Below are 87005 nucleotides of genomic sequence, written 5' to 3'. Positions count from 1 at the left end.
GACGAAAGTAAATGTAATCAAGAATAACCAAAACAAATACTCGATATCAGCAATGTGCAAAGTCCTACAAATCCCTAGAAGCAGCTATTATTATGAAGCAAAAGAAAGAAACCCAGAGGATAATATTACCTCCGATGTAATCGACATTTTTCATGCCAGCCGTCAAAATTATGGGACACGTAAAATCAAAATAGAATTAAAGAAACGCGGTCTCATCGTTTCAAGAAGAAGAATTGGGCGCATTATGCAGGAGCAGGGTCTTGTGTCTTCATATACAGTAGCTCAATTTAAGCCACATGCGAAATCCTGTAATGAATCCGAACAGAAAAACGAACTGAAGCGTGAGTTCAGCCAGGAAAAAGAAATGACAGCAATCGTAAGCGATTTGACATACGTAAGAGTCAATCAAAAATGGAATTACGTATGTGTCTTTGTCGATCTCTTTAATCGAGAAATCGTGGGTTTCAGTACAGGTCCAAACAAAGATGCATTACTCGTCTATCGTGCGTTAGCATCTATCAAGGTCGATCTTAATAAGATCCAACTTTTTCATACGGACCGTGGAAATGAGTTTAAAAATAAGTTGATTGATGATGCTTTAAAGACATTTAATATTCAACGATCCTTAAGTATGAAAGGCTGCCCATATGATAATGCAGTAGCTGAAGCTACGTTCAAAATTATCAAAACAGAATTTGTTAAAGGTCAACATTTTGATAGCTTAGAAGAATTAACAAGGAAATTGCATGACTATGTCCACTGGTTTAATCACATAAGAATCCATGGAACACTTGGTTATGTAAGTCCGATTGATTATAAGCAAATACACCTTAAAAAAATTGTCTAGTTAAGTGTTGACTTACCAGTCTTTCCAAGTATAGAGCTATTCTAGTGACCACTTTCTATTTAGGGAAGTTGTCTTGCTACCTTTCAATACTTCTTTTTAAATAGTTATAGACATATTCTAATTTATAACTTACAGAGTCTAACAATAAGTAATTCTTGGTTATATCTAAAATGGGGTGACCATCAAAAGCAGTTGACCCTCCAAGTTCCTGTTCGATTTCCTTAATTGGTTCAAGAATTTCAGTTGAATTTATAAGGGTTTGTACTTCAAGCTTCAGCATGTCTTTCTTGATTTGTCTTATTAAAGAGAATGCTTCATTGAATGTCTTAAAAAAGTTGTTTGATTCACATTCTGTGCTGGTTCCTTCTCCATCTTGGGTAGGTTCATCCCATGATTTTTGCTCAAAACACTTATTGAACACCTCAAGGATTGTATTTTCATCTAATTCATATCTCTGTTTAAGTTGTTTCATTTCATCTAAAAAATTTTTTAATACGAAAAAATCCATATGACCTTTAACCTCATTTTGATACATAAGCTCAAAATCGTGCTTGATTTTTTTTATATCTTGTAAGTGTTCTTCAAACTTAAAAATAAATTCAACTCTCAATTTATTTCTTGAGTGTTTCGCTATTTTACGCTCATCTTCTCTCCTAGATTTCTCGATTTTTTTAATTCCCTTATTGAAGTTAAAAGTAATAAATAAAATTAAAATTGCTGAAATACCCTGTGCAACAATTGCTATAGTTTGAAGCGTAACAAGAGACATATTCTTTCCCCTTTAGAATGGTGTTAATTTTTATTTAATACTACCATAAGTCAATTCATTCTGTTGAGTAGTTCTTTTAAAGGTTTAGATGGTTCAGGGAGATGCTTCAGAACTTGTTTGAGAAAAATAAGGGGTAGGGGTTCTTTCAGATTTCCCTCTCAGGGTTAATCACAAGATTTAATTTTCAAAACTCTTATCTTAGTTAATTATTATTGCTATAATATACTTAGAATGCTATAGACAAAACCGTTGGAGAATAATGGAAAAGACCGTTTGATTCCCTTGATTTACGGGGCTGATTGGGGTGCTGGTGCCCTCCACGGTCTTCAAAACCGCTTGTGACCTGCGTGCCAGGTCAGCTGGGTTCGATTCCCAGGCGGTCCCGCCAAATATACATAATATTGCCGTACAGTTAGGATGCTGTGCGGTTTTTTGTGCTATCTATAAACTCTCTATAGCGGATAAAGTATTTTAAATGTGTTTTTCCGTGTTCTACATGTGAAGTGCGTGACACAACTCCTTTTAAACGTGTAACCTCTAAAATAAACTTTTGCGGTCTTTTTCCTGTTAAACCCTTGTCAATCCGGTATCTTCCAATTTTCTTTTCAGTCTTTTTAGCAAAACTTTATTTTACTCGAAAGTGGAATGGTGTATGGGATAGATTTTAGCAGGAGATATTTTGGTTGTATAGAGATTATGAAGTTAAAATAAACATTTCCGATCAGTTTGATAAAAAGTGCTTAAGCATGGTATAAGTGTAAAAGAAGCAGGGACATGCTGCTTTTTAATTTTGGGATAAGAGGTTGCCTGGTATCCCATAATGAGAGGATTTGAATGAAAATATGAAAGAAAATTTTTGGCGTGAGTTACCACGACCTTTTTTTATACTGGCACCAATGGAAGAGGTGACGGATGTTGTTTTTCGCCATGTGGTGAGTGAAGCAGCCAGACCTGATGTGTTTTTTACTGAGTTTACAAACTCGGATAGTTATTGTCACCCTGAGGGGATTAATAGTGTGCGTGGGCGTTTGACATTTACAGAGGATGAACAGCCAATTGTAGCCCATATATGGGGGGATAAACCTGAATACTTCCGGCAAATGAGTATTGGGATGGCGGAACTGGGCTTTAAGGGATTGGATATCAATATGGGCTGTCCTGTACCAAATGTGGCACAGCACGGTAAGGGCAGCGGCCTGATCCGTCGCCCGGAAGTTGCAGCTGAATTGATTCAGGCAGCCAAAGCAGGAGGTTTGCCGGTAAGTGTAAAGACAAGGCTTGGCTTTACGGAAGTAGACGAATGGAAGGTTTGGCTGAAACACATTTTGGAACAAGACATTGCTAATCTTTCCATTCATCTGCGTACAAGGGACGAAATGAGCAAAGTGCCTGCGCATTGGGAGCTGATCCCGGAGATTAAGAAACTTCGCGACCAGGTGGCTCCGGATACCCTTTTGACGATCAATGGAGATATTCCTGACCGCCAGACTGGTTTGAAGCTAGTCGATCAATATGGCGTTGATGGGGTAATGATTGGGCGCGGCATATTCCATAATCCATTTGCCTTTGAAAAGGAGAAGAAAGATCATAGCAGTGAGGAATTGCTTGACCTCTTGAGATTGCATATGGATCTCCATGATAAATATTCGCATTTAGAACTGAGGCCGTTCACGGCTCTTCATCGCTTCTTCAAGATCTATGTCAAAGGATTTCGAGGGGCGAGTGAATTAAGAAATCAATTGATGAACACAAAGTCAACAGATGAAGTGCGTGAATTGCTTGATATCTTTGCGTCAAAGAATCTTGATGGAATGGGGAAACAGTAGAAGGGTCCCAATTCAAGATAAAAGCGAAGTAGGAGGTTAAACTGGTTGCCCTCAAACACGCAGTAAGATGTTACTAACGGAATCAGATGATACTGGTTCCGTTAGTTTTTTTTGTAAATTCACCAACAGCCCTTGTGTTGTCAATTACAGTCCACACATGTAGAATGCGGAAACTAATGATGCCTAAAGGTAATTTCTAATATAATATTTGATGCCTTACCATGCTTGCAAACAACTTAAAGAAAAGGTGTCTTGCCCCGTCCTGAGGGGACAGGCACCTTTATAAAAATAAGGCTGAAGAAATCTATTGATAATATGTATTTACTTGTCTTTTTTATTGATCCACCTCATTTTCATTATATAATTCAGCAACACCCTCAGCCATTTCCCTTACACGTTCCTTAAGTGAAACAGGATTTATGATCTTAATCTGATTCCCAAACCCAAGTATATATTCCCCAGCCTCTTGTTCAGTATCAAAGCATAGACTTGCTGGAATCCAGCCGTTTATCTTAGGCTTATCCATGTGCATTACCTGCACAAACCTCCCAGTAAAAGTAATACGATGAATGATGGCTGGAGAAATCTCCACTTCTGCCTCAAATCTAGGCAGGCTGCTGATGAATTTTTTCTTCGATTCCTGCCAATAGTCAGCGAGATCAAAGTCATGCGGTCTGCTGAAATTTTCGTTAATCTGTTCGGCCTTAACTATTCTTGAAATGCGATAGCTTTTTATTTTTTCATCAGATGCAGCTATTAAATACCAAGTGTTCCCCTTAGCTACTAGTCCTAATGGCTCAACAACTCTTTCAATCGATTGTTTATCTGCTTTTTCGTATTGGATTTGCAGTTTTTTCTCCTCCCATACCGCCTGCTGCAGTATTCCAAAAGACTTCATTTCCCTTGATGATTGCCTCCACGTGCTGGTATCTATATGAATCCGGTTGGAAATGTCTTTCACATCCTCTTTTAGGGGAGCCGGAATTGCTGCAAGGAGTTTCTGGCGTGCTTCTTTCCAATCATCGCTGATTCCCAGATCTGCAAGGTGTTGGAAGGAGGGGGAGAGAAGCAGTGTTTTGATTTCATCGGCTTTTAACCCGGTAAGATTGGTTCTGTATTTTTCAAGCAGTCTCCATCCGCCAAATTTTCCGCGTTCAGCTAGGACAGGGATGCCTGCAGCACTTAAAGCCTCCATATCCCGGTGTATGGTGCGTTCTGTTACTTCCAATTCTTTTGCCAATTCCCTTGTGGTCATTCTTACGTTATTTTGAAGCAATAATAATATAGAAATGAGTCTGTCTGCCCGCATTTTATTCACTCCTGGCCAAGGTAAAATATTCATTTTTATATATGACATTAGATGTCAACATTATAGATTATAGTATAGATATAACATAAAAGGGGGCTGATCGAAATGACTTCATTGAAAGGGAAAGTAGCATTGGTTGCCGGAGGAACACGGGGAGCTGGCCGCGGCATCGCAATGGAACTGGGGGCTGCTGGTGCGACAGTTTATGTTACAGGCCGTACGACACGAAACCAGATGTCGGAATATGGGCGTAAGGAAACCATTGAGGAAACAGCTGAATTGGTCAATGAACTTGGCGGCATTGGAATAGCCGTTCAAGTCGATCACCTAGTACCTGAACAGGTCCAATCTTTAATTGAAAGAATAGAGAAAGAACAAGGAAGGCTGGATATCCTCGTCAATGATATATGGGGAAGCGAATATTTAATGGAATGGAATATTCCGGTTTGGGAGCATTCCTTGGATAAGGGGCAGAGAATGCTTCGTTTGGCGATTGATACCCATATTATTACAAGTCATTATGCCCTTCCTCTCCTGATCAAAAGTAAAGGGGGATTAGTTGCCGAAATAACAGACGGAACAGAGGAGTACAATCAAAATCGCTACCGTCTGTCTCTTTTCTATGATTTGGCTAAAAGCTCGGTTATACGCATGGCCAAAGCTTTGGCACATGAACTTTCACCTTATGATTGCACAGCGGTTGCTGTTTCACCCGGATGGATGCGTTCTGAAATCATGCTTGAGTGTTTGGAGTAACAGAGGAGAACTGGAAAGATGGTGCCGAAAAGGATCCTCATTTCGTGATCTCAGAAACACCAAGATATATAGGGCGTGCAATAAGTGCCATAGCAAAAGATCCAGATAAAAAACGCTTGAACGGCCAGTCCTTTTCAAGTGGACAGCTGGCGAAAATGTATAATTTTCATGACCTAGACGGTTCTCAGCCGGATGCTTTCAGATATTTGGTTGAGGTACAGGAGGCCGGGAAACCGGCTAATACCGAGGGCTACAGATAGCTTTTATTATTCAATTGGAAAAACTCCTTTGCAGAAGACTTGGTTGTTTAAGGCAACAACTTCTTGAAAAGGAGTTTTTTATTTTGTATAAATATAAATTTATTGAAAAAATATGAGAGTTTTTTAGTGATGTAAGGTCAGTGGAATGTTCTCCTTCTACCTGAGATGCGTTTTATCCAAATTTTGTGAACAATGACTTTATAATAGTTATAATAAAAGAAAGGCTAAGTATCTTATAGACTTTATTAAATTTTTTCCGAGCTGGAATAAATTTTTTAGAGGTTTCGAAATACAAATAGGCATACATAAAGGGGAGAATTATAATGATCATCCCAGCAAAAAATAATTCCGTTTTACCCGCAATGGCAAGAAAAAAAGGCCTAGAATCTATCGTTAACTGGTTCGAGCAGCATCAACGATCCTTTTATGCACTTGGCTGGTCCTATCTTAAGAATCAACAGCATATGGAAGAGCTTTTTTTTCGGGCAATTTTAAAAGTGCACAAGGAATTGCCTGGATTTAAAAGCAATCTATTATTCGAAACGTGGGTTTCAACCATTTTTATACATATCTGCCGAGAGCTTTCTCTTGATAAAAGTTTACTAGCTTCAGAGGAAAGTGATTACCGTCAGAAGTTATTTCATGCACTTGATCAGTTGAAAGAGCATGAAAGAGAAGTGCTAGTCTTTACATACATAAAAGGACTCTCTATGGATGAAACAGCACATCTTCTCCAAGTTTCAGTTGAACAAGTTAAAGAGCTTTTATATTTAGGAATCCATTCACTTAGAAAAGAAATGGGATATGGGGAGAATTATAAGGGCTGTAAGGAGTATCAAAAGATTTACATGGATTACCTGGAAAGAAAACTGGACCGGCCGCGAAAGATTGATTGCGAAATGCATATTTATCACTGTCAAGACTGTCAGGAGGATTTAGCTTCCTTTCAAGAAGTCATTTTGAACTTTACGGAAACTATTGAGGATTTCAGTGTGCCAGCTGATTTCATGGTGAATGTCAAAGAAAGGATCACAGAAAGGGAAAATCATAGACAGCAAAAGAATAATAAACGTAAAAGAATGGGGCTTATTGCCGCAAGTGTATTCGCCTTATCCATATGTGCAGGTTTTTTTACAGGTGCCTTTTCAAAACTCTACTACACATGGACAGAGGAAGATCAGGAGCTGCGCGCCTTTCTGCAGGAGGACCTGGGTGAAAGGCTGAAACTGGAAGCGGAAAGCAATGGGGTGAAAATAAAGATCAAAAGTGCGATAGCTGATGATGTCCAGACGCTAATTTTTTATGAGATAGAAGATACAAAAGAAAATAATCAATATATGATTAACATTGATAATGGAGTTTTTATAGAGGACGAACGGGAAATCATGATGGCAAATACCTATCCAAGGTTCTTTCTTCCTGATATTGAATCAGATTTTAATAATAAGGAAAAGAACATTTATCATGGGAAGATTAGTCTCCGTCCGCTGAAACCGGATAAAGGTACAATTAAACTCAAAATAAATAAAGTTATGAAATTAATACGTGAATCCTCTGATTCTTACTTCAATTTGGAGCAGGAAGAAGGGGAGTGGAACTTTGAGATTCCTGTTACAAAACAGCCTTCTACCGAATATGCATTGGATGAAGAAATAGAAATAGAGGGAGTCCCGGTTCGGCTGGATAAGCTAATCCTTGCTCCAACAGCGACAATTCTGCAATATGGCATCAATAATGAACAGCCAGAGAAGCGGATAGACATTATCAATTTTAATAATCTGGAGGTTAACCATAAAATAGTGAAAGCTGATTTATATGGCAATTCTTACGTACATGCACAACCGGATATAAATTGGAGTAAGTTTCAGGCGCACTTTGAACCTCTTTTTGATAAAGAAACCAAAGAGGTTAAGGTTCAATTCGATAGTGTGTATTTATCAATTGAAGATCATAAAAGTATTGAACTGGATGCTTCCAGGGAATATCCACAAACCTTTGAATATGCAGGCAGTACCATCTCAATTGATAAGGTCGAAATTGGCCAGCCTACCACTGTTATCTTTAGCAATCATGAAATTAAAAATCGAGCGTATGAATCACTTCATTTCAATATTGTGACTAATGAAGGTGAAAATAATTCAATGGAGGGGGATTATGAAGGAGTCCTAGTTGATAAAAATGGGAAAGAATATGATATGAATAAGATTACACCAAAAATATACGCAGAAATGGAACATCCCCGTCATTTCTTTACCGTTCAAAGCATGAAGATACACGGCAATAAAGTGATTCCTCAAAGTCTGGATATTACTGGATACTCCACAACGAAATATTTGGATGATGTAGTGAGGATCTCGTTGGATTAGGTGAGGGAGAGGTACCTCACAAATGAAATTGATTTAGATTAAAAGAAAAGTTTGTAATCACCATGTTCATTAATCGAACCCTAAATTCCTTAAAGAGCTTTAGCGAAATTGGGGTTTGTTTCTTTTTTTCAGCCCAAAAAGAAGCTGTAACCATAAGTAAGAAGCTTGTCGTAAATAGCCTCGCACTTTCCTGAATGATCGATATTATCTGAATGTTATGTTACAATAAATTTTGTATTGCTAGGAAGGTACTTGTGGATTTCATCCAAACAAACGTGGCATGAAAGAATAAGACTATCTGAAATTTTATAAAACAAGGATACTGCTATTCTGTCTATAGCTAGAAAATAGGCTGTAACTTCTCCGAAAAAATCTTATTGGAAAAGGACCTATTTCTTAGTCCCTTTTACTTTTTCAAAAGCTATTTTATACCTCATATGGAGGAGGCAAGTTGTCATTCTCTTCAATATGTTCCTTTGGTTATGATAAATGGCCTTGTTTTCCTTCTAAACATCCGCGTTTTTTCCATTCTTTATGGATTGGCTGTGTTAAAGCTGATTGTTGATTATTAGCATCCTGTTGATTGGAGCGGAAGGTGCGAGCTCCTCGAAAATGCTTCCGCATTTCCTTACGACGAGGTGTTAATTCGGGGAAGCTTATTCAATGTCCTGCGGGAGGAGCGTGTCAAAGGGAGACCCCACAGGCACGAATGTGCCGAGGAGCGTCGGACCGCCCGCGATTCGCTGAGCTCCTGGAGCGGAAATCAACAGGCAAGTTTAACAGAGCCTATGGATTAAGCCTTTCTTTAATGGAATTCAATAATATATATCAATTTATCTTGAGAAGGTCCAGTATTCTCTGTGTTTTTCTCGATCAAATCACCGAACGTTTCATTATGGACTAAATAAAGAAAAGATTGCTTGTGAAAAAGGAAATGCCAAAACAAGAAATCCACGGTTCTATTTTTTAAAAGCAATATTTAGTTTATCTCTGTAATGCTGGGATAAGTAAGACGTATCGACTTGATACCAATACATCCCGAAATCATTTGTTCATATAGCCCCGCTGTATTTTATGCGAGGATGTTTTTGGTTTTTTGTGGTTATAACTTCAGTCATATATGTTTTTACTTTCTGGCGTTAGAGTAGAAATTAAGTACTGGAGGTTATAAAAAATGAATAATGGAAGAAAAGGAGCGAGTAGCGAAAGATTAATAGATTACAAAATTTTTATACCATCTGTATTAATTATTCTTGGAATTAGTATTCCATTTTCAATGAACGAGGCTAAATCCCTTGGCCTTTTAAATAATATTTTTGATAAGATTGTTGAAATGTTTACTTGGGGATATTTATGGTATGCAGTTTTAATGGTTGCAGCCGGTTTGTTTTTCTCTTTTTCTAAATATGGGCAAGTTGTTTTAGGAGATCCAAACGAGAAACCGAAGTACACCATGTTTGAATATGCTTCGATTTTAATTGCAATGGGCCTGGGTTCGACAATCATGCGGACAGGAATGGTTCAATGGACGGATGTTGCACTGAATCCCCCTTTTGGTGCGGAAGCAGAATCGGCAGAAGCATTATTGTGGGGGAATTCATATAGTATGTTTTTGTGGAGTTTCCAAGTTTTTGCTATCTTTGTAATGGCAGCACCAGCAATGGGGTATATATTACACGTTCGTAAAAAACCATTTATGCGAATCTCTGAAGCGTGCCGCTGTATTTTTGGCGATAAATTTACTAATGGCATTGGGGGGAAAATCCTCGATATCATCTTCCTAGTTAGTATAATATCCGGGGCAGCCGTTACCTTGGGATTGGGAACACCCATCATAACATATAATTTATCAAAGCTTGCAAATATTGAGGTTACATTTGGTTTAACATTAGTTGTGACCATTATCTGGGTCATATTGTTTTCCGTCAGTGCTTATTTAGGCATAGAAAAAGGAATTAAACGATTAAGTACTCTAAATATGTATTTAGCCGGTGTCTTTGCTTTATTCATTATGATTGCCGGACCGGGGCTATTCATTCTTAATTATTTCACGGATAGTTTTAAATTTTTAATTTCTAATTACCTTGATATGTCTCTGAATACGAATTCACTAGGTCAGCAAGGAAGCTCATCTCTTGAAAGCAATACCGTCTTTTGGTTTGCTTATTGTGCTACATGGGCGATGCTGCATAGTATATTTGCTGCAAAGATTTCCCGCGGCAGAACGATAAAAGAAATGATTTTAACTTATTTGTTAGCTCCCACACTTATTTCATGGGTAGCTACTGGGATCCTCGGTGGTCTTGGAGTGCATAGATATATTACCGGAGAGGTTCCTGTATTGAAAATTGTCCAAGAACAAAATTCAATGACAGCCATTCCTGAAATACTTGCTTCTTTACCTTTTTCTACGATTGCAATAATCGTTTTTGTGGTTGTTACAACGATTTTCCTAACGACCACACTAGACTCAACTACTTATACGATTGCATCTTACACGGGTACAAAAAACATGAGTAAATTTGAGCCTTCAAAGGGTTTACGCTTAATTGTTGCTGCGCTTGTGACCACTATTGCTCTTGTTTTAATGAGAATAGGCGGACTGGCACCTTTGGAAGTTCTTTCTGGTCTTATGGGAATACCAATCATTTTTATCCAATTCCTGACCATTTATGCTGCAAAAAAAATGATGGATGAAGACCGGGCATGGGAAAAGAATGTAAGAAGAAAAGATGTTGTAGCAGAAGGTAAGGTACGTAAGGTAAGTAATATTTAATACTAAGTGATAATGAGCTGATTCATTTGAGCTCATATTTTTTTGACGAACGTTAAAAATAATGGTGCCTTTCCCTAGATGCGTTGGTACGTTAGTGAATGAGGGGGAAGGCACCTTTTTTATGCAGACTCAAGGAAGAATTGCATTTATTAGAACAATACTTATTGCAATATGAATCTTTCGAGTGTGTTCGAAAAGATGTGAGAAATGAAAACCACTGAAAAACATTTGGATTGGGCAAAGAAAGTTACAGAAAAACATCTAAATTTTACTGAAAGCAGTATTAAATCTATATTAACAAATGAAGTCGCATTTTCTAAAGTCCTTGAGAATGCAGGTGTTTTTAAAAGAGATTTAGCAGGAACTAGCGCGTTTAAGCGGTATACAAGTGGTTTAAACAAGCATATTAATGTATAAAAATAGCCCGTGGATTTTTTTTAGTTTTCCACAGGCTATTTTTTTTGAGTTTTACTAAAATTATTTTAGTAGTTTTAATTTTAGATTATACCTTCTTACCATATTAAATATAACGTTTTTTAATATTTTAGTAAATTTATTAATGAAAGCATTTACATTTAGTAAAATCTGAATTATTATAAAAATATAAAAAAAGAGGAGGATTATGATGAAAATGTCTAAATTTAAACTGTTTTTATTATTAACTTTTACTGCGGTTTTACTATTATCTGGATGCAGTTCATCATCAAGTAATGGTAAGGAAGATAAAGATGGTAAGACCACCATTCGATTTGCAACTTGGGACTCAGAAGAAACGGTCGATCTGCAGCAAAAATTGGTAGACAACTTCAATGAGAAACATGACAAGATAAAAGTCGTTCTTGAAGCATATGGAGGAGAATTCGATACAAAGATAGCAGCTGGTATGGGTGGAAAGGATGCTCCAGATGTTATGTACATGTGGAATTACCCTCTTTATAAGGATGCTTTAGAGCCTCTTGATTCTTATATTGAAAAGGAGGGAGCCGATTATAAAAATAATTTTTACGAAGCTTTATGGAATTATAATTCTCAAAAAGGAGATACTCTAGGGCTTCCTGTTGGATACACAACACATGTAGTTTACTATAATAAAGCGCTTTTTGATGAAAAAGGAATTGAATATCCTAAAGCTGGCTGGACTTGGGAAGATCTTCAAGAAACAGCTAAGAAGCTAACGGATAAAGAAAAGAAAATTTCTGGATTTGCTTTTTCAGGTACACCAGATCCATATGATTTTGAAATGTATTTATGGGGTAACGGTGCAGCATATGTAGATAAGGATGGAAACTTAGAAGGAAACCTAAATTCATCTAAGTCGATTGAAGTCTTCGAGAGGTTCCAGAACATGTTAAAAAAAGGCTTTGCAATTACTACTGAAGGTTCAGGCTCAACCGAAATGCAGTCTGGAAAAGTTGCGATGTTTGTTAATGGTGCATGGTCGCTTGGTTCCTTGAAAGAAGCAGGAATTGATTATGGTGTTGTAGAGCTGCCTAAATTTGAAAATGGCAGGAGTGTAAGTATCATCAGTTCTTCTGGTATCGCTATGTCAAAAGATTCTGAGCACAAAGAAGCTGCATTTGAGTTTATGAAATATTGGACTAGTGAAGAAGCAAACCAACAAAGAATTGAATACGAATTGCCAGTACTTAAAAGCTTAGTAGAAAAAGAAAAGCTCGAACAAGATCCAATTAAAAGCGTGTTTTATTCCATGCTCGAAAAGAGTGATGGCTATACCCCATCTTCGTTTATCGTTAAGGACTGGAGTATGGTTTCAGAGAACTTAAATTTAGTTTTCGAACAAATTTTCAATCCTCGTACTTTAATGGAACCGAAGAAAACGTTAAATGAAGCGTCAAAATAAGTAAAAGAATGATTTTATATGTGAATAAGCATCCTAGTGCTGCTTGAAGATGCTTTTTCTAATTTTGTAAGTAAATCTGATGTTTGAGGGGTCAGTTTATGTTTGAGAAAAAAAAGAGTCTAAAAAGTTTTATGTTAGTAGACAAAAAGGTGCCCTATCTGTTTATTTTGCCATGGATTATTGGATTTTTAGTTTTTACCATAGGGCCATTGCTGTTTTCTTTAGTTATGAGTTTATTTGATTGGCCAGTAACAAGTGATCCGAAGTTCATTGGGCTAGGTAATTATAAGAAAATGTTTACTGAAGACGTTCAGTTTTACAAATCTATGGTAATTACTTTTAAATTTGCCTTAATCTTCGTCCCTCTTAACCTAATCATAGCATTGGTGCTTGCGCTTCTCATTACACAGCCTGTTAAAGGTATGAAAATATTCAGAACGATATTCTACCTCCCAGCAGTTGTATCAGGTGTAGCAATCTCAATCATATGGGGTTGGATATTTAACTCGGAGTATGGAATTTTAAATTATTTACTATCTTTCCTAGGTATTGAAGGGCCAAAATGGCTGATTGATCCAAAGTGGGCAATTATAACAATTGTTATCGCAAGTGCCTGGGGAGTGGGGACCATGATGCTTATCTTTTATACAGACATTAAAGGAATCTCACCCGAACTTTATGAGGCGGCAGCTCTTGATGGAGCAGGTCCTATAAGACAGTTTTTTAATATTACCATTCCCAGCATTACACCAACAATCCTATTTAATGTGATTACATCTGTTATTGCCGCGTTGCAGCAGTTGACTCTTGTATTACTTTTAACTGGCGGTGGTCCTTTAAAATCTACTTATTTTTATGGATTATTTGTTTACAATAATGCATTTAAACATCACCAATTGGGGTATGCCAGTGCAAACGCTTGGTTTATGTTCATTATCATCCTAGTTTTAACATTGCTAATTTTCAAATCATCATCCACATGGGTATTCTATGAAAATGAAGTGAAGAAGGAAGGTAAGAAAGCATGAAGCTTACAAAAGCACATAAAGTAACTGTGTACAGCCTTCTTATTATAGCTTCGATTTATTTTTTATTCCCGTTTGTATGGGTTGTTCTAACAGCGCTTAAGACGGAAGCAGAAGTATTTAGTTTTCCGCCTAAGATTTTTCCAGATGTGCCTCAGTTTAAAAATTTCATTGATGCATGGTCAAGCCAGCCATTCGGGGTGTTTTTTAAGAACTCTTTAATCATTACTGTGATGACAACAATCGGGCAGCTGATTTCATGCTCATTAGTTGCTTATGGTTTTGCAAGATTTAATTTTAAATATAAGAACATTCTATTTATCATGCTTTTATCAACAATGATGATTCCATGGGACGTTACGATGATCCCGCTTTATATGCAGTTTAATCTTTTCGGATGGATCAATACGTTAAAGCCGTTAATCGTGCCAGCTTTTTTTGGCTCGGCTTATTATATTTTTTTACTTAGACAGTTTTTAATGAGCATACCTAAAGATTTAGAAGATGCCGCCAGAATTGATGGCGCCAATGAGTTCCAAATCTTTTATAAAATCTTTTTGCCAATTATGAAAGCCCCCCTAATCCTGATAGCAGTTTTAAATATTCTTTCCGTTTGGAATGACTATTTAGGGCCATTAATTTATTTGCAGGATCAATCAAAATATACGATGGCGCTTGGATTAGCTGCATTTAAGGGCGTTCATGACCTTCAAATTTTGCCGATCATGTCCATAACATTGATCATGATCATCTTGCCTGTTCTAGTATTCATGTTTGCACAGAAATATATTGTTGAGGGTATTAGCGGTTCGATTAAATAAATTAGGTTTTCGGAGGAAGATAAAATGCTGCGAGAGTTGAAAAGGTGGGAAAATATCCATCTTACAGGGATAAATAGGCTTCCTGCACATACTGATTTTTATAGATATAGAGATTTCGAAAAGGCACTTACATTTAAAAGAGAAAATAGCAGCGGTTACTTGCTGCTTGATGGAGCGTGGAAATTTCTTTTCCTGGAAGCTCCAGAGTTTTCACCTCAACACTTTGAAGCGATGGACTTTGATATTACGAATTTAGATACCATCGAAGTTCCATCATGCTGGCAATTAAAAGGCTACGGGAAAATGCACTATACGGACGTGCTATACCCGTTTGCCATAAATCCGCCTTATGTGCCGCAGGAAAATCCAACTGGCATCTATTTCAAAGATTTAATTTTAGAAAATATAAACGAAGATGAAAAGATTATTTTAAAATTCAACGGTGTGGATTCGGCCTTTGATCTATATGTAAATGGCCATCCTGCCGGATACAGCAAAGTTTCAAGAATGCCTTCAGAATTCGATATTACAGAGTATGTAAAAAACGGTAATAATAGATTAACAGTTAGAGTTTATCAGTTTTCCGATGGCACTTACTTAGAGGACCAGGATATGTGGTGGCTCTCAGGCATCTTTAGAAGTGTTGAGTTATTTAGAATCAATCATGATACATTAGAAGATGTATATATTGAAACAATGCCAGATGAATATTATAAAAATTTCACTCTAAAAATAGTAGGGAATTTTTTCACTGATCGAGTAAAAGAGATAAAAGTTAAGCTCTTTAATCAAGGAAACTGTGTAGATGAGTTCTTTATCGAAATACTAGATGGCAGTTTTCAGGCTATTAGGAATATGGTTAACCCTTTTGTTTGGAGTGCGGAGGATCCAAATCTATATACACTGACTCTTGAATACGTATTAACGAATGATGAAAAAGAAATCATTCCATTAAAATTCGGGGTAAGGTCCATTGAAGTTGTTGATAATGAGATTCGATTAAATGGAAAAAGAATCTTCTTCAATGGTGTTAACAGACATGATTTCAACCCTAAAATGGGCAGAACGGTAACATACGAAGATATGCTTCAAGATGTTATCTTAATGAAGAAACATAATATTAATGCAGTAAGGACCGCTCACTATCCAAACAATGATGTTTTTTATGATTTATGTGATGAATATGGGTTATATGTTATAGATGAAGCAGACCTTGAGTGCCATGGATTTGAAAACACAGGCAATTATAATTGGATCAGTGACAATGAATTATGGGAAAAACAATATGTCGATCGCGCCGTACGGATGGTAAAAAGAGATCGAAATCATCCAAGTGTCATTATGTGGTCTTTAGGCAATGAATCCGGTGCAGGGAGAAACTTCACTGCTATGTATAATGCAATCAAAGAGATCGATTCTACTAGGCTAGTACATTATGAGGGAGATCGTATGGCGGCCTACAGTGATGTTTATACAACAATGTATACAAGGTTAAATGCACTTGAAGAGATTGGGATGAATGCTGAAGGCAAAAAACCGCATATTTTATGTGAATATGGCCATGCGATGGGCAATGGTCCTGGCGGGCTGACTGAATATCAAGAGATGATGAGAAAATATCCAAGGCTACAAGGGGGGGTTGTTTGGGAATGGTATGACCACGGTATTGAACAGGTTGATGAAAATGGCAACGTATATTATCTTTACGGAGGAGATTATGGCGATTTCCCTACAAACGGAAATTTTTGTATAGATGGTCTTGTTTTTCCAGACCGAACCCCATCCCCAGGTCTAATTGAATACAAGAAAGTTATCGAACCAATCGTAACGGAAAAAGCAGACCTCTCTCAACTAAAGGTTATTGTGAAAAATCGTTATGATTTCAGAAACCTTGAAGGAATTATTTTAAATATAAAGGCAATTTCCTTTGATACAATTATTGAGGAAAAGGAAATGGTCTTAGGGAGTATCAACGCTCAAGAAGAAGTGGAGATCACTTTGCCATTAAGTCTTCAAGAAGCATTAAAACATGATGAGGTTTATATCCATCTAAGCTATTTGGAGCCAAACGATACTTTGTATGCCAGCAAAGGGCATTTTATCACAAAAGAAGCACTTCTTATCGATGCAACAAAGATTGAGAAAACTGTAAAAAATGAATATGATAACGAATTATCAGAATTGAATGTACTAGATGATAATCTCCTTTTAATAGTAGAAAATGATGAGTGCAAAATCGTTTTTTCAAAAGTTTATGGAAATTTGCAATCATTTAGCGTAAATGACGAAAATATTATAAGCAAGGGGCCTGAACTTACGTTATGGCGAGCAGTCATTGATAATGATATGTATAAGAAGGCTGATTGGATCAATAAATACTTCTTAAAAAATACAAAAGAGCAGCTCGTATCTATGAGTCACCAGATGCATAAAGGCTATGTAGATGTTGAAATTGAGAAGTATTTTTCTTCGATCAACCAAGCTTGGGGATTTCATCTCATGTATAATTACAGAATTACAAATAAAGGTTTCCTGAGCCTTCAATTGAAAGGAAATAAAGTAATTAAAGGAAAAAAAATCCCGCAAATGATACCGAGAATTGGCATTACGATGAATGTCAACAATGAGTATAGTGATGTTATATGGTATGGAAAAGGAGAGTCAGAAAGCTATCAAGACAGCAAGAGAAGCCAAAGCATAGGACTTTATCGTAAAACCGTAGAAGAAATGCATACAAATTATGTATATCCACAGGAAAATGGTTCAAGATGTGATACATCATTCCTTGCCTTATCTAAGGGAGATTACTCGTTTTTAATGAATTTTAAAGAGTTAAAAGATTTTACCATTCATGATTACGAAACAAGTGCTCTTGAAGAAGCGAATCATCGAGGAAAAATTGAAAAATCGCCTTATCATGTCTTAACGATTGACTTCCGGCAAAGCGGTCTTGGGAGCAATAGCTGTGGTGAAGAGCAGCTTCCAAAATATAGAGTGGGAATTGAAGACTTTAAAATCGAGCTAGAAATCCGAAAAATTAATAAAGATGACCTTGTAGAAGAAAGCAAATTTTTTAAGGTTAGATGATAAGCAGGGCCCCCCTGCTTATTGATTGATTCCTTATGGAGGGGAGAGTAGTATGAAATTAGACATAAGAGAAATACCTTTTTCAAGGTTTGGATCTTATTTTTGCATTTCTAAAGAAAAGGATTCAGAGGAAGTATACATTCGCGATGTCCATGGCGGGGACGAGGCACCTTCAAGGCTATTCAAAATCGACCTTTTAAAAGATGGGGTTGAAAAGCCGTTTGATATCATTGCTTCTGAAACATCTTTAAAATTTTTTCTTCAAGATGATATTGAAAAATATGCAGAAATCATCCTTCCGGAAGAAGACGAACTACATATCGAAGTTAAAGGTGTAGAATTGAGATTGAGAGATAAAAAGGTAAAATATGATACGTTCATGGAGCTGGAAGATGGAGTATTTGAATACCATATTTATCCAAAAGAATTAAAGCTAAAAATTACTAAGGTAATAGGTGAAATATCCGTTAATGCACCTTGGAATATCATTGGAAATGATTTCGTAGATATTCGGATTAGAAATGGACACTTTGTCATCGAGAGCTATCGAACGTTTAGTGATAAAAAGGATTACGATACTTTTAGTAAAGGAAAAGAAAAGATCGAACAAATATATAATGAATGGTTCGATAATATGAACAAGGGCAGCGAAAAGTATCGCTCCTCCACAGAGCGTGCAGCCTATATTACCTGGTCGAGCGTCGTTCACCCTCATGGAATTTTAAAGGATTACGCCATGTATATGTCTAAGCTTTGGATGTATAATATTTGGTCCTGGGATAATTGTTTCAATGCATTAAATTTAGGGGAGCAATATCCTGAACTCGCATATGCTCAGCTAAAAATTTTCATGGATACTCAAGATGAATCTGGGGTATATCCCGACTTTGTAAACGATAAATTTGTCTCCTATAACTGTATAAAACCCCCTATCTTTGCCATTACGTACGAAAAGCTCATGGAAAAAAATGATTACTTTAAGAAGGAAAACCGATTAAGAATAGTATATGAGTCTACTAAAAAAGTAATGAAATACTTTGATTCATTTCGAACATATGAAGGCAGATTGCCGCATTACAAGCATGGAAACGATTCAGGGTGGGATAATGCTTCTTTATTTCATAAAGGTATGCCTGTAGAAGCGCCTGACCTTGCCAGCTTCTTAATCAGATCGTATGATATCCTATCTAAATTTTCCGGAAATTTAGGTGAAGAACAGGAAGCAAAAGGTTTTAAAGAAAAAGCAGATTTGCTCTTTAAGTTTTTAATGGAAAGACTTTACGATGAAGACGGCTTTTATGGACGTGTCGGAAAAGAAGGAGAAAAAATCGATATAAGAACTAGTTTAATCCTTAGATTACCAATAATAATTGGATATAGATTGGACAAAAACATTGTTGACAAATTAGTATCCGATCTTGAAGAGAATTTTGAAACAGAATATGGACTAGCTACAGAGTGTGTAAATAGTAAGTTTTATAAAGAAAACGGTTACTGGCTTGGTCCCATTTGGGCTCCTGTCACATACCTTTTTATCGATTCTTTAAGAAACAACGGATATTGTGAAGCAGGAAATCGACTAAGCGAAAAGTTTTTAAATCTCACTTTAGTTGGCGGCATGGCAGAAAACTTTGATCCTATTACTGGAAAGGGATTAGTAGATACCTCCTTTACATGGACGTCAAGTGTGTTTCTTTTACTTTTAAATCAGAAAAGCGAATTACACTAGTCGCTAGTTCAGTACTTTTTTAATAATAACTTGGAGGATTACATGAAGAAATATCTTGGGGAAATTAGTCTTATGGTAACTGCAATCATTTGGGGAAGCGGATTTGTTGCAAGTGCTATCTCCCTTGAGTACTACACTCCTTACCAAATAATGGCAGGTAGATTTTTGGTTGGTTTCATCCTTCTAAGTGCTGTTTTTTATAAAAAGCTGAAATTTAGCAATAAAAAAACATTATTAAAAGGAACAATAATCGGATTGTTATTATATTTGGCTTTCGCGTTGCAAACGGTAGGGCTGCAATATACAACACCCTCAAAAAATGCATTTTTGACAGCCGTGAATGTGGTGATCGTTCCATTTATCGGTTACCTCCTGTACAAAAGAAAAATCGATAAGTTTGAACTATTTGGTGCAGTATTAGCCATAGTTGGAGTAGGGATATTGTCACTAAAGCTCTCTTCTGATATCAATATTGGAGATTTACTGACATTATGCTGTGCCTTGGGTTTTGCTTTTCATATATTCTACACGGCAAAATTTGTTAAAGAAGAGGATCCTGTACTTTTAACAATCATTCAAATGCTTGCGGCAACAGTGATTGGCTTTATTGTTATCCTATTTAAAGGTGAGATGAACTTTTCGTACGAAAGAGAAGGGATTAATTCCCTGTTTTATCTAGGGATCTTTTCAACGACAGTAGCATTTTTATTACAGACAGTGGCTCAAAAATTTACAACCGAAACAAAGGCCGCAATCATTCTTTCCACAGAATCATTTTGGGGAATGTTGTTTTCCGTTACCATCCTCGGTGAATTAATGACAATAAAAATGATCATAGGAGCAATTCTCATTCTTACTGCGATTATTATATCTGAAACAAAACTCACTTTTTTAAAAAAGAAACACTTAAAAGAAGTTACCTAATTTATGATTTGTTTACAAGATCGTGTAAAATAAAGAATATAAAAAATGTAAGTAGGTAGAATGTATGGCGACAATTAAGGATATAGCAGATTTAGCCAAGGTTTCAATCACTACTGTATCAAGAGTATTAAATTATGATGAAACACTAAACGTATCACCGGAAACAAGAAGAAGAGTTTTTGAAGCGGCAGAAGAATTAGCTTATGAAGTCATTTCTAAGAAAAAATCAAGAAGCAAACGGAAGATAGGACTATACTATTCCTATTCTCTAGAAGAGGAATTAGTAGATACCTACTATCTTTCAATAAGAGTTGCTTTAGAAAAAAAGTTAAAAAGTAAAGGAATCGATATCTATCGTATCGGAAAGAATGAAACAAAGAAAAGTTTAGCAAAGATTGATGGAATTATTTGCTTAGGGACATTCAAAAAGGAGGATATCGAGTTCATAAAGGAATTTGACAAGGCATGTGTCTTTGTCGATTCAAATCCAGATCCGTCTTTTTTTGATTCTGTTGTAATCGATTTCAATTCTGCGACTACTAGCGCTCTCAATTATTTAATTGAATTAGGTCATAAAAACATCGGTTTTATCGGCGGAGTAGATACAGATATGTTTGGCAACCGTTTTAAAGACTTGAGACAGGATGTTTTCGAAAAATATTTAAAGGAAAAAAACATATACAGAGAAGAGTTTGTAAGAATCGGCGGCTATAATCCGAAGGACGGCTATAACATTCTAAAAGAGATGCTGCAGAACGAAAATAGACCAACCGCATTGTTTGTGGCTAATGATACAATAGCTGTTGGATGCTATAAGGCCGCTTACGAGCTCGGGGTGAAAATACCAGATGAACTTAGTATTGTAGGTTTTAATGATGTGGCTTCTGCTCAATATATGGTTCCCCCTCTAACTACAATAAAACTATATACGGAAATCATGGGTGAAACAGCAGTTGACTTGCTGCTTGAAAAGATTTCTTCAAGACGGGAAGTGTGTAAAAAGGTGACCATTCATACGAAGTTAATTGTAAGAGAAAGTGCTTCAGAGCCTAAGTAATAATCTGGAGCAGGATAGGATAAATAAGCAGACAAGAAAGCTCAATTTGGGGAACCCTCTTATTTTAATGGCTGATAGGGGTTTTCAGTTTTTCTATTCAGCTTTCAATACTTTGTTAAATTATTTGAATAAACGGTCTTGCCTCCGGTTGCGTTAATACGTTAATGAATAAGGGGACAGGCATCTTTTTCTAGGGTTTCTTTATCTAACACAAGGTCGATGTATTTCGGGCTGGTAAAATAGCCGCCCTGATCAATGTTGATAATGATTGGTTTATTTTGTGATAGGGCTCGTTTAACAGCCTCTAAACAAAGTCGATTTCAAGAGTCTGATCTAATTCCCACCTGACCACATAACTTGAATACCAGTCGATGATTGCTAAAAGTTATATCCAGTTGTGTTGAAGCCGGATATACGTAATATCAATACCCCAGACATGGTTCGAGAGAGTGATGGGCAAATTCATAAGCAGATAAGGATAAATCCGATGCTCAAGATTGGTTTACTAAGATTTGGACCCGGTGATATGCCGGCAATTTATCTCTTTCATATGACGTTGGACGGCTTTTCGGTTAATTAAGATCCCATTGTCATTTAGAACGGCTGTGATGCTACGAGAGCCAAAAGGGATACTTCGTATAAATCTCGCCGATTTTATGTTTAATTAGAATTTCTTCCGGAGAGGTTTAACCGGCTTATAATACAAGCTTGATCGATTGAGTCCGAGTAGTTAAGCTGTGCGGTAATGGGAAGTTCTGCATCATTCCAATTAATCATGTCTTTCTTTCAGCTCTACTCCTTAAGACCAGATTTTTTTATAAGCCACGACAAATGCGTGGTTAGAACGGCCAACTTCGGCGTATAGAATTTCTATTTGTTCTTCATACTCACCTTGCATTTTATCGGACTTTTTGTTTACATTGGTAAACAGCTGAGGCATTTGATCAAGGAATGTGTTCCGCCATACGGATCTGATTCACAGAATCCCATGGGATGAAGCAATTTCACTTATTGCTTTTCTTCTTTCAGGACTTCTAGCAAGATTTAGATTTAATTTCTGGTGTAAATCGGTTTCTTTTCTAGACCTACTTTAACATCTCCTCATCGTGTCTAGTTTTATGGGTTCATTATAATTTAACGATACCGTTTGCCCAAAATGCAATCTATAGCCTTCTACATTTAAATTGTAGGAGGTTTTTTGTATGTCAAAAACGAAGAGAACTAAGATGAGAATGTATTCAAGGTAAAGTATGAGCTTATCTAGTCAAGGAAATGAGAAAGAAATACCAATTAGATATTTGTTTGACTTGTTCTTAGCAGATAAAAGCATAGGGGGACTTTTCAGAGAACCTTACAAGACTATAATGTACACATTGTCCATTTCTTGTTAAGCCAATTTTTAAACTTGGTAATGGAAATATAATACCTTTTTCATGATTGGTAATTCTCCCACTTATTCACTAATGAGATATCATTGTAAACCTGTTAGCCTTGTAAAAGGCCTGTTTTTATCCTAAAAACTGCAAACAGGAGGTTTACAAATGAAAAATTTATTTACATTTGTTATCACAATTTCACTCATAATGGGTTCATATAGCATTTTTCCTGCGAATCATTTCGATGCTGAGACAGTAGATCAAAAGACTGCAGAAGCATTAACATATAAAAAAGTTGAGGTTGTCACGAAAGAGTCTTCCGTAACGGATCATCGCTTTATCAAAGAGGAAGAAAAAAAGCTGCTTGCCCGTCTTGTACAGGCTGAAGCAAAAGGCGAACCGTTCGAAGGTAAAGTTGCCGTTGCAGACGTTGTTTTAAATCGTGTTGAGCACGAGCAATTTCCAGATTCAGTCAAGGATGTTATTTATCAGAAGAATGCTTTTGAACCTGTTCAAAATGGTTCCATTAATGAACCTGCCAGTAATGAAGCAATCAAGGCCGTTGAGAAAGCCCTCATTGATAAAGAGAATAACGGAGAACTCCTGTACTTTTACAATCCTGAAACAGCTACAAGTGAGTGGATCTTTTCTCGTGAAGTTGTGAAAAAAATCGGCAATCACTCATTTGCTATTTAAAAAAAGCGCGTACAGCATAAAAGCTGCGCGCTTTTTTTGTTAGGAACGATTAGCACAAATAATCCTCACAGTTCCAAAGGGTTTAAAGACGATAGAGAATAATGAAAACAATACCAATGCAATAATTAGAGAAAAAAGGTGCTTGTTCCCATAGTCTTTAACGTATTTACGCAGCCGGGCTCAGGTACACTAGTGTTAAAGGCGAGCCAGATTAGGACTCCTCAAAACCATAGGGATGGTGATCAAGTTTGGATATTTTAGACAAAATTACTTCGTTAGCGGATTTATAAGGCGTTAAAAAGGAAGAAATGGAGTATTTTTCTAAATATTTAACCGAAATAGCATCAAGCGATTTTAGGCAAGAGGTTATAGGGATACTTACAATGGGAGTCGGTTTGGGAGTTTCCAACTTGCAAATAAAGCCTTCGGAAAGAGAAGAAGGTAATGTAATAACCGCTTATTGTTTTAGAAATACAATTCTGGAAGATATCCATGCTAATGCACCAGAAACAACATTAGACAATAAGGTGATGAAAGAATTAATGATTGAAAGTTCCAGTAAAGTTACGGCATGGCTGAAGATGAGAGATCTTCTCATGGAAAATGCTGAGAGTATTTATTTTATAATTGTAAATTCTTATCAGGTTATGTATACACAACATTGGAATAAGGACTAGCATTATTAAATCTGTACTTTCAATAATATTTAATAAAATAAAGGTGCCTGACCCCCATTGCATTAATACGTTAATGAATGAGTGGCCGAACACCTATCCAAAAAGCTGCACGCTTTTATTGATAGCAAAGAATAAAAGATATTTAAAAAAGAAAGTAGAGAAAGGCAAGTAAGTACCATTGCTATAAGTTAGATTAGAGGCCATGCCTTTTTATTAAGAGTAATTCACTTACCAAGAATTACGCAATTCGTTATAATTAAGGTTGTCGTAAGTTGGATAGCTGGCTATTCAATAGTTAATAGATTTAAGAAGGTGAACCACAATCGATATAATTGAAACAAGGATAAGAAGTTTTATCGCAGATATCCAACATCCTAAGCAAAAAAAGAAAATTAGCATTAACGATTTAGAAACTCAGCTGCGTAAGCTATTAAATGATTATGTTGAAATGGACGGTTATTCGTTATTTTATCAAGCCATCCAAACATTAGTAGATGAAGGTCAACTGATTCCTATACATAATAATCAATACAATGGCAGGACACCAGCTCTGCCATTGTATTACTGGGTAAATATAAAAGTTCAGGCTGACAGATGGGATCGTCTTGAGATGATGAAATTGAGTGATCAGTTTGATTTTTCCTTTTATGAGCGGCATCCTGAATGGCAAACGAAGGAGGAATGGAATCGTATCCAGAATTTATATGCTTTTCTTCAATCAAGCCAGGACCGGGAAATCGTGTCACTTGAAGAAAGAAGCCTGGAGCTCTTTGGCCATGAAAAATTCTTGCTGGACGGTATAAGCTTTCCTGATGGAAAAGGCTTTTTAGCTAGAATTGGAATATCTGAAGAGCATCTTAAAGTGTTAAATTTAGGGGAGCCTTTTGTTTTTTGGATGAAGCAGGGGAAAGAGTTAAAAGATATTCAGAGGGTGCTGATTGTCGAAAATCTATCTTTCTTTCATACTTCCATTCAATTATTAGAAGCGGATCAGCTCGATTATGAGCCTGAACTGATCATTTATGGGGAAGGCACTAAAATTGAACGGAGCTTTTCCTTTTTCTTTCAGATGTTTCCGCCAAAGTCCTATCTTTTCTATTACGCAGGAGATCTCGATGCTGCAGGATACGGGATCATTACCCGGCTTATCGAAAAATATCCGGATTGCTGCATCCAGCCTGCTATGAAGATTTATCGGAAAATGCTCGAATGTCTTGATCAAAGAAATGACCAGAAAAGCGGCCAGGTTCAAAATCTCAAATCACGGGATGTGTTCTTTCAATGGTTTACGGAAGAAGAGCAAGAAGTATTAATGCAATTATGGCAGGAAAATAAACGGATTCCTCAGGAAGTCTTGACAATTGAAACATGGAGGAGATGGATGTGAACGAATCATGGGAAGGATTCGCCCAGCGGATGCAGCGCTTAAACCCATTGTTTGAGCTTGGGAGGGGAATGGAAGTCGGTGAGCTGAAGCCTCATATTCAAACGATTCTCATGCAGGTGCTCCTTACCATCTTTTATCGGGAACTGAACGATGATGATCATCGGCGGAAATCGGATATCAGGTATATGGTGGAAGATTCGATTAAACAAATGAAGCTTTTAGCCGATGATAAGCAAATTGAACGGATTACAAGCGGGCTTTTATATCAGGGAAAAGAAGAGTATAGTAAACCATTCGAAGCTTTATATTACGATGAAATCAGGCAATCATGGGAGACTCAGGTTTTTCGCTATGTCACGATGGATGAATTATATACAAACCTGGAGATGGGCGGGTCCATTGTTTACAAACTCACCGATGTCTCTCAGGAAATGATTTTTATGAGCAGGGAAATGGCTGAGGAATTCTCGATCACGATTGAACAGCTCTATAGTATGCAGCTGATCAAAAATGGTAATTTCCGCAAAGCTACTCGAAACCTCGATCACCTCATTTCACGGGTAAACCGCTTAATGGCAAAAGAATTCTCCTTTCATAAAGAAATGATCAACAATCCCAAAATCTTATTGATGGAAGAAGAAATGCAAAGGGCCGACAATCGTGCGGAAATCGAAAAGCAATTCGAAGAAGAAAAAAATCACTTCCGCACTATTAGCAGCATGATTGAAAAAACGAAACGAAGAAATGAAGAAGATGATCTGATTCAAAAAGAATTGATGCTTCTTCAGGAGAAAATTGGCCATACAAGGCAATTGCATGACCGTTTTGCCAAGCTGGTCATTCAAAATATCTCCTATGAGATGAAATTAAAGGCGGAAAACCCATCTCTGTTTTGGGAAACCAGCTTGGTTTCATTTCGGGAACATATTTATGAAAATTGGTTTGTGAAGGAAGGTGTTCATTCTTTCGAAACAGTTGAAAAGGTGCTTTCGCCTTTATTTTCACCAAAGAATGAATTTATTTTGCCGCTGGATTGGATTTGGGGCGAACAGGAATTTGATGAAAAGCAGCTAACAGAGACGCTGGCAGATGAAGAGGAAGAAGCAGACATTACTTATCAGCGGGTAACGAACTGGGATTCTGTCATAAAGGCATGGAGCTATGTTTTTCAATATTTACAAACGTACGGAGCGTTTTCATTAGCCGATTTATCGACGCTGCCGCTGGAAGTCCAGGATTTATGGTTTGAAGAGTCGGAAACGATTGATTTATGGATGATGTTTGATAAAAAGCCGCTGAAGGTTCAGGTGCTGCACCGGAAGGAAGAAACATTGAGCGATGAACGGGAAATTCTTCTTTTTAAACTCATGCAGGAGTACCCGCAATTTCAAGTGTTTGAAGGCCTGAAAATTTATACCGAGTTTGATCATCGAGCGGAACCTTTCCTCTGGTATCAAATGAAAATAACCCCGTTTAAGATTTGTGTACAGGAGGAGAAATGATGAGTGCAGAAACAATCAAAAAAGCATCAGCTGTCTATTTTACTCTATTAAAAGAAAAAGTCATCGACGAAAACAGCGAACATTTCCAGACGTATTTTGATCCTGAAGTGAGACAGACGGTTCTTTTACTGGCAGACGAATCTGGCACCTATATCATTGAATCGCCAAAACGGATTCAGTTGATTGTGCAGCCGACCGGCTCCGTCTTTGCTACGAATTTTACTCATATGAAAGAGAAGCATAAGCAAATTGAAACGAAGAAACACTTTCATCTGATTAGTGTTGTCATTATGGCTTTTTTAGCAAGCATCGACCGTAACCAGGCTGCTAAAATACGTACGAAGCGAGAGGGAATCAGCTACTATGCATTGGAACGGCAAGTCAATGATGTCATCATGAACTGGGATGCCATTCTTAAAGCAAACCCAGCCTTCGGAGAAGATGAAAAAATTGATATGAAGGATGTAGTGACAACCTGGAAATACATGGAGGTCGACACGGAGGACTACGGAGCTAAGAAAGCCAATCGCCGGACTCGTATCGGTTTGATAGCAAGTGCCATGCGATTATTGGAAACAGAGGGTCTGATTGTGATCCTGGATAGGGAGGATATCCCAAAAGCGATTCCGAAGCAGGAGCTTTTTGAGCGGATTGAATACCTGTATCATGATTATGACCGCTATGGAATGTTCAAGGAATTAATGAAGACTGAGGAGGTTAAGCATGCCGAAAATCCATCGAATTAGAATTGCCGGCCTGAAATATGATGGCATGCAAAAACAGTATAAGGACACTACGTTTAACTTCCATAACGAGGAGACATCCACAAACGGCCTCATTTCCATGATGAATGGAGGCGGGAAAGGGGTTTTCCTGCAAACCATCTTCCAGATTCTCAAGCCAGGAACGGCTTGGGGAAAACAGAATAACCGCTATTATCAGCAATTCTTTTTTAATAATAAAGAGCAATTCATTCCTTATACCTTTCATGTTCTCATTCAATGGGAGCTGGATGGTGCTGACCGCAGACACTTAGTGACAGGCGGAATGTTTTCAGCTGAACAGCGGATTTCCATGAACGAGGAAAGCGGAGAAAGCAAAACGCTGGAACAGGAAGCGAAAATTATCCCGAATATTACGTTTTATACAAGGGAGTTTGAACGGAAAGAAGAAGCATCGCTTGATCATATTCCGCTCTATGAAGATGGGGAAGCCGCTGATACGGAAGGCCTGAAAGATTATTTAAAATGGAATGGGTATGATGTTTACCGGGATACAAAGAAGCACTACCGCATCCTTGATACATATGGCATTAACCGCAAAGACTGGGATATTATGAAAGATATTAATAAAGATGAAGGCGGAGTTGGAAAGTTTTTTGAAGGTGCTGAGGATGATCATTCCCTGTTTAAGAAGCGAATTATCCCTACTGTCAGTCAGGTTCTGCATCGGACAGAGCACCAAAAGAACGATCTGGTGGAGATTTTTAAGAGTCAGGCAAGTATCGCGAAGGATCTGCCCGTTCTGCTGAAAAGAGAGCAGGCTCATAAGGAGTTCCTGGAAGATATTCTTCCTTTTGAAGAAAGTCTGGCAAAGGGTGTTGAGCAAAAAGAAATTGTTGAGAACAGCATCAAGGTTGGAAGACAGCTGCTTGGGGCTTTGGAGCATTTGAAAAAAACAGAAGAAGAAATCCTGCTTGAGCTGGAAAAGGAAATCGAAAATTTATCAAGCAAGCAAGTGGATCTGCGCTTTCAGAAAGATAACCTCGAGTATGCAAAAGCCCATCGGGAAGTGATGGATTGGGAGAAAAAATTAGAGGAAGAACAGAAGAAGCATACGATCCTGCAGGAAGCTGTGAAGGCAAAGCAGGAGCGAAAAGACGAGCTGGCATTTCAGCTGTTATTGAAAGAATGGCATGAAGGGGAACAAAGCATTCGCGCACTTTCCCAGCAGATTGCTAAGCTAGAGCAAAACAGCGGTTTAGAGCAAGTGAATCAAAGAATGGAAGAAGTTAAAAAAGAAGCGGCACGGCAATGGGAGAAGTCTTCTGCGGCCATTGAAGAAGCGGTTAAACAGTATGCGGGATATCAAAAGTTCCTGAAGAAAAAAGCGAATGATCTCTCGAAGCAGGATAAACAAAAGACAAAAGAAATCGCCCAGCTTCATACAGAAATTGACTTTTTATATACGCAGATTCATGAATTCGAGTCGAAAGAAGAAAAGCTCATCAAAGAATTCGGGGATCGCTTAACCTATGATTTAGAGGGGTTTATCGAGAATTTGTCAAAGCAAATTGATATCAAAAAAGAGAGTATGGAAAATTTGCAGGCAAAAGATAAACAATCAAATGAAAAGCAGAATCAGCTTGCATCTGCACATGGTACGCTCGCTCAATCCATTCAGTTTTCTGAGGAAAAATGTGAAGCGTTAAAGGTCAAAAGTGAAGAGCAGCATGGAAGAGAAGCGAAGCTAGCTGATAAATTGCATGGGCTATTGGATGAAGTCACGGAGCAGTTCACGAACGCGCTTTTATCAAAGTATGCCCTGCAAGTGGAAGAGCTCCTCATTCAGAATCGGGAGCAGGGGGAAGAAATTAAAAAAGAGCTTTGGGAAGCGCAGCTGGATTATGCCTTGAATGATGAGCACTTCTGGATTGCGAACAATGATGTGAAGGAACTGAAGGAATGGATTGATGAGAAGACAGGGATCGATGTGTTTTACGGGTCCCAATTTCTTCAATCCTTAAGACCGGAGGAAATGGCGAACCTTATGCTTGCGCATCCGCTCCTTCCATATGGGTTAGTCGTCAGCAGGCCGCAATGGGAAAAAATCAATAAGCAGGTCCTTGCGAGAAGAATGTTTAAGAGCCCGGTTCCAATTTTTATGCGGGAGGAAATGACGAGCGAAAATCAGCAGAGTTCCTTTGTAATGATTACCGGCACGGAGAAGGAGCTGCTGACGGATAAAAATCAGTTCACGAACTGGAAAATTAAGATTGCAAAACAAATAGAAGAAAAGAAAGATACACTTGCAGAATTAGAAAAAACAGAAACAGGCCTGCGCCAAATTTTAAAAGAAATCGACCGCTTCCTGGCCAATGAACTGGCCAGTGATATCAATCGGGCATTGAATCAGGAGCAGGAAGCGATGATTGCCAAGAAGACTGAATTACAGGCAATCATCGTGCAGGAGCAAAAAGAAAAAGAACTGCAGCTGGGACTCAGAGAACAGCTGGAGAAGACAAAAGAAAAGGTTGAAAAACTATTAAAAGATGTGGAAACGCTTGAGAAATTTGACCGTGAAAAGTCGCTGCATCAGGAAAATAAACGGGTGAAGCAGGAAAAAGAGAAGCAAAAGGATGCATTCACTGCCGCTCAGCAGGAGATTGCCAGCGAGCACCAAACGATCATTGACCTGCAGGAAAAGTGGAGCCAAACGTATTTGGAATGGAAGCTATCAACCGAGCAAAATATTAAGGAGATTAGCTTTTTTATTGAAAGTGCAGCTTTCCCAGCAGCAGTGAAGGCTGAAGCTTCTGAAGAGGTCCCGCGTTTATCTTCCCATATGCTGGAAGAGATCAACGGAAGCATCGATGAATTGAAGCAGCTTCAAAAATCGAAAGAAGAACAAGCCAGTGAGTTGCTTGCGATTCAAGCGACAAGAGAATCGGAACAGAAGCAGCAAAAGAAGCTGGAGAAAAAGCTTCATGCTCTTAACGAAGAGTGGAAGGAAACTTCAGAACCGGATGAACCGATGAGCATCTTGGAAAATATGGTACAGACTGCCGCTAAGGAAACGAAGGCAGCAGAAAAAGAGGAACGCGGACAGGAAAAGGCTGTAACCGTTGCAGAAACGTCTTTAAAGCATGCGATGGATCAGCGTAAAAAGGCAGCAAAGAAAGTGGACAGGCATGACAAACAGCCTGAAGAATGGGAAGAGCTTGACCTGGAAGTCAAGACGGTTGAAATCACTGACCAGACCAAACAGACCAAAGCAGAAATAAAGCAAGCGGAAGAGCGCAAAAAAGAAACCGAACAAAACATTGCTGGTTTTGAAGGTGATCTGTTAACACTATCCGTTATTCTGAAAGAGGAAGCGGCTGCCTTTACGGAAGAAGATGTCGAGAAAATCAAAAGTCAGGGAAGGCAAAGCATTATCTCCTGGAGTGAGGAACATCAGGATATTCAGGATGAAGGCCAGGAGAAGCACGCGAAAATTGAACAATCCCTGCGCAATTTAAAGCTTAATATTGAAGGCAAGGACTGGGAGATTCGCTTTAAAAACGAAGTCTTAACCACCCTCGATCACATGGATACAAGGCATTATACGCATATTCAAAGTGTGGTCCAAAACATGAAGCGCTTTTCGCAGAGCGGCTTAGAGCAATTGGAACGCGACAAGGAACGGGCAGAGAAAGCGCAAAATTTCTGGGCCAGCCGTGCGAGCATAAAGGTGATGAGCATTTCAGAGGCGATTCGTTCCATGATTGCGAAAATGAAGCTTAAGAATGAAAGGGGATCTTTCCCGCTCGTTCAGCTTAAAGAAGACATCCTGCCTAAAAAGGCGGAAGATGTTGAACCTTTACTGAAACAGCATTTCGTTTCGGCCATTAGCAAAATTACGAAGCGATTTGAGATAATTGATGACAATAATCTGGAGCTGGATCAGGAAATCAAACAGCTCATCAGTGATGAGCAGATTTTGTTTGTTGCTCTCAGGAATCGTTACCCCGAGCTCCTGGTTTATAACATGCGTACAGACAATGCCTTCATGTATGGTAAGCCGCAGGGCGAGCATTATTCAACCTGGCAGACGATCAACCAGGGTTCAAAAACCAAATCCGATGGCAGCGGCGGCCAAAAACTATCCGCCCGCATGGTCATGATGATGATGCTCCTATCCGTTAAGAGCGAAACTGACCAAAGCTGGGTTCCGTTAGTCTGTGATAATCCGTTCGGACAAGCGGCATCTGCCCATGTGCTTGACCCAATCTTCGCCGTAGCCGATAAACTGAAATTCCAATTCATCGTTGTCACTCCGCCTGAATTGGTGAAAACCGAAATCAGCCAGAGATTCGACGCGTATTATAAATTGGACTTCATTCGGGAAAAAGGGAAAGAGATTGTGTCGGATACGATTGTTCCGGCGTTTCGGATTTATCAGGGGGAAGAGGTTGTTCAGTAATATAGCAGAATGATAATGTTGATGGTTTTATAAATATTTCACTTTCTATATTGGGATACTCCATTGCGGGGCGAGATAAGAATATAATAGTAAAGGCGTTAGCGAATTAGCTATCGCCTTTTTTGGTTATTTTAGATTAGCCGGGATTTGTAAAAAGTGAAAGCACCCGGAAAATAGGTGAAAGTAAGAAAGACAGAGGGGAATTGCAGCCATGAAGCTTTTTCCTCCTTTCTAATCAATTTCTAATCTATTTTTCAGAGAATTCTAGTTTTTGGGAGGTACATTACAAGTACATATATGTTAGGGGGAAAACAAAATGAAGATTGTAATTGTACCATCGGGGTTTAAAGAATGCATGGATGCGGAGGATGTTGCTTTGGCGATGGCAAGGGGAGCGATGCGATATAATGAGTCAGCAGAAATTGAAGTGTTACCTATGATTGATGGGGGTGAAGGGTTTGCCAAAACCATTACTCGATTAAAAGGCGGGGAATTAATTTACAGGGAAGCTACCGGGCCTGTTGGCAAAATAATACATACCCATTTTGGCCTATTTGAAGAAAATGGGGACCGGACTGCTGTTATTGAGATGGCAGCTGTGGCAGGGCTGAAGCATGTTCCATTTCAGGAACGCAACCCTTTATTAACAACTACTTACGGAGTGGGCGAGTTGATTCTTGCTGCACTGGACCATCGAGCAGATCGGATTTTAATCGGATGCGGCGACTCTGGAACTTCAGATGGAGGAGCTGGAATGGGACAGGCACTTGGAGTTAAGTTTTTGAATATCAATGGGGAAATTCTTGATATAAATGGCGGAGCTGATTTGCTGAAGGTTAAGCAAATTGATGCTTCTGGTATCGACAGGCGTATTAGAAATGTCGCAATTGATGTAGCCTGCAACTGGGAGAATGTTTTATGCGGTGAAAGGGGCGTGGCCAAAGTATTTGGACCACAAAAGGGTGCCACCTGGGAACAGGTGGGCATATTATCTGATGCAATTGAACATTATGCTAGCTTAATAGAGAATACCTTCGCGATGGATGTAAGGCTATTGCCGGGGAGCGGGGCTTCAGGTGGGCTCGGAGCAGGTTTGATTGCTTTTGCAGGTGCATCTCTTCATCCGCGCTTCAGTCTTATTAGGCAATATATTAACATAGAAGAAAAAATTGCAGCCGCTGACATTGTGCTGACGGCAGAAGGAAGTATCGATTTCCAGACTCCCCATGGAAAAATACCGACAGAAGTGGCCAGGATTGCAAAAAAATATGGGATTCCCGTTATAGCCATTACCGGAACGATTGGTAAAGGAGCTGCATTAAATTATGAAGCCGGCATTGATGCTTTCTTAAGTATCATTCAAAAGCCGACTTCACTTGAGAAAGCCATTCTCTATGCTCCTGAGTGGATTGAAGACAGCACAGAATCTGTCATGAGACAAATAGCCATTGGGCTGAAAATTGCCAGAAGAGACCGGGTCAATGAAAGGGTAGTCTGATATGCAGACAAGAATAGAAAAACATAAGCATAGCGAACATCACTTTTTGAAACTAATTGATCTGATTTCAACGCGGACGTTTGCCATTATCCTGGTACATGTATTCTTTTTACTAGTGATTTTGTTCTTGAATGGGCTGGACTACAAGGCAAAGTTATCGGTATTTGCTTTTCTCTCCGCAATGACACTTTGGGTCACAACGAAATTTCCAGCTGGATATGTGGCAGTGGCCCTGGTTGTCTTCATCGTTTTAATGAAGGGCGGAAGCCAGGAGTTTTTATACAATTCTCTCTCGGAAGAAGTCGTATGGCTGATGGTAGGGGCATTTATAATCGGAGAGGCTGTTACACAATCAGGTTTAGCTGCTCGATTCATTGAATTTATATTAAGAAAAAGCCGGACTGCGGGAAGAATGAACTTAGGGATTATGTCATTTATTTTCGCTACAGCTTTTTTTATCCCTTCCACTTCCGGCCGTGCCGCAATGGCACGACCCCTCATCCTGCATGTTGGGAGCAGGCTATCTGCACGAGAGAAAAGGGTTCTTGCAATCACTGTGCCAATCGTCATATTAATGAGTACATCTGCGGCTTTGATTGGAGCCGGATCTCATATCATTGGAATTGGCCTTTTAGAGACTGCTGCAGGCCAATCCATCTCCTATTTAAAATGGCTTGTGTGGGGCATGCCGTTTGCTCTAGCGGTTACAATACTATCTGTTTTGGTTATAAACTGGATGATGGGACGAGAAGTGGAATCAAAAGAATCAGCCAACGGGCATGCTGAACCAAACATCCAGGAAAAAAAACCGTTAACCAGGGTGGAGATAAAAACTTTATTAATGGTTGCCTTCCTTATCGCAGGATGGATGACTGAAAGCATCCATGGCTATGATCTTGCTTTTATAGCAATCCTTGGAGCAATCATTATAACGCTTCCCAACATCGGTGTCATCAGCTGGAAGCAGGGGATTAAATCAGTATCGTGGAATCTTATTCTGTTCGTTGCAGCAGCAACGGCACTTGGGAAAATCATGGTTGAAAATGGTATTGTTCAATGGCTGGAAGGAAAATTAACGGGTTTTCTCTTTTTGTTCAGCGAGGCTCCGGGCTGGATTATGGCACTGGGAATTTTGCTGATCACTGGAACGAGCCATTTATACATTACTTCCCATACAACAAGGGCAATTGTTCTGATTCCAGGGATCATTCTTTTTAGCCAGTCAGCTGGGATGAGTCCTTCTGCAGCAGTCTTTTTAAGTTTGATCGGGATGAATTATTGCATTACTTTTCCTGTCAGTTCTAAAGCACTGCTTCTCTTTTATGAGGATGGGGATTTAAGTTATGATGCAGCCGTTTTGGCTAAGTTAAGTGCCATTCTTATGCCGGTTTACATTGCGATTGCTGTTGTTTTCTATTGTACTTATTGGCAGTGGACAGGAATGAGTTTATACCAGTAGGACAGGAATTAGGTGCCTGACTCCGGCTGCATTATAGTGTTAGTGATAATACGGAAAGGCACCTTTTATTGAGAGAAGGAATTTGAAGACTGTTAACATTATTTTATAATAAGAATCTGGCTTTTAAAGTAAAGCTACTAATGAACATTATTATAAAAATGATAGGCGGTTATAGATAATTTTTTTACAAAGGAAATCTTCAAAAATGTAATAAAAATTTCTTTATTATCGACCAGGCAACATTTGAACAGCCGCGGCAATTAACATCGGCTTTGATACTGTAATTGTAAACGGCCATGTTGTTATACAAAACGATCTTGTGCTTTTCTTTCGCAATACAAATAGAGTATGATGCCTGACACTGAGGAACAGGCACCTCTTTTACATTTGGGTTCTCATTAATCTTGCACCAGCAGGCTTATTTAAGAACTTTAAAACATCCCATTCTCATTAGAAGAATCCTCTGGTATAGGCTGCCCTATATCCCACAGTTCAACGATTTGGCCATCTTGAAACCGAAAGATATGTACGACTGCTCCTCCAAGATCCCCGGGATTCTGCTTAACATGGGAGTGAACGGCAACGGTTTCATTCTCTTGGATAGCGAGTTTGATCTCAAGCAATTTGTTAGGGTTTTGGGCTGCATTCTCTTCCATCGCAACCATAAGTGAATCGGCATCGCCATGGAAAAAGGGATTATGGTGAATAAAATCAGGACCAATATATCGCCGGTATGCTTCACGAACTTTCCCTGATGCTGCGAGCTGCAAAAAAGAAACTGCTTTCTCTTTAAGTGTGAGATTGGAGGTAACCTGTTGTTCCGTACCCAGTTTAATCATCCTTTCATATCTGGAATTATTATGTTTGAATTAATTGAAGTATAAGATAAATAAAAATCAATGACAATTATATTATAAGGTCTAAAAAGATCATTTTAAGAGTGCATGGAAGAATGTCTGAATCTAATAGTGAACCAATCATTGTTTTATGCTATATTTTTAGAAAATAGATGGAAAAATAAAGGAGTATGTTTTGACAATTATTGATAAATTAAAGCTGAGTAAATATAACAATATGGCTGTGCTTCATCAGCCAAGTGATTATGATGTATTTAATGGGTATAAGACGGAATTATCAGGAGGGCACGATGCTATTTTCATCTTTGTTGAAACGATTGATGAAATGGTGGAACATACACGAAGGGTAATCGATGAGGAACAATTGCTTGAAAAAGGGTATTTATTCTTCGCCTATCCGAAAAAAGGAAACAAGCGGTATGACACGTTTGTTCACAGAGATGAAATTTTTCCGGCAATGAAAGTAGGCGAGGATGGATATGTGGAAAATAGCGATGTGAAATTCTCGCGGATGGTGAGTATGGATGATGTATTTACTGTCGTTGGATTAAAACGTGAAAAGAAGAAAGGTAAAAAATCATCCGCTCCAAGTCAGTGTGTAGCGGATTACGAGGATCATGTTAAGGATATTGAAAAGCTGTTGGAAGGTTATCCTAATGAATTGAAATTTTATCAGGAACTTTCACCAGGATATCAAAGGGATTGGGCTCGCTATATCTTTTCTGTTAAGCAGGAGAAAACACGTGAAAAACGTGAAGCGCAAATGGTCGATATCTTATCACAAGGGTATAAATCGGTTGATTTATTTAGACAAAAGAAGAAATAGCAAAATTTGAAAAAATGATTAAAAGGAAAGAGGCAATTCTATATTAAATTGTCTCTTAACTTATTATTAAAGGTATTCACCTGCTTTTATTCAGCCTTCAATACAACCCGCATGACTTTGTGTATTGAGAAAGGTGCAAAACCGTAAATATTGACTTAGAGGGTGTCTTACAGAAACGTCTCTACTCTAAGCATTCTTCAGCGTTTGCTTGATGGGTATGGGGTAGTACCAGCGTCGCTGACACCACCCCGTAGAGTTAAAAGATAACTAGATTAGGTTTTTTGCCTTTCATCAGGTTCATTTTTTCTAATGCAAAGCCAACATTTAATACTGTTTCTTCTTTGAATGCTGATCCAATGATTTGCAATCCGACAGGCATTCCATTTTTAAGCCCACACGGCACCGTTAAAGCAGGGAGTCCGGTTAGATTGCTTGGTCCAGTAAAACGGATGATATGGTCAACAAGATCCACTTTTTCTCCATTTAAATCAGCATAATCTTCTCCTATTTTTGGCGGAATGATCGGCAAGGTTGGTGTAATTAACACGTCTGCTCGATTGAGAGCATGTTGAAACTCTTGTTTGATTTGTCTTCTTAGCTGTTGCGCCTGCAGATAGTCTACGGCTGAAGGAATTTCCCCCAATTCTAAGAGAAGCCGAATATCGTCGCCAAATTGTTCGGGTCTTTTTAAAAGGTTGCGATGATGAATCGCTGCGGCTTCCGTCAAAATGGTGATCATTTCGGCATACTCAGCATATTTCAACGACGGAATAGCAACTTCTTCCACTTTAGCGCCTTCATCAACCAGCATTTGAATTCCTTTTCGAACCAGTTGTTCAATTTCCGAATCAACATGTTTGAAGAAATATTCCTCATTAATCCCGATCACTAAATTTTTAACATCAGGTGTTAATTGATTTGAATAATTTCCTACCGGAACATTTAAAGAGGTTGGGTCGTTTTTATCATAACCTGCAATAATTTCCAACAGCCCTGCAGCATCTTTCACTGTTTTCGTCATCGGACCAATGTGATCAAGTGACCATGAAAGCGGGAAACATCCAAATTTACTTACTCTGCCATGCGTTGGTTTTAACCCGACAATTCCACATGCGGAAGAAGGAATTCTGACTGATCCGGCTGTATCCGTACCTAGCGAAGCAACACTCATATCTGCGGCAACAGCAGCGCCGGAACCTCCGCTCGAACCACCGGGGATTTTTTCAGTATCCCAAGGATTCCGACAAGCGCCAAAGTGAGGATTGTTATTTGTAATACCCCAAGCATATTCGTGCATGTTCAATTTGCCAATAAAGACTACGCCTGCTTCCCTTAATTTGCTGATTACAGTAGCATCAAAGTCGGAGACAAATTCATTATGGATTTTCGATGCCATTGTTGTCACTTCATTTTTAAAATATAAATTATCTTTAATCCCCATCGGAATGCCATGGTACATTCCACGGTAATCGCCATTTGCAATATCCTTTTCAGCCTTTAGGGCCGTTTCTTCAGCTTGTTTACGATCGATTTTAATAAAAGCATTAATTCGGTCATTTTGTGATTCGGCATGATCCAAAACGGTTTGTGTTAATTCTACAGGAGAAATGACTCTTTTTTGGATTAAAGGAGCTAATTCTTCTACTGACATTGAAACAATTTCTTTACTCAACATGATCCCCTCCTGGAATATGGCGAAGTGCAATATCTTGGTCGTCTAATTTGACGTGATTCAGATCCTTTTTGAACGTTTCAAGGCGTTCCCAGCGAATTTCCAACATTTCAAGATGATTTTCCGGTGTTTGTATGCCTTTACTTACCAGTAAATTGCGAATTGACAAATCCAATTAAAATCCTCTCCTTATTTAATGTGTTTATTAGGCAAAATACTTCTTATTAAACCCATCCATAACTGCATGAATCCCTCCTTCCTGCATCACTTTTATTGCAAAAACCATGCCAAAAGAAAACCCTATTTATATTAAGGAGAGAGAGGATATGTCTGTAGCAAAAAGAGACGTTATTTTCAAAAAAGTCAGATTTTGTTATGGTAGAATGGATTATAGGAGCATGTCCGATTTTTAGACTCTGTCCGAATATAGAACAAAAAGGGCGAGGTTTTTTTCATGCTTATAAAAATTATTATTTTCATTAACTGGAACAACTGCACGAACTGAACGAGGGCAATATGAGGCAGCCAAATTTGCTATAAGTACATTCAGCAGCCAAAAGCAAATAAAATTCAAAACGATCATCCGTGATATTTGCTCGGACCCTGCAAAAAGTAGAGAACAAGCGGAAGAGCTCGCAAAGGAATGGGGCAGGATCTTTCTTGCAGGAAAGCAGTTTTTCCTGTACTGGAAGAGTATGATTGTCTTTTGGTATATCATACTTTATACGAAGACCGGGAATGTCACCCAAATGTTTTTATACCGGCGAGGTTCCGAATCAACAAATGCAAAACAAGCCATTTCATCCGTAATGTAGAAAAGTAATATAATAATAAACTTTCAATAGGTGATAATCATGCACATTAATAAATTTGTAACACCTGAAATTATTTTTGGTAAAAACGCGATAAGACAGGCGGGTGATGCTTGCCTGCGGCTTGGAGCGAAGAAAGTATTGATTGTAAGTGATGATGGCGTTGCGAAAGCTGGATGGCTGGAAAAAGTTATGGATATCTGTAAAGAATCCCAATTGCCCTTTGCAACATTCATCGATATAACAACGGACCCAAAGGATACAGAAGTTGTTGATGGCTGTCGTGCTTTTATCGAGCATGAGTGTGATGCCATTATAGGAGTTGGAGGCGGCAGCGCATTAGACGCGGCTAAAGCCATTGCCATACTTGCTACTAACGGAGGAAAAATCAGTGATTATGAGGGCATAGATAAAATTGAAAACCCTCTTCCCCCAATGATTATGATTATGACCACTGCTGGTTCAGGCTCTGAAGTATCTCAATTTTCCATTATAGTTGACTCTAATCAAAAAAAGAAAATGACGATTATATCTAAGACATTAGTGCCTGATATTGCTATTATTGATCCTTACACACTCGTTACAAAAGACAGTAGTTTAACTGCAGCAACTGGTATGGATGTTCTTACACATGCAATTGAAGCTTATGTCAGCATAGCCGCAACACCACTCACAGATGTTCAGGCTAAAAATGCGCTTTCCCTTGTCTCCACCTATTTGCGTCCGTCAGCAGCTTCTAAAACAAACGAAGAAGCGAAAGAAGCAATGGCAATGGCCAGTTTGCAGGCTGGACTTGCCTTTTCAAATGCCATCTTAGGTGCTGCCCATGCGATTTCTCATGCAATTGGAGGAAAGTTCCCCTTGCCCCATGGAGAAATCAATGCCATTCTACTGCCTTATGTAATGGACTTTAACTTTATTGCTGCTCCTAGACGATTTACGGAAATGGCTGAATTTATGGGAATTGATACAAGAGGATTGACACAACGGGAAGCCGGAAATGCAGCTATTCAATTCGTTAAAGAGTTATCCATTGATATTGGAATACCTAAACGGTTAAGAGAGGTAGGCATTACAGAAGAAATGATCGATTTCATAAGTCAAGAAGCGCTTGAAGATGCGTGTATGATTACCAACCCCCGTGATATGGATCTTGAACAGGTTAAAAGCTTACTAAAAAACGTATTATAAGGCGGTGAATAATCGTGCTCGAAGACAAACATGAAATGATTGCCCTGTTAACCGGCGTGGAATCTTCCAAAAAAAGTTATTACACAGAATTAAAGAAAACAGTTGAACAATTGAAAAAGAAAAATATGCAGTTAGAAATCATAAATGAAGTGATGAAAAGTATTAAGATTGATATGTCGTTGGAAGATATTTTAAAAAATATGATAGATAAATTAAGAGTACTCGTTCAATTTGATCGTTTGAGTCTTTTATTGTTACGTAATGATAACCTTACGTTAACAAATGTTTATCCAGAAGACAGTCACTGTATGGAAATAGGATCTGCTATACCAAATGAACACTCTCTCTATTGGTCAGCATTAAAAAATAGACAAATCATTTTCCAACGATTAAATGATTCTTATGCCAGCTTTTATGAAAAAGAATGCCTAAATGCTCTTCACCTAAGAACCATTTTGGTATTGCCCATTTATAGTAAAAACAAAGGGATTGGGGTTTTAAGTATTGGCCGCCATGCCGAATCTGACTGGAGTATAGATGATCTTGCTTTTCTGGAACAACTTACTGATCATCTAGCCGTTAGTATTGAAAATGCCCAATTATATAGCGAAGTATTACGTGGAAAACAGGAATGGGAGGATACATTTAAAGCTGTTGATGATATGATTATGGTTTTTGATAAAGATTTAAATGTGCTTCAGTTTAACGATTCCGTTAAAACCTTTTTTGACATCAGCGAAAAAGACGACTTTTTCATGTTAGAGAAGCCCTGTAAAACACTTGTTAGAGAAACATTTCAATCCCAAAAAACAGGCTATAAAGAAATTCATCTACAAAATCACTCGACTTGTGAACTATATACATATCCGGTACACAACAATGAACACCAGGTGTATGGGGTGATTGCCTATATTAAGGATGTAACAGAAAAACGAAAAATGGAAGTGCAATTGCTCCACTCAGGAAAACTGGCGGCTATAGGAGAAATGGCTGCCGGTGTAGCCCATGAATTAAATAGTCCTTTAACCGCTATTTTAGGAAATTCTCAACTGTTATTAAGGAACACAACAAGGGATGATCCATCGTTTCCACTTCTAAATGACATAAAGAATTGTGGCGATCGCTGTAAACGAATTATTAAAAGCCTACTCACCTTTTCCCGTCAGGATGAGTATGTGTTTGATTCTTGTTCTTTAAACGAAGCAGTAGCACAAGTGCTTAATCTTCTAAAGTATCAATTAGAAAAAAACAGATCATGATAAAGCCCTTTCTTCAAGAGAATTTGCCTTTGATTGAAGGAAGCCAGCCACAGATAGAGCAAATCATTATTAACTTACTCTTAAATGCAAAGGATGCCCTTGAGCTTTCATCTAGAAAAAATAAGGAAATCATCATTAAAACATCTCTTCAGTCAAATGAAGTTCACTTATCCGTTATGGATAACGGAATTGGAATCGAAGAAAACAGATTATCTGAAATCTTTCACCCTTTTCAAACGACAAAAGAAACAGAAAAAGGGACCGGATTGGGCTTATCTGTGAGTATTGGTATCGCGAAAGCGCACGCGGGAACAATCGAAGTCAGCAGTAAACTCAATAAGGGCAGCACGTTCACATTAAAATTGCCTCTTCAACAATCAAAAAATGTTGAGGTGACATCATGATAAACTTATTAATTGTAGATGACGAAAAAGAAGTTGGCAATTTTCTATCCCACCTTTTTACATCAAAAGGATACCATGTCAAGGTGGTCAACAGTGGCAAGGATTTTTCCGCCATAGACTTTACTCTGCAAAATTTTCATGCTGCGATGATTGATTTAAAGCTACCTGATGCGAATGGTCTATCCTTATTGCAACATTTAAAGAAAGTACAGCCAAAATGCAAGGCGATCATCATGACAGGGTACAGTACTATTAAAACAGCCGTTGATGCCATCAAACTCGGAGCGAGTGATTATATCGAAAAACCGTTTGATAATATTGATTTACTAGAAAAACAAGTGGATAATCTGTTAGTTTCAAATGTTACCTCCACAGATGAACACATTAAAGGCTTAGCCAGTGAAGTGGGGCTTATCGTGGGACAAAACGAAACCATGAATCAGTTAATCCAGACTGCTTATAAGGTAGCCGGGAAGAATGTAAATATCTTAATTGAGGGTGAAACCGGAACGGGAAAAGAAGTGCTATCACGCTTTATTCATCAAGCAAGTCAACGCAGTCATGAATCTTTTATCGGGGTAAATTGCGGAGCAATTTCTGAATCTCTTTTAGAAAGTGAACTGTTCGGCCACGAAAAAGGGGCATTTACAGGCGCAACACAGCAACGAAAAGGTCTATTTGAAATTGCCAGCAGAGGGACTCTGTTCCTTGATGAAATTGCTGAAGCTTCACCTTCCATACAAGTGAAGTTGCTTCGCGTGCTGGAAACACGTGAATTCATGCGTGTCGGGAGTGAAAGCATCTTACGTACAAATACTCGTTTAGTTGCTGCAACAAACGAAAACCTTCAAGAAGCTGTTCAACAAAAGAAATTTAGGGAAGATTTATTTTATCGCTTAAATGTTGTTCAATTAAAGATTCCTCCCCTTCGTGAGCGAAAAGAAGATATTCCTTTATTGATTGATCACTGCCTACAACGGTATTCAAACATAGATATTACCTTTTCTGAGAACGCAATTGAAGTATTACAAAACTATGACTGGGCAGGTAATGTGCGCGAATTATCCAACTTTATTACAAGAATCGTTACTTTAACGGATACAAACCATGCCATCATTACTGCTAACGATTTACCGTTATCCAATAATGCTGCAGGATCGTCTATTCCCGTAAAAACAACGAAACAAATAAATACAGAAAAGCAGAAAAGCCACCTCGAAAGTTACTTGCAAAAATGGATAAATGAAACTCTTACAGTCTTTGAACAAAAAGAAGGAATCAGTTTAGAAGAGATCCTTGCACAGGTTAAACAGCTGGAGTCACAAGTGGGGAAAGCATTTATTTTACGAGCATTAAAAGATACACACGGAAACCGAAAAGAGGCTGCAAAAAGATTACAAATTACGATGAGAAAACTTCGTTACCTCTTAAACGAAAAAAGTAGCTGCCCCGAAAGCCAAGGTTTTGACTGAATTGTATTTATCTGTAATAAGGCTAGACTCCAAAACATAAAGAACACGTTTTGGAGTCTAGCCTTATTGGTTTTGAGGTCAATAAATAACAATTAGAAAAAATCGTAGATCCACTCTCAGATAACTCATTATGAATGGGTTTGTTTTTTTTTCATACTGATCACACATTTTTATCAGTATGACCAAGTTTAATAGGCTTTCATGTACCAGAGGCTAAAAAAACTTACTATCAAAGGGTAAAAGCACTTTTATTTAAAGGGTTCCTTTTTAAGAACTATGTTGGAAACCTTCTGGATATCTCATTTTTTAGCAAATCAATAAAGTCTGAATCAATCTCCAATGTTACTGCTTTAACATACGCATCAATTAAAAGTTTATCGCTTATCCTTTGAAGCATGATTAATCCACCTCTTTCTTTATAAATACATTTTTCAGGATACATGGATATTTAAAAGAAGGATTATATAACTTCTCTTTTATCAGTTATTTATTTTGCACCATAAATGGATAGTTTCTTTGTCAAGTTTAAAAAATTTACTAATCTAGGACTTAATTCCATTCCTTTTGTACTCACATTTTACATATCCTATCCTATTATAAGAAATCATTTACAAAAGCCATTCTGCAAATTTTTATACTAATGTCTTTTTCTTTAGTTAAGATATCTTGAAGAAATTTTCCTTAAGTATTTAATAAAACCATAGGGGGTTATCTAAGACTCAAAATTCCCCCTATGTCTTGAAATAAAAGACCAATGAATGTTTACATCGATACTTTTATGACATTGTTAGAACAACACGCCCATTAATTTTTCCACTTTCCATTCGATCAAATACATCGTTAATACGATCAAGCGGTTGAATTTCTATGTTTGTACGTACCTTTCCTTGGGCTGCAAATTCTATGGATTCCTGTAAATCTTTTCTTGTCCCGACAATAGAACCTTTTACCGTTACTCCATTTAACACAGTGTCAAAAATAGGAATAGGCAGTTCATCATTTGGAAGACCAACAACCACTAGTGTACCACCTCTTTTTACCGAACTGTAAGCTTGTTCAAACGCTTTTTTCGTTACGGCAACGCTTATAGCCGATTGGACACCGCCTACTTTCTCTTTAATTTCCTGAACAGGGTCTACTTTTAGTCCATTAACAGTAAGGTCAGCTCCTAATTCTTTTGCTAATTCAAGTTTGTCATCCTGAATATCAACCGCAATGACATTGAATCCCATTGCTTTGGCATATTGAAGTGCAACATGTCCCAGACCGCCAATTCCATAAATCGCTACCCAATCTCCTGGCTTTGCTTCTGACACTTTTAATGCTTTATAAGTCGTAACCCCTGCACAGAAAATGGGAGATACTTCAGCAAAATCAAGGTTTTCCGGAATTTTAACAACATAGTTGGCAGGAGCTTTACAATATTCTGCATATCCTCCATCTACCGAATAGCCAGCATTTAATTGATCTGGGCATAACGTTTCGCGACCTGTTAAGCAATACTCACATTCGCCACAAGCCGAATAAAGCCACGGAATACCAACTCGATCTCCTACTTTTATGGACGTAACACCTTCTCCTATCTCTTCCACGATTCCAACGCCTTCATGACCTGGAATAAGTGGAAGTTTAGGTTTTACTGGCCAGTCTCCATGAGCAGCATGTAGGTCTGTATGGCAAACACCGCAAGCTTTTATTTTGACAAGAATTTCTCCATATTCTAATTCAGGCACTAGCACTTCCTTAATTTCTAATTGTTGTTTAAACTCATTCACCACTGCTGCTTTCATCGTTCTGTTTTCATTATTTTTTGTACACATGTAACATTTCTCCCCTCAATTTTTGGATTCACTCTATTTACTTGCAAAAATCATGCCAATTATAAAAGTGCTTTCAATTCTAGCTCTCTGCTTCTAGAATATTTATTGCTGCCGAAAAATCGGCCCATTTAGCCGTAAATTCGGTCAAAATGGGACAATTTATTGTTATGTTTAAACAAAAGATTAAATACTAGCGCTTATTCAAGGCTATCGAGAAAAGGGAAAAGTGCATTTATGTTAATGCGGGGTAATGCTTTCGCCTTAAGGATCATACAAAGTAGTGTACTTTCTATATAATTGACAGAATAATATAATCTTTAGTCTAATAGATTCAGTGGAAATTCATATAAAGTTATATGAGGGGGATGATCTTATTGAAGAAAAGTCAATTTCGTTTTGTGAATAAAGAAGTGCTGACATCGATAATTGAATCTTGGGAAAGAAGCCGGTAAAATAGGGTTTCACCTGATCTCAATTTTACACCTCTTGTATTATCAGAGGATGCCAACCAGCGGGTTAAAGATAGAAATGGGCTTTATCGGTCATTTTTTGCCAACGTATCTTCACTAACAGCTAAAATATCTTCTGATGCTGGAAATTCTTTTAGTGTAAGCAAAGAAACAAAAGAATATATGTCACCAAAAACCCCTCTGTATTCAGGAAATATTTGATCTAATACTGCTTGAAATTGCAGCTTGGTTTGAACATACATTCCCGTTATATTCTCCATGTTGCCTTATGAGATTACGAAGGTTCAAGAGTTGAATTCCACGCTTCTTATATGGCTCTAAATCCTCTTTGTAGTAAAGCTCACAAAGACGATAGGCATCTATGGCATCGGTTTTAACTTTTTGTAAACTATAACTTTCGGCTCTATGAGAAATCACTGGATTAACGATGATTAATAAATATTGATGTTCCTCTAGAAACTGAACAACTGGGGCTTGGTAATGTCCACTAGCTTCTAATACCACTGAAGGTTGTAGCCCTGTTATATCTTTAATCCCTTTTAGAAATTCAAGTAATGATCCTAGCCCACAAGGTCATGTCGTATACTAAAGCTTTTACGGTAAGGTTTTCCTTTATCTAAAAATGCCTGAACGTCACTTTCCCTTTTTGAAACATCCAGACCAACGACTGGATTCATTCTAATCTCCGCCTCAAATTTGAAATGGCCAGTAACCCCTAACTCCTCCTAGTAGCAACATAGCTTTGCTTGTTATACGAGATCTAAGTCCCAACCAGCCTTAAACATGTTTCTACCAGTAGGGGTGAACGGTTTAATGAAGCAACTTTTAAAAAAGAAGGACCGTTTAGAATAAAGTTTGATCATTTGCAAAAGCTTGATCAAAAGGGGCTGTCTGAAAAATTACTAAAGTAGTAAAAAAGCCGTTAATTGCTAGTGAGTTAAAGTCCAATCAGAGTAAGTACTAAGACGCTTATAAAAATTATCATCTCCTAATCTATTTTCGTTTAAATACAACCAGCAGGGGATTTATTGAAAGTTTTTTTATTGAGTTCAAAATAACTCATTGAGTTTATTTTAACTCGATATTTTGTATTCTTCTCATTATGGGCAGCGTCATGAAAATGTGGATTAACAACCTTGAGGAAATTAAAATATCAAAAGTCTAATTTCTCATTAATTAAATTGAGAAATTAGGCTTTTTAGTTACTCCAGAAAAGCGCAGTTTTCTTAAATAAGCACAACTATTGTATTATTCACTACAAGTTGAAAAAATATTTCAGTGCTATCGATAGTCACTTATAAAAATTATTATTTCCTAATCTATCTCCGTTTTACAACAACCAGCAGAGAGTGTATTTAAAACAAAGTTTTTTTGAGTTCAAAACAACACATTGAGTTAATTTTAACTCGATATCTTGTAATTTAATAATTAAAAATATTATAAATAGTACAATAGTAAGTGTTATCTGAGTTGGTATGAATCTTGCAAGGTTAATAATATATCTCTATTGTTAATGTTTGAAACCGCTTACAATTATTTAATTCGACTTTCAAGGAGGTGCTATTTTTCAAGGGATACTTATTTTAAAGGAGGACCTTTACAAAAAGTAATAAGAAACCATTCATTTTTTAAAGGGGGAGTTTTTTTGAATAATAGAATCGATCATTTTACCTTTTGGCCGCCGATTATCATTATGACTGTTCTTGTCATACCGCTTGTTTTAAATCCAGAAGCAGGAATTGATGTGATTAACGGAATAATTGGATTGTTTACACAGAAATTCGGATGGTTATTTATGGCTTTCGGACTTATGGCTTTCGTATTTTTAATGTGGCTGGCGTTTGGCAGATATGGAAATGTCAAGCTGGGAACTGCAGAGGATGTGCCTGAGTTTTCAAAGTTAAGCTATATTGCGATGCTGTTTACAGCAGGTGTTGGGACGGGTTTGATCTATTGGTCAATTATTGAACCGATCTACTATATGCAACAGCCGCCGTACGGGATTAAACCAGGAACAGCAGAGGCTGCAGAATGGGGAGCTGCTTACGGAGCATACCACTGGGGCTTTATTGCTTGGTCTATTTACTGTTTGCCCGCTGTTCCGCTTGCGTATGCATACCATGTTCGTAAACGTCCCAATTTGCGATTAAGTTCCGTCTTTTATGGAAAGACAGGCAAGTATGCGAACAACTGGTTTGGGAAGCTGGTTGACCTATTTGTTATGCTGGGTTTATTAGGGGCAAGCGGGACCATGCTTGGATTGGGAACGCCGATGGTCACTGCTGCAATCGCCGGTTATATTAACATTAAACCTTCGTTTTTATTAAATTTCACGGTAATTTTAATTTGGACGGTTATTATCGGTGCAAGTGTCTATAAGGGATTGAACAAGGGAATTCGTATATTGAGCAACATTAATATTTATATTGCGTTGTTCCTCGCTTTGTTCGTTTTAGCTGTTGGACCGACTGCTTTTATTTTGAATACTTTTACTAATAGTGCAGGGCTGATTTTTCAAAACTTTGTGCATATGAGTTTGTGGACGGATCCTATTAAACAAAGCGGATGGCCTCAATCGTGGACGATATTCTTCTGGGCATGGTGGATTGCAAGTACTCCGTTTTTTGGGTTGTTTATTGCGAGAATTTCTAAAGGAAGAACGATTCGTGAAGTAATTATGAATAACATCGTATGGGGAACATTAGGCTGCTGGGTTTATTTTGCCATTTTCGGCTCAAACTCCATTTATGTTGAGTTGTATGGTGAAACATCGATGACACAGATGATCCAGGATAAGGGGCCAGAACAAACAATTTTTGCCATTTTAGAGTCATTACCGTTATCTGCTATACTCATTCCATTGTTTATTATTTTAATGTTTATTTTCCTGGCAACAACTGCTGATTCAGGAGCATATATTCTTGCCTCTATTACAACGAAAAATTTGAAAACCGGAGAAGAACCAAAGTTATGGAACAGACTATTTTGCTTCATCTACGCTGGGGGCATTTCCATTGTTATTTGTTTTAATAGCCTGCGTGATTTGCTTTATAAAGGACATCGGCGAAGATCTAGGTTCCCATCTGAAAAAGGAAATTATAGTGGTGCCGAAATGTGAACCTATTAATAACTCTGATTCAGCGGTCAAGCCTAATAATCATTCGATAAATGGGTAAATAAAGGAGAAGAGAAGAATGGCAATCAACCAAATTTTATTGGATAAAAACGTTGCGTGCAAATTGCGTGATGGAACGATCTTATTTGCTGACATATACCGGCCAAATGACGATAAAAAGTATCCAGTTTTACTCACACGCCTGCCATATAATAAAAATAATCCGTTTTATTCTCATCGCTACCTTGATACCAATCGTCTGGTGGAGAATGGATACATTGTGGTTATTCAAGATGTCAGGGGCAGGTTTTCTTCTGAAGGAGACTTTTACCCTTTTAAAAACGAAGGAAAAGATGGATATGATTCAGTTGAGTGGGCTGCTCAATTGCCTTGCTCAGATGGAAACGTCGGTATGTTTGGCCTATCGTACTATGGCTTTACGCAATTGCTTGCAGCTGCAGAAAACCCACCGCACTTAAAAGCAATTTTTCCAGCCCAGGCACTGAGTGATTTAAGGGATGGAGGATTGTTTCGAAATGGGGTGTATGAATTAGGTTTAAATATCACATGGGCACTCGAATCGATTGCGCCGGATCTTTTAAGACGTAAATTTACCGATCCTGAATTATATGGTCAAAAAATGCGGGAGCTATCCGATTATATAAATAACATAGAGGACTGGTATAAGTATTATCCTTTAAAGGAATGGCCGCCTTTAAAAGAGTTGGAAATTTCTGAGTATTTTTATGAAATGGCCAATTGGGAACTAGAAGATGACAAATGGGCAGAAATATCATTATTAGAAGATAAATTAAAGAAAATCAAAGTGCCCGCTTACCATTTAGCAGGCTGGTTTGACTGCTTTTTAGGCTCTGCGCTTGCCAACTTTTTAAAGTTAAAAGAGTATTCAGCTCAACCGCAAATGCTAATGGTTGGACCGTGGGCACACGGTCAATTTGGTTATTCCATTGGTCAATTAAGGTTTGGTCTGCATGCCTCGGAAGATTGGCTGAACTATAGAGAAGATTTAACCGAGCTGCATATTCGCTGGTTTGATCAATGGTTAAAAGGGAAAGACACTGGAATACTTTCCGAAAAGCCAGTTAAAGTATTTGTCATGGGAGAAAATAAGTGGCGAAATGAAGAATCTTGGCCGTTGCCTCAAACAACATACATTCCTTACTATTTTCACAGTGACGGCAATGCAAACACAAGATCCGGAAACGGACAGCTTTCTACAGTTATCCCTAAAGGGGAACCAGCCGATCAATTTGTTTTTGATCCATCCAACCCTATTCCAACTGCAGGAGGGGGAACCTTACTCCATACTGGTTTCGAAGCTGGACCTGTGGACCAAAGCAAAGTGGAAGAAAGAAAGGATGTTCTTGTTTATTCAACCGCTGTATTAGAAGATGCACTTGAAATAGCAGGACCAGTAAAAGTTGTTCTGTATGCAAAATCAGATGCAGTTGATACGGACTTTACAGCAAAGTTAATTGATGTGTTCCCAGATGGAACTCCTTATAACTTAACTGATGGAATAGTTCGGGCCAGCTATTACAATGAAAATAAAAAAGATATTAGGAATAAGATTGTTAAATATGAGATTGACTTATGTGCAACAAGCAATGTCTTTTTACCAAATCATCAAATCAGAGTGGAGATTTCTTCAAGTAATTTCCCTCGCTTTGCCGTCAATTTAAATAATGGGGAAACAGTGTTAACAAGCAAAGAATACAAACAAGCAAATCAAACCATTTATCATGACGAACTGCATCCATCACATATTTTATTGCCGATAATATCTGAAAAAATCTATTCGTAAAGTTTACATTAACTTTCCAAAAAAGAGCTACCGCTAAAAACAGTGCGATAGCTCTTTTCCGTGCAAATTAGTTTTTACCGTAGCTGATCAAATTCGTAAATAGCCGGTAGCCGCCTGGGACTTGGCCTTGAATTTGGCGGTAGAATACCAGGTTGGTGTAGAGGTAGGTGCCTTCGCCGTAGTTGGCCATGAGAATGCCGCCGTCGAAAGGTTCTTCGTTTGGATCTCCCATGCGAACGAAGGTTTCAAAACGGTCATCCCACTGCATTGGATAGTATAATCCTCTTTCCTGAACCCAGTTAGCCCAATCGTTATCCGTAATTTTATTCGGATGGTTGAACAGCGGGGATTCAGGCTGCAGAACGGTTACGGGTGCATTTTCATCGGTTACCCTCCAGCGTATGGATGGGTTTCCAATAGTCAGCGGGTATGGTGCAGTGTCATTCGTAATCCAGCCATCGTTCGGTTTATGATATTGAACCACCATATGTCCGCCATTTTCAACATATTGCTTCAGGCGGTCATTATTGGCAGCAAGGTCTTCCCGTGATAAGTAGGCACGGATGCCGACAACAATCGTATCGTATTGGCTTAAGTCCCCTGAAGCTAAGTCTGCTTCGGTAAGCTTAGTAACATCAAGTCCTGCATTTGACAAATAGTCTGCCACTTTGTCAAAGCCGCTTTCAATATAGCCAACCTTTAAGCCTTCTGGTGCAAGCAGCTCAAAGGCAACTCCATTTACTTGGGCAGGGTACAGATAATAGAATTTGCCGATATGATCATACTGAATTTCCTGAATGGTTGAGTCAAAGGTTTCTCCGTTTACAACCGCCTGAGCGGTTAATTTAAAGTCACCTTCGTTAATATCAGCAGGCGGGTTAAGCGTAAAGGCAACCTCTTTTTCCTCCAATGAGGATTCAAAGTTTACGGAAGCTGTTCCCGGTTTTACTGACCATCCTTCCGGAACATTCAAGGATACTGAAGCTTGGGCCGCTCCTTCACGGTAATTTTTCACTTTCACATTCACAGGCACTTCTTCCTGTACCTTGGCTGTATTAATAACTAAATCCTCAGGTGAAAGAGTGAGGCCGACGTCCGGCAGAACTGCGATCGTGCCTTCCAGCTCAGCAATGGTGACTGTCTTTGCACCGGCAGATTCATAGCTGACTTTTGCCTGAATAGCAGGGTCTGCATATGCATGGTAATATTCTGCATCATCTGGCACTTGAACAGCATAGGAGATTTCAATGGTTTTACCAGGTGCCAGGTCGGCAGCCTTCATTTTGTCAGAAACTTCCCATCCTTCTGGAGTGACTAATTCAACATCAGCTTTCTTCAGCTTCTGTCCTCCATTATTCTTTAACGTGACGGTAACGGTTGTTTCCTGGCCCTTTGTTAGGGTGTTGGATTCAGCAGCTGCTTTGATTTCAAGTTCAGAAGAAACAAAGCTCACTTCTAACAGCTGTTCTTTTTTAACTTCGAGCTTATGAAGCAAATCAGATTGCAGCCGGGAATCAAGTTTAGCATTCTCCGTTTTCTTCAATAAACTTTCCACTTCTTTTAATGCTTTTTGAGTTTCACTAAATACCTGGCTATGGCTAGGATAGCTTGAGATGACCTTATCCAGGCTTTTTTGGAATTTAGTAAAGTGTACTTGCAAATCTTTTTCTTTCTTCGGAAGAGCTTGAGCCCATTCTTTAAAATCATAAGGGATCCCTGCAAAAAGCTCATTGCTTCCGTTTGTCTCTACAGCACTATCCACTAATTCCAGATGAGTCTGTCTTGGGGCGACAGGAATGTCATTTCCCATTCCCTGGCTTTTGTGCATATAGCGTGATTGCTCCCCAATTTGCGGATAGGACAAACCATAGATTGGGTCGTACATTCCTATTTCGATCGATGTATCAGCTGTGTCTTTTGATTCTGCCGGCAAATATAGCTTTTTAATCTGCCATACGGATAATCCTTCTTTTAATTGTTCAGGGTAAACGTTAGGGTCTGCTGCGTCCTTGAAGGCTTCTTCACTTAGGATGGTCATTGTGCGGTGGTGTCCGTGCTGTGTATCTGAGTCTCGGAAGGAAGGCATTACAATATCTGGCTGGTAAGTACGAATAAAACGGATTAATCTTTCATAAGTAAGGTCCTTTCCCCAGTGGCTGAGAGTTTCATCTTTCGTCTTGGAAAAGCCGAAATCATAAATAGAATCTGAGGTGGTTTCACTTAAATGGTAGGCTTTTACACCTGTGATTTTTGCGGCTTCAATCATCTCTCGGGAGCGGATAATTCCAAGGGCATCGCCAAGTTCCTGCCCAATCTCATTTTGCCCGCCTTCACCGCGGTTGGCAATGAGGCTTGACGTTTTTACACCGAGGCCTCTAGATAGGTAGGCAAGAAAGTCGCTGCGTTCGTCATCAGGGTGTGCACCGGTGTTCAAAAAGCTGACAGTTGTGTCAAGCGGCTTCACTGCACTCCAAAGATCTGCATCATGCTCATTTGACTGGGCGCTTCCGCTCAGAGGCAGTAATGAAAAGATTAATGATAGTGATAAAAAATAAATAAATATTCTTTTCAAAATGTGTAACCCCTTTCAAATTTTTTATATAACGATTTTACCCTCCTTTCCTCCTGGGTATAAAGTGGGTTAGTTAAACTGCCTAACTAACTGAAGATAAACTCCCACCTAATAAATATCATAATATGGTAAAGTTATAAAAATTTCAACATTCAGAAAAATTAATTAATTAAAATAATCCTTTAGGCATACTTACGGTGTGAATTATCATAAAATTTAAAAAATGTGGTTGTATACGATTACCAGGTAAGTTATATTGAAGTTAATTAGTAATGTTTACTAACCAAATCAATTAAGGCCGTGATGTGATGAATTTTAATGGGACACCTATGCAAATAAAATCAATGAATAAAAAGAGAGTACTTCAATGGATTCAGGAAAATTCACCGACTTCAAGGGCTGAGATTGCTGCGAAGATTTCCATAAGCAAGCCGACTGTTTCTTTATTGGTAGATGAATTGATAGGTGAAAAGTGGGTGTATGAAAAGGGAATAGGTGAATCTTCTTCACAAGGAGGAAGGAGACCGATCCATCTTTATTTCAACGAAAAAGCGGCTTATGTAATCGGAACAGATATCGGAGGCACGAAAGTAAAAACTGTTATAAGTGATTTGGGAGGAAACATTGTCCAATCAAGCAGTTTCTCAACGAATCAATTTTTAAAAGCCGGACTTTTAAAGCAAATCTCTAAAGAAGTTCATTCCATGCTGGATGAATGCCAGATTCCGCTTAAACAGGTGCTTGGAATGGGAGCGGGTGTACCTGGGATTACGCTTACATCCAGTGGAGTCGTGCTGGAAGCTCCGAGTCTGAATTGGGTCCGCTATCCTTTTTTAGCTGAAGCGGAAAAATATTTCCCTTTTCCTGTCCATGTAGACAACGATGTGAATGTTGCAGCACTAGGTGAACAATGGCTGGGAAATGCGAAAAATAAACAGAATGTTCTGTTTATAGCGGTCGGTACAGGAATCGGAAGCGGGATTATTATTAACAATCAGCTTTACCGGGGACATGCAAACGCTGCAGGTGAAATGGGCTATATGGTGACAGATAAAACAGATATGAAAAAAGACTTTAAGCCAATCTTTCACCGCTATGGTTATTTGGAAAGTGTCGCCGGGGGAAAATCGATTGGAAAAAAGCTGACGGAAATCATTCAGCAAAAACCTGATCATCCGCTATATTCGCAGGCTCATCAGTCAGAGCTGTCGGGGGAAATGGCTTTTGCACTTGCTAAAAAGGGCGACCAGTCAGCGGTTTCAGTCATTGAAGAGGCCACCCAGCAACTAGCTTATGGAATTATTAATGCAGCAAGCTTATTGAATCCTGAGATCATTATTTTAGGAGGTGGTGTTTTAAAATCATCTGATTACATTTTGCCCCGATTGCGCAATATCGTGAATCACTATCTTCCAAGTTCAGTAGAATTGAAGGTTTCACGATTAGGTGATCATGCGGGAGTGCTTGGTGCTGTTTCACTCTTTTTACGGGAGCATGAAAGTATTATTAAATTTTCATAATGAGGGGGATTTTTCAATGAAAAATAAGAAAAGGGCAGCCATTTTTACCACTTTATCCATATCTGCTGCATTAATGCTTTCGGCATGCAGTTCTGAACAAGGATCCAGTTCTAATACAAATGATCCGGCAGAGAAAGAGAACAAACTGGAAGATAAGGTTGTTGTATATTCACCCCATGGAAAAGATATTCTATCAAAGTTTGAGCAGCAATTCGAGGAAAAATATCAGATTGATGTTGAATGGCTTGATATGGGATCACAGGAGGTCCTGGACCGGATCCGATCCGAGAAAAACAATCCCCAGGCTGATGTATGGTGGGGAGCACCATCTGTAAACTTCGATCAGGCTAAAGATGAAGGACTATTAAAGCCATATGAGCCTTCTTATTCGGGTAGTCTGGCGGAAGGTTTCCATGATCCGGATTGGCATTGGTCCGGCACAAGCCAAACACCGGAAGTCATTATGTATAACAGCAAAGAATTGTCCGAAGATGAAGCACCGAAAGACTGGGATGAGCTTCTGGATCCTAAGTGGAAGGATGAAATCATTATCCGCTATCCGCTGGCATCGGGTACGATGAGAACCATTTTTTCAGCCATGATATACCGTGATTTCAAGGATTCCAATGATACTGCCGCAGGATACGAATGGCTTGAAAAATTGGATGCAAACACGAAAGAGTACGCTGCGAACCCTGAAATGATGTACAACAAGGTGGCCAAAGGGGAAGGAACCCTTTCTGTCTGGGCGATGCCTGACGTCGTTATGTTAAAAGAAAATAAAAATTATCCTTTTGAGTTTATTATTCCAGAAAGCGGCACACCAGTCTTGACCGAAGGAATTGCGATTGTGAACGAAGCTCCGCATCCAAAAGCGGCAGAAGCATTCTATGAATTTGTCAACACTCCTGAGGCAGCTAAAATCCTTGCTGATGAATTCTATCGGATTCCAACAAGGGATGATGTCGAAGGACTTCCTGAGTGGATCACCAATACAGAGATTAAAAGCATGGATATCGACTGGAAAGTATTTCAGGAGCATAGTGACAGCTGGATGAAGTATTGGGATGAAAACATTAAGAGCGGAGAAAAAGAAATTAAAGAATAGGAAGTGTAATGGGGATGGCGTCTATAAACATTGATAATGTCCAAAAAGCCTTTGGAAAGGTGATTGCAGTCGATCATTTAAATCTTGATATAAGGGATGGGGAATTCTTCACCTTCCTTGGACCAAGTGGATGCGGCAAGACGACCACACTTCGGATGATTGCTGGATTCTATTATCCTACTAAAGGTGTTGTCCGTTTCGGCAATAAGGATATGACGCGTGTACCTCCTGAAAAGAGAAATACGGGCATGGTTTTTCAAAACTATGCCCTTTTTCCTCACATGACGGTGTTTGAAAATGTCGCTTTTGGATTAAGGGTAAGAAAACTTGGCTCTAAGGAGCTCAAAAAAAAGGTTGAGGATGTATTGCAAAAAGTGAGGCTTGAGCAATACGCCGATCGTCAGGTGAGCCAGTTAAGCGGAGGTCAGCAGCAGCGTGTTGCGCTGGCAAGGGCATTAGTGATAGAACCGGAGATTTTGCTCCTGGATGAACCTCTCAGCAACTTGGATGCCAAGCTGCGTGATGAAATGAGAAGCGAAATCCTAAGATTGCAAAGAGATTACAAGATTACGACTATCTATGTGACCCATGACCAGGCTGAAGCACTATCCATGAGCGACCGAATTGCGGTATTTAACTTTGGGGTCTGCCACCAGGTGGGGACACCTTCGGAAATTTACAATGAACCTGCCAATGATTTCGTAGCAGGGTTTATCGGAGAAATTAATTTGCTGCCTGTAAAAATAGACAGGATGGAACAAGGTTTTATCTTTGTAAATGTACAGAACGGTGAGGGCACTATTGAGCTGGCGATCCGGAACAGCCCATTTAATTATAATCAGGAAAATAAAGGGGGCCTGGCTTTATCCATCCGCCCAGAATCTATCAAAATATTAGAAAAAGAAACGGAAGGGAAAAATATTTTTAAAGGAACCGTTGAAGAAGTGCATTTCTTTGGCTCCCTGATCAATGTTATTGTCAGGGTCCAAGAACTAAAGCTTCAAGTGAATGCACTTAATAATGGCTTATCCAGGAACATGCAGGCGGGATCTCATATCTGGGTGGAACTGCCTGAAGAGCAGATGAGAATCATTCCGGTCGTAACTGGTGATAATCATGATTAAAAATCGGGATACAAGACTGACACTGCTGCTTCTTATTCCTGTCCTATTGGTCCTCGTGGCCTATGTGCTTTATCCGTCTTTGCGGACGATTATGGAGAGCTTGCAAAAGGACGGCAGCATGACTCTCGGGAATTACAGTGATTTCTTTACGCAGGAGTCCAAGACTAATCTGGAAGCCCTTTGGAATTCTGTTTATATCTCTATTTTAAGTGTTCTTGTTAGTGCTTTTATTGGCATTCCGCTGGCGTTCATATTTAACCGATATGATTTTCCAGGCAGAGGTTTCTTTGCATCTGCTGCCATCATGCCAATTGTTCTCCCATCATTGGTAGGGGTTATGGCCTTTATGTTTTTATATGGGGAAACGGGATTGATTCCAAATGCCATTAAAGATTTATTCGGGCTGGATGAGGTACCGTTTAAAGTTGGCGGTGTATCAGGCATTTTAATTGTTCATGCCTACACCATGTATGTGTATTTTTATATGACTGTTTCATCAGCTATTAATAAAATTGATCCTTCCTTGGAAGAGGCAGCATACAATCTGGGAGCAAACCGTTTTAAAGTTTTTTGGAAAGTAACCTTTCCATTATTAACACCAGCTATCGTAGCAGCCTCTTTGCTTGTATTTATGATCTGGATGGCTTCCTTCAGTGCGCCGTTTTTGCTTGCAGGAGGATTCAGGGTTTTAAGTTTGCAAATTTATTTTTCAAAAATTAATGGGGATATGGAAGTTGCCGCCACGCAATCTGTTATATTATCGATCGTATCCATCAGTTTCCTGCTTTTTATGCGCTGGTACCAAAATCGCAAGGATTATCGGATGGCCTCAAAAGGGATTGGTGCCCATCGCAGTGAAGTAAATAATCCTTTTTTAAAGTGGACACTTGTTTTTACAGGAATTGTTGGAGTGATCATTCTGCTGCTCCCGCATTTCACGATTCTCCTTCTGTCGCTCGTGCCAGACGGAACATGGACATGGCAAACGTATCCATCTGTATTTAACTTTGAAAACTATCGTTTGTTGTTCCAGGACCCGAACATTTTCAAGCCATTGAAAAATAGCTTGATTCTGTCGTTTATCGCTACAGCAGGCAACCTGGTCTTTGGAGTATTGGCTTCCTATGTTCTGGTAAAACGGAAATTTGTCGGTAAGAGCTTTGTGGATATTTTGGTCATGATTCCTTGGGCATTGCCGGCTACCGTCATCGGGATGAACTTAATTTTTGCTTTTAATGAGCCTACGATCTTTTCGTTCGGAAACATCCTTGTCGGTACTTTCTGGATTTTGCCGCTGGCTTATTTTATCCGTCATATTCCATTAGTCGTTAGGTCAACCAATGCTGTACTGGAGCAATTAGATGATTCCATAGAAGAAGCTTCAAGGAGTCTGGGTGCTAAGTGGTTTTATACTTTCAGGAAAGTCATTCTCCCGATTATTATGCCGGGGGTTTTATCAGGTACTTTGCTTGCTTTTGTTGAGTCAGTCGGTGAATTTCCAACTTCCGTATTGCTGTACACCATCTCAAACCGCCCCATTTCCATCGAGATTATGAATCAGCTAAGGATGTTTAATATGGGGCAGGCTGCAGCTTACGGAATGATCCAGATAGCATTAATTGCGATTGTACTTTTCATATCGAATCGGTTCTTTGGAGTTAAAGCTGAAAAATCATTATCTTAAAACGGAGTTGAAAAAATGAGCAGATTAGAAGAGTTTATCAAAAGTGAAGGCTATGCCTTTCCTGGGAAGACGTATGCAGAGGAACTGCTGATGCCTGTTTTTAATGATCAGAGGGATTATTTATTTCATGTCATGTTTGATATACACCGGGCGCATGTAATCATGCTTGCAGAGCAGGGGATTATTCCCAAAGACGAAGCGAAAATTATGCTGGAAGGCATAAATAAAGTGGCACAGTCAGACACCAGTTCGTTATGCTACCAGCCTCAATTTGAAGATCTCTTCTTTATGATGGAAGCAAAAATAGGAGAAGAAATAGGAGATGAGCTAGCCGGCAAGATTCATATCGCGCGCAGCAGGAATGATATGGGCATTGCCATGTACAGGTTGGTTCTAAGAGAAAGACTGCTGCAACTTCTAGGAAGTGCCTATCAGCTTAGTGAGGCATTGCTGGAGCAGGCTGAACAGCATAAAGAGACATATATGACTGGCTATACACATACACAGCCAGCTCAGCCGACAACATTGGGACATTATCTGCTGGCTATTTACGATGTCCTGCAGCGGGATATTAAGCGATTATGGGCTGCCTATAAAACGGTTAACCAATCTTCGCTGGGTGCAGCGGCCCTTACAACAACCGGCTTCCCAATTTGCCGTAACCGAACTTGTGAATTATTGGGATTTGATAAGATTATTGAGAACTCCTATGACTCGATTGGGGGAGCAGATTACTTGCTTGAGACTTCTTCTGCCCTTATGACTTGCATGGTGAATACTGGCCGGTGGATTCAGGACTTCCTGCAGCATGTGACAAGGGAGTTTGGCACTTTCTTGGTTGCTGATCCTTACGTACAGGTCAGCAGCATTATGCCTCAAAAACGGAATCCGGTTTCTATTGAGCATTCCAGATCCATTGCCAGCAGTGCTTATGGTGAGGCTTTTGCTGCCATGAATATGGTTCATAATACGCCATTTGGCGATATTGTGGATACAGAAGATGATTTACAGCCCCATTTGTATCGTGCCTTCAATAATGCCAATCGGGTCTTAAAGCTGATGTACGCAGTGATTGCTACCTTAAAAGTCAATAAAGAACATGCAAGAGAAATGGCGAAGAAATCCTGCATTACTATCACTGAACTGGCAGACACCCTATCAAGAGATTACAGCATACCTTTCAGAAAAGCCCACTCTATCTCCAGCTATATATCCAAACAGACTGTGAAGGAACAAAAAGAACTTTGTGACTGGAAAGTGGAGGAAGTTAATGAAGTCATCCAAGGATTTGTTTCAGTCTCCCTTACCGAGGAAGAATGGCAGAGGATTATCTCCCCTGAATATTTTGTTCAAATCCGAAACCTTCAGGGCGGACCGAATCCTGATGAAGTTTCTAGAATGATCAAGATCAGAAATGAAATACTAACTGGGGAAATGCTAAGTTATGAAGGAACAGTCAGTGAGCTTAAGCAAAAGCGAGATCAACTAATCGGTTTTAAATTTTAATTATTATTAACTCAACTTACACATAATTAAAATTAGGACTAACCATTGATGGTATTGAACCCAAAGCTACCCATTGGGATACTTGACAAACTGAAGTACGAGATCAAGAAGGATTGCTTCGGCAATCTTTTTTTTGTTAGCTAAGGAGTTATTTATTCAAAATCCACATTAAGAGACTTAGTTCTATTGAGAAATAAGTATGTGCCATCAATTTTTGAAATTATTATGATCATGAACAATGGAGAAATTATTATAAATCCTTAATACCCTTATTATGGATAAAATTACTGATAATAGGAAAAATAAAGGGGTAATTTGTTTAAGGAGGAATTATTTTGGCAGAGAACAAAGATGTGAATGCTTCAAATGGTGAAGATGTAAAACTTGAGACGCTGACAACACGCCAGGGTCATCCAGTGACGGATAACCAAAACATCCGGACAATTGGCAATCGCGGCCCGGCTACACTTGAGAATTACCATTTTATTGAAAAAATTTCCCATTTTGATCGGGAAGAGGTGCCGGAGCGTGTGGTACACGCACGGGGAGCTGGAGCATTTGGATATTTTGAAACGTATGGAAAAGTTGGAGATGAGCCGGTAGAGAAGTATACTCGCGCGAAGGTATTTTCTGGTGCCGGGAAAAGAACACCGTTAATGGTACGTTTCTCCACAGTGGCAGGTGCGAAAGATTCGCCTGAAACAGCGCGGGATCCGCGTGGCTTTGCTGTAAAAATGTATACGGAAGATGGCAACTGGGATCTGGTTGGGAACAACCTGAAAATTTTCTTTATCCGCGATGCAATGAAGTTCCCTGATATGATTCACGCGTTTAAAGCTGATCCAGCATCGAACGTGCCAAATCCTCAGCGGATGTTTGACTTCGTTTCCCGTACACCTGAAGCAACGCATATGATTACATTCCTTTTCTCTCCATGGGGTATACCAGCGACATACCGCCACATGCAGGGATCTGGTGTAAATACCTATAAGTGGGTAAATGACAAAGGCGAGGCTGTCCTGGTGAAGTATCACTGGGAGCCGAAGCAAGGTATTCGTAACTTAACACAAGATGAGGCAAACGAAATTCAAGCGAAGAACGTCGGTCATGCGACACAAGACTTATATGAAGCGATTGAGCGAGGTGATTATCCGGAATGGGAGCTCTTTGTACAGATCATGGAAGATGATTACCATCCGGAACTGGATTTTGACCCACTCGATGATACGAAGCTCTGGCCGGAGGATAAGTTCCCATGGCTGCCAGTGGGTCGAATGGTCCTTGATCGCAATCCGGTTGATTTCCATGCGGAGATTGAGCAGGCCGCCTTTGGTACAGGGGTTCTTGTAGATGGAATGGACTTCTCAGACGATAAAATGCTGCAGGGCCGTACCTTCTCTTATTCCGATACGCAGCGATACCGTATAGGTGCGAACTATCTGAAATTGCCTGTGAACGCACCGAAAGCGCCTGTTCGCACGAATCAGCATCGCGGGCAAATGGATATTCGTGATCCGAAAGAGTCTGGAGAAAGTCCACATATTAACTATGAACCATCGATGGTCGGAGGCTTTCAGGAAGAAAGTGAAAAAGAACGCAAACCGCATCAGCCAATGTATAATGCGGCAGTGATGAGTGCACCTATTGACCGTCCTAACAATTACGGTCAAGCGGGCCACACGTACCGCAGCTTTGAAGATTGGGAGCGCGATGAATTGATCAAAAACCTGTCCGAAGCGCTTGCGATATGCGACAAACGAATTCAGGATGCAATGATTCATCACTTTACACAAGCAGATGAAGACTACGGCCGCCGTGTGAAGGAAGGTATTGAAAAAGTAATGAAAGAAATGCAAGAAAAGAAGGTGGAAAACAAAGTTCCAGGCCGAGAAGCAGGTATATCGAAATTCGGCGAAGGTACATTAGCTGCCAACAAAGCAACAGAAGAGGCTGTGAAGAAAAGCCACGAAGCGGATCCATATTAATTATAAAGTAAGAATGCAAAGGGGTTGTTCAGAAAGTGATTTTAACTGTCTGACAGCCCTTTTTTCTGCCGTAATTCTATTGTACCCCATGTATGAATAACAAAATAATCTTTTTAAATAATAAGGAAGACAACAGAATTTAGGGGGGATACATGATGACGGAGCAAAATCGATCTGCCATTGATCAAGCGCGTAATCGAACAAAACGCGGAGTTGAAGCAACAGGCGATGCTGTTAAAAATGCAATTGATACTGTTGAGGATTTTGGAAAAGCAACAGTTGACCGCGTTTCCGACGCAATTAAAGATGTTACAGCAAGATAAATTTTAGAAACTTTTTTTGTAGAAGTTAATTCAATATAAAAGTGGAATTAGGACCGTCTTTTTGGACGGTCTATTTTAATTCGGTTAAATCAACATATATATTGACGAAAAAATAATTTCCAGCTTTAGGGTATTTTCAAATAACAAAAATTGCATTTTCAAATTAAGACTAAGAAATCGTTTAAGGCACATATTAAGTTTGATTAAAAAATTAGGCTGTGTTAAAGCTTATTGTTGAATTTAGCACCCTCTTGATTGGAGCGGAAGGTACGAGATCCTCGAAAATACTATCGCATTTTCTTCGTGCGTTGTTCATTCGAGGAAGCTTATTCAATGTCCTGCGGGAGAAGCGTGTCAGCGGGAGACCCCGCAGGTGCGAATGCACCGAGAAGCGTCGGACCGCCCGCGGAAAGCGAGTGCCTCGTGCTGAAATCAACAGGCAAATTTAACAGAGCCAAAAATTAAAAATGGAGGTTAAAAAAATGAAGCATAAGTGGTACATTTCGATTTTGTCTGTATTGCTTTCGGTAAGTTTTTTATCTGCATGTAATCTGGGTAATAACGAGATGAATGAGCAAGATGGAGTAGGTACTCGTCCGGTTCGTTATGACCGTGACAATAATAATGGTGTTCTTGACAATAATAGAGACCTCGACCCAACAGATGTAAGATTTGATAGGGACAATGACCTTGACATTAATAACAACGAAGGCGCAGATTTAGATACAGACCCAAGAAATATACGCAGACAAGGTGAACCTGATACTCCGTTTAATATGGATGAGGAAGAACCAGATTTAGATGAAGAACCATCTGAAGAACGAAGAGGCTTTTAATATTCAAATAAAATAAACTGTTTTCCAAGAAAATGGTTGCTCTCTGTTAAAATGAATGTTATAAAGGAACAGGTAAAATTTTCAAAGTAAATTTAATAAATGAACAAAAAAGGCTTGGTGTGCACTTATGTCCAAGCCTTTTTTGTTGTTTATTATATTGATACCAATATTGCTTCAATAATAGTTGGTTTCAGACAACGATATTCTATTATTAACGTATCATTTAAAAAGAATTTGTGTTAAGGTTTAATTGTCTGAAAATTCCTGGTATCGTTGGCGATATTTTCTTTAGGAGGCAGATATTATGACTAAAAAATATTTTTGCTTGAGAAATAAGGGGAATAAGGCTAAATAAGAAAAAATGCCTTTCCCTTAATTTGAAAGGGGAAAATTATTTGAGTCAAACATTGTTAATTATTGATGCCCAGCAAGAATTAATTGATGGTAATCAAGAAGCAAGTGCTGTTTTTGGCAAAGTGCAACTTATTAGGAATATTAATTTAGTGATTGAAAAGGCAAGAAAACAGAATGTTCCAGTTGTTTTTGTCAGGGACCTTGATGTTGCTGATGGAATTGGTAAAGGATTTCAAGTCCACAATGAAATTAATGTACCGGCGGAGGCAAAAATCTTCGACAAAACTGCAACGAATTCCTTCCATGGGACAGGACTTTTAAATTATTTAAGATCTGAAGGGATTAATCATGTTGTTATTATGGGGTGTGCAACACAGCACTGTATAGATAGTGCTGTCCGAACAGCAACAATTAGCGGTTTGGATGTCACATTAGTAGGTGATGGACACTCAACAGTGGACAGTGATGTTTTAAGTGCAGAACAAATTATAAAGCATCATAATAAAACTCTTCATGGTCATTACAATGTTGAACACTTTTCAATTGTAAGAAATGCAGATGAAAACTTGTTTCATCCAACTCATGATTCATATAGGTAATTTTAAACTGACAGTTCTAATTAAGAACAATACCCCAATTTCTTTGATAACACACAAGAAATTGGGGTATTTTGAAAAAAGATTTGCTTTTTAAAAGCATATATCCGGTGTAAGCCTTATTTGCACATGCTCTAACAAGCTATCTTAAATCTTTTCTAATCCCTATCACCATTAAAGATTGAATTCTTTACAATAACATAATCTACATGGCGGATGGCATCCAGCTTGTTTCCTCCTGCGTATGAAATGGAGGATTGAAGATCTTGCTCCATTTCTTTCAGCGTTTCTTCTAAGGATCCTTTGTGCTCCACCAATATTCTTTTGCCTTCTACATTTTTCTTTTCCCCTTTTTGAAATTCGGAGGCCGAGCCAAAATATTCTTTATAGAGCTTTCCATCTTTCTCATTCTCAATGGTTTTTCCAGGAGATTCTTCATGTCCTGCAAATAATGAACCGATCATCACCATCGTTGCGCCAAATCGAATAGATTTGGCAATATCACCATGTGTGCGTATCCCTCCATCAGCAATAATCGGCTTGCTTGCTGCCTTTGCACACCAACGGAGTGCTGCTAATTGCCAGCCCCCGGTTCCAAATCCAGTCTTAATCTTTGTGATGCACACTTTTCCAGGTCCAATTCCTACTTTTGTGGCATCAGCACCAGCATTCTCCAATTCCCTGACTGCTTCTGGGGTTCCGACATTACCAGCAATCACAAAGCTTTCAGGCAAGTATTTCTTAATATGCTGAATCATTTGAATGACTGCATTGGAATGGCCATGTGCGATATCAATGGTAATGTATTCTGGTGAAAGCTGTTCATCAGCTATTTGCTGTATAAATCTATACTCGTCTTCTTTAACTCCAACACTGATGGAGGAGTATAGACCGCGTTCATTCATTTCTTTAATAAAAGAGAGCCGTTTATCTGGTTCAAATCGGTGCATGATATAGAAATAACCATTTTCCGCTAAGTAAGTAGCGACTTTTTCGTCTATTATCGTCTGCATATTAGCAGGCACTACGGGCAGCTTAAAAGTATGCCTGCCCAGGGACACCGTTGTATCACACTCAGATCGGCTATTTACCACACTTTTTGCCGGTATTAATTGAATATCTTCATAATCAAATACATTTTCCATTTATTACCCTCCCAAACACAAACACTAAAGTTAAGTTGAATAAGCAATCAATGCAAGGATAGGTTTATCGGTTTTAATGGGTCTTATACATTTTGGAGAGTTGAAATGGGGAATATATTTAACCGCACAGTAAGTTTCAGTCGTGCGGTTTTTTACGTTAATAAATGATAAATTTTCTGACAATTCATACAAGTTGTATAAACCGGATGTTTGAAAATTCATACAAATTTACAGATGTTTTTTGGGTCTTTCTTTTCCTATAATCTAGTTTATATCCAGATTGAAAACGTTATCAATATAAGGAGAATCATTCCTCCAATTTTTAAAAACCAGCAAAGGAGTGATGCAATCGTAAATCAATTATTTCAATTGGTTCAACCGATCAGCACCAATTCAAAGATAACAAAACCTATCTAATCTCACCTCAAAGCACATTTATTTCAAACGTTCCGCTTTTTAAAAAAGTATCAGCCTTATAGAACTCAATATTTAACCATTCATTTATATTAAAGGGGGAGAATTAATGGACCAAAAAATAAAAAGCATTCTTGGAAGGTCTGAATTGAAGCTTGATAAGGAAGATGTCAGTGTTGTTGACATAAAAGATGCGAAGAAATCTGTTTTAACTACTTCGCTTGGGAATGCCATGGAATGGTTTGATTTTGGTCTATACGCTTATCTGGCAATTACAATTGGTAAAGTTTTTTTCCCGGAAATTGATCCATCTTTTCAATTAATTTATGCTTTTGCAACCTTTGCAATTGCATTTATTGCACGTCCAATCGGCGGTATGTTTTTTGGCATGATGGGAGATCGATTTGGCCGTAAAAATATCCTTGCTATCACATTAATCTTAATGGCTGCATCGACTTTAGCGATTGGTCTGATTCCGAGTTATGAGACAATTGGGATTGCTGCACCTATTCTGCTGCTGATTGCACGGTTAGTCCAGGGATTTTCTACTGGAGGCGAATATGCCGGTGCGATGACCTATATTGCTGAGTCAACACCAGATAAAAGGCGGGGCTTTTTAGCAAGTTCATTAGAAGTCGGATCACTTGTCGGTTTTTGTGCAGGTGCTGGATTGGTTACGTTGCTGTCATATCTTCTCGGCCCTGAAAGAATGGTTGAATGGGGCTGGCGTATTCCATTCTTAATTGCTGGTCCTTTAGGAATAATTGGATTTTATTTCCGAACCCACTTAGAAGAAACACCTGCATTTAAGGCGATGGCGAAAGAGGAAAAAGCAGATATACACCGGGCTTCCCTTAAGGAAATACTAACCAGTCATTGGAAACCGCTTTTGATCTGTATTGGAATTGTACTTTTTTATAACACAACCAACTATACAGTCCTCACCTATATGCCATCTTACTTATCCCAGGAGCTGGGCTATAGTGAAACGAAAGGATTATTTTTGGTCCTTCTCTTGATGGTCACCATGATTCCTATTATTTTGACAGTGGGCTATTTGAGTGACCGTATTGGCAGCCGGAATCTTTTCATTAAAGGATCATTGATTGGAAATATTTTGCTTAGTATTCCAGCCATCTTGTTAATGCGTACCGGAAATGAATTTTTAGTCTTTTTGGGCCTATTTCTTCTTGGCAGTATGCTTGCTCTTTTACAGGGAACACTTCCCGCAACACTTCCATCTTTATTTTTCACAAATGTCCGGTACGGATCTCTTGCGATTACGTACAATATTTCAACTTCCTTATTTGGCGGGACAACACCGCTGGTTGTCGCATGGCTGGTAGGCCTTACAAATAACACAATGATTCCAGCTTATTACTTAATGGCATCCTGTTTATTTGGGCTTGTAGTTGTAGGTGCTTTTGTAAAAGAAACTGCAAATAGATCACTGCGAGGTTCCATGCCTGTAGTGGAAGATTCCAGCGAAGTTGAAGAAATCCTGAAGAATCCGGAGAAAGCCCTTTGGTGGAAAGATGAATTTAAAATGGCAACAGAAAAGGATAGCCAAGTAGTCGAGGCTCCCAGCAAAGGTGTATCCTAAAGGAAATAAAAATAAAAAATACCTCATAAAGGAAATGACCATCTCCTTTATGAGGTATTTTTATTGTGAATAGATGAATTTAATAGTTATTTAGTGTATTGCTGCTCAATTGTTAATATTGTAAAATTTTTAAAAATAAATTCAATCATCCTTTGCTGCAAGTTCCATCCGAAATTCCCTCCTGACTTCAAACAGCTTAATCCGATAGTTATTTAAAATTAATCCTTATTTGGAGGTTTTAGACAAGTGCCGACTATACAAGATATTCTGGAACTGGAGATTTTAAGTGGTGCTAAAGTAAGAACCGCAAAACATACATTGCGGAAAAAGCCTGTAGAATGGGTTTCAATCATGGATATCCCTGTCGAAAATTACATACGGCAAAATGAGTTTGTCCTTAATACAGGGGCGGGTTCAGGTCATGATATGGATGTTTTTCAGCAATTTGTTGAAAGTGTATATGAATCAGGAGCGGCTGCACTGGCAATTGCGAAGGGGAAATATATTCATGAAATTCCCGCCGGTGTTCTGGCCTTTGCCGAGGACAAAGAGTTTCCGATTATCGAAATCCCATGGGAAATCCGCTTTGCTGACATTATTCATTCCATTTTATCTGAGATTAATAGCGATCAGAAAAAAGAGATGATCGCAGTAGAGAACATCCAGCAAACCTTATTGAATATGATTCTGGGCAACCAGAACCTGTCAAAGATCGCTCAATTTATTAGTGAAAAACTAAGTCTGCCTTTAATGATTGCAGATAAAAATGGCGTAATTATAGGTAAATGCATAAACTCTAAAGATCTTATGAAGGATTGGAATGATTATCTGGGGTCCATTCAAAATGGACTGCGGACATCACTGATCAATAGCCGGCATCCTTTACGGACAAGAATTGAAAAAATTAAACTGGTAAAACATGTTATTTTGCAAATTCCTATCCAATCAGCAAACCGTATTCAAGGGTATCAAATTATTGGGGCAAAGGACGAAAGTGAAGCAGAGTCCTATCTAACAAATCAAAATATAAGTATCCTTGAGCATGCGTCAACGGTTCTTGCGATGTGGTTTCTGCGGGAAAATGCCATTGAAGAAACAAAGGTTAGGCTTAGAGGGGATTTTGTTTGGAGCCTTGCAAAAGGGGATTTTTCCAGCTGGGATCAAAAAATTGCCCAGGCGAAATCGCTTGGATATGTATTGGACCTGCCCTATGTTTGTCTAATTGGTACACCGGAAAATCTGAAGGAACTTTATTTAAAAACAGATTTAAATACCTCGTTTGAATTATGGAAAGAGAGTATCATGCAGCATATTCAAAGCGAGATTTTCCATGCTGCTAATATTGGCAAGCAAAAAGTGATGACTACCAATCATGGAAATGACATGATTTTGTTTCTTGAGACAGCATTTCTGGCGAAAAGAGAAAAAGTGCATTCTTTTCTTGACCGGTTGAATCGGCGATTAAATCAGTTATTGCCAGGCGTTATTATGTCCTGGGGGATTGGCAGATGCCATGAGGGTGAGAGAACATTTATAGAAAGCTACGAGGATGCCCAGAAAGCTCTGAAAATCGGAAGAAGGAAAGTTGGGAAGGGCTGCTGTATCCATTTTGAGGATACAAGAATTGAACGGGCCCTATTAAGAATGGCAAAAGATCAAGAGATGACCGAAATTGTGAATCAAACCATCAAAGCTCTTATCGACTATGATCAGCAAAAGAACTCCAATTTGCTGGAAACCGTCATTGTCTATATTCAAAATCAGGGGAACACAAGCCAGACGGCAAGGGAGCTGCACTTGCACCGACACACGCTTCTCTACCGCCTGAAAAAAATTGAAACCCTTACCCATTTATCCATGATAGACCCAGAAGACCGCTTCCTTTTAGATCTGAGCATTAAATTGTGGAAGCTGGGGGAGACAAATAATAAGGATTAATAAGGCAGGAATTTTTTGAAAGCGGTTCTAGTTTTGCCGGGAAACAGCATAAATAAAGTACGAATAATCCAGACCAAATCTCATTTGATTTGGTCTTTTTTATTTTATGATATACCAATACATTTGATAGAGGAAGCACTTAAACAACGTTCAGGAGATACCTCTCTCGCCCATCGCCAACATGTCGTAATTTTATAAAAATAGTTCCAACAAACTGTCTAATGACGCATGCTTGGATAAAGAATTATTATAAGTTCAGAAGATTTGAAACAGTTTTTCTTCTGAATCTTACATAACTAAGAGAGGTGGAAAGAGATGAGCAATCTGCCACAGACGGCTGATGCTGTCATAATCGGTGCAGGGCTAATGGGATGCAGTACTGCATATGAACTGGCAAGAAGGAATGTAAAAAACATTGTCGTTTTAGAAAAAAACGCAATAGGATCAGGGGCTACCGGCCAATCGAGCGGGGTCCTTCGCGGACATTACAGTTATCCAATTTTAACGAGAATGGCGGTACAGAGCCTAGAAACATTTAAACATGCAAAAGAGATTTTAGGGAACGAAGTCGGTTACCAGCCTGTCGGATATATGTTTGGTGTAGATGATTTAAATATTGAAACATTAAAAAGAAATGTAGAGATGCAAAAGGAAAATGGCGTAAATACGAATCTGGTTTCCAAAGAAGTCGTAAAGAAGGAAATCTGGCCGCAATTGGATACAGATCAATTTGGAGCATTTGCGTTTGAACCTGAAGGCGGTTACGGTGATCCGGTCTTGACCAATCAGGCATATGCGGATGCAGCCCGGGCCTTGGGGGTCATCATCAAGCAGCATTGCGGTGTAAAAAGAATCATGACTAGTGAAGATGGCAGCGCCATTGTAGGTGTTGAGACAACGGATAATCGCACCATTTTTACACCAAATGTCATCGTTGCTGCTGGGGTAGGGGCACATCATTTAATGAAGAATGTAGGTGTTGATGTGCCAATTAGGGGACAGCGCGCCCAGCTTATTTATGTTTCCCCGGGAGAAGATATGGGGAGGGTCCCATCTTTCGGTGATTTCAAGCATGACCAATATATTAAGCCAGAAGTGAGCAGCGGTCATTTATTGCTTGGGAATGCCGACCATGCCGATCCGCAATTTATTGATCCGGCCGATTATGACGCTGATCATTATCCTAAGCATGCAACTGATAAAGCGATTGAAAAGGCAATTACAAAATTCATTAATTGCTTCCCATCATTGGAACAAGCCAAGCTGTTAGCGAGTTATTCTGCTGCTTATGAAATTACGCCAGATGGAATACCATTTATTTCGCAAACACCCATCCAAGGAGCGTTTCTATGTACAGGATTTAGCGGGCATGGTTTTAAAATAACGCCTAGTGTCGGAAAATTGACCGCTGATCTTGTATTGGAAGGTGAAAGCAAGCAGCCGGGTATCGATCTTGCACCATTCCGCCTCACACGTTTTGAAGAAAATGATTTGCTTAAGCCGGCAAATCCATATACAACGACGGTCAACAGTCATGTATAAGTGTATAAAAAAGGGAGGTCCTAACCAATGAACATTGTAGTCATTATGAAACAAACAATGGATACAGAAGAAAAAATCGTCCTTGAAAATAATGAGATTGTTACAGACAATGCCGAATTAATCATCAATCCATATGATGAATATGCCATTGAGGAAGCTGTAAGGCTGAAAGAACAGCATGGAGGAGAGGTTACCGTTATAACAGTCGGTTCTTCTGAAGCAGAAAGTGCCCTCCGTACAGCACTTGCCATGGGCTCAGATCATGCCGTGCTTATTGAAAATACTGATGACCTGCAGCTTGATGAAAATAGCATGGCAAAAATTCTAGCTGAAGCCATTAAAGATAGAGACTTTGACATTATCCTTGGAGGGAATATGTCAGTGGATAATGGTGCAAGCCAAGTGGGGCCGCGTATTGCAGAACTGCTGGATATCCCTCATGCTGCCACGATTACAAAGCTTTCTGTTGAGGGTGAAAAGGTCAGAGCAGAAAGAGATGTTGAAGGCGATGTGGAGATCATTGAAACGACATTGCCCGTCCTTGTGACAGCACAGCAAGGATTAAATGAACCGCGCTACCCTTCTCTGCCGGGAATTATGAAAGCGAAAAAGAAACCGCTGGAACGATTGGAAATCGACGATCTGGATATAGATGAAGATCTGCTTACACCAAAATCGAAGACAGTAAATTTCTATTTGCCGCCGAAGAAAGAATCTGGCCGCTTGCTGCAGGGAGATATCCAGGCACAGGCTGCGGAATTGGTTCAATTGCTTCGTGCAGAAGTGAAAAACATTTAAAGGGGGAGAGTGTAATGACAAAAGTACTTGTACTGGCTGAAGCTAAAAATGGAAAGTTGAGAAATGTATCATTTGAAGTCTTAACTGTTGCCGGCAAAATTGCAAACGGCGGCGAAACTGTTGCGTGTGTATTTGGAAGCGAAGCTGAACAATATACAGAAGAACTTGCTGAATATGGTGCACAAAAAGTATATGTGATTGACAGCGAACAATTAAATGAGTATACACCAGACGGATATAAACAGGCTTTGTTAAAAGTAATGGAGGAAGTGCAGCCAGAAGTTGTATTAACTGGTCATACATCAATCGGAAAAGATGTTTTCCCTCGTGCTGCAGCAAAATTAGACGCTGCACTTATTTCAGACTGCATCGAAGTGGAAGCTGGGGAAAAGATTGTTTTCACGAGACCGATTTATTCAGGAAAAGCTTTCCAGAAGAAAGAAATTACGGATGGCCTTATTATGGCTACCATTCGCCCAAACAATATTGAAGCTGTGAAAAGTCCTGCAGCTGGTGAAACGGTCAAATTATTGGCAGAAATAAAAGATTTGCGGACGATTGTAAAAGAGGTAGTGAAAAAAGCGTCAGGAAAAGTGGATTTATCAGAGGCAAAGGTGATTGTATCAGGCGGCAGGGGGGTCAAAAGCTCTGAAGGGTTCAAACCGCTGCAGGAGCTTGCAGATGTTCTTGGAGGAGCAGTTGGTGCATCACGGGCTGCATGTGATGCGGATTATTGCGATTATTCCCTGCAAATTGGCCAAACTGGGAAGGTGGTAACTCCTGACTTATATATCGCTTGCGGTATTTCAGGAGCGATCCAGCATCTGGCAGGAATGTCCAGTTCAAAGGTCATTGTTGCCATTAATAAAGATCCCGAAGCAAATATTTTTCATGTTGCTGATTACGGCATTGTCGGGGATTTGTTTGAAGTGGTCCCGTTATTAACGGAAGAATTCAAGAAAGTAATTGCTGAAAATCAAGCTGTCACAAATTAATAGATTTACTTAACCGGGTGGCATTGTCATCCGGTTCAATTTTAGAAGAATTATGGAGGTATGCCCTATGTTGCCATTCGATAAATCAGAATACCAGGATCGGGTAAGAAAAGTAAAAGCAAGTATGGAAGAGCAGGGAATCGAAGTAATGCTCATTACAGACCCGGCAAACATGAACTATGTATCCGGCTATGATGCGATGTCCTACTATGTTCCTCAATGCGTAATAGTGGGAACGGACCTTGATGAGCCCGTCTGTATTGTCAGATTGCAAGATTTGTATTGTGCCACTCAAACCACCTGGATGTCGGAAGAAAATGTGATTGCCTACCCTGATAAATATTTATGGGAGCCTAAGGTGCTGCATGTCATGGATTTTATTGGGGACTTTTTAAAAGAAAAAGGACTGCACAGGAAAAAAATCGGTGTGGAGCTTGATGCTTATTACTTTACTGCCCATTGGCATAAGAGCCTTGAAAGAAGTTTGCCTGATGCCATATTAAGCGATGCCACAGCACTTGTTAACTGGGTAAGAGGGCAAAAGTCTGTACGGGAATTAGAGTATATGCAAATTGCTGCAAGAATAGTTGAAAAGACCATGTATAATGCCATCGAGAGAATTGGAGCCGGTTTGAGGGAAAGCCATGTAGCGGCAGAAGTGTATCGTGACTTAGTGGAAGGAACGGGGCCATACGGCGGTGAATATCCATCGCTTGCACCCATTATGCCTGCAGGAGAAAGGACAGCTGGAGCCCACTTTTCTTGGACAACAGAGGGAACGTACGAAGATGGCCAGCTGCTTTATATGGAATTGTCAGGAAGCTACAAACGTTATCACGCACCACTGACACGGACGATCTTTATTGGTGAACCTCCTGAAAAAGTAAAAGAGACAGCCAAAATCGTCATCGAAGGCCTCAACGTTGCCCTTTCATCCATTAAACCTGGTGTCACTTGTGAAGAGGTTGAAAAGGCATGGCAATCAACGATCAATAAGTATGGCCTGGAAAAGGAATCAAGAATGGGCTATACAGTGGGGTTAAGCTACCCGCCTGTTTGGATGGAAAATACGGCATATTTTAAACCGGGTGAAAAGGTTGAATTAAAGCCGAACATGACCTTTCATATGATGCCAGGCATGTGGCTTGATGGCTATGGTGTCGCTATGACCGAAACATTAAGAGTAACGGAAAATGGCTGTGAAACGCTGACAAGGTTCCCAAGAAAGTTATTTGTTAAGTAATATGTGTAAAATTGACGTCTCTGTCTTTGCGTTTTTCAGGGCTCGCCAAACGGCGAGTTTTTCTTCATTAATAATCGGGCAGGTGATGAAAAATGATTAAAACAGCCAGCAAAACGCTAGCCGAGGAAATTATTGAATGGCGGCGGGATTTTCATAAGTATCCAGAGCTCTCCTTTAATGAAAAAAGAACATCCAAAAAGGTCGCTGAATTTTTGAAGAACTTCGGGCTGGATGTCCGGGAAAATATAAACGGGTATGGGGTTACAGCAGATTTAATAGGGAACAGAGATGGTCCGATGATCGCCTTTCGTGCAGATATGGATGCCCTCCCAATCCAAGAAGAGACTGGCTTGCCCTATGCTTCTGCTATTCCGGGTGTGATGCATGCATGCGGACATGATGGGCATACAGCCATCTTAATGGGTGCTGCTAAGAGGCTTTCTTTACAAAAAGAGAACTTAAAAGGCAGTGTCAGATTTATATTTCAGCCTGCAGAAGAAGTGAATCCAGGCGGAGCAATTGGTATGATCCAGGAAGGTGTTTTAAATGGAGTCAAGGCGATTTTTGGATTACACCTATGGTCAGAATTACCTTCTGGAACATTCCGCACTTGTTATGGGCCGATGATGGCAGCAACCGATCGATTTACGATTGAAATAGATGGAAAAGGCGGCCATGGCGGAATGCCCCATAAGACAATCGATTCCATCGTTCTGGCATCACAGCTTGTCATGTCGGCACAGCAAATTATTAGCCGGAGCCTTGATCCTCTGGAAGCAGGTGTCATTACATTCGGGAAGCTTCAATCCGGAAGCGCCTTTAATATCATTGCTGACAAAGCTGTGCTCGAAGGTACAACAAGGAGCTTTACCCCTGAGGTAAGGCATACATTGCGGGCGAAACTGGAGGAATTAACCGATGGGCTGGCAAAAATCTATGGGGCAGCCATCAGACTGGATTTTCAGAAAGGATACCCTGCAGTAGTCAATCACGAAAGAGAAGCAAAATACATGCTGGATACAGCTCGAAAGATATTTGGCCAAGAACATACTGGATTGATGAAGCCGAATATGGTAGGCGAAGATTTTGCCTACTACTTAAAGGAAATTCCGGGGGCTTTTTGCTTTATTGGTGCGGGTAACCCAAAAAACCCTGTTTATCCGCATCATCATCCGCGGTTTGAAATAGATGAAGGTGTGCTGCCTGAAGCAGCAAACTGGATTTATCAGCTGGCAATGGATTATTTGGGGACTTAACTATGTTAAAAATCAACCACTGCATCTGCGTTTTTAATAAGAACAATGTGTGCGAAAATAGCCAAAATCAAAGAAGCCGAGGGCAAAGTCTAAACAATAGATGCATCAGGAAATTCTGGAAAACAATCATCTGTCGGAAAGATAGAATTTCCATATTATGAAAAGGTGGCTTCTGTCTTAAAGAGGTCACCGCTTTTTTACAAATTGTATGAAAAGCATCCCTGTTTTATAGCAGTTTTGACAATTGATATCTCCTTTTGTAGGAATTAGTATTTATTTAAAGGGACAGTTAAGGAGAGGAGCGCCATATGTTAAATCAGAAAAAAACAAATCAAAGAGACATGACCATCCGTGCCGTTTGGGAAGCGAGAAAACGAATTTCCTCTATTATTAATAAAACCCCCTGCATTCAATCTCCCATTCTATCAGAAAAAGCCGGCCGCAATGTTTATTTAAAACTGGAAAACGTCCATGACATTGGAGCATTTAAAGTGAGAGGTGCGGCCAATAAAATTTTAAGCTTAGGAGAGGACGAAAAAAAACGCGGTGTTGCAACATATTCAACCGGCAATCATGGGATGGCAGTGGCATATGTCGCTAAAAAACTAGGAATTGATGCTACCGTATGTATTTCCAATCGGGTCCCAATAGCGAAAGTGGACTCATTAAAGAGATTGGGGGCCAAAATTGAGATCGTCGGTGAGAGCCAGGATGCTGCTGGTGAGCGCTGCTATGAGCTGGAAAAAGAATTTGGAATGACGGTAATCGAACCGTTTGATGATCCTTTTGTGATAGCTGGACAAGGAACGATTGGATTGGAATTACTTGAGGACTTGCCGAATCTGACAGACGTAATTGTACCGCTTTCAGGCGGAGGACTCCTCTCTGGAGTTGGCCTTGGATTGAAATCCAGTCATCCTGATATCAGAGTAACAGGTGTTTCAATGGAACGTTCTGCTGTCATGTATGAAAGCTTAAAAGCCGGTAAACCCATACAGATGGAAGAATGTGAAACGCTCGCTGACAGTTTACTAGGCGGAATTGGACTGGATAATCAATACACTTTTTCCATGGTTCAGCAATTTATGGATGATGTCATTCTTATTCCTGAAGATGAGATTGCCTACAGTATGGCCTATATGATGGACAAACATCGAATCATTATGGAAGGAGCTGCAGCCACAGGAGTTGCAGCCATTTTAGGAGATAAAATTCCTTATCAGGATGGCGATATCGCAGTTATTGTAAGCGGGCACAATGTTGACCTTTCCGTCCTGCTTTCTGTAGCTCAAGATTATTTTTTCAAAAAGACCCTTTTCTAAAAGAGTGTTGATGGATAAGTTGTGCGAAGGAACACTGCTGACAAAAAAGGTTGATAGATTAGAGCTTAAGGTGCGGGACACCGGCGGGAGGAGTGGGACAAGAAAGACCCCACAAGCGATTTTTGCTGAGGAAGCTTACCGCCCACCCCGCAGAAAGCGAGCATCGGAGCGGAAATCAACCTTTGCCCACTCCGTTTTAAAGCAATAATGCTGCGAAAACAGCCTTCAAAAACAAATAAGCTTGCAGGCATCCTATTTATTTGAAATTATGTCAAAATTATCTCATTTATTATTATCTGAATATAACTTTTATTCAGAAATGATCCAATTTACAGTAGACGGTGTATTGCAAATTATGGTTTTATATTATTAGAAGTTACAAAAATGCCAAGTAGACTTATCGTTTTAATCTTTAGGTGGCCGGAGGGGGACAACATGGGATTGACAGTAGCAGACGTTCTAAAATATGAAATCATGAAAAAGGCTAGAGTGATTACAGGAAAAGAGCTTGCAGATGAACGGTTTGTCCAATGGATATCGGTAATTGAGATGCCAGTAGAAAACTTTGTCCGGAAAAATGAAGTGGTTTTAACAACAGCGATTGGCTGCAGCAATGATATTGAAACAATCAAAACGTTTGTTCAGGACATTATTGATTCTGAAGCATCTGCTCTTATGATTGCAACAGGGAGATATATATTTGATATTCCAAACGAAATTATTGAACTTGCTGAAAAACATCAGTTCATGATTATTGAAATCCCCTGGGAGATCCGTTTTGCTAATATCATTGAAGAGGTTATAAACGATCTAAATCTTATTCAAAATAAAGAACGGGAAAAGTCCGAAAAAGTACAGCAGGAGCTTTTAACATTTATCCTTCAAGATAAAGATCTAAAGCATATCTCTAAATATATCCAAAGGCAGATTGGGTGTTCAATCATTATTACGGACCGATCAGGAAATCTCCAGGAGAAAGCCTGTCACTCCCAGGCGTTTATAAAGAAGTGGAAGAATTATGTATTAGACGGAATTCTTCCATCAAGTAAAAGTCTCTTAACACATGATCCCATTTTCCAGAAGTTCCAAATCGTTGAAATCGAAGAGCAGACTGTACTCCAGCTCCCAGTACTTCAGGTATCAGGAGATCCAAAGGGCTATTTGTTTGTGATTCTGCCATCAGACAGCTCAGTAGATGAATATTTGACTCCTTATCGTGCAAATGTGCTGGAACACTCTGCCACAACAATCGCACTATGGCTTTCCCGCAAAAATGCGGTTGAAGAAACGAAAATGCGCCTGCGCAGTGATTTTGTGCTGGAACTATCCAGAGGAGAATTTATTTCTTATGATCAGGCAAATTCACGGGCAAAATTGCTTGGATACAATTTAAAGCTTCCATATGTTTGCATTGTTGGATATCCTGAAAATCTGAAGCGGCTCTTTCAAAAGCAAAAACAAGATGATCATTCCTATGAAAATTGGCTTGAGAGCATGATCCAATACATAGAAGAAGAAATTTTTTATGCAGCTCAATCGCTCAAGCGGGAAGTGATGATGACATACCATGAGGATAAGCTGCTTATATTTCTTGAAATTCCCTGTAAAAATGAGAAAGAAAATGCAACAAATTTCTTAGACCTGGTAGAAAGGCGTCTAAGGAATCTGCTTCCAGAGGTTGTCATATCCTGGGGGATCGGTAAGTACCGCGAAGGCTTTGAAGGCTTTGCAGAAAGCTGCCAGAATGCCAATATTGCATTAAATATTGGCCGGAGGAAAAAAGGAACGGGTCAGCGGATGTTGTATGAGAATACCCGAGTGGACCGGCTTCTCTTAAATCTTGCCCAAATGAACGGCATGAAAGAAGTAATAATGTCCACTATTGAACCGCTTGTTCAATATGATGAACAGCGCAATATGGACTTAATCGGCACATTTACTGAATATAACAAGTATCACGGAAATGTAAGTCAAACGGCAAGAGCATTGAACTTACATAGACAATCCTTGCTGTATCGATTAAGAAAAATTGAGTCATTGACTGGACTTTCGCTAATTGATCCAGATGATTTATTTTTATTGGACATAAGCATTAAAACCTGGAAAATGGGTGTTGCAGAGCCAGCTGTAACCCAATAGAAGAATAGCGATTGAAAAGGGTGCCGTAACAGTTATGGCACCCTTTTCAATCCTTGTTAGAATTCGTTCCCCTGCTTTTTTTGATAATTTGAACAGTAATTTATTTGAATCTTCATACATTTTTGCGGATGATACTTATTCCGTCCTCCCCCTATAATGAATTCATAATAGTTAAACACTTTATAAAACGTAATACTTAGTTGATCTAGGAGGGGATTTCCCATGTCATTTGGAACCGCAGAGTATAAAGAAAGATTGCGCAAAACGAAAGAAAGAATGGCAGAAAAAGGGATTGAAGTCTTGCTTGTTACAGATCCTGCCAATATGAATTATTTGTCCGGCTATGACGGATGGTCATTCTATGTTCACCAAATGCTCGTCATTATTAATGACGAAGATCAGCCGATTTGGATTGGGAGGGGCCAGGATGCAAATGGAGCTAAAGTAACAACATGGCTCTACCATGAAAATATCATTCCATATCCGGACGATTATGTACAATCTGATGTAAAACACCCAATGGACTTTGTGGCAGATATTTTAAAACAAATTGGCCAGGATAAACGTTCAATCGGTGTGGAAATGGAAAACTATTATTTCACTGCAAAATGCTATGAGCAGCTGAAGAAAGGGCTGCCGAATGCTTCCTTTCAGGATGCTACCCTCCTAGTTAACTGGGTTCGCATTATAAAATCCGATGCTGAAATCGAATATATGAAGCGTGCAGCCGTGATTGTCGAAAAAGCAATGATGGATGGAATTGGGCTAATTAATGAGGGAATTCGTGAATGTGATGTGGCAGCGAAAATTTTTCATACACAAATCACTGGAACCGAACAGTTCGGAGGAGATTACCCAGCCATCATGCCACTTCTCCCTTCTGGAGAGAAAACCTCCACTCCTCATCTAACATGGACGGATGAGCGCTATAAACATGGAGACACCGTTATTTTGGAGTTGGCAGGCTGCTATAAACGCTACCACTCCCCTCTTGCAAGAACGGTTAATATCGGTAAACCGGATGACAAAATTAAAGCGCTCTCAGACATTGTTGTCGAAGGACTAAATGCTTGCCTTGAGATGATTAAGCCGGGCATTGCATGTGAAGAAATCGAAGAGACATGGAGAAAAACAATCGCCAAAAGCGGGATTGTTAAAGATTCAAGGCTAGGCTATTCAATGGGGCTTAATTACCCGCCTGATTGGGGTGAGCATACAGCAAGCATCCGAAAAGGAGATCAAACGATACTGCAGCCAAATATGACTTTTCATCTTATCCCAGGCATTTGGCTGGAAAAGTATGGATTTGAAGCAAGTGAATCAATCAGGGTAACCGATACAGGGTGTGAAACATTTGCAAAGCTTCCAAGAGAGCTATTCATCAAAGATGGAGCTTTATCCATCAACTAGACACTTATTTTTTGGGCTGTGTAAATGCTAAAAATTGATTTAGCACCCTGTTGATTGGATCGGAAGGCACGAGACTCCTGCGGGAGTGCAGATCAAAGGGAGACCCCGCAGGTGCAAGGCACCGAGGAGCGTCGGACCGTCCGCGTTCGCTGAGTGCCTGTAGCGGAAGTCAACACTCAAGTTTAACAGAGCTATTTATTAGAAAGAGGTGAAGCAGAGCCGTGCTTATTTTTACTGAGCAGGAGATTAAAGAATATGTTCAATTAAATCCTAAAGCGATCACCATTATTGAAGAGGGATTTTCGAAGCTGGCCAATAATGAAGTGGAAATGCCGCCAATCATGCGCGTGGATGTTCATGACCAAAATGGGGAAGTAGATGTGAAGACTGCGTATATCAAAGGAAAAGACATGTTTGCAATAAAGGTTTCCTCCGGCTTCTTTAACAATTATAAGCTGGGCCTTCCAAGCGGAAACGGTCTTATGATGCTCATAAATGCCCAAACGGGAATTCCCAAGGCACTGCTTTTAGATAACGGATATTTAACAGAAGTCAGAACGGCTGCTGCAGGAGCAATTGCCGCTAACTATCTGGCAAGACAAAATATTGAAAGGGTAGGGGTAATCGGTGCAGGAAGCCAGGCGAGGTTCCAAGTAAGAGCCCTTAAACTAGTCCGCGATTTTAACAAGGTCACCGTCTATGCGCGCTCAGCAGATCGGGCGAAAAAATACGCAGAGGACATGGAAACAGAGCTGGGAATTGAAGTCGAAGTGGCAAAAAGCGCGGAACAGGTTGTTCGAAGCAGTGATCTAGTAATCACGACAACGCCGGCAAAAGAGCCGATTATTAAAGCTGAATGGCTTCATCCGGGTCTTCATATTACTGCAATGGGTTCTGATGCTGAACATAAACAGGAGCTTGAAGCTGAGGTGCTGGCACGGGCCGATTTGCTCGTGTGTGATACGAAGGCACAATGTGCAAGATTAGGGGAATTGCATCATGCTCTCGAGAGCGGTGCTTTAACAAATGAATCAGCCATCATTGAGCTTGGGCAATTAACATCAAAAGAGCTGATCGGCCGGGAGAACGAAGAACAAATTACAGTTGCCGATCTAACAGGAACAGGGGTGCAGGATACAGCCATAGCCCTATTTGCCTTCAATGAAATGGCTAAACACCATATAGGGTTAACAGTTGAAAATAAATCAATGTTGCTAAAAAACGGATAAGGAGTGGTCACATGACACACGAAAACATTAAAACAGGTACAAAAGCAGTTTGGGCAGGGGAAAAAGAATATTTAGTACACGGTGCAACACAGGTGCCGGTCGTTTTAAGCGTAGCCTATAACTATGATGATATGGATGAATGGTATGATGTGGCGATCGGAAAGAAGAAGGGCCATATTTATGGACGCAATACAAACCCGACAGTGCAGTCATTTGAAGATAAAGTGAAAATCCTCGAGGGTGCTGAAGCTGCAACAAGCTTTTCAACAGGAATGGCTGCAATCAGCAATACATTGTCGACATTTTTATTGCCAGGCGACCGCATCGTTTCTATTAAAGATACGTATGGCGGCACCAATAAAATTTTTACAGAATTCCTTCCTAGACAGCAAATTGATGTCGTTCTTTGTGAAACTGGGAATCATGAACAAATAGAAACAGAAGTGGCAAAGGGCTGCAAAATCTTATATTTGGAAACACCGACAAATCCAACAGTAAAAATTACAGATATTGAGCGTATGGCAAAGGCAGGCCGTGATGCAGGTGCATTGGTCGTTGTTGACAATACGTTCGGCACGCCAATCAATCAAAATCCGCTTTCGCTTGGCGCAGATTTAGTGATTCATAGTGCAACAAAATTCCTTGGCGGACACGCCGATGCATTAGGCGGTGTGGTGTGCGGTTCACACGAGCTAGTTGAAAAAATCTATCATTTCCGTGAAATAAACGGGGCAACAATGGATCCAATGGCTGCCTATTTAACATTGCGCGGCATGAAGACACTTCACCTCCGCGTCCGCCAGCAGTGTTCCAATGCTATGGCTCTGGCAAAATACTTGCAGACAAAGGATCTTGTTGAAGATGTATTTTATCCAGGACTGGAAACACATCCAAACCATGAAATTGCGAAAAAGCAAATGAAGGACTTTGGCGGTATGCTCAGCTTTGCGGTAAAAGGAGGAGTAGATACAGTTCGGGATCTTCTTCCAAAGCTGCAATTTGCAAACAGGGCTGCCAACCTGGGTGCTGTTGAAACAACTGTAGGGCCTGCCCGAACAACAAGCCATGTTGAATGTACACCAGAAGAACGTGCAGCGATGGGTATACCGGAAGGACTCATTCGAGTTTCTTGCGGGATTGAAGATATCGAAGATTTAATAGCAGATTTTGAGCAGGCTTTTAGCTGCGCTGAGAGTGCACTGCAAATCAAATAGCTTAGTATAAATTATTAATCTCTTACAAGAACTCAGCAGCTAGAGTCGTGATTCCATCTAATCCAGCAATCACGGCTCTTCTGATGCTTTTAAACCGTTTGAGATTCATACAGGAGGTAGGTGGCTAATGGAAAATGATCATCCAATTGTCAGTCAGGCAAATCACTTGTTTAACAAACTGATTGAATGGCGCCGTAAGTTTCATCAGCAGCCTGAGCTCAGTTTTCAGGAATTTGGCACCTCTCAATTTGTTGCTGAAACGCTCGAAAAGGTAGATGGAATGAAAGTAGAAAGAGGGTTGGGTGTTGAAACAAGTGTTGTCGGTACCCTAAGTTCTGGGAATGGTCCAACCATTGCCATTAGAGCTGATATGGATGCACTGCCCATTACAGAGGAAAATTCCGTAAGTTACAGCTCTATCAACAAAGGGGTCATGCATGCTTGCGGACATGATGCCCACACTGCCATTTTACTGGGAGCGGCGTATCTTTTTGCAGATCTTTTTAAAATGGGAGATGTAAAGGGAACGGTTAAATTTGTCTTCCAGCCTGCAGAGGAAAGCACAGATGAACACGGATTATCCGGATCTCCCTATATGGTGCAGGCAGGTGTTTATGATGAGGTGGATGCTGCAATTGCTCTTCATATGTGCCCATGGCTGCCTGTAGGTGCTGTGCAAATAAGTGATGGATATAGTATGGCAAATGTTGATGTATTTGAAGGGAAAATTTTCGGAACGGGCGGTCATGGGGCATACCCGGAGCTTGGCACAGACCCGATTTGGATGCTTGGACCTGTTATGCAGGCATTACATGGAATTGTCGCCAGGAAAGTATCAGCCTTAGATGCTGCAGTAGTAAGCATAGGCCAAATCCATGCCGGAACAGCAAGCAATATCATCCCGACTGAGGTCCTGATTGAAGGAACCATCCGCAGCTATTCACCTGAAGTCCGAGATTTATTGGCAGCAGAAATAAAGAAAGCGTTTTCGATTTCTGAAGGCCTGGGGGGAGGCTACTCCTTAAAAATAAACAGAGGTGAGCCGGCATTAAATAATAGCCCCCTCGTCAACAGATGGATACAGGAATCCATACAAGAAATCTATCCTGAACTTCATATCATCAGAAAACCATTCGGGTTGGGGGGAGAGGATTTTGGCTATGTAACTCAAAAATTGCCAGCATCCATGTTCTTCCTTGGAAGTGCCCGTCAAGATGGAATACAGCGGGATCTTCACACGCCGGTTTTTGATATCGATGAAACATGCATGCCGATAGGAACGGCAATTCTTGTGCAAACCGCTGCAAGGTTCCTGAAGGGTGAGGCATGCCTTATTAACAAGGAACATTTGGAGGTGCAATTAAATGGCGCATAAATTGGCGTTTATTGGGTTTGGTGTTGTTGGTCAAGGATTAGCTGAAATCCTTCGTGATAAAAAGGAATTCTTAAAAGAAAAGGAAGAATTTGAAGCTGAGATCGTTGCCATATCTGATTTAATGAAAGGCTCGATCTATCATCCGAACGGCATTGACATTGATACAGCTTTACATGTATTAAAGGAAACCGGCAATTTGGAAAACTATCCGCACACTCCAGGACTTGTAACAGGATGGGATAGCCTGAAAACCATACGTGAAACAAATGCAGATACGGTTATTGAGGTCTCTTACACAGATGTCAAAACAGGGCAGCCAGCCATAGATCATTGTAAAGCTGCATTTGAAAGCGGAAAAAATGTAGTTATGACGAACAAGGGGCCAGTTGCGCTTGCTTACAAAGAGCTTTCACAGCTCGCAAAGAAACATGAAGTTTACTGGGGCTTTGAAGGCACTGTTATGAGCGGAACCCCTGCACTTAGGATGCCGGTCTCTGCATTGGCAGGAAATGATATAACAGAGATCCGCGGTATTTTAAATGGAACGACTAACTACATCCTAACAAAGATGGAAGCAGAAGGTGTATCCTACGAGGATGCTTTAAAAGAAGCGCAGGAACTCGGGTATGCCGAGGCTGATCCAACAAGTGATGTAGAGGGCTATGATGCGAGATATAAGATTGTCATTTTAGCAAACTATGTGATGAACGTACCGCTTAAAGTGGAAGAAGTATCCTGTGAAGGGATCACAAGCATCACGTTAAAAGACATTGAAGTTGCGAAAGCAGAAGGAAAGCGCTGGAAGCTGTTAGCGAAGGTACGGAAGGAAGAAGGCAGAGTGGCTGCCTCGATTGCTCCGGAAAAAGTAAGTGTATCAGATCCGCTTGCTTCCATCAGCGGGGCAACAAATGCGATTACGTATGAATGCGACCTTTTAGGTACAGTGACGTTAAGCGGTGCAGGGGCTGGGAAAGTGGAAACAGGATTCTCTCTTCTAATAGATTTAATTAATATCTCCCGTGAAAGAAGTTTGGTCAAAATCTAGTGATAGAAAGGCGGTAACGGTATGACAACTGAACTTAAAGGCAAAAGAAGGTTTCTTGATTGGGTGAAGAGCGGCCGTATGATCGAGGTTCGCGATCCGCAGGATAACAGCATCATTGCAGAGGTTCCTGCTGCAGACCCTGAGGATATGCTGAAATGCATTGAAGATGCAAAGGCCGGAGCTAAAATGGCTGCTTCCATGCCTGTTCATGAACGAATGAAGATTATCAATGCGGCAGCTGATTATATTGAAAAAAACTCAGAGAAGTTTGCCTATACGATTGCCAGAGAAGGCAGCAAAACCATTCGCGAAGCAGCGAAAGAAACAGCAAGATGCATTCAAACACTTCGCATCAGTGCTGAAGAAGCGAGACGCATTCATGGTGAAACCATTCCTTTCGATCAGAGCCCTGGCAGTGAAAATCGGGTCGGTTATTACTATCGTTTTCCAATTGGAGTTATCGGTGCTATTACACCTTTTAATGATCCACTGAACCTGGTTGCGCACAAAGTAGGTCCTGCGCTTGCAGCCGGGAATGCCATTATCGTAAAGCCTGCAACGGTCACACCACTTAGTGCATTGCTGCTTGCAGAAGCCTTTGAGCATGCCGGATTACCGCCAAAAGTATTAAATGTGATCACTGGGCACGGACATGAAATTGGTGATGTCCTCGTTACACATCCTGATGTGCGAATGATAACTTTTACTGGCGGCCTTAAAGCAGGAGAGGCGATTTCCCGCAAAGCTGGTTTGAAAAAAATAACAATGGAGCTTGGATCAAATTCCCCTGTGATTGTCCTTGAAGATGCTGATCTTGAAGAAGCAGTCGAGTCAACCGTTTCAGGCGCCTTTTGGGCAGCAGGCCAAAATTGCCTGGGTGTTCAGCGCATTTATATCCAAGAGAGTATTTTCCAAGAGTTCCAAAATAGATTTCTTGAACGGACAAACCAATATTGTGTAGGCGATAAACAGTCTGAGCTGACCGATATGGGCCCGCTTATTAATGAAAGAGAAGCGATTCGGGTTGAAAACCTGGTGAACGAAGCCATTGATAAGGGAGCTGCATTATTAACAGGCGGCGAGCGGAATGGCGCCTTTTATTCCCCTACCGTTTTAGCGGATGTTCCAGAAGACTGCACCATTTCAAAAGAAGAGATATTTGGCCCGGTCGTTCTCCTTTACTCTGTGAATAACCTTGATACAGCCATCACCTTGTCCAACAGCGTTAACTATGGTCTGCAAGCCGGTATTTTCACAAATAATGTGAACAAAGCCTATAATGCCATTGCCAAGATGGAAGTTGGCGGAATCATGATCAATGACAGCAGTGACTATCGTATTGACGCTATGCCTTTTGGCGGAGTTAAAAACTCCGGGCTGGGACGCGAAGGCATCAAATTTATGATACAGGAAATGACAGAACCGAAAGTTGTTTGTTTTAAATTATCCAGCTGTTAATGTGTTTTATTGGAAAAAGAAAGGTCCAATCGGGATCTTTCTTTTTTATTATAGGTTTTAAAACCACGTGCTCTGCACGTGTGAAAACAAAGCTTCTAGAGTGGTAATGTGACATAAAAAAACTCCTATCGTTATAATAGAAACTGGCCGTCAAACCAACTTCTATATAACGAAAGGAGCAGTACTCATGAGTGACAATAGTTTATCACATACCAGGTGGAATTGTAAGTACCACATCGTTTTCATCCCAAAATACAGAAGAAAAGTAATTTATGGAAAGTTGAGACGAGATATAGGAGCGATATTGAGAAGGCTGTGTGAAATGAAAGATGTGGAAATCATTGAAGCACATGCTA

At 39.6% G+C, this 87005-nt stretch carries 61 protein-coding genes, 1 tRNA gene and 3 pseudogenes; 54 read left to right on the top strand and 11 right to left on the bottom strand.

The window, feature by feature from the left end:
• Positions 1-847: IS3 family transposase (locus tag L634_RS0104855; RefSeq protein ID WP_084028830.1), on the top strand; the 847-nt coding region annotated here is incomplete at its 5' end.
• Between the two features lie 76 nt (positions 848-923).
• On the opposite strand, the gene L634_RS0104850 is transcribed toward L634_RS0104855, so the two are convergent.
• Positions 924-1616, bottom strand: a complete 693-nt coding sequence (locus L634_RS0104850; RefSeq protein ID WP_026581466.1) for a hypothetical protein — start codon at positions 1614-1616, stop codon at positions 924-926.
• Positions 1617-1907: 291 nt separating this feature from the next.
• Between L634_RS0104850 and L634_RS33295 the strand changes: the two genes are divergently transcribed.
• Positions 1908-2004, top strand: a tRNA-Sec gene (locus L634_RS33295).
• A gap of 454 nt (positions 2005-2458) precedes the next feature.
• Positions 2459-3442: a tRNA dihydrouridine synthase gene (locus L634_RS0104845; protein ID WP_026581465.1), complete on the top strand. Its 984-nt coding sequence runs from the start codon at positions 2459-2461 to the stop codon at positions 3440-3442.
• Positions 3443-3776: 334 nt separating this feature from the next.
• On the opposite strand, the gene L634_RS0104840 is transcribed toward L634_RS0104845, so the two are convergent.
• Entirely contained in the window at positions 3777-4751 is a 975-nt protein-coding gene (locus L634_RS0104840; protein ID WP_026581464.1) for a helix-turn-helix transcriptional regulator, read from the bottom strand.
• A gap of 105 nt (positions 4752-4856) precedes the next feature.
• On the opposite strand from L634_RS0104840, the pseudogene L634_RS30635 reads away from it, so the two are divergent.
• From L634_RS30635 to L634_RS0104780, 11 genes and pseudogenes are all read left to right on the top strand, one after another.
• Positions 4857-5767 (top strand): annotated as a pseudogene (locus L634_RS30635) (SDR family oxidoreductase).
• A 323-nt stretch (positions 5768-6090) separates the two neighbouring features.
• Positions 6091-8133, top strand: coding sequence for a sigma-70 family RNA polymerase sigma factor (locus L634_RS0104830; protein ID WP_026581463.1), 2043 nt, complete (start codon positions 6091-6093; stop codon positions 8131-8133).
• A gap of 1174 nt (positions 8134-9307) precedes the next feature.
• Complete coding sequence (locus L634_RS0104820) at positions 9308-10909, top strand: BCCT family transporter (protein WP_026581462.1); 1602 nt, start codon at positions 9308-9310, stop codon at positions 10907-10909.
• A 207-nt stretch (positions 10910-11116) separates the two neighbouring features.
• Positions 11117-11326 carry a hypothetical protein gene (locus L634_RS0104815; protein WP_026581461.1) on the top strand — a complete coding sequence of 70 codons (210 nt, stop codon included), beginning with the start codon at positions 11117-11119 and terminating at the stop codon, positions 11324-11326.
• A gap of 214 nt (positions 11327-11540) precedes the next feature.
• On the top strand, positions 11541-12770 hold the full coding sequence (locus L634_RS0104810) for an ABC transporter substrate-binding protein (RefSeq protein ID WP_232233703.1): 1230 nt from the start codon (positions 11541-11543) through the stop codon (positions 12768-12770).
• A gap of 98 nt (positions 12771-12868) precedes the next feature.
• A complete protein-coding gene (locus L634_RS0104805) occupies positions 12869-13798 on the top strand; it encodes a carbohydrate ABC transporter permease (RefSeq protein ID WP_051428238.1) in 930 nt (309 codons plus the stop codon).
• Positions 13795-14616 (top strand): carbohydrate ABC transporter permease, encoded by an 822-nt coding sequence (locus L634_RS0104800; RefSeq protein WP_026581458.1) that lies wholly within the window; start codon positions 13795-13797, stop codon positions 14614-14616. Before L634_RS0104805 ends, L634_RS0104800 begins: the two co-directional genes overlap by 4 nt.
• A 24-nt stretch (positions 14617-14640) precedes the next feature.
• A complete protein-coding gene (locus L634_RS30630) occupies positions 14641-17703 on the top strand; it encodes a glycoside hydrolase family 2 (protein WP_034261990.1) in 3063 nt (1020 codons plus the stop codon).
• A 52-nt stretch (positions 17704-17755) separates the two neighbouring features.
• A complete protein-coding gene (locus L634_RS0104790) occupies positions 17756-19432 on the top strand; it encodes an amylo-alpha-1,6-glucosidase (RefSeq protein WP_026581457.1) in 1677 nt (558 codons plus the stop codon).
• A gap of 42 nt (positions 19433-19474) precedes the next feature.
• Positions 19475-20356 (top strand): DMT family transporter, encoded by an 882-nt coding sequence (locus tag L634_RS0104785; protein ID WP_026581456.1) that lies wholly within the window; start codon positions 19475-19477, stop codon positions 20354-20356.
• 64 nt (positions 20357-20420) lie between these two features.
• On the top strand, positions 20421-21413 hold the full coding sequence (locus L634_RS0104780) for a LacI family DNA-binding transcriptional regulator (protein WP_026581455.1): 993 nt from the start codon (positions 20421-20423) through the stop codon (positions 21411-21413).
• Between the two features lie 505 nt (positions 21414-21918).
• Here the strand turns inward: L634_RS0104780 and L634_RS34870 are convergent.
• Positions 21919-22044 (bottom strand): IS3 family transposase, encoded by a 126-nt coding sequence (locus L634_RS34870; protein WP_442852687.1) that lies wholly within the window; start codon positions 22042-22044, stop codon positions 21919-21921.
• A gap of 910 nt (positions 22045-22954) precedes the next feature.
• On the opposite strand from L634_RS34870, the gene L634_RS0104775 reads away from it, so the two are divergent.
• From L634_RS0104775 to L634_RS0104740, 8 genes are all read left to right on the top strand, one after another.
• A complete protein-coding gene (locus tag L634_RS0104775; RefSeq protein ID WP_026581454.1) occupies positions 22955-23485 on the top strand; it encodes a cell wall hydrolase in 531 nt (176 codons plus the stop codon).
• Between the two features lie 308 nt (positions 23486-23793).
• Complete coding sequence (locus L634_RS0104770; protein WP_157452359.1) at positions 23794-24162, top strand: hypothetical protein; 369 nt, start codon at positions 23794-23796, stop codon at positions 24160-24162.
• A gap of 448 nt (positions 24163-24610) precedes the next feature.
• Positions 24611-25549, top strand: a complete 939-nt coding sequence (locus tag L634_RS0104765) for a Wadjet anti-phage system protein JetD domain-containing protein (protein WP_232233702.1) — start codon at positions 24611-24613, stop codon at positions 25547-25549.
• A complete protein-coding gene (locus tag L634_RS0104760) occupies positions 25540-27051 on the top strand; it encodes a hypothetical protein (protein WP_232233701.1) in 1512 nt (503 codons plus the stop codon). Before L634_RS0104765 ends, L634_RS0104760 begins: the two co-directional genes overlap by 10 nt.
• A complete protein-coding gene (locus L634_RS0104755; protein ID WP_026581450.1) occupies positions 27051-27797 on the top strand; it encodes a DUF6063 family protein in 747 nt (248 codons plus the stop codon). The genes L634_RS0104760 and L634_RS0104755 overlap by 1 nt, the downstream gene beginning before the upstream one ends.
• Positions 27775-32235 (top strand): hypothetical protein, encoded by a 4461-nt coding sequence (locus L634_RS0104750; protein ID WP_026581449.1) that lies wholly within the window; start codon positions 27775-27777, stop codon positions 32233-32235. The genes L634_RS0104755 and L634_RS0104750 overlap by 23 nt, the downstream gene beginning before the upstream one ends.
• Before the next feature lie 316 nt (positions 32236-32551).
• Positions 32552-33733, top strand: coding sequence for a glycerate kinase family protein (locus tag L634_RS0104745; RefSeq protein WP_026581448.1), 1182 nt, complete (start codon positions 32552-32554; stop codon positions 33731-33733).
• A gap of 1 nt (position 33734) precedes the next feature.
• Complete coding sequence (locus L634_RS0104740) at positions 33735-35192, top strand: SLC13 family permease (protein ID WP_026581447.1); 1458 nt, start codon at positions 33735-33737, stop codon at positions 35190-35192.
• Positions 35193-35623: 431 nt separating this feature from the next.
• Here the strand turns inward: L634_RS0104740 and L634_RS0104735 are convergent, their stop codons facing one another.
• Positions 35624-36031: a nuclear transport factor 2 family protein gene (locus L634_RS0104735; RefSeq protein ID WP_051428237.1), complete on the bottom strand. Its 408-nt coding sequence runs from the start codon at positions 36029-36031 to the stop codon at positions 35624-35626.
• A 193-nt stretch (positions 36032-36224) separates the two neighbouring features.
• On the opposite strand from L634_RS0104735, the gene L634_RS0104730 reads away from it, so the two are divergent.
• On the top strand, positions 36225-36875 hold the full coding sequence (locus L634_RS0104730; protein ID WP_026581445.1) for a YdeI/OmpD-associated family protein: 651 nt from the start codon (positions 36225-36227) through the stop codon (positions 36873-36875).
• A gap of 256 nt (positions 36876-37131) precedes the next feature.
• Here L634_RS0104730 and L634_RS0104725 read toward each other — a convergent pair whose 3' ends face one another.
• Together L634_RS0104725 and L634_RS0104720 are read right to left on the bottom strand one after the other, a co-directional pair.
• A complete protein-coding gene (locus L634_RS0104725; protein WP_026581444.1) occupies positions 37132-38547 on the bottom strand; it encodes an amidase in 1416 nt (471 codons plus the stop codon).
• Positions 38540-38722, bottom strand: a complete 183-nt coding sequence (locus L634_RS0104720) for a hypothetical protein (RefSeq protein ID WP_026581443.1) — start codon at positions 38720-38722, stop codon at positions 38540-38542. The genes L634_RS0104725 and L634_RS0104720 overlap by 8 nt, the downstream gene beginning before the upstream one ends.
• A 468-nt stretch (positions 38723-39190) precedes the next feature.
• Here L634_RS0104720 and L634_RS34865 point away from each other — a divergent pair, with 468 nt between their 5' ends.
• The 4 genes and pseudogenes from L634_RS34865 (at position 39191) to L634_RS0104690 (ending at position 43685) form a co-directional block, all read left to right on the top strand.
• On the top strand, positions 39191-39370 hold the full coding sequence (locus L634_RS34865; protein ID WP_442852686.1) for a transporter substrate-binding protein: 180 nt from the start codon (positions 39191-39193) through the stop codon (positions 39368-39370).
• 31 nt (positions 39371-39401) lie between these two features.
• The gene (locus L634_RS0104700; protein ID WP_026581442.1) at positions 39402-40550 is read left to right on the top strand and encodes an iron-containing alcohol dehydrogenase; all 1149 of its coding nucleotides are present in this window, start codon (positions 39402-39404) and stop codon (positions 40548-40550) included.
• Between the two features lie 35 nt (positions 40551-40585).
• Positions 40586-42213 (top strand): annotated as a pseudogene (locus tag L634_RS30625) (ATP-binding protein).
• A complete protein-coding gene (locus L634_RS0104690; RefSeq protein ID WP_026581441.1) occupies positions 42210-43685 on the top strand; it encodes a sigma-54-dependent transcriptional regulator in 1476 nt (491 codons plus the stop codon). Before L634_RS30625 ends, L634_RS0104690 begins: the two are co-directional and overlap by 4 nt.
• A 274-nt stretch (positions 43686-43959) precedes the next feature.
• Here the strand turns inward: L634_RS0104690 and sda are convergent, their stop codons facing one another.
• The 3 genes and pseudogenes from sda to L634_RS32490 form a co-directional block, all read right to left on the bottom strand.
• Entirely contained in the window at positions 43960-44082 is a 123-nt protein-coding gene (gene sda, locus L634_RS32495) for a sporulation histidine kinase inhibitor Sda (RefSeq protein ID WP_157452358.1), read from the bottom strand.
• A 379-nt stretch (positions 44083-44461) separates the two neighbouring features.
• Positions 44462-45475: an alcohol dehydrogenase AdhP gene (gene adhP / locus L634_RS0104680; protein ID WP_026581440.1), complete on the bottom strand. Its 1014-nt coding sequence runs from the start codon at positions 45473-45475 to the stop codon at positions 44462-44464.
• Positions 45476-46055: 580 nt separating this feature from the next.
• A pseudogene (locus L634_RS32490) lies at positions 46056-46652 on the bottom strand (IS110 family transposase); the annotation flags it as partial.
• A gap of 968 nt (positions 46653-47620) precedes the next feature.
• Between L634_RS32490 and L634_RS30615 the strand changes: the two are divergent.
• On the top strand, positions 47621-49093 hold the full coding sequence (locus L634_RS30615; protein ID WP_051428234.1) for a BCCT family transporter: 1473 nt from the start codon (positions 47621-47623) through the stop codon (positions 49091-49093).
• A gap of 76 nt (positions 49094-49169) precedes the next feature.
• Complete coding sequence (locus L634_RS0104660) at positions 49170-50915, top strand: CocE/NonD family hydrolase (RefSeq protein ID WP_026581439.1); 1746 nt, start codon at positions 49170-49172, stop codon at positions 50913-50915.
• Positions 50916-50982: 67 nt separating this feature from the next.
• Here L634_RS0104660 and L634_RS0104655 read toward each other — a convergent pair whose 3' ends face one another.
• Complete coding sequence (locus tag L634_RS0104655; RefSeq protein ID WP_026581438.1) at positions 50983-53487, bottom strand: NEW3 domain-containing protein; 2505 nt, start codon at positions 53485-53487, stop codon at positions 50983-50985.
• Positions 53488-53795: 308 nt separating this feature from the next.
• Here L634_RS0104655 and L634_RS0104650 point away from each other — a divergent pair, with 308 nt between their 5' ends.
• The 9 genes from L634_RS0104650 (at position 53796) to L634_RS0104610 (ending at position 64526) form a co-directional block, all read left to right on the top strand.
• On the top strand, positions 53796-55007 hold the full coding sequence (locus L634_RS0104650; protein ID WP_232233700.1) for an ROK family transcriptional regulator: 1212 nt from the start codon (positions 53796-53798) through the stop codon (positions 55005-55007).
• Positions 55008-55023: 16 nt separating this feature from the next.
• Positions 55024-56115 carry an extracellular solute-binding protein gene (locus L634_RS0104645; RefSeq protein WP_026581436.1) on the top strand — a complete coding sequence of 364 codons (1092 nt, stop codon included), beginning with the start codon at positions 55024-55026 and terminating at the stop codon, positions 56113-56115.
• Positions 56116-56129: 14 nt separating this feature from the next.
• Entirely contained in the window at positions 56130-57239 is a 1110-nt protein-coding gene (locus tag L634_RS0104640; protein ID WP_034261996.1) for an ABC transporter ATP-binding protein, read from the top strand.
• Positions 57232-58923, top strand: coding sequence for an ABC transporter permease (locus L634_RS0104635; RefSeq protein WP_026581434.1), 1692 nt, complete (start codon positions 57232-57234; stop codon positions 58921-58923). Before L634_RS0104640 ends, L634_RS0104635 begins: the two co-directional genes overlap by 8 nt.
• Positions 58924-58938: 15 nt before the next feature.
• Entirely contained in the window at positions 58939-60429 is a 1491-nt protein-coding gene (gene argH, locus L634_RS0104630) for an argininosuccinate lyase (RefSeq protein ID WP_026581433.1), read from the top strand.
• Positions 60430-60764: 335 nt separating this feature from the next.
• Positions 60765-62414, top strand: coding sequence for a catalase (locus L634_RS0104625; RefSeq protein WP_026581432.1), 1650 nt, complete (start codon positions 60765-60767; stop codon positions 62412-62414).
• Between the two features lie 152 nt (positions 62415-62566).
• Positions 62567-62737, top strand: a complete 171-nt coding sequence (locus L634_RS33285) for a hypothetical protein (protein ID WP_157452356.1) — start codon at positions 62567-62569, stop codon at positions 62735-62737.
• Between the two features lie 482 nt (positions 62738-63219).
• A complete protein-coding gene (locus L634_RS0104615) occupies positions 63220-63573 on the top strand; it encodes a hypothetical protein (protein ID WP_026581431.1) in 354 nt (117 codons plus the stop codon).
• A 395-nt stretch (positions 63574-63968) separates the two neighbouring features.
• On the top strand, positions 63969-64526 hold the full coding sequence (locus L634_RS0104610) for a cysteine hydrolase family protein (RefSeq protein ID WP_026581430.1): 558 nt from the start codon (positions 63969-63971) through the stop codon (positions 64524-64526).
• A gap of 155 nt (positions 64527-64681) precedes the next feature.
• Here L634_RS0104610 and guaC read toward each other — a convergent pair whose 3' ends face one another.
• Positions 64682-65668 (bottom strand): GMP reductase, encoded by a 987-nt coding sequence (guaC, locus tag L634_RS0104605; RefSeq protein ID WP_026581429.1) that lies wholly within the window; start codon positions 65666-65668, stop codon positions 64682-64684.
• A gap of 523 nt (positions 65669-66191) precedes the next feature.
• Here guaC and proP point away from each other — a divergent pair.
• The 16 genes from proP to tnpA form a co-directional block, all read left to right on the top strand.
• A complete protein-coding gene (proP, locus tag L634_RS0104600; RefSeq protein WP_034261985.1) occupies positions 66192-67685 on the top strand; it encodes a glycine betaine/L-proline transporter ProP in 1494 nt (497 codons plus the stop codon).
• A 246-nt stretch (positions 67686-67931) separates the two neighbouring features.
• Entirely contained in the window at positions 67932-69623 is a 1692-nt protein-coding gene (locus L634_RS0104595) for a PucR family transcriptional regulator (protein ID WP_026581427.1), read from the top strand.
• Between the two features lie 315 nt (positions 69624-69938).
• Positions 69939-71165 (top strand): NAD(P)/FAD-dependent oxidoreductase, encoded by a 1227-nt coding sequence (locus tag L634_RS0104590; protein ID WP_026581426.1) that lies wholly within the window; start codon positions 69939-69941, stop codon positions 71163-71165.
• Positions 71166-71192: 27 nt separating this feature from the next.
• Positions 71193-71963 (top strand): electron transfer flavoprotein subunit beta/FixA family protein, encoded by a 771-nt coding sequence (locus L634_RS0104585; RefSeq protein ID WP_026581425.1) that lies wholly within the window; start codon positions 71193-71195, stop codon positions 71961-71963.
• 14 nt (positions 71964-71977) lie between these two features.
• Positions 71978-72958, top strand: a complete 981-nt coding sequence (locus L634_RS0104580; protein WP_026581424.1) for an electron transfer flavoprotein subunit alpha/FixB family protein — start codon at positions 71978-71980, stop codon at positions 72956-72958.
• Positions 72959-73025: 67 nt separating this feature from the next.
• Entirely contained in the window at positions 73026-74201 is a 1176-nt protein-coding gene (locus L634_RS0104575; RefSeq protein WP_026581423.1) for a M24 family metallopeptidase, read from the top strand.
• Between the two features lie 92 nt (positions 74202-74293).
• Positions 74294-75457, top strand: a complete 1164-nt coding sequence (locus L634_RS0104570; protein ID WP_026581422.1) for a M20 metallopeptidase family protein — start codon at positions 74294-74296, stop codon at positions 75455-75457.
• 308 nt (positions 75458-75765) lie between these two features.
• The gene (gene eutB / locus L634_RS0104565) at positions 75766-76779 is read left to right on the top strand and encodes a hydroxyectoine utilization dehydratase EutB (protein ID WP_026581421.1); all 1014 of its coding nucleotides are present in this window, start codon (positions 75766-75768) and stop codon (positions 76777-76779) included.
• 435 nt (positions 76780-77214) lie between these two features.
• Complete coding sequence (locus tag L634_RS0104555) at positions 77215-78918, top strand: PucR family transcriptional regulator (protein WP_026581419.1); 1704 nt, start codon at positions 77215-77217, stop codon at positions 78916-78918.
• Positions 78919-79140: 222 nt separating this feature from the next.
• Positions 79141-80328 carry a M24 family metallopeptidase gene (locus L634_RS0104550; protein ID WP_026581418.1) on the top strand — a complete coding sequence of 396 codons (1188 nt, stop codon included), beginning with the start codon at positions 79141-79143 and terminating at the stop codon, positions 80326-80328.
• Positions 80329-80549: 221 nt separating this feature from the next.
• Positions 80550-81557, top strand: a complete 1008-nt coding sequence (locus tag L634_RS0104545) for a cyclodeaminase (RefSeq protein WP_026581417.1) — start codon at positions 80550-80552, stop codon at positions 81555-81557.
• 11 nt (positions 81558-81568) lie between these two features.
• Positions 81569-82771 (top strand): cystathionine gamma-synthase family protein, encoded by a 1203-nt coding sequence (locus tag L634_RS0104540; RefSeq protein ID WP_026581416.1) that lies wholly within the window; start codon positions 81569-81571, stop codon positions 82769-82771.
• A gap of 127 nt (positions 82772-82898) precedes the next feature.
• Complete coding sequence (locus tag L634_RS0104535; RefSeq protein WP_026581415.1) at positions 82899-84146, top strand: M20 metallopeptidase family protein; 1248 nt, start codon at positions 82899-82901, stop codon at positions 84144-84146.
• Positions 84136-85191 (top strand): homoserine dehydrogenase, encoded by a 1056-nt coding sequence (locus tag L634_RS0104530; protein ID WP_026581414.1) that lies wholly within the window; start codon positions 84136-84138, stop codon positions 85189-85191. Before L634_RS0104535 ends, L634_RS0104530 begins: the two co-directional genes overlap by 11 nt.
• Positions 85192-85212: 21 nt before the next feature.
• Complete coding sequence (locus L634_RS0104525; RefSeq protein WP_026581413.1) at positions 85213-86649, top strand: aldehyde dehydrogenase family protein; 1437 nt, start codon at positions 85213-85215, stop codon at positions 86647-86649.
• Positions 86650-86836: 187 nt separating this feature from the next.
• Positions 86837-87005: IS200/IS605 family transposase (gene tnpA / locus L634_RS30610; RefSeq protein WP_034261981.1), on the top strand; the 169-nt coding region annotated here is incomplete at its 3' end.

Origin of the sequence: Bacillus sp. J33 (assembly GCF_000518885.1) — a bacterium.
Lineage (GTDB): Bacteria > Bacillota > Bacilli > Bacillales > Cytobacillaceae > Cytobacillus.
This window is presented reverse-complemented; position numbering and strand designations above follow the sequence as displayed.

Coding starts and splice junctions, on each gene's coding strand:
- L634_RS0104775 (WP_026581454.1), top strand. CDS start 22,955: ATGAAAAATTTATTTACATTTGTTATCACAATTTCACTCATAATGGGT.
- L634_RS34865 (WP_442852686.1), top strand. CDS start 39,191: ATGGGGCAGGATCTTTCTTGCAGGAAAGCAGTTTTTCCTGTACTGGAA.
- proP (WP_034261985.1), top strand. CDS start 66,192: ATGGACCAAAAAATAAAAAGCATTCTTGGAAGGTCTGAATTGAAGCTT.
- L634_RS0104845 (WP_026581465.1), top strand. CDS start 2,459: ATGAAAGAAAATTTTTGGCGTGAGTTACCACGACCTTTTTTTATACTG.
- guaC (WP_026581429.1), bottom strand. CDS start 65,668: ATGGAAAATGTATTTGATTATGAAGATATTCAATTAATACCGGCAAAA.
- L634_RS0104780 (WP_026581455.1), top strand. CDS start 20,421: ATGGCGACAATTAAGGATATAGCAGATTTAGCCAAGGTTTCAATCACT.
- L634_RS0104850 (WP_026581466.1), bottom strand. CDS start 1,616: ATGTCTCTTGTTACGCTTCAAACTATAGCAATTGTTGCACAGGGTATT.
- L634_RS0104750 (WP_026581449.1), top strand. CDS start 27,775: ATGCCGAAAATCCATCGAATTAGAATTGCCGGCCTGAAATATGATGGC.
- L634_RS0104815 (WP_026581461.1), top strand. CDS start 11,117: ATGAAAACCACTGAAAAACATTTGGATTGGGCAAAGAAAGTTACAGAA.
- L634_RS0104740 (WP_026581447.1), top strand. CDS start 33,735: ATGCAGACAAGAATAGAAAAACATAAGCATAGCGAACATCACTTTTTG.
- L634_RS33285 (WP_157452356.1), top strand. CDS start 62,567: ATGATGACGGAGCAAAATCGATCTGCCATTGATCAAGCGCGTAATCGA.
- L634_RS0104690 (WP_026581441.1), top strand. CDS start 42,210: ATGATAAACTTATTAATTGTAGATGACGAAAAAGAAGTTGGCAATTTT.
- L634_RS0104810 (WP_232233703.1), top strand. CDS start 11,541: ATGTCTAAATTTAAACTGTTTTTATTATTAACTTTTACTGCGGTTTTA.
- L634_RS0104840 (WP_026581464.1), bottom strand. CDS start 4,751: ATGCGGGCAGACAGACTCATTTCTATATTATTATTGCTTCAAAATAAC.
- L634_RS30630 (WP_034261990.1), top strand. CDS start 14,641: ATGCTGCGAGAGTTGAAAAGGTGGGAAAATATCCATCTTACAGGGATA.
- L634_RS0104735 (WP_051428237.1), bottom strand. CDS start 36,031: ATGATTAAACTGGGTACGGAACAACAGGTTACCTCCAATCTCACACTT.
- L634_RS0104590 (WP_026581426.1), top strand. CDS start 69,939: ATGAGCAATCTGCCACAGACGGCTGATGCTGTCATAATCGGTGCAGGG.
- L634_RS0104820 (WP_026581462.1), top strand. CDS start 9,308: ATGAATAATGGAAGAAAAGGAGCGAGTAGCGAAAGATTAATAGATTAC.
- eutB (WP_026581421.1), top strand. CDS start 75,766: ATGTTAAATCAGAAAAAAACAAATCAAAGAGACATGACCATCCGTGCC.
- L634_RS0104790 (WP_026581457.1), top strand. CDS start 17,756: ATGAAATTAGACATAAGAGAAATACCTTTTTCAAGGTTTGGATCTTAT.
- L634_RS0104765 (WP_232233702.1), top strand. CDS start 24,611: ATGGACGGTTATTCGTTATTTTATCAAGCCATCCAAACATTAGTAGAT.
- L634_RS0104550 (WP_026581418.1), top strand. CDS start 79,141: ATGTCATTTGGAACCGCAGAGTATAAAGAAAGATTGCGCAAAACGAAA.
- L634_RS0104660 (WP_026581439.1), top strand. CDS start 49,170: ATGGCAATCAACCAAATTTTATTGGATAAAAACGTTGCGTGCAAATTG.
- L634_RS0104585 (WP_026581425.1), top strand. CDS start 71,193: ATGAACATTGTAGTCATTATGAAACAAACAATGGATACAGAAGAAAAA.
- L634_RS0104575 (WP_026581423.1), top strand. CDS start 73,026: ATGTTGCCATTCGATAAATCAGAATACCAGGATCGGGTAAGAAAAGTA.
- L634_RS0104615 (WP_026581431.1), top strand. CDS start 63,220: ATGAAGCATAAGTGGTACATTTCGATTTTGTCTGTATTGCTTTCGGTA.
- L634_RS0104805 (WP_051428238.1), top strand. CDS start 12,869: ATGTTTGAGAAAAAAAAGAGTCTAAAAAGTTTTATGTTAGTAGACAAA.
- L634_RS0104580 (WP_026581424.1), top strand. CDS start 71,978: ATGACAAAAGTACTTGTACTGGCTGAAGCTAAAAATGGAAAGTTGAGA.
- sda (WP_157452358.1), bottom strand. CDS start 44,082: ATGCTTCAAAGGATAAGCGATAAACTTTTAATTGATGCGTATGTTAAA.
- L634_RS0104800 (WP_026581458.1), top strand. CDS start 13,795: ATGAAGCTTACAAAAGCACATAAAGTAACTGTGTACAGCCTTCTTATT.
- L634_RS0104530 (WP_026581414.1), top strand. CDS start 84,136: ATGGCGCATAAATTGGCGTTTATTGGGTTTGGTGTTGTTGGTCAAGGA.
- L634_RS0104645 (WP_026581436.1), top strand. CDS start 55,024: ATGAAAAATAAGAAAAGGGCAGCCATTTTTACCACTTTATCCATATCT.
- L634_RS0104640 (WP_034261996.1), top strand. CDS start 56,130: ATGGCGTCTATAAACATTGATAATGTCCAAAAAGCCTTTGGAAAGGTG.
- L634_RS0104770 (WP_157452359.1), top strand. CDS start 23,794: ATGGAGTATTTTTCTAAATATTTAACCGAAATAGCATCAAGCGATTTT.
- L634_RS0104745 (WP_026581448.1), top strand. CDS start 32,552: ATGAAGATTGTAATTGTACCATCGGGGTTTAAAGAATGCATGGATGCG.
- L634_RS0104635 (WP_026581434.1), top strand. CDS start 57,232: ATGATTAAAAATCGGGATACAAGACTGACACTGCTGCTTCTTATTCCT.
- L634_RS0104700 (WP_026581442.1), top strand. CDS start 39,402: ATGCACATTAATAAATTTGTAACACCTGAAATTATTTTTGGTAAAAAC.
- L634_RS0104555 (WP_026581419.1), top strand. CDS start 77,215: ATGGGATTGACAGTAGCAGACGTTCTAAAATATGAAATCATGAAAAAG.
- L634_RS0104755 (WP_026581450.1), top strand. CDS start 27,051: ATGAGTGCAGAAACAATCAAAAAAGCATCAGCTGTCTATTTTACTCTA.
- L634_RS0104535 (WP_026581415.1), top strand. CDS start 82,899: ATGGAAAATGATCATCCAATTGTCAGTCAGGCAAATCACTTGTTTAAC.
- L634_RS0104525 (WP_026581413.1), top strand. CDS start 85,213: ATGACAACTGAACTTAAAGGCAAAAGAAGGTTTCTTGATTGGGTGAAG.
- L634_RS0104540 (WP_026581416.1), top strand. CDS start 81,569: ATGACACACGAAAACATTAAAACAGGTACAAAAGCAGTTTGGGCAGGG.
- L634_RS0104650 (WP_232233700.1), top strand. CDS start 53,796: ATGAATTTTAATGGGACACCTATGCAAATAAAATCAATGAATAAAAAG.
- adhP (WP_026581440.1), bottom strand. CDS start 45,475: ATGAAAGCAGCAGTGGTGAATGAGTTTAAACAACAATTAGAAATTAAG.
- L634_RS0104760 (WP_232233701.1), top strand. CDS start 25,540: ATGGATGTGAACGAATCATGGGAAGGATTCGCCCAGCGGATGCAGCGC.
- L634_RS0104785 (WP_026581456.1), top strand. CDS start 19,475: ATGAAGAAATATCTTGGGGAAATTAGTCTTATGGTAACTGCAATCATT.
- argH (WP_026581433.1), top strand. CDS start 58,939: ATGAGCAGATTAGAAGAGTTTATCAAAAGTGAAGGCTATGCCTTTCCT.
- L634_RS0104830 (WP_026581463.1), top strand. CDS start 6,091: ATGATCATCCCAGCAAAAAATAATTCCGTTTTACCCGCAATGGCAAGA.
- L634_RS0104570 (WP_026581422.1), top strand. CDS start 74,294: ATGATTAAAACAGCCAGCAAAACGCTAGCCGAGGAAATTATTGAATGG.